Annotated in this window: 94 protein-coding genes, 1 tRNA gene, 1 pseudogene and 1 riboswitch (2 of these 97 cut by a window edge); of the genes and pseudogenes, 33 read left to right on the forward strand and 63 right to left on the reverse strand. The window is 49.1% G+C overall.

The window, feature by feature from the left end; all coding sequences use genetic code 11:
* From METBU_RS23870 to METBU_RS0109880, 5 genes are all read right to left on the reverse strand, one after another.
* On the reverse strand, positions 1–486 hold the 5' portion of the coding sequence (locus METBU_RS23870) for a hypothetical protein (protein WP_138767089.1). It extends 258 nt beyond the left edge of the window; the window shows 486 of its 744 coding nt (coding positions 1–486); it begins with the start codon at positions 484–486; the stop codon falls past the left edge of the window.
* Between the two features lie 97 nt (positions 487–583).
* Positions 584–2,335: a putative porin gene (locus METBU_RS0109865; protein WP_017840466.1), complete on the reverse strand. Its 1,752-nt coding sequence runs from the start codon at positions 2,333–2,335 to the stop codon at positions 584–586.
* A 21-nt stretch (positions 2,336–2,356) separates the two neighbouring features.
* Positions 2,357–3,010, reverse strand: coding sequence for an energy transducer TonB family protein (locus tag METBU_RS0109870; protein WP_017840467.1), 654 nt, complete (start codon positions 3,008–3,010; stop codon positions 2,357–2,359).
* A gap of 7 nt (positions 3,011–3,017) precedes the next feature.
* Positions 3,018–3,422, reverse strand: coding sequence for an ExbD/TolR family protein (locus METBU_RS0109875; RefSeq protein WP_014149416.1), 405 nt, complete (start codon positions 3,420–3,422; stop codon positions 3,018–3,020).
* A 76-nt stretch (positions 3,423–3,498) separates the two neighbouring features.
* Positions 3,499–5,307, reverse strand: a complete 1,809-nt coding sequence (locus tag METBU_RS0109880) for a DUF2341 domain-containing protein (RefSeq protein WP_017840468.1) — start codon at positions 5,305–5,307, stop codon at positions 3,499–3,501.
* A gap of 479 nt (positions 5,308–5,786) precedes the next feature.
* Here METBU_RS0109880 and METBU_RS0109885 point away from each other — a divergent pair, with 479 nt between their 5' ends.
* From METBU_RS0109885 to METBU_RS28735, 11 genes and pseudogenes are all read left to right on the forward strand, one after another.
* Complete coding sequence (locus METBU_RS0109885) at positions 5,787–7,292, forward strand: hypothetical protein (protein WP_017840469.1); 1,506 nt, start codon at positions 5,787–5,789, stop codon at positions 7,290–7,292.
* A gap of 124 nt (positions 7,293–7,416) precedes the next feature.
* A complete protein-coding gene (locus METBU_RS0109890; protein WP_017840470.1) occupies positions 7,417–9,006 on the forward strand; it encodes a ShlB/FhaC/HecB family hemolysin secretion/activation protein in 1,590 nt (529 codons plus the stop codon).
* A gap of 11 nt (positions 9,007–9,017) precedes the next feature.
* Positions 9,018–19,331 carry a filamentous haemagglutinin family protein gene (locus METBU_RS0109895; protein WP_026130130.1) on the forward strand — a complete coding sequence of 3,438 codons (10,314 nt, stop codon included), beginning with the start codon at positions 9,018–9,020 and terminating at the stop codon, positions 19,329–19,331.
* A 292-nt stretch (positions 19,332–19,623) separates the two neighbouring features.
* Complete coding sequence (locus METBU_RS0109900) at positions 19,624–21,537, forward strand: PKD domain-containing protein (protein WP_017840472.1); 1,914 nt, start codon at positions 19,624–19,626, stop codon at positions 21,535–21,537.
* Between the two features lie 243 nt (positions 21,538–21,780).
* Positions 21,781–22,002 (forward strand): annotated as a pseudogene (locus tag METBU_RS29305) (IS1380 family transposase); the annotation flags it as partial.
* 1,059 nt (positions 22,003–23,061) lie between these two features.
* Positions 23,062–24,081, forward strand: a complete 1,020-nt coding sequence (locus tag METBU_RS0109910; RefSeq protein ID WP_017840474.1) for an aminotransferase class I/II-fold pyridoxal phosphate-dependent enzyme — start codon at positions 23,062–23,064, stop codon at positions 24,079–24,081.
* Positions 24,074–24,967, forward strand: a complete 894-nt coding sequence (cbiB, locus tag METBU_RS0109915) for an adenosylcobinamide-phosphate synthase CbiB (RefSeq protein ID WP_017840475.1) — start codon at positions 24,074–24,076, stop codon at positions 24,965–24,967. The genes METBU_RS0109910 and cbiB overlap by 8 nt, the downstream gene beginning before the upstream one ends.
* A 7-nt stretch (positions 24,968–24,974) precedes the next feature.
* Positions 24,975–25,904, forward strand: a complete 930-nt coding sequence (locus METBU_RS0109920) for a homoserine kinase (RefSeq protein ID WP_017840476.1) — start codon at positions 24,975–24,977, stop codon at positions 25,902–25,904.
* Positions 25,897–26,559 carry a 5,6-dimethylbenzimidazole synthase gene (gene bluB / locus METBU_RS0109925; RefSeq protein WP_017840477.1) on the forward strand — a complete coding sequence of 221 codons (663 nt, stop codon included), beginning with the start codon at positions 25,897–25,899 and terminating at the stop codon, positions 26,557–26,559. The genes METBU_RS0109920 and bluB overlap by 8 nt, the downstream gene beginning before the upstream one ends.
* Complete coding sequence (cobT, locus tag METBU_RS0109930; RefSeq protein ID WP_017840478.1) at positions 26,541–27,578, forward strand: nicotinate-nucleotide--dimethylbenzimidazole phosphoribosyltransferase; 1,038 nt, start codon at positions 26,541–26,543, stop codon at positions 27,576–27,578. Before bluB ends, cobT begins: the two co-directional genes overlap by 19 nt.
* 84 nt (positions 27,579–27,662) lie before the next feature.
* Positions 27,663–27,842, forward strand: a complete 180-nt coding sequence (locus METBU_RS28735; protein ID WP_017840479.1) for a DUF29 family protein — start codon at positions 27,663–27,665, stop codon at positions 27,840–27,842.
* Between the two features lie 304 nt (positions 27,843–28,146).
* On the opposite strand, the gene ltrA is transcribed toward METBU_RS28735, so the two are convergent.
* Entirely contained in the window at positions 28,147–29,397 is a 1,251-nt protein-coding gene (gene ltrA, locus METBU_RS0109940; RefSeq protein ID WP_017840480.1) for a group II intron reverse transcriptase/maturase, read from the reverse strand.
* Between the two features lie 576 nt (positions 29,398–29,973).
* Here ltrA and METBU_RS23880 point away from each other — a divergent pair.
* From METBU_RS23880 to METBU_RS23885, 4 genes are all read left to right on the forward strand, one after another.
* Complete coding sequence (locus tag METBU_RS23880; RefSeq protein ID WP_017840481.1) at positions 29,974–30,288, forward strand: DUF29 domain-containing protein; 315 nt, start codon at positions 29,974–29,976, stop codon at positions 30,286–30,288.
* A gap of 675 nt (positions 30,289–30,963) precedes the next feature.
* A complete protein-coding gene (locus METBU_RS27475) occupies positions 30,964–31,368 on the forward strand; it encodes a hypothetical protein (RefSeq protein WP_138767088.1) in 405 nt (134 codons plus the stop codon).
* 111 nt (positions 31,369–31,479) lie between these two features.
* Entirely contained in the window at positions 31,480–31,914 is a 435-nt protein-coding gene (locus tag METBU_RS0109950) for a hypothetical protein (RefSeq protein ID WP_017840482.1), read from the forward strand.
* Positions 31,898–33,256, forward strand: a complete 1,359-nt coding sequence (locus METBU_RS23885) for an ImmA/IrrE family metallo-endopeptidase (RefSeq protein WP_017840483.1) — start codon at positions 31,898–31,900, stop codon at positions 33,254–33,256. The genes METBU_RS0109950 and METBU_RS23885 overlap by 17 nt, the downstream gene beginning before the upstream one ends.
* A 140-nt stretch (positions 33,257–33,396) precedes the next feature.
* On the opposite strand, the gene METBU_RS0109960 is transcribed toward METBU_RS23885, so the two are convergent.
* Entirely contained in the window at positions 33,397–33,657 is a 261-nt protein-coding gene (locus tag METBU_RS0109960) for a Txe/YoeB family addiction module toxin (RefSeq protein WP_017840484.1), read from the reverse strand.
* Positions 33,654–33,905 (reverse strand): type II toxin-antitoxin system Phd/YefM family antitoxin, encoded by a 252-nt coding sequence (locus tag METBU_RS0109965; protein ID WP_017840485.1) that lies wholly within the window; start codon positions 33,903–33,905, stop codon positions 33,654–33,656. Before METBU_RS0109965 ends, METBU_RS0109960 begins: the two co-directional genes overlap by 4 nt.
* A gap of 405 nt (positions 33,906–34,310) precedes the next feature.
* On the opposite strand from METBU_RS0109965, the gene cobS reads away from it, so the two are divergent.
* The 6 genes from cobS to METBU_RS0109995 all read left to right on the forward strand — a co-directional run bounded on the left by cobS (position 34,311) and on the right by METBU_RS0109995 (position 40,515).
* Positions 34,311–35,057 (forward strand): adenosylcobinamide-GDP ribazoletransferase, encoded by a 747-nt coding sequence (cobS, locus tag METBU_RS0109970; RefSeq protein WP_017840486.1) that lies wholly within the window; start codon positions 34,311–34,313, stop codon positions 35,055–35,057.
* Positions 35,042–35,605 (forward strand): alpha-ribazole phosphatase, encoded by a 564-nt coding sequence (cobC, locus tag METBU_RS0109975; protein ID WP_017840487.1) that lies wholly within the window; start codon positions 35,042–35,044, stop codon positions 35,603–35,605. The genes cobS and cobC overlap by 16 nt, the downstream gene beginning before the upstream one ends.
* Complete coding sequence (locus METBU_RS0109980) at positions 35,602–37,005, forward strand: cobyric acid synthase (RefSeq protein WP_017840488.1); 1,404 nt, start codon at positions 35,602–35,604, stop codon at positions 37,003–37,005. The genes cobC and METBU_RS0109980 overlap by 4 nt, the downstream gene beginning before the upstream one ends.
* Complete coding sequence (locus tag METBU_RS0109985) at positions 37,002–37,499, forward strand: bifunctional adenosylcobinamide kinase/adenosylcobinamide-phosphate guanylyltransferase (RefSeq protein WP_017840489.1); 498 nt, start codon at positions 37,002–37,004, stop codon at positions 37,497–37,499. The genes METBU_RS0109980 and METBU_RS0109985 overlap by 4 nt, the downstream gene beginning before the upstream one ends.
* 220 nt (positions 37,500–37,719) lie before the next feature.
* Positions 37,720–37,948: riboswitch (cobalamin riboswitch) on the forward strand.
* A gap of 107 nt (positions 37,949–38,055) precedes the next feature.
* Positions 38,056–39,897 (forward strand): TonB-dependent receptor domain-containing protein, encoded by a 1,842-nt coding sequence (locus tag METBU_RS0109990; protein WP_017840490.1) that lies wholly within the window; start codon positions 38,056–38,058, stop codon positions 39,895–39,897.
* A gap of 27 nt (positions 39,898–39,924) precedes the next feature.
* Positions 39,925–40,515 carry a hypothetical protein gene (locus METBU_RS0109995; protein ID WP_017840491.1) on the forward strand — a complete coding sequence of 197 codons (591 nt, stop codon included), beginning with the start codon at positions 39,925–39,927 and terminating at the stop codon, positions 40,513–40,515.
* A gap of 390 nt (positions 40,516–40,905) precedes the next feature.
* Here METBU_RS0109995 and METBU_RS0110000 read toward each other — a convergent pair whose 3' ends face one another.
* The 5 genes from METBU_RS0110000 to METBU_RS0110020 form a co-directional block, all read right to left on the reverse strand.
* Entirely contained in the window at positions 40,906–41,700 is a 795-nt protein-coding gene (locus METBU_RS0110000) for an RMD1 family protein (protein ID WP_017840492.1), read from the reverse strand.
* A gap of 13 nt (positions 41,701–41,713) precedes the next feature.
* Positions 41,714–42,847 carry a ribosomal protein S18-alanine N-acetyltransferase gene (rimI, locus tag METBU_RS0110005; RefSeq protein WP_017840493.1) on the reverse strand — a complete coding sequence of 378 codons (1,134 nt, stop codon included), beginning with the start codon at positions 42,845–42,847 and terminating at the stop codon, positions 41,714–41,716.
* Complete coding sequence (locus METBU_RS23890) at positions 42,840–43,928, reverse strand: M14 family metallopeptidase (RefSeq protein WP_017840494.1); 1,089 nt, start codon at positions 43,926–43,928, stop codon at positions 42,840–42,842. The genes rimI and METBU_RS23890 overlap by 8 nt, the downstream gene beginning before the upstream one ends.
* 143 nt (positions 43,929–44,071) lie before the next feature.
* A complete protein-coding gene (locus METBU_RS0110015) occupies positions 44,072–45,559 on the reverse strand; it encodes a RimK family protein (protein WP_017840495.1) in 1,488 nt (495 codons plus the stop codon).
* Positions 45,560–45,658: 99 nt separating this feature from the next.
* A complete protein-coding gene (locus METBU_RS0110020; protein ID WP_017840496.1) occupies positions 45,659–45,961 on the reverse strand; it encodes a DMT family protein in 303 nt (100 codons plus the stop codon).
* On the opposite strand from METBU_RS0110020, the gene METBU_RS28065 reads away from it, so the two are divergent.
* A complete protein-coding gene (locus tag METBU_RS28065) occupies positions 45,960–46,127 on the forward strand; it encodes a hypothetical protein (RefSeq protein ID WP_017840497.1) in 168 nt (55 codons plus the stop codon). The two genes, METBU_RS0110020 and METBU_RS28065, sit on opposite strands and share 2 nt — an antisense overlap.
* A gap of 896 nt (positions 46,128–47,023) precedes the next feature.
* Here METBU_RS28065 and METBU_RS0110025 read toward each other — a convergent pair.
* The 30 genes from METBU_RS0110025 to gspE all read right to left on the reverse strand — a co-directional run bounded on the left by METBU_RS0110025 (position 47,024) and on the right by gspE (position 77,686).
* Positions 47,024–47,332, reverse strand: a complete 309-nt coding sequence (locus METBU_RS0110025) for a c-type cytochrome (protein ID WP_017840498.1) — start codon at positions 47,330–47,332, stop codon at positions 47,024–47,026.
* A 634-nt stretch (positions 47,333–47,966) separates the two neighbouring features.
* On the reverse strand, positions 47,967–50,051 hold the full coding sequence (gene pnp / locus METBU_RS0110030) for a polyribonucleotide nucleotidyltransferase (RefSeq protein WP_017840499.1): 2,085 nt from the start codon (positions 50,049–50,051) through the stop codon (positions 47,967–47,969).
* Positions 50,052–50,159: 108 nt separating this feature from the next.
* Complete coding sequence (gene rpsO, locus METBU_RS0110035) at positions 50,160–50,429, reverse strand: 30S ribosomal protein S15 (RefSeq protein WP_014147431.1); 270 nt, start codon at positions 50,427–50,429, stop codon at positions 50,160–50,162.
* Positions 50,430–50,550: 121 nt separating this feature from the next.
* On the reverse strand, positions 50,551–51,456 hold the full coding sequence (gene truB, locus METBU_RS0110040; RefSeq protein WP_017840500.1) for a tRNA pseudouridine(55) synthase TruB: 906 nt from the start codon (positions 51,454–51,456) through the stop codon (positions 50,551–50,553).
* 5 nt (positions 51,457–51,461) lie between these two features.
* On the reverse strand, positions 51,462–51,824 hold the full coding sequence (gene rbfA / locus METBU_RS0110045) for a 30S ribosome-binding factor RbfA (RefSeq protein WP_017840501.1): 363 nt from the start codon (positions 51,822–51,824) through the stop codon (positions 51,462–51,464).
* Between the two features lie 4 nt (positions 51,825–51,828).
* A complete protein-coding gene (gene infB, locus METBU_RS0110050) occupies positions 51,829–54,432 on the reverse strand; it encodes a translation initiation factor IF-2 (protein ID WP_017840502.1) in 2,604 nt (867 codons plus the stop codon).
* A 10-nt stretch (positions 54,433–54,442) separates the two neighbouring features.
* Entirely contained in the window at positions 54,443–55,963 is a 1,521-nt protein-coding gene (gene nusA / locus METBU_RS0110055; RefSeq protein ID WP_017840503.1) for a transcription termination factor NusA, read from the reverse strand.
* Positions 55,953–56,438, reverse strand: coding sequence for a ribosome maturation factor RimP (rimP, locus tag METBU_RS0110060; RefSeq protein ID WP_017840504.1), 486 nt, complete (start codon positions 56,436–56,438; stop codon positions 55,953–55,955). Before rimP ends, nusA begins: the two co-directional genes overlap by 11 nt.
* 127 nt (positions 56,439–56,565) lie before the next feature.
* Positions 56,566–56,642: transfer RNA gene (locus tag METBU_RS0110065), tRNA-Met, on the reverse strand.
* Positions 56,643–57,518: 876 nt separating this feature from the next.
* The gene (locus tag METBU_RS0110080; RefSeq protein WP_017840507.1) at positions 57,519–58,169 is read right to left on the reverse strand and encodes a HEAT repeat domain-containing protein; all 651 of its coding nucleotides are present in this window, start codon (positions 58,167–58,169) and stop codon (positions 57,519–57,521) included.
* A 474-nt stretch (positions 58,170–58,643) separates the two neighbouring features.
* Entirely contained in the window at positions 58,644–59,156 is a 513-nt protein-coding gene (locus METBU_RS0110085; protein WP_017840508.1) for a phosphatidylglycerophosphatase A family protein, read from the reverse strand.
* Positions 59,137–60,078 carry a thiamine-phosphate kinase gene (thiL, locus tag METBU_RS0110090; protein WP_017840509.1) on the reverse strand — a complete coding sequence of 314 codons (942 nt, stop codon included), beginning with the start codon at positions 60,076–60,078 and terminating at the stop codon, positions 59,137–59,139. The genes METBU_RS0110085 and thiL overlap by 20 nt, the downstream gene beginning before the upstream one ends.
* Positions 60,065–60,517: a transcription antitermination factor NusB gene (gene nusB / locus METBU_RS0110095; protein WP_017840510.1), complete on the reverse strand. Its 453-nt coding sequence runs from the start codon at positions 60,515–60,517 to the stop codon at positions 60,065–60,067. Before nusB ends, thiL begins: the two co-directional genes overlap by 14 nt.
* Positions 60,517–60,993 (reverse strand): 6,7-dimethyl-8-ribityllumazine synthase, encoded by a 477-nt coding sequence (gene ribH, locus METBU_RS0110100; RefSeq protein ID WP_014149346.1) that lies wholly within the window; start codon positions 60,991–60,993, stop codon positions 60,517–60,519. Before ribH ends, nusB begins: the two co-directional genes overlap by 1 nt.
* Positions 60,994–61,351: 358 nt before the next feature.
* A complete protein-coding gene (gene ribBA / locus METBU_RS0110105; protein WP_017840511.1) occupies positions 61,352–62,467 on the reverse strand; it encodes a bifunctional 3,4-dihydroxy-2-butanone-4-phosphate synthase/GTP cyclohydrolase II in 1,116 nt (371 codons plus the stop codon).
* Positions 62,468–63,124, reverse strand: a complete 657-nt coding sequence (locus tag METBU_RS0110110; RefSeq protein ID WP_017840512.1) for a riboflavin synthase — start codon at positions 63,122–63,124, stop codon at positions 62,468–62,470. It lies immediately after the preceding gene.
* 912 nt (positions 63,125–64,036) lie between these two features.
* Entirely contained in the window at positions 64,037–65,128 is a 1,092-nt protein-coding gene (gene ribD, locus METBU_RS0110115) for a bifunctional diaminohydroxyphosphoribosylaminopyrimidine deaminase/5-amino-6-(5-phosphoribosylamino)uracil reductase RibD (RefSeq protein WP_017840513.1), read from the reverse strand.
* 1 nt (position 65,129) lies between these two features.
* Positions 65,130–65,582: a transcriptional regulator NrdR gene (gene nrdR / locus METBU_RS0110120; protein WP_017840514.1), complete on the reverse strand. Its 453-nt coding sequence runs from the start codon at positions 65,580–65,582 to the stop codon at positions 65,130–65,132.
* A gap of 372 nt (positions 65,583–65,954) precedes the next feature.
* Positions 65,955–66,077: a hypothetical protein gene (locus METBU_RS29010; protein WP_017840515.1), complete on the reverse strand. Its 123-nt coding sequence runs from the start codon at positions 66,075–66,077 to the stop codon at positions 65,955–65,957.
* Positions 66,078–66,250: 173 nt separating this feature from the next.
* Entirely contained in the window at positions 66,251–68,461 is a 2,211-nt protein-coding gene (gene gspD / locus METBU_RS0110130) for a type II secretion system secretin GspD (RefSeq protein WP_017840516.1), read from the reverse strand.
* Between the two features lie 38 nt (positions 68,462–68,499).
* Complete coding sequence (locus tag METBU_RS23895) at positions 68,500–69,093, reverse strand: hypothetical protein (protein WP_017840517.1); 594 nt, start codon at positions 69,091–69,093, stop codon at positions 68,500–68,502.
* On the reverse strand, positions 69,090–69,674 hold the full coding sequence (gene gspM, locus METBU_RS0110140; protein WP_017840518.1) for a type II secretion system protein GspM: 585 nt from the start codon (positions 69,672–69,674) through the stop codon (positions 69,090–69,092). Before gspM ends, METBU_RS23895 begins: the two co-directional genes overlap by 4 nt.
* Entirely contained in the window at positions 69,658–70,770 is a 1,113-nt protein-coding gene (locus METBU_RS23900) for a PilN domain-containing protein (protein ID WP_017840519.1), read from the reverse strand. The genes gspM and METBU_RS23900 overlap by 17 nt, the downstream gene beginning before the upstream one ends.
* 316 nt (positions 70,771–71,086) lie before the next feature.
* Positions 71,087–72,043, reverse strand: coding sequence for a type II secretion system minor pseudopilin (locus METBU_RS23905; RefSeq protein WP_017840520.1), 957 nt, complete (start codon positions 72,041–72,043; stop codon positions 71,087–71,089).
* A complete protein-coding gene (locus METBU_RS0110155) occupies positions 72,043–72,798 on the reverse strand; it encodes a prepilin-type N-terminal cleavage/methylation domain-containing protein (protein ID WP_235726401.1) in 756 nt (251 codons plus the stop codon). Before METBU_RS0110155 ends, METBU_RS23905 begins: the two co-directional genes overlap by 1 nt.
* Before the next feature lie 162 nt (positions 72,799–72,960).
* A complete protein-coding gene (locus tag METBU_RS0110160; RefSeq protein WP_017840522.1) occupies positions 72,961–73,377 on the reverse strand; it encodes a prepilin-type N-terminal cleavage/methylation domain-containing protein in 417 nt (138 codons plus the stop codon).
* Between the two features lie 248 nt (positions 73,378–73,625).
* Positions 73,626–74,081, reverse strand: coding sequence for a GspH/FimT family pseudopilin (locus METBU_RS0110165; protein ID WP_026130133.1), 456 nt, complete (start codon positions 74,079–74,081; stop codon positions 73,626–73,628).
* Between the two features lie 226 nt (positions 74,082–74,307).
* The gene (gene gspG, locus METBU_RS0110170; protein ID WP_014149360.1) at positions 74,308–74,748 is read right to left on the reverse strand and encodes a type II secretion system major pseudopilin GspG; all 441 of its coding nucleotides are present in this window, start codon (positions 74,746–74,748) and stop codon (positions 74,308–74,310) included.
* Positions 74,749–74,756: 8 nt separating this feature from the next.
* Entirely contained in the window at positions 74,757–75,974 is a 1,218-nt protein-coding gene (locus METBU_RS0110175) for a type II secretion system F family protein (protein WP_017840524.1), read from the reverse strand.
* Positions 75,974–77,686: a type II secretion system ATPase GspE gene (gene gspE, locus METBU_RS0110180; RefSeq protein ID WP_017840525.1), complete on the reverse strand. Its 1,713-nt coding sequence runs from the start codon at positions 77,684–77,686 to the stop codon at positions 75,974–75,976. Before gspE ends, METBU_RS0110175 begins: the two co-directional genes overlap by 1 nt.
* 360 nt (positions 77,687–78,046) lie before the next feature.
* On the opposite strand from gspE, the gene METBU_RS0110185 reads away from it, so the two are divergent.
* Positions 78,047–79,192, forward strand: coding sequence for a glycosyltransferase (locus METBU_RS0110185; protein ID WP_040575608.1), 1,146 nt, complete (start codon positions 78,047–78,049; stop codon positions 79,190–79,192).
* Between the two features lie 71 nt (positions 79,193–79,263).
* Here METBU_RS0110185 and METBU_RS0110190 read toward each other — a convergent pair whose 3' ends face one another.
* On the reverse strand, positions 79,264–80,241 hold the full coding sequence (locus METBU_RS0110190; RefSeq protein WP_026130136.1) for a mitochondrial fission ELM1 family protein: 978 nt from the start codon (positions 80,239–80,241) through the stop codon (positions 79,264–79,266).
* Between the two features lie 520 nt (positions 80,242–80,761).
* Between METBU_RS0110190 and METBU_RS0110195 the strand changes: the two genes are divergently transcribed.
* Positions 80,762–81,829, forward strand: coding sequence for a glycosyltransferase family 10 domain-containing protein (locus METBU_RS0110195; protein ID WP_017840528.1), 1,068 nt, complete (start codon positions 80,762–80,764; stop codon positions 81,827–81,829).
* Between the two features lie 337 nt (positions 81,830–82,166).
* On the opposite strand, the gene METBU_RS0110200 is transcribed toward METBU_RS0110195, so the two are convergent.
* Together METBU_RS0110200 and METBU_RS0110205 are read right to left on the reverse strand one after the other, a co-directional pair.
* The gene (locus METBU_RS0110200; protein ID WP_026130137.1) at positions 82,167–82,913 is read right to left on the reverse strand and encodes a hypothetical protein; all 747 of its coding nucleotides are present in this window, start codon (positions 82,911–82,913) and stop codon (positions 82,167–82,169) included.
* Between the two features lie 154 nt (positions 82,914–83,067).
* Complete coding sequence (locus tag METBU_RS0110205; RefSeq protein ID WP_017840530.1) at positions 83,068–83,676, reverse strand: hypothetical protein; 609 nt, start codon at positions 83,674–83,676, stop codon at positions 83,068–83,070.
* 115 nt (positions 83,677–83,791) lie between these two features.
* Here METBU_RS0110205 and METBU_RS0110210 point away from each other — a divergent pair, with 115 nt between their 5' ends.
* Complete coding sequence (locus tag METBU_RS0110210) at positions 83,792–84,928, forward strand: GNAT family N-acetyltransferase (RefSeq protein WP_026130138.1); 1,137 nt, start codon at positions 83,792–83,794, stop codon at positions 84,926–84,928.
* Between the two features lie 469 nt (positions 84,929–85,397).
* Here METBU_RS0110210 and METBU_RS0110220 read toward each other — a convergent pair whose 3' ends face one another.
* From METBU_RS0110220 to METBU_RS29125, 7 genes are all read right to left on the reverse strand, one after another.
* Positions 85,398–87,431, reverse strand: coding sequence for a methyl-accepting chemotaxis protein (locus METBU_RS0110220; RefSeq protein ID WP_017840533.1), 2,034 nt, complete (start codon positions 87,429–87,431; stop codon positions 85,398–85,400).
* A gap of 24 nt (positions 87,432–87,455) precedes the next feature.
* Complete coding sequence (locus METBU_RS0110225) at positions 87,456–88,022, reverse strand: chemotaxis protein CheW (protein WP_017840534.1); 567 nt, start codon at positions 88,020–88,022, stop codon at positions 87,456–87,458.
* A gap of 85 nt (positions 88,023–88,107) precedes the next feature.
* Positions 88,108–88,230 carry a hypothetical protein gene (locus tag METBU_RS29015; RefSeq protein ID WP_017839019.1) on the reverse strand — a complete coding sequence of 41 codons (123 nt, stop codon included), beginning with the start codon at positions 88,228–88,230 and terminating at the stop codon, positions 88,108–88,110.
* Between the two features lie 182 nt (positions 88,231–88,412).
* The gene (locus METBU_RS0110240) at positions 88,413–90,620 is read right to left on the reverse strand and encodes a chemotaxis protein CheA (RefSeq protein ID WP_017840535.1); all 2,208 of its coding nucleotides are present in this window, start codon (positions 90,618–90,620) and stop codon (positions 88,413–88,415) included.
* Positions 90,617–90,946, reverse strand: coding sequence for an STAS domain-containing protein (locus METBU_RS0110245; protein ID WP_017840536.1), 330 nt, complete (start codon positions 90,944–90,946; stop codon positions 90,617–90,619). The genes METBU_RS0110240 and METBU_RS0110245 overlap by 4 nt, the downstream gene beginning before the upstream one ends.
* Before the next feature lie 260 nt (positions 90,947–91,206).
* Entirely contained in the window at positions 91,207–91,575 is a 369-nt protein-coding gene (locus tag METBU_RS0110250; RefSeq protein ID WP_017840537.1) for a response regulator, read from the reverse strand.
* Positions 91,576–91,594: 19 nt separating this feature from the next.
* Entirely contained in the window at positions 91,595–92,806 is a 1,212-nt protein-coding gene (locus tag METBU_RS29125) for a methyl-accepting chemotaxis protein (RefSeq protein WP_017840538.1), read from the reverse strand.
* Positions 92,807–92,946: 140 nt separating this feature from the next.
* Here METBU_RS29125 and METBU_RS0110260 point away from each other — a divergent pair, with 140 nt between their 5' ends.
* The gene (locus tag METBU_RS0110260) at positions 92,947–93,756 is read left to right on the forward strand and encodes a CheR family methyltransferase (RefSeq protein WP_026130140.1); all 810 of its coding nucleotides are present in this window, start codon (positions 92,947–92,949) and stop codon (positions 93,754–93,756) included.
* Complete coding sequence (locus METBU_RS0110265; RefSeq protein ID WP_017840540.1) at positions 93,737–94,333, forward strand: chemotaxis protein CheD; 597 nt, start codon at positions 93,737–93,739, stop codon at positions 94,331–94,333. The genes METBU_RS0110260 and METBU_RS0110265 overlap by 20 nt, the downstream gene beginning before the upstream one ends.
* 276 nt (positions 94,334–94,609) lie before the next feature.
* Here the strand turns inward: METBU_RS0110265 and METBU_RS28070 are convergent, their stop codons facing one another.
* Positions 94,610–94,780, reverse strand: coding sequence for a hypothetical protein (locus METBU_RS28070; protein WP_017840541.1), 171 nt, complete (start codon positions 94,778–94,780; stop codon positions 94,610–94,612).
* 85 nt (positions 94,781–94,865) lie between these two features.
* On the opposite strand from METBU_RS28070, the gene METBU_RS0110275 reads away from it, so the two are divergent.
* Complete coding sequence (locus tag METBU_RS0110275) at positions 94,866–95,972, forward strand: protein-glutamate methylesterase/protein-glutamine glutaminase (RefSeq protein ID WP_017840542.1); 1,107 nt, start codon at positions 94,866–94,868, stop codon at positions 95,970–95,972.
* A 415-nt stretch (positions 95,973–96,387) separates the two neighbouring features.
* On the forward strand, positions 96,388–97,440 hold the full coding sequence (locus tag METBU_RS0110280) for a GGDEF domain-containing protein (protein ID WP_017840543.1): 1,053 nt from the start codon (positions 96,388–96,390) through the stop codon (positions 97,438–97,440).
* A 248-nt stretch (positions 97,441–97,688) separates the two neighbouring features.
* Here METBU_RS0110280 and METBU_RS0110290 read toward each other — a convergent pair whose 3' ends face one another.
* The 5 genes from METBU_RS0110290 to METBU_RS0110310 all read right to left on the reverse strand — a co-directional run bounded on the left by METBU_RS0110290 (position 97,689) and on the right by METBU_RS0110310 (position 105,274).
* Positions 97,689–99,515, reverse strand: a complete 1,827-nt coding sequence (locus METBU_RS0110290; RefSeq protein WP_017840545.1) for an ATP-binding protein — start codon at positions 99,513–99,515, stop codon at positions 97,689–97,691.
* A gap of 450 nt (positions 99,516–99,965) precedes the next feature.
* A complete protein-coding gene (locus METBU_RS23910; RefSeq protein WP_017840546.1) occupies positions 99,966–100,808 on the reverse strand; it encodes a response regulator in 843 nt (280 codons plus the stop codon).
* A gap of 236 nt (positions 100,809–101,044) precedes the next feature.
* On the reverse strand, positions 101,045–103,291 hold the full coding sequence (locus tag METBU_RS0110300; protein ID WP_017840547.1) for an ATPase, T2SS/T4P/T4SS family: 2,247 nt from the start codon (positions 103,289–103,291) through the stop codon (positions 101,045–101,047).
* A 2-nt stretch (positions 103,292–103,293) separates the two neighbouring features.
* Entirely contained in the window at positions 103,294–104,550 is a 1,257-nt protein-coding gene (locus METBU_RS0110305; RefSeq protein ID WP_017840548.1) for a sensor histidine kinase, read from the reverse strand.
* 4 nt (positions 104,551–104,554) lie between these two features.
* A complete protein-coding gene (locus tag METBU_RS0110310; RefSeq protein ID WP_017840549.1) occupies positions 104,555–105,274 on the reverse strand; it encodes a GTP-binding protein in 720 nt (239 codons plus the stop codon).
* 232 nt (positions 105,275–105,506) lie between these two features.
* On the opposite strand from METBU_RS0110310, the gene METBU_RS0110315 reads away from it, so the two are divergent.
* Together METBU_RS0110315 and METBU_RS0110320 are read left to right on the forward strand one after the other, a co-directional pair.
* Positions 105,507–107,285 (forward strand): bacteriohemerythrin, encoded by a 1,779-nt coding sequence (locus METBU_RS0110315; protein WP_017840550.1) that lies wholly within the window; start codon positions 105,507–105,509, stop codon positions 107,283–107,285.
* Positions 107,286–107,542: 257 nt separating this feature from the next.
* The gene (locus METBU_RS0110320) at positions 107,543–108,061 is read left to right on the forward strand and encodes a cytochrome P460 family protein (protein WP_017840551.1); all 519 of its coding nucleotides are present in this window, start codon (positions 107,543–107,545) and stop codon (positions 108,059–108,061) included.
* A gap of 567 nt (positions 108,062–108,628) precedes the next feature.
* Here METBU_RS0110320 and msrP read toward each other — a convergent pair.
* Positions 108,629–109,573, reverse strand: a complete 945-nt coding sequence (gene msrP, locus METBU_RS0110325) for a protein-methionine-sulfoxide reductase catalytic subunit MsrP (protein ID WP_017840552.1) — start codon at positions 109,571–109,573, stop codon at positions 108,629–108,631.
* 2 nt (positions 109,574–109,575) lie between these two features.
* On the reverse strand, positions 109,576–110,214 hold the full coding sequence (locus METBU_RS0110330) for an HvfX family Cu-binding RiPP maturation protein (protein ID WP_017840553.1): 639 nt from the start codon (positions 110,212–110,214) through the stop codon (positions 109,576–109,578).
* Between the two features lie 357 nt (positions 110,215–110,571).
* Between METBU_RS0110330 and METBU_RS0110335 the strand changes: the two genes are divergently transcribed.
* Both METBU_RS0110335 and METBU_RS0110340 read left to right on the forward strand, forming a co-directional pair.
* A complete protein-coding gene (locus METBU_RS0110335; protein WP_017840554.1) occupies positions 110,572–110,922 on the forward strand; it encodes a cupin domain-containing protein in 351 nt (116 codons plus the stop codon).
* Positions 110,923–111,011: 89 nt separating this feature from the next.
* Entirely contained in the window at positions 111,012–112,673 is a 1,662-nt protein-coding gene (locus tag METBU_RS0110340; protein WP_017840555.1) for an ABC1 kinase family protein, read from the forward strand.
* 525 nt (positions 112,674–113,198) lie between these two features.
* Here METBU_RS0110340 and METBU_RS0110345 read toward each other — a convergent pair.
* Both METBU_RS0110345 and METBU_RS25275 read right to left on the reverse strand, forming a co-directional pair.
* A complete protein-coding gene (locus METBU_RS0110345; RefSeq protein WP_017840556.1) occupies positions 113,199–113,399 on the reverse strand; it encodes a hypothetical protein in 201 nt (66 codons plus the stop codon).
* A gap of 871 nt (positions 113,400–114,270) precedes the next feature.
* On the reverse strand, positions 114,271–115,343 hold the 3' portion of the coding sequence (locus METBU_RS25275) for a flagellar hook-length control protein FliK (RefSeq protein WP_017840557.1). It continues 922 nt past the right edge of the window; only the last 1,073 of its 1,995 coding nucleotides appear in the window; its start codon lies beyond the right edge, outside the window; the stop codon is at positions 114,271–114,273.

Below are 115,343 nucleotides of genomic sequence, written 5' to 3' on the forward strand. Positions count from 1 at the left end.
TTTGAGCATGTCTCGAGTTGCTTGATACATCTTGATATTTTTATTCTCGCAGGAATCCAGTTCCGAAACGGTAAATTCTTGGAGTTTTTGCAGCTCGGCATGCTCCAGGCTCAATTGGTTTTTGGACTGATTCAATACCTTATATTTTTCGACAACTTCGACCAATTTCCCATGAGTTTGATCGAGCCGGCCGCGAACCGCTTCAATGGTACTTTTTTGCGTGTCCAGCTCGCCGCCCAGTTTTTCTTCACGAGAAACCGCCGCTTCATGCTGCTCTTTCAGCGTTTCGATCTCGGCGGCCAGCTTATCGTTTTCTGCTTTCAAGGCATCGCGCTCGGCGGTCATTTCGCGGACCATCGCCTGCAGCTTGTTGATGACACGCGCGCTGCCGCCGTCGTCTCGCCTGGCTGCCTGAGCATAAACGGCATTCGATAACAATGAGGAAACAAACAAAACGGCCAAAAAATTTGAAATGATCTTGATCATAAGATTTGATGATATTCGGAAATTGATCACAATTGGCCGTCCGGACAGGACAAACATTGGCTCGCCTCTTCTATAGATTTCACGGCTCACCACAACCTTAAAACTTGGTGTTGATATCGATTTGGAAAACGTCGATACCATAAGGCGGCCCGGTTATCGCTTCTGCGGTTAGCCAGCGGCTAGTTAACCAAACATTGTTGAGCAGCGCATAGTTAGCCCCGAGAATCCAGCCTTTAGCATTCGTGCCGCCGAGGTGAAAGTCCGAATCCGAAAAGGCATCGACTACCGCATCGCGTTCGACCCGTTTATAGGCGACAAAAGTACTCCAATTGCCTTTTTTATCGACTCTCAACCAACCCAAGTCGGCACGTAATTGCCAAGCGGTAGTTTGTTCGTCCACTGCCCCGCTGCCCAAAGCGCCGCCTAATACTCTCGCGGCTGCCACTTTTTCGCTGTCGAAGCCGATGTTCTTTGCATAATCACCGGATAACGTTAAGTGAATCGGATCAAATAAGGCCATATCATAGCGTGCGGTAAAATTGACAATTTTAAACTCAGACGCTAAACCAACCATACCGGGAAATTCGCTGGGTAAAGGATCATTAAATGCACCGTCACGACAGATTGTTGCCAGCGTATTACCGCCTTGCATGAATTCCGGCATCGAAGCGGTATTTTCACGAGAATTGACATCGCAGGTACCGGATGCGGTTGATGTATTCGGCCTGGCTGTGATATTTTTAAAATCATAATAAGCCAAAGCCATTCTCAGATTGTCTTTATTTTTAAATCCCCAGTCCAAACCAACCTGTCCGCCGAACAGCCATTTATCGTTATGACTGAATGGAGCTTCCTGCAGCGGAAAAGCCCCACCTGTCGCATAGAGTACTCGTGCGCCGTCACCTAAACCATTAGACAATCCTAAGTTGTATCGATAAGTCGCCGCAAAACCTTCGAATGACAAATCGGTATCCCAAACCAACTCGGAGCCACTGGTGAACTCCCCCCCTCCAACGAAAAAAGGATTTTTGATACGTCCGCCCATCAGAGAAAGCCAATTAAAACCGAAACTGTCGACATCGTCGTATTGAAGATAGGCCCGGTCGATGTTGAAGTCATAACGATCGCCTGTTTGCCCCATGGTTTGATTTGTTGAAACGGGATCTCTGAAATTACCGGTCGATAGACGGATTCCGGCTTCTAAACCTTCCGCGATATCGGCATCGATGCCCAACCGAAAGCGTTGCCGAAAGCGCTGATTGTTCGTCGTAGTATTTTCGATAAGGTCCAACCCCGCATTTCTGGCACCGCCCAGTTGATTGATTGCTTGTCCATTCGGATAAAAAGGGAAAATACTCAAGCCGCTGGCATTTTCATCGGCATAAAAAACCGGCTCATACCGCAAACGCAAATCCCCCGACAACTTAAATTTTCGAGTCCATTCCGGCAAGGCATCGGCCAAACCCCAACCTTCTTCCTTGGCCTTACTGATTACGTCACCGGTAACATCTTCGCGCAATTCCGCGCGGATCTCATCGCGAATTTGATCCTTGATAAAATCGGGAATATAGGAAACCCGGACTTCGTCGTCGGCGAGTTCGCCAACCGATGCCGCATTGCTTAGCGCCGCGGCGGTCCTTGCTTGCGATGCGATCTTCCCAGCTTCGGCTTCGGCTTCCTTGAACATCGTTTCAGCGGTTTCTTCGGTCAAAACGCCTTGTTTGACCAATTGCTTGATTAGGCTTTCGGTCGTGCTGCGCAGTTTCAGCAATTCCTCTTTTTCACCGGCCTGCACCGGCCCTAAAACGCTCAACAACACTAAGGCCGTGACAGCCTTTTTCTGTAACATTGTCTTTCCCATTAACTGAAGTTAAATGCGGTTCGTAATTCGAAATTTGATCGGCTGTTTCATCCCGGCCGGCGGGGCTTTATTGATTCGTTTCAACTTGGAGAGCGTCATTTGCAACTTTTCGTCGATCCGAGCATCGTCACTGCCCCGGACCAATTCAAATCGAGTCACATTACCTTGCTTATCGACCCAGATACGAACCGTCGCCGTGTAACGCGTTCTACGTAAATCGTCGACCTCGGAAATCACCACTTGCATTTGATTCCTGATAATATTGCCGTACCAAGCGTTGGGATTGCCGCTCAACAATCCGCGCCCGCCTTTCCGTGCAGCCAAGCCAAAGCCGTCGGAACCGGCGCTGCCGTCAGCATCAAGTCCCAAACTATCGGCAGGCGGCGCATCGTCGACATCCGGGAGATTTTCAGGCTCCGGATCAGGCTCCGGGATCTTTTCCTCGATCTTTTCCGGCTCGGGCGGCTTCTCAATTTTCGGTGGGGGCGGAGGAGGCGGCGGCGGCTTCAACAAGGTAATCGGCTGGATTTTTTTTTGCGGACGCTCGTCGCTGTCTTGCTTGAAATTGCTAATGCCGTAAATTATCAGAGCCACCAAAATCAAACCAATCACGCCGCCGATGATCTTCGGCAGATGCACCTTCCAGCTTTTGTGTTTACTCATAACCGCGTTATTTGACTAGGTTCTGCGTCACCAGACCGATCTGCGTAATATCGATGCGGCCCATTAAAGCCAATACATCAACAACGTTCTGATATTGCACGGTCGCATCGCCTTTGATGATCACTGGCAATTCCGGATCAGCCGCACGGTACTGTTGTAGTAATGATTCCAACTGCTCCAACGTTACCGGATAGGTATCGAGAAAAATCGTACCGTCGGCCGTGATCGTGATTGCCTTGGTTTTCGGCTTGGCCAAACTCGGTGTATCACTGGCTTTCGGTAAATTGACGGTGATTCCTTGCACGGCGGCCGTGGTCATGATAATGAAGACGATTAACAACACATAGGCCAAATCCAACATGGACGTGACATTGATATCGTCGTAACTTTCCAGTTCTTCTTTGTAACGCATAATAAATAACTCGTTCGTATTTGGTCAGAGCGAGACTAAAGATACTCGCTGCCTGGCAATTCAAGAGGTCCGCTGATTAATCGGAGTAACGCTCGGAGAGTTTGGCCGTAAACTCGTCGACAAAAATATACATATCGGCGGAAATCAATTTAATACGGCTATTCAAATAGTTATAACCGAACAAACACGGAATCGCGACAACCAGACCCGCAACGGTTGTAGCCAATGCCGCTGCAATACCGGGTGCGATCGCATTGACGTTAACCTCGCCGCTTGCGGCGATTTCGCCGAAGGTCGCCATAACCCCGATTACGGTACCGAGCAGACCTAAAAACGGACCTCCGGAAATAGAAATTGTCAGTAACACCATCAGACTATTGAGTTTTTGCGTTTCTCGAATCAAACAAGATTCCATCGCTGCTCGAATCGAATCCATGCCTTTATCGGTGACAAACGCCTCGGCAACATCGGCGCCGACACTCTTGGCAAGGCGATTGTGCAGTTCTTCTATACCGACATGATACAACCGGTAAACGGAAGACCCGGTAAAACGTTCATGCCCCCCGGTCAACGAAGCCAACAATGGCGAGGCATTGACCGCTTCGTCGTCCTCGGTATCTTCGTGGTTCAGCGCTTCCAATTCGGCAGTTTTCAACTTCATGAACTCGTCTTCGAAGTTTCTGTTTTCTTTATGATTTTTGATCAATACCAACGCCTTCGCGGCCATCACCAAAAAACTGATAACCAACATCACCGCCAATATTCCGATGATGATCCACCCATCGAGCGATACATGCTGCATCGTCGACATCACATGCGACCCACCGCCGCCTTCCGATTCCGGCGATAAATCTTCGCCGTACACCAATAACGGCGAAGCCTGCCCTTGCATCAATGCATCGAATTTGATCGCTTCTGCCGAACGCGGAGACTTGTAAACACTTAATTGATCGATCGCGCCGACCAATCCGCGCGCGCCATAGGCATCGCCACCAATGGTAATATCGCCGTCAAAGCCGGGAACTATTATCGAAAATGACCCGACCTCAGCACCGTTCAAATAAATCACTACCCTATCGGCAGTTACGATTGCAGCGAAATGGTGCCAACTTCCCGGAGTGAATGGTGTAGAAACGGGAAAAGTCTGCACCTCACCGGAAGCATCGGCAAGCTCTAAATTCGCCGTTTGTTCTCTAACAGAAAAAGTCAGGCTTCCTGTTGCTCCGGCTCTTTGAAAGACCACACCATCTTCATTCGGTTGATCGATTTTTAACCACGTAGACAAAGTCCAACCGGGATCGGATGCTGTCAGTAAAGACGCGGAAGCCGGTATTCGAACGATTTGCTCCCCTTCAAAAACACCTGCATGCCCAATCAAGCCGCCTTCCCCTGCCGCTGCAGTCGCTTCGGACGGATTATTCGCATAAGCGGTCATGTCGGCAACGCCATCTTTGGTAAACGGCAGGCTCAAGACTTGATCGACAGGAAAAACACCGGCCGCATCCTGCCCGTCAGGCGCCAGAGGATTGCTGTAATACATGTACAGAGTTGGTTCCGGGGCCGTTGCAATATCCTTCGGTAATTTGACCCAAATCAATGCCATTTCATTGATTGGGTCCAATTTTTCGATGTAGAACTTCAATGGCGTTTTGTCATCTCCCGCCATAAAGCGAATATCCTTTCCCAGATCCGCCACATCCATGAAATATGAAAAGTTGCCGGTGTGTAAACGAATCAGTGCAAGGGCATCATCAGGAACGCTAACTCCCGCCTGCGTGAGATCCAGATCTATTTTTTTCTTGTAACTCCAATCGGCGTTCCACCATGCGCAGGCCATTTGCGGCATCAGCATCAAAAAAAATAACAAAAATCCAAATCGTTTCATTGGTGCTCTCTTATTGCTTAACTTAAAGCAAAATTATTTCAGAGATTTATGACACGATTATGACGGTAGAAGCAGTATGACTATCTGATTTCGGCAAAAAATGCGCCGATCTTATTAATAAGGTGTAAAAAAATTGTGACAGACAACTCGAAGCAAAGTTATCAAGCTCAGATAAAAGAATTAAAGATGACTCATAGTAACGGCTGGCGCGAAAAATCATCGCAAACGTAATACATTTCATCAATATTTAACACAACTGTAAAACAGTAGACGCATTACTGTGAAAAAATTCTCCTAAGTCGAATGGCTTGATACGGAGCTGTTCCGTAAAGACATTTATTCAAAGCAATTTATTAGCTCACCGCTACTTTAAAGAATTTGTTTGAAAGTGTCTTTTAGAGAGCTTTTTAAATATTCAAAGGCGTGTGTGAATTTTTACATTTGCAACCATTTCCATCAACTCTTACGAGAATTTAATCATGAAAAAACATGCGTTAACGGCTGCTTTGGCGGCTCTTTCTTTAACCGGGTTTTCCGGCGCGGCACAGGCCTGGACACCTAGTGATACGCCCGACCTGGAGCTGTTCATGTCCGGCGCTACCGCAATGGACAATGCCATGACTAGTATGTTCAACAATATCTGCCAAGACACCGATTATTACACCGATCCCAATAATGGTGCCGGTTACCGAGCCTTCTTTTGCACCTTGACCCCGGCTAATGTCCCTGGACTGTCGGCGCCAAAAAAAGTCCTGTTCATCAAACGCTCGGCGGGCGGTTCGGCACAAGGCGTCAATCCGTTAGCCGAAGAGTCGCAACTGGATGCGTTGAATATCTTTAACAACAACTGTACCGAAGACACTGCCGGCGGAAAAAAATGGACATGTACCATCAACAACCCGGGCGATTTGACGCCAAAACATCCCAATATCGGTATTTCCGATGTAGACCCTTTTATGTTCCGAGGCCGGAATACGCCTAAGGGTTTCAAACCGATGACACAGCGTAGCATCCAAGCACTGGAAGTCAGAGCGGTAGCTGCATTGATTTTTGGTGTGCCGGTAACCAATGGTTTATATGATGCGTTGCAAACCGTTCAGATAGACCGGGGAGAACTGCCCGGCTCCTGTTCCAAGGGTGAATATACCGAAGAATGTATGCCCTCTTTGAGTAAACAGCAAGTCGCTTCATTGATCACGGGCCAAATCAAAAGCTGGGATGAATTCATCGTCACGAAAGACGGCGTTGATCATCCACTGACCCAATATCCCGGCGTCACTCCACCACAGAGTGATCTGATGCATTACTGCAAAAGGGTCGACGGTTCCGGTACCGGCGCCCAACAATATGCGAAATTCCTGCACCATCCATGTACGCGCTGCGCGATGGAGCCGATGGTTTCGGATCCGGTAATCTCCGATGATAATCCGTTTGAGGGTCCCCGCGTTTTCGAAAACTCCGGTTCCGGCAATATGGACAGATGTTTGGATGACTTCGGCAAAGGCACCAATACCAGCGGTTTAAACAGCAACATCAATGGACAAGCAGTGACCGCATGGGCAATCGGCCAACAAAGTTTGGAAAAAAATGCCAATAACGCATTTGCCTATAAGTTCATAAAAATCGACGGTTATGCGCCCACTTTGAAAAATGCGGCCAACGGCACTTATATGGATTGGGTGGAGCCGACTTTCCAATGGCGTAAAACCGGTGCAGGTTCACCATCCGGCGATACGTTGGCAATCATTGAAAAAATCGTAGTCGATGCCGCCAACCCAACAACGGTTGCCAGCGTTCTCAATCAAACATCCAGCTATACTTTCGGAAAATCAGGTTATTTGGCGGTCGCCAGTAACGGTCACCCCTTCTCGCACATTGTCGATGAAAACGCTCCGGTCATAGGTTATTCGCATGCCGCGGGCGGTCTATTGGATAACTGTAATGTCCCGGTGTTGTTGAAAATCGATTCCGACAAGCCTTTATAAGTAATCCTCTAATCCTAACCACCCCTCTGGAATACGTGTCTGCAATAGACCGAGCAAGGATGCACCTTTATTTACAGCCTCCGTCCTGCGGGGGCTGTCCTGTTTGTAACATGCTAACAATTCTATGATTAAAAAGGTTTTTTCGACGATTCGTTGGTTAGTTGTCGTGGTTATGTGCTTAACAAGCTCAATAACACTTGCCGAAGACGAAAATCACTTCGACCTATGGGAGCTTAGAGTCAAAGGCAATACGTTGCTGGACCGTAAAACCATCGAACGGGGAGTCTACCCTTTTCTAGGCGAAGATAAGAGCATCGATACCGTGGAACAAGCCCGCGCCTCACTGGAAAAAATCTATCACAGTCAAGGATACCAAACAGTCGCCGTGGACATTCCGGAGCAGGACGTCGTCGGAGGCGTGGTGTATTTGGAAGTGACCGAGGGCAAGGTATCCCGTTTACGCGTGACCGATTCGCGTTATTTCTCATTGGGTCGTATCAAAGCCAAAATTCCGGAATTAGCCGAAGGAAAAGTGCCTAATATTCAAGTCATGCAACAGCAGTTAGCTGACCTAGGTAAGGAATCGTCAGACCGAAGCGTGGTGCCGATATTACGAGCCGGCGAAACGCCCGGCACGGTTGAGGTGGATTTAAAAGTCAAAGACAGCATGCCCATTCACGGCAAAGTCGAAGTCAACGGCAGAAATGTCGCCAATACTAGCCGCTTAAGGACGATCGCATCGTTACGCTACGATAATTTATGGCAAAAATTCCATAGCGCCTCATTCATGTATCAGACCTCGCCCGAAAAGCCGGAAGAAGTCGAAGTCTTCGTCGGCACTTATGTCATGCCCTTGCTCGATACCGATGCCAAACTCGCTCTGTATGCGGTCAGTTCGTCCTCGGATTCGCAAATTGCCAGCGCCGGCGCCTTATCGGTCATCGGCACCGGCGATATTTACGGCGCCCGATTGATTTTACCGCTGACCGGCAAAGATCATTATTCACACAGCTTTACTCTTGGCGTCGATTACAAGTCCTTTGCCGAAGACCTCAATTTACTCGGGGCCGACACCTTAAAAACTCCGATCACTTATTTACCGTTCATGGCTCAATACAACGGTACGGTCAGCGATGAGAACTCCCTGCTGTCATTCAATTTAGGCGTGAATTTTTCAATTCGCGGCCTCGGTAACGATGAGCAGGAGTTTGCCGACAAACGCTTTCTGGCCAAACCGAATTACCTGATGCTCAACGGCGGCATCGATTATAAGTACAACCTGCCTTGGGGAATGGATTTTGTCAGCCGTATATCCGGTCAAATCGCCGATTCGCCTATTATCAGTAACGAACAATACTCGATCGGCGGCGATGACAGTGTTCGTGGCTACTTTGAAACTCAAGTACTGTCAGATGACGGCGTGCAAGGTTCGATCGAATTATATTCGCCGAGATTGCTCCCTTTTGACAGCGACTGGGAAGCCGTCAATACCTTTCGGGGCCTAGTCTTTTTAGATGCCGGACGAGGTTGGATAAAAAGCGCACTGCCCGGTATCGATAACAAAATTAATTTGGCCAGCGGCGGCGTCGGCCTTCGGTTTCAGGCGTGGAAATATTTGGTTGCCAATCTGGACGTGGCATTTCCGTTTATTTCGCAAGGCACGATCGAAAGCGGTGACCCCCGGCTGCATTTTAGAGTCGCTGCCGAATTTTAGAGGTAATGAACATGGCTAATCAACAAACCAGCAAAAAATCTCAGAGTGTCTCAACTGGCTTCACGCTAAGTCCCATCGCTGCTTGCGTCAGGATTGCGATGCTCGGCGGGATCGGAATTTATCCATTGGCGGCAACGCATGCGGCAGGAAACCTGCCGGTCCCAAGCCCGGTTTGGGCCAGCATGGGTAATGCCTCTGCATCGATTACCGGCAACCACATGCGCATCGATCAGCATACCGATAGAGCAATACTAAACTGGCAAAGTTTCAATATCGGCCAGGATCATTCCGTACACTTTCAACAACCTGGTGCGAACTCCATTGCGTTGAACAGGATTTTTCAAAATGATCCTAGCCGTATACTGGGAACACTAACAGCCAACGGTCAGGTCTATTTGGTTAATAGCAATGGATTTGTATTCGGTAAAAATTCGAAAGTTGATGTTAGAGGTTTGGTGGCCTCGACGCTAGCGATAACCGATGATGTTTTCGACCAAGGTATCACCAAGGTTTTTGCCAACAATGGAACGGCAGCCTTCAATGGCAATGGAGACTTTTATATAAAAAACGAAGACGGTAGTTTTAGACTCGATGAAGATGGCAACAAAATCAAAATTGCAATAAACGTCGATGAAGGCGCCCAAATCAAGTCAACCGAAGGCCAAAATATCTTGATCATTGCGCCGACTATTACTAACGAGGGTAATATCGAAGCCGACGACAGGCAAGTCGTGTTGGCTGCCGCAACCGATAGGGTCTATTTACAAGAGGCCGGCAACGAGGGGTTATTGGTTGAAGTACAAACCGGAGGCGAAATCAACAATTTAGGTAGCATCGCCTCTAAACGCGGCACGATCAGCTTAGTGGGATTTGCCGTCAATCAAAAAGGCAAAGTCTCGGCTAGCACCTCAATGAACATCAATGGCAAGGTTCGCCTAATCGCCAGAGAAGGAGCCACGACATTCCAAACGCCTGACGGTTATGCCATGCAAGCCAGCAGAACTAGACGCGCTACTGATACTGGCGACGATTTAGGAACGTCGGCCACCGTCCGTCTTGGAGAAAACAGCCAAGCCGAGATTTTGCCGGAATTGGACACCGGTTTGACTGCAATCGACGAACAGATTCAGCCGCTCTCGCAAATCGACATCATGGCGCACAAGGTTCATTTTCAAAGCGGTTCGCAAGTCAACTTGCCGGGCGGAAAAATCAATGTCGTAGCAACCCAAAACCCGTCAAACCCTCTGCAAGCCTCGGCCAACCGAAATGACAGCCGTATCTTGATCGACTCCGGCGCTAAAATCGATGTTTCCGGCGTAAAATCTACTGTCAAACCGATGGAGAGCAATGTCGTCGCAGTCGAATTACGTTTGAACCAACTGAGTGATGCACCGCTACAGCGAAATGGAGTGCTATTTGGTGAAACCATTTTTGTCGATATTCGAGCCGGTACGCCGTTGGCCAACATTCAACCCGCTATCGATGCTATCGAGCGTCCTTTGGGTGAACGATTGGCTAAAGGCGGTGAAATCAACCTTAGCTCAGAAGGCGATACCATTGTTAAAGACAATGCCATACTCGATTTTTCCGGCGGCGCGGTAAAATTTTTAGACGGCTATATCCGCACTTCGAAATTAATATCGAATGGCCGCGTGTTCGATATCAGCGAAGCGCATCCGTCATTGCGCTACGACGGCATTTACGGAAAAGTTGTCAAAAACCATAAAAAATGGGGCGTTGAGCAAGTCTGGATTACCGAAGGTCCGTTTGCCTTGGCACGCAAAGAAGCCGGCTATACCGACGGCCATGATGCAGGCAGTCTGACCATTGCCAGTCCCAATGTCATCCTGGAGGGTCAGTTAAACGGCACAACCGTCAGCGGCCGATTACAACGCACCTTGGCGGAACGCCCCAAGGGCGGCACGTTGACGATCGACATGCGCTCCGCTTCGGAAGTCGATCAAGCAGTAGTATTCGCCAATGTCTTGACAAATTCGACGGTTAATGTCGACTTAAACCAGCCGTTCCCTTCCTCAAACGATAGTCAATTCACCCCTTTGGTGCTGCGTACTCAACCGCTGTCACAAAGCGGCATCATGGACTTGTCAGTTTTGGCGCACGGTACCGTGACTGTTTCCGACGGTAGTAGACTTAAATTAGCCGATGGCGCTCAATTGAATTTACAAGGCGGGGCTATCACTATCGGCGGTGAAATCAAAGGCGCTGGCGCTCAGGTAAATCTTGCCACTGATTTGAATGCCCGAACCCAAGGCAGACTATCCGGTGCGATTTCACTCGGCAGCAATGCAAGGATCGATCTTCAAGGTGGTTGGGTCAACGATATAACAACACCGTTCGATCTATTGGATAACAATAAGATTACTTTGGATGGAGGTAGCTTTATTGCCCGCGCCAATGGGGATATTAATATTCTGAAAGGCAGCCGCATCGACGTCGGCGGAGGGGCTTGGTTGCAAACAGACGGTAACGTTCAAGGCGGTAAAGCCGGAGGTATCCATCTTCATGCCGTGGCGGAAACGACAGGTTCCAACATAACATTGGACGGCACGCTCAGCGCCTATGCTCTTCGTCAAGGCGGCACGCTTGAACTCGAAGCCAATGCGATTGTGATTCTACGCAGACGCGAAGAAGAATTGGAAGGACTGCGTCCTTTACAACTCGAAGCCGACATTTTCGGAAAAAGCGGTTTTTCCGATTATATTCTGACCGCTAATATTAACGGCTTGGTCGTTGATGAAGGCGTTAAAATAAAACTGCAACAAACTAATCGTTTATTGAATGGCAATGCCGTTAATCGTAGCAGCTCGAATAGCATTGCCGGAATATCTCGATTGGGCAAGCTCCCTGCGATCGACCGCCTACCGAACAATTTAACTTTGCAATCGGTTCACAGCATCAATCCGAACCCTAATAGCCATTTAATCGTTAATAAGAACGTCAAGATCACTGCCGATGCCTTGAGCAACGTCTCGTTAGTCTCCGATTCGTCTTTATTTTTCGATGGATCGATCAAAGCAAACGGCGGTAACGTAGCCTTGAGCATCATTCCGCCGCAAGGCTTACCGACGCTGGACCCATTGTATCAACCCCGCCAGGGACTTTGGCTCGGCGACAATGCGCGAATCGATGTTTCCGGTATCGCGATGACGTTGACCGATGCGTTCGGGCTCAAAACGGGCATCGTCCACAATGGAGGAAACGTTAATTTAACCGCCGCCCGCGGTTACATAGCCTCCAACAGAGGTTCGCAGATCGATGTATCGGGAACGGAAGCCTTGCTAAACCGCCCTCGCCTATTGCCCGGCGCGGAAAATATTACCTTCAGTACGGAAAAAGTTGGATCGCACGGAGGAACTATTACCATCAGCAGCGCCGAAGCCATTTTCATCGAAGGCGGCATGCTGGCCAAAGGCGGTAAAGCGCCCGGCACGTCCGGCGGTACTTTAACGGTCCGTCTAGACGACACCCTCAGAGAAATCCCCGTTGAAGAAGGAGTGATTCCTAACTTTCCGATAAAACCGGGCATTCTCAATTTCTCCCAAACTAAGAATGAATTTTTTGATGCCTCCTTCAGCCAATACGGCGATGCGCTTCCAACCGGACTGCAAAGACAAGGCTTTATAGCGGCCCAACAAGTGTCTGATTCCGGTTTTGCAAATTTGAACGTGCAAGCGGACGGCGAAATTCGCTTTCAGGGTGATATCCATTTGGATTTACAACATGCCGTAAACTTCGACAGCCCAAAAATGGCTTGGCAAAGACTATCGGAAAACGATACTGGCACGGTCGTTTTCAATGCGGCGCATGCGTCTCTAGGCTCGAGCCGAACCCGACGTGCGACCGGCAACCCAACGAGTGGAGACGGCCATCTTCAGGTCAATGCCGACCTAATCGAATTATTTGGAGGTGTTTTTACCGCAGGATTCAAGCAAGTCGATCTGAACGCGGATAGCGATATTCGCTTACGCGGCATTCGCACATTGTTTACGCAACGCGACTATCTGGGTGAATTTTCGACGTATTCGGCGTTGAACCTTAAGGCCGATCAAGTCTATCCGACAACGCTCAGTGATTACAGATTGACGGTAAAAGGCGATCCAAACGGAAGCATCGCGTTCAGCAGCGGGGGGCAATCCCGTCCAATCTTATCCGCCTATGCAAAATTGACGGTCACAGCTCCGAACATTCAGCATGACGGCGCTATTAAAGTACCTTTCGGCGAATTGACCTTCGATGCATCTCAAACGATTCATTTCGGCGCGAATAGTTTGAGTTCGGTATCCGCCGAAGATCAAATCATTCCGTTCGGTGTCACAGAAGCCGGTTTGGAATGGTTATATCCGATTGGCAACCAAAATTTGATCGTGCAGGCGCCGACCAAAAAAATAACCGTCAATGCGGACCGAATTCAACATGACGAAGGCGCCGTTATCGATATTTCCGGAGGCGGCGATTTACTGGCCTACGAATTCATCCCCGGTATCGGCGGTTCCATCGATGTCTTGGCTACCGGTAATTCGTTTGCCGTCTTGCCCAACCATTCCGGTTACGCACCGTTCGACCCGCTGGAATTTCCCGGTTCGGGTTTGTCGATCGGCGACAGCATTTATTTGGGTGAAGGGAGTGGTTTAAAAGCCGGTTATTACACGCTATTACCTGCGCGCTATGCATTGCTTCCCGGGTCTTATTTGATAACGCCACAGCAAGGCAGCGACAACATGGCGCAAGGCAGCCGTTCGGTCAATTTAGACGGCGCCCCGGTTGTGGCCGGATTTAGAGCGATCAGCGGCACCAACATCAAGGACCAGAGCTGGTCCGGATTTGCCGTCGAGCCTGGCAAAATTGCCTTAACTCGTTCGCAATTGGACCTATCCGCGGCTAGTCAGTTTTTTGTCGAGCAAGCACAGCGGAAAGAATCGCCGATTCCTCGCTTACCTGAAGATGCGGGATCGCTGCTGTTCAACGCAAAATCACAATTAGAATTGCCTTCCGTTCTCGCCAACGCCAGAAACGGCGGGCTAGCAGGTTTGGTCGATGTCATTGCCGACAACATCGCCGTGGTCAACGACAAGACGGGCGCTGCAGGCCGCGTAGAACTGAGTGTAAGCGATCTCGATACCTTTACCGTAGGCAGCTTATTTTTAGGCGGTATCAGAACAATCGACAGTGAGACCGGTGCGATCAAACTCGACGTCAAGTCCAAAACTGTCGAAATCGCCGAAGGAACCCGCCTCGAAGGTTCCGAAATCATTATGGGCGCCACGGACACGATCGAACTCCAAGCCGGTGCTCAAATCGTGGCAACAGGCGGCAAAGACAGTTCGGCACCCGGACAGATTTTAACAACCACGGGAGACGGTGCCCTGTTACGCGTTTCCGGCGATGCGCAAGCGCAAATCGTCAGAACGGGCACCCAAGGTCTGAAAGGAGATCTGTTGATCAGCGACAATGCTCAAACCTTGGCTCCGAGCGGTTCGATACTCTTGGATTCGACCCGGAATCTACAAATGAATGGCGTGTTGGATGCCGGCAAATCGTTGAACATTGCCGCTGAAGCCATCAATATCGGTGAAGTAAACGAAAATCTCCCCGGGCTTTCGCTGGATAACCGGCAGTTGAGTCAATTGAAGGTCGAACAATTGGTGCTGACCAGCCGCAGCAACTTGAACATTTATGGCGGCGTTTACCGCACCGATGCTTCGGGTTTAGCGCTCAGAAACGACGAGCTCGAACTAATGCCGATCGAATTCAATCTTTTGACGATCGCTACAAAAGGTATTGCCGGTTTCGACAATTCCGGCAAATCTGCCGGTCTTTCTGCCGATACCGTCACGTTGACCAATACATCCACGTCTGCACAAACCGAAAAAGGCAACGGGACGGGCTCCTTGTCGATCGCTGCCAACAATCTAGTATTGGCTGGAGGCGACTTTACCTTGTCAGGATTCAATGATATCAATTTGAATCTAGCCGAGTCGTTAATCGGTTCTAGTGTAAACACACTCAACACTCTGGCCGACACGACGATCACAGCAGGCTTTATTACCGGTACTTCAGGTTCCGAAACCAAGATCGATGCCGACACTTATCGCTTAGCGCTCAATCACAACCAACCCGGCTCTGTAGATTCGCAACCGGGTATTGCGGCACGGCTCAATTTAAATGCAGGCCATGTCGTCATCGATACGCCATTACAATTCAACAGCGGTATCGTAAAAGCGAATGCCAAAACAGGCGATATTGTCCTCAAAGAGAATGCCATCATTGATGTGTCCGGAAGAATGGTAAGAGCCGGTTTAAGCGAATCGGCTCCGATATCAGCCGGACGTATCGATTTGACCGCGCGGCAGAACATTAACACCGAAGCCGGTAGTCAACTATTGTTGAATGCTATCAGCCCACAAATGTCGGCAGGATCGCTTGCACTTTCCGCAACCACGGGATTGGTCAATTTGAATGGCACGATCAACGCGAAGGGAGGTAATCAGGCCGAGGGGGGGTCGGTTCGGCTCGACCTCGGCAGCATGGGCGGCAACCCGTTCGGCTTGATGAATCAGAGCTTGGTGGATTCCGGTTTTAGCAGAGCAATAGATTTACGACTGAGAAATGGCAACTTAGTCATTGATGAAGAGGATTCGATAAGCGCGAACGATATCAAATTAACCGTCGACAAAGGCGCATTGACGATTGCAGGCACGCTCGATGCCAGCGGCCAACATGGCGGTAGCATTGAACTTAATGCTCATAGCAGACTAACCTTGTCCGGAAGTGCACGATTGCATGCAAACGCCACCGAAGCATCAGGCGATGGCGGCAAGGTCAGGCTCAGCTCGACTAACGGAGGCGGTATCAGCATTCAGAATGGCGCTTCGATCGATGTCTCGGCCAATGGCGGCCGTGAAGGCGATGTGCATATTCGTGCCGAACGCCTGGCAGGACAGGTCAATGTCGCCCCGATTGCCCCCGGCACCATTCTCGGCGATTCTAACGTCGTCATCGAAGCAGTCGCACAGTACAACCTCAACAGACTGGACGCTGCAGCAATCAATAGCATTAGAAACGATACCGCTTCGTACATGAATAGCGTTTCGACAACGGCATTCGGACCGGGATTCGAATTAGCTCCCGGAATAGAGGTCAAATCGGAAGGCAATCTCACCTTGGCCGCCAACTGGGATTTAGTCGATTGGCGTTATGGATCCGAACAAACACCCGGCTATTTGACCCTGCGAGCAGGTGGAGATTTGTTGCTCCAAAACGGCGTAAGCGACGCTTTCAAAAATGGCGTACTTCAGGTGACGCCTACCTTCTCGAGGCCTGTGATCGATATGTTGCAACCCGGGCGTTCATGGAGTTACAACTTCGTTGCCGGCGCGGACCTGAATTCTTCAGATACGAAAATGGTAGTGGCCGCGGACAATCTGAATTTCGGCGATATGCGCCTCTTCAACGATGTGAAGATTCGCACAGGCACCGGGTCCATCGATTTCAGCGCAGGACGCGACATTGTCTACGGCAACGATAAATCGGTCGTGTACACGGCAGGAAGGCCGGACGATGAGGATCGCTTCGGTTTTCCGCTAATTCGCGTAGCGTCCAGCTTTTACGTCGAATACCCTAAAGACGGCGGCGATATCCGTTTTAATGCCGGACGCGACGTTCGCGGCGCGGTGACCAACCAAATCGTCACGGATTGGTTGCTCCGAACCGGCAATTGGTCTCGAAACGAAACTCACACAGGGGAAAGGCCGACCGCCTGGGGTATCGCGATCGGTACGCGAACCGGTTCAGGCATCGTGCCGGATTACCGGCAAAATGTCGGCGCCCTGGGTGGCGGCAATATCACTATCACAGCCAGCGGGACGGTCAGCGATCTCTCCGTGGTCATTCCAACCACCGGTAAGCAAGTCGGACAAAGAGTCGATCCGAACGACTTTAATAATCAAAATTACTTGACCAATGAAGTCGAGATCAATGGCGGCGGAAACCTAAACATCTACGCCGGAGGTGACCTAAAAGGCGGCATCTATTACGTCGATAACGGTACGGCGACATTTAATGTTGCCGGCTCGCTCAATGCCGGCTCGTTCAAGACCGTCAGTATTGCGGAAATGAATCCGATATTGGCCTTGGGCAATGCGCAATATCACATTACTGCCGGCAAAGATATCGCCCTACAAGCCATTATCGACCCGATGATTTTGTCGCAACCGGCCAATAAACGCCCGGATTTACTATCGATCTTCTTTAGATACGGTGAGAACAGTGCGGTCAATCTGACTTCGCTTACCGGAAACATCAGCCTCGGTAACGATGTTTCCGGGGTAGTCGATTTAATGAATTTCCAACGCGGCGCTCTGATCAGCTTCGACGGTGCAGCCAGAGACGCTCTATCGGTGGCCCCCGGAACATTGAAGGCCTACGCTTTATCAAACGACATCATATTCAAAAATGGCTTGATCATGTATCCGAGCAAAATCGGTCAATTTGAGCTTTTTGCCGCGAATAATATTATAACCGCCAGCAATGGCAATGCCGTAAATGTGACCATGTCGGACACCAATCCGAATTTATTGCCGACGGTATTGAATCCTGCTGCCAACTATAACGACGCCAGGCTGAGATTGGTGCTGTCCGGTATCAGTAGCGAGCCGGACAAAATCTATGCTTCGATTCCAAATCATATTAATGATCCTATACCGGCTCTGATCAGCACAGACGTTGGCGATATCCTGGGCAAGGACCCTTTCCAGTTCATTATGGCGAAACCGACACAAGTGTCGGCCGGCCGGGATATTCGTAATGTCAGCTTGCAATTTCAGCATAATATCAAAGATGCCGAATCGATCGTATCGGCCGGCCGCGATTTCAAATTCGACATCGTTCGAAATCCCGCTACCGGAGCATTGGTTAATGTTGTTCAACGTATGGAGGTTTCGGGTCCGGGCCGTTTGACATTAATGGCCGGACGACATGTCGACTTGGGTTCTTCCGAAGGTATCACGACTACGGGCAATCAAGTCAACACGGCATTAGCGGAGGACGGTGCTGCAATTAATGTGATTGCAGGATTAGCGCAAACCCAATTCGCGGCACCGGATTTTATGAAAAGCTACCTAAGCAATGGTGAAAGCCTTTACGAAAGTTACGAGCTTGCGGTTGCCGACTATATGCGAAGAATCACCGGCAATGACGATTTAACAGTGGATCTAGCGCGAGCAGCCTTTGCAAGCTTGCCGGCTGTTGAACGGTCGCATTTCAACGCGCCTTATTTAGCGGACTTGATCGAAACCTTCAACGGACTTATGAAAGATTACGGTAATCGTTTTTCGATTGCTAAAAACAGTTTCGATAGCGCTAGCGATACCCAAGCCCGGTTCAATTTCAAACTAGAAATGGATAGAGCGCAGTTTGAACTTCTAGCTGCCATCGAAACGCTATTTCCGGGAACCACCGTTTTGGCCGGTCGCCAAGATTATACGATCGATCCCGCCAATGGCACTGTTTTCAGAGAAGGAGCTTCGGCCAGCAGTATCCTGGAAGATGCATTTTCTAAAGACAGAAACAAAACCCAAACCGGCGATATTTCGATGTTTTTCAGCAAAATACACAGCACCGATGGCGGCGACATCAATTTATTGACGCCCAATGGCGGCATCAATGCCGGTTTGGCGGTTAATTCCAGTGGCGCCAAAGATGCATCGCAACTGGGTGTCGTAGCCATCAAAAAAGGTGCCGTGCATTCGATTGTCCGAGACGATTTTCAAGTGAATACGACCCGAGTCATGACGCTCGGCGGCGGCGATATCTTGATCGGTTCGACGGACGGGAACATCGATGCCGGTAGGGGAGCAAAAACAGCCTTGGCGGCCCCAGCTCCGATCATTCGATTCGACAGTGAAGGCAACATAATCATCGAATTACCGCCTGCCGTGGCTGGCAGCGGTATCAGAGCAAACATGGCGCCTGACGGCAGTCAAGGCGATGCCTTATTGTTTGCGCTTCAAGGCATTATCGATGCTTCGGAAGCAGGGGTTGGAGGTAAAGACGTCACCGTGGGTGCGACAGCCATCGTTGGATCCGACAATATCGATGTCGGCGGAGTATCGGTCGGTGTACCGACTGCTTCGACAGGAAGTTTGGCCGCAGGCCTCGGTAATGTCAGTAATGTGGCGGCTAGCATAGCGCAAGCCATAGACGATAGCGCGGATGTTGCCAAATCAGCCAAAGAACAAATGGACAAAGCTGGAGCGCAGGGAATCATCAGTGTCGATATCATCGGTTTTGGCGATGAAGATGTCTGATACGACCTCCAGCCGGGCAACAGCTCATTTTGTCATATTAATGTCACGATTCCTTCACTGAGCTGTCATATTGCGCTGCCATAATTCCAGTGAAACATCTGAATTTTAGGGTGACCTGCTGATTCCACAATAAAACTAAGTCTGAGCGGTCGCGATGCCATTCTCTTTAAGTCGACGATATCTATCGTTTTTAAATTGGTCCGGTTCGACGCCTGCTCTCAACACTTTCACTCTTCACAAAGCAAAATCACTACTTATTTCCAATTTTAACTACAGTTTTAAGGAATGTTTTATGACCATATTAGACGTATCATCGTGTTCATTAGAACCGGTAATCAATAAGCCACATTCGGAAAACCGAGGCGGAGCCTCATTTTTCAAATACAACCCTAAATCGCAGTTATTGATTGGCTTAATGATTGCACTCAGTTCATTGTCTCTCTCCCCGGTTGCGGAAGCAGCAAGACCCAGAGTCATAATCGACAAGATTGCACCGGTTGAAGAAGGTAACCTTGTCACTTTGAATGCTAGCAATACTTTTGATGTCGATGGTAAAGCGTTGACTTACACGTGGCGACAAGTTCAAGGACCCGATGTCGTCATTAACAATCCCAATGCTCCTATCGCCACATTCACTGCGCCGACTATTGAAAAAACCAATAGCCGTACCAGACCTGTCAGATTACGCTTTGAATTGGAAGCCGATAATGGCGATGACAGACTAGCAACTGCAAGTAGACGCGTACCCGTCAGGGTTCTGCCGGTCAATAACCCACCTGTTGCAAATGCCGGTCCGAATCGCACGGTAAGTTGGGAGGCAGCTTCATCAGGTATTGATCTCGATGCTTCCGGCAGTACCGATGACGGACAAATCATTCAATATCGTTGGAGATCCTTGACCCCAAGAAACCAATTGCCGAGAGGCGCCAGAGTTAGATTGACAAACCCTAGAGCCGAGCGCGCTTCATTTGAATTTACCAGTCCCGACCGAGCCTCTCCGGTAACATTGGATTTCGAACTGTTCGTTCGGGATAACGATAGAGCTATAGACAGAACCACCGTCTCTATAACCGTAGCCGAAGGTCTCGCGCCTCCAGTCGCCAATGCCGGAAGCGCACAAACGGTTACATCGGGAGCGTCCGTAACGCTTAACGGCGCTGGAAGCACTGGAACAATCGACAGTTACGCATGGGAACAAACTGCCGGACCTTCAGTAACACTGTCCAACCCGAACAGCGCTTCAGCCGGATTTACCGCGCCGACCGTCGCCACACAGACTGTTTTGACCTTTAGACTCACTGCAGCCAATAGCGCCGGCCCGTCGCAAGCGACTGTCAACGTCACGATCACCCCCGCAGCTACTGCACCGGTAGCAAACGCCGGCAGCGCACAAACGGTCACATCGGGAGCGTCCGTAACGCTTAACGGCACTGGAAGCACTGGAACCATCGACAGTTACGCATGGGAACAAACTGCCGGACCTTCAGTGACTCTGTCCAACCCGAACAGTGCTTCAGCCGGATTTACCGCGCCGTCCGTTATTGAGCCAACCCTTTTGACCTTTACACTCACAACGACCAATAGCGCTGGCTCGTCACAATCGACTGTTAATGTTACAGTCAATCCTATTTTAGTAGCTCCAGTAGCTAATGCCGGCAGCGCACAAACGGTCACATCGGGAGCGTCCGTAACGCTTAACGGTGCAGGCAGTACCGGAACCATCGACAGTTACGCATGGGAACAAACTACCGGACCGTCAGTGACTCTGTCCAACCCAAGCAGTGCTTCAGCCGGATTTACCGCACCGACCGTCGCCACACCGACCGTTTTGACTTTTAGACTCACGACAACGAATAGCGCCGGATCATCGTCCGCAACGGTTAACGTGACAGTCAATCCTCAAGCAAGCGGTAATATCAGCGCCACTTTGGAAATCGATGATGTTGCTCTAAACGACCCAACCGTATTGCTATTGTCGAATATACAAGGAGGATCTCAACCCTATACTATTACCGTAGATTGGGGCGATGGCGAAATTACAGGACCAGTTACTCTCAATTCCGGAGTTACGAATTACAACGTTGAGGATTTCTACTATGAAGAAGTTGGTTCTTACAATATTACTGTTACGATCAGGGATGCAAGCAATCAAACAACAATATTGACGGAAAACATTACGGTTGCGGAATCCGCCGAATGTAATTAATCGTTAAAGTACACCGGCTAGGTCGATCATTTCATCTAGTTCGGTGTCCTTAGAAAAAATGCAAAACTGAACTTATTTTAGATTTTTTAATGATCAAAAGGGCTTTATTGAAGCCCTTTTTTGAACCTAAATCCTGCACATAAGCACTGGGAAAATATAAATAGGCTATACATATCATTTATATAATGATTTTAATGACCGCACACGCCTCACGCCAACCTCAAAAAATCTTACCTCCAGCCAACCGGCAAAGTTCATCTGTCAGCAACAGCAACCGGTTTAACCAGTCAGGCCGGCTTAATTCCGGTAATCAAATTTCTCAAGCGTATCGGTTTTGAAGATCTGGTCAAACAGACCGTACCGCATGTGCGTGGCGATAATGCCGCTTACCAACTCATGGATGTCGTATTGCTGACTTTGGTCGGCGTGGTCGGGAGCGCCCAATCAATCGCCAAGGTATGCGCAGCATAGACGCCAACTTAAAGCATAAAGCGTTAATTTGCAGTTGAAAAAAAAGTGTGGCCACAACATAGAGTATTTTTACCGACGAAAGTGAAATCCCTATGAAGCAGCCACAGCTAACAGATATACCCGTCGTAGATCAAAATTCGGCGACGGGGTGCTCGGCAAAGGCTTTGCCAGCATGGAGCTGGCATAGCGCCTACATGGACGTATTCACGGCGTCCTTTGACGGGCACCCCGGCGCCGAATTTTGACCTCCAATGAGTATACATACGTGCCGGCACACTTGCTGAACAGAGTTTGACGAAGGCGTCACTCCCACAGGAGCGGCGATGAACGCTCTGTGAGAGCGATCCCATGATCGCGATTTCGAAGCCGGTTTCGTTGGGTGGCAATAAATGGCATCGAGGTCTCATTGGCTAAAATTGCAAAAGAGAAATTTTTGACTTATGTATAACAATGAGAGCTGGAGCTTGGGTAACAGCATATTTTGTTTTTGCGACTGCGACTGGCCCCTGCTCGGACATTTGGCTTCAGCAAGCTGAAGCATCTTGCTAATCAGGTTAAGTTAAGAGTTCTAGCGTTTCACTCCCCTCTTTGAAAAAGCATAGGTATCTACACAAGTTTTCAGCTTTACAAAACAATTAGTTAAGTTAATTTTTCTGTAATCTAGGATAAAAAAGTAGACTAAAAACATCAATTTTTAGTCCCTATCTTCATAAAAAACCAGAAGAAACTTAATAACAGATTGATTTTGAATAATAAAGATGTGTAGATACTTATATTGAAAAAGAGGGGTTGGGGCAGATTTTTCTAATAACCCCCCCCTCAATACCCCTTTTTCAAAGGGGGGAAGAAGGCTAACTTTATGGCAGTGACGCAGAGCGTGGGAACGATAATTACCGGAGGCTGAATAGTTTCATTCACGGGATTACGAACGCCCGTTTGAGTCTGTTGCATGTCCGGTTACGGCTTGGCCCCTCTGCGCCGATATTCTCACCCCCGACGCCCCGTTTGGTTTAAAATAATCGGCTTTTGACTTCGCACGATACGCATTGCTGAATGAAACACGGCGGTAATATTTATAGTTTTGCCGAACGCATCGGCTGTCGACCGGATCAGGTCTTGGACTTTTCAGCCAACATCAATCCCGTCCAGGCCATCGACTGGCGCACGTTGCAATTCGACCCGTCGCCTTATGCCGATCCCGATTACAGTGCCTTAAAAGAAGCGCTTCGCTATCGCTACCCGTTGCCGAACGACACCGACCTGGAACCCTTCAACGGCGCGAGTGCCGCGATTTTTGCGTTATTGCGCCGACTCCATCCCGAAGAGGTCGTACTTTATACGCCGATGTACGTCGAATATGGACGCATCGCGCAACAATTAGATTGCCGCATCCGTTGCATCGACCGTTTCGACCATTTTGAACAAACGGAAATTCCGCCGCACAGCACCGTCATTTTCGTCAATCCGGCCACGCCCGACGGCGCGCTTTACGACCTGCACAAGCTACTGGCCCAATGGCAGGCCGCTCGATGCACGATCCTGATCGACGAATCTTTTCTGGACTTCTGCCCTGCCGCCGCCACGACCAGTATCGCCGACAGGATAGGCCAAATCCCGAACCTTTACCTGATCAAGTCCTTGAGCAAGTTTTACGGCAGCGCCGGCGTCCGCATCGGTTTCGTCGCCGCCGAGAAAACGGCAATCACAAAACTGAAACAACTCGAGCCGGCGTGGAAACTGTCGAGCTTCGATATCGCTTACATGCAGCAAGCCCTTTCTAACGATACCTTCGCCAATAACACGCGCCGGCAAACAACACAGCTTCGCGAATCATTGAGGCAAATGCTGGAGGATTCCAAACTGTTCGACCGGGTATATCCGAGCCAAGCCAATTTTATCCTCGTCCGTTTGGCGAAAATCGACGGCCATGCCTTGCAACGTCACCTGGAAAAGGCGCGAATCTTGATTCGCGTGTGCGACAATTTTGAAGGCCTGGATAAGCGGTATGTGCGCTTCGCGGTTAAGGATGCCGAATCGATCGCCCGGCTTGCCGAATGTTTGCAACATGTTTGAATTGGCAGCGCTGGCCTATTTGATCGACCTGCGTTTCGGCGAATTCCGCACGACCCACCCGGTCGTGCTGATGGGCTGCTTTATCGAAGGGTATGAGCGGCGTTATTATCGCGACAATATTCGATCAGGCGCGACATTGGTCGCCAGCCTGTTAACGATAACTTTAATCATCGCCCTCTCGATCGTTTACGCCTGCCAACAATTACCGTATTGGCTCGCCCTACCCGTTTTAGCCGTCATCGCATCGATGGGGCTTGCGATGCAAATGCTCCATGCCAGCGTCGCGGAACTATTGACCGCCGAACAACCCCGACAAGCCTTGCGTTACCTGGTGAGCCGCGATACCGAAACGATGAGCGATAGCGAGGTCTATAAGGCGGCGATTGAAACTTGGGCCGAAAACCTCAGCGACGGCGTCATCGCGCCTCTGTTTTATTTGGTCTTATTCGGCCTACCGGGCTTGGCCGTTTACAAAGCCGTCAATACCTTGGATTCGATGATCGCCTATAAAACCGACCGCTATCTTCATTTCGGCCGAGTCGCCGCCAAACTCGACGATCTCGCCAACTTCATCCCGGCCCGTTTGACGGCCTTGTTGATCATTTTAGTGTCGTCCGATAAAAAACGGGCTTGGCAATGCTTATGGCGGGACGCCGATAAACTGGAAAGCCCCAATGCCGGCCGGCCGATCGCCGCGATGGCGGGCGCCTTGGGCGTGGCATTGGGCGGCGATGCGATGTACCATGGCCGGCTGAAAACCAAACCGGCTCTGGGCGATGCCATCGTGCCGGTCACTAAAACCACGCTATCGAAAGCCTTGTCCATGAAAACACCCATTGATTTTACGATCCTCGGCCTATTGGCCGTTGGTTTCTTGCTGTCTTGATCAAGCAATGTCCGTTTATACCTCAGTCACACCCGAACAACTGGACGCCTTTTTCGGTGCTTACGATCTCGGCCAGGTAGTCGATTATGCCGGTATTCCCGACGGCATCGCGAACAGCCATTATGCGGTCGCGACCACGCAAGGCGACTATGTCTTGACCTTGTTCGAGGCACAGAATGGCGAGGAACTGACCCCGGTGATCGGACTGATGCAACGCTTAGGGACTCGCAACCCGCTGTATCCGAATCCGCAGGCCGACAAACAAAACCGGCTATTGCTCAACCTCAACGGCAAACCGACACTGGTCTGTAAACGTTTGGCCGGCCGATCCATCGTTTCGCCTACGCTAGATCAATGCCGGCAAATCGGCACGCAGTTGGCCAGGCTGCATCTCGACACGCGGGATTGTACCTTTCCGATCGCAAGCCATCATGACGTTTTGTCGATCAAAGCCTTGTTCGAGCAAGTCGAGAATCAACTGTCCGCCGGCGACCGCGAATTGATTCTCAGCGAACTGCAATTTCAGTCTGAGCACGAACAACAAGCCCTGCCCGGCGGCGTGATTCACGGCGACTTATTCCGGGATAATGCCTTATTCGCCGACGGACAAATCAGCGGCATACTCGATTTCTACAGTGCCTGCAGCGACCACTGGCTACGCGACATCGCCGTCTGCGCGAACGACTGGTGCCGAGACTACGGTATTTTCAACACGCAAAAATTAACCGCACTGCTTTCGGGCTATGAAACCCTAAGACCCTTATCGGCAATCGAACATCAGCATTGCAACCGCATGCTCAGAGCAGCCTCGCTACGTTTTTGGCTATCGCGCCTCGTGCACCATTACAGCAATCGCCCAGCCGCCCTGAGCCAACCCAAAGACCCGTTCGTTTTTAAAGATCTGCTCGTACAACACCGACACGCCGCCCATGCCTGATCATCGCTATTCCGACGCCGAACGCGCCGCCATTTACCGCGCTATCTACGAGCGCCGCGATATGCGGCATTTTTTGCCCGACCCGGTCGAACCCGACAGATTAGCACGCATCATCGCGGCGGCGCACCACGCCCCAAGCGTCGGCTTCATGCAGCCCTGGCGTTTCATCCGCATCACCCGTCCGGATTTACGCCAAGCCATACACGGCCATGTCGAGCAGGAACGCCTGCAAACCGCCCGCGCCTTACAGGAGCGCGAAGACGAATTCATGCGCATCAAGGTCGAAGGCATCATGGAATGCGCCGAAATCATCATCGCCTCATTAAGCGACCGCCGAGACGAGCATATCTTCGGCCGGCGCACCCTGCCGGAAATGGATCTGGCCTCGTTATCCTGCGCGATCCAGAATATGTGGCTGGCCGCCCGGGCCGAAGGTCTGGGTTTGGGCTGGGTTTCGATGTTCGAGCCGGAAGCGCTGAAACGATTATTGGCGATGCCCGACGACAGCCAACCGTTCGCGATTTTATGTCTGGGCCATGTCGAGCGCTTTTATGACGAGCCGCTCTTGCAACAAGAACGGTGGGCATCGCGCTTGGAATTGAACGATTGTTTATTTGAAAACGCCTGGAACAACCCATGCAAACTCACTTTTTGATCAATCCGCTAGACCACACCCTTACCGCCGCGCTACAAGACAAAATCGACCAAAAGACCAAGCCTTTGGGTTCGCTGGGCCGATTGGAAGCACTGGCGCTGCGCATCGGGCTAATACAAAACACGTTATCGCCGACGCTGACAAACCCGGCTATCGTGATTTTTGCCGGCGATCACGGCATTGCCGCGTCCGGCGTCAGCGCCTATCCGCAAAGCGTCACCGCGCAAATGGTCGCCAATTTTTTGGCGGGCGGGGCCGCCATCAGCGTTATTGCCAAGCACAACGGCCTCGACCTGTGGATCGTCGATGCCGGCGTCAATGCCGATCTAAACCGGCACCCTAAATTGATCGAAGCTAAAATCGGCAAAGGCACGCGTAATTTTTTAGATGCGCCGGCAATGACCGAAAGCGAATGCGCCCAAGCCATGCAAGCCGGCGCCGATATCGTACAGGAACGCCACCGGGCAGGATGCAATTGTATCGGCTTCGGCGAAATGGGCATCGGCAATACCTCTTCCGCCTCGCTGTTGATGCATTGCTTGACCGGTATACCGCTGGCGCAATGCGTCGGACGCGGCACCGGACTAAGCGATGCGCAACTGAGCCATAAATTGTCGCTATTGAATCAAGCCTTGGCACGGCACCCCGGCCAACGCGATCCATTGGCGGCATTGAGCATCTTCGGCGGCTTTGAAATCGCGATGATGACCGGCGCTTATTTGAAAGCCGCCGAACTGGGCATGCTGATCGTCGTCGACGGCTTTATCGCCGGCAGCGCATTGTTGGTTGCGGCGAAGTGCCATCCCGAGGTTTTGGATTATTGCGTGTTTAGCCATGTCTCGGACGAACAAGGACATCGCGCGCTACTCGATCACTTCGGCGCACAAGCCTTGCTCGATCTTGAATTACGCCTCGGCGAAGGCTCGGGCGCAGCACTGGCCTATCCCTTGATAGCCTCGGCGGTTGCGATGCTGAACGAAATGGCCAGCTTTGCCGAAGCGGGGGTGGATGCCGGTTGAAATTGCCGGGGTTTGTTTTTGATGGGATGCGGTGTTACTCTTTCACGGTTTAAAACCCTATTGAGACATTTTGAGGGCTTTTCGATGCATAGATACGAATCTGACATTGTTGCATGGGCGAACGAGCAGGCCGCGCTTCTCCGTGCGGGCCAATTCAACATGCTCGACCTTGAACATATTGCGGATGAGATTGAAGACCAAGCGCGCCAAGATTTTTCGCGAAAGCTGAAATGGGGTCCGTCCGATTTCAGCAGCGAAAAATGACTTGGCGATTATTGCCTTCGGCGGCCCCGATTCGCCCTGCGTCCGTGCCACTACGCCACATCATCGTATACTCGATGCGGCTCCGTAGCACTCCCACAAATGGCTTTACGCCGTGTCGCGATGCCTTGTATTTTGCCTCCGCCTACGCTATTCGCGCAGACTCCGGCAAAACACCCGGCGCTACGGCTATCGGGGACTAAAAATCTTCACTTCGCTATCGCTCCGTTGTTGAGTAGACCGCAGGCACTTCCCCCACAGACTCTCGCAGAACGGTACGTGAACCTCTCGATTCATACCGCTCCCATCAGGCAAACGCACCTATCATTCCCGCCCGCCAATGGGCAAACAAGTTTGGATGTTGATCTGCAATCTTCTCCAGAAACAGCATTGCCTTTATTTTATGCTGGCGTAGCGGCTTGAACTTTCGTCTTACCCACCTCACCAGAGTCATGTTGACGTGACGACACATACCATATAACGCAGATCGGGTATAACAACCATAATAGCCTATCCATCCCCTAATGATGGGATTCAACCATTGTGCTATTTGCCCTAAGCTCAACTCGGTACGCGTTCTGACTCGTAACTTTCTGACCTTTCCTCGCATTGACTTCAGCGCCGCTTTACTCACCGCCGGCGTAAAGTTTACAAACACACTGTTTCTTTTGCGATTCCTACACAGTCGCCGTCTGAACGTATACCCCAGAAAATCAAAGGAGGTATGCTTATAGCGCCCTTTGCGACTTCCATCTTTACAGTAAACAATCTTGGTTTTCACCGGATGAAGTTCAAGCCCACAGGACTGAAAGCGTTGTTTCAGTGCTTCCAGCATGTGCTTGGCTTCTGCCTCACTCCGGCAGTGCACCAGACCATCATCGGCATAACGACACCAGGGTGTATCCGAGTAGTGCTTTTGCAACCATTTGTCGAAGACATAGTGCAGAAACAGATTACTGAGCACCGGACTGACAACTCCACCTTGTGGCGTGCCTTTTCCCCGGCTACTCAATTCCCCATTGGGCATCTGCATCGGCACCGTCAACCAGCGCTCGATATACAATCTCACCCAAGCCGTATCGGTATGCTTATAGACCGCTTTAAGCAATAGATCATGCGGTATATTGTCNAATAATCCCTTAATATCAAACTCAAGTACCCAGTCATAGCGCCAACAACGTTCTCGCGTGACACCCACCGCATCGAGTGCTGACTTATTCGGCCTGTAGCCATACGAGTCAGGCAAAAAGTGCGGCTCAACCTGGGGTTCAAATTCCAGTTTGACGACCATCTGAGCAATACGATCACTCACGGTGGGTATACCCAAAATCCGTTCGCCACCTGCTTTCTTCGGTATGGCTACCGCTTTGACAGGCGGCGGGAAGTAACTGCCGGACGACAGCCGATTCCATAACTTGTAAAGATTGTCTTTCAGATTTCTTTCAAAATCTGCCAACGATTGCCTATCAACACCTGCAGCACCCGCATTGGCTTTCACCAATTCAAATGCACGCATCACTTGCCATTTCGAAATGACAAATGGCTTTGCCTCGCTCATATCATCCTCCTGCCTTTCAACAGTTGTGATAGCAATAAAGGCTGCCTGATGTTGCCCCTTCGCTCCTCGTTCATTACAAACGCTTCAACACTACTACGAGCAACTCCGCCCCAGTATCACGCATCGGTACTCTCATACTTATCAATTTAGTGATTTGCATTTCTCCCTTAACATCATGATGACTGGTTCCCACAGTTCCCATTGAAAGCCCGGTACAGAGTCACGCCCACTATACGCCGGACACCATCTGCACAGACTTCGGATCCGCTTGCAGACTCATCCCTGAAGTCTTGGACGCCCCAGGTTTTGATGTCGAGTCTCTGAATAACGACGCGTCAACATAGGTTCGGTTTAACTCGTCTCTCTGTACCCTACCTGCTAATTATGAATTAGCTTTTCCTCAACGCTCACTACCTGCACTCTTAATACAAGCAGCTTGAGGTGGTTTAAAGCCGGTTTCCGACAACAGACTTTGATGGACCTACCATCATCTTCCAATGAGCTTATACACATCTGATCGCTATTTCCGTATAGCGTCAGTTTGTGTGCCTGTGGCACACTCCAAGATTTTCAGCGGTGGGCAAAAGCGAACGAAGAGAATTGAGAAGTAGAATGGCTGTTTTGCTGGCCCATCTACTGAAATGGCAATATCAGGCGTGCTTTCGCAGTAAAAGCTGGCAGCGCGCAATCAAGGAGCAACGTCGAGGGATTGCAGGATGCTTGAAAGAAACCCCCAGTCTTAAAACCGATTTGACTCAACCCGATTGGCGGGAATGGGTGTGGTCCGATGCCGTCAGTCTTGCGGTAAAGGAAACAGGACTCGATTGCTTCCCCGAGTCCTGTCCGTGGGACATTGAACAGGTTATGGATTCCGAGTTTTGGCCGGAATAAGAAAAAATGTTTTATAATTCAATATGATGCATTTTTCACACTAGCGCATTAATACCCGAAAAATGTAGCCCGTATGCAGCGTAAGCGGAATACGGGAAAACCCTTATTCTGCCTCCATAGGCGCCAACTTAAGGAAAAACGCGTCATTCCGCCAGGGATTGGCGGAATCCAGAGCCAGCGATGGCAATGCTTTCTTTCACACCAATGTAACCCGGACATCAGCAATCCATTCCGATATGACGAATAAAGCCACAAATACACCATAGAGTAGACACTAAGTTGGCGCTTATGATACCCCCCTTGCGTCGAAAACCCCCGATTCCTCGTTACGTCATCCTGGCTACTTGCGGCATCGGTTCGCTAGCGCCCAAGTCAAGCGGATAGCGTTTGCAAAAATGCAGAATATAGCGTTTAATCCAGTCAGTTTAAGTTTGTTCGGTACGATTGCTACAGTCCTTCAAACGAATTTTAACACGTACTTAATCCAATACTGTCGTTGAATTCTCCGAATTCAGCACTGACGTATTTTTAAATTTTTATTTGGAAAGGTTGTTTTTTGCAAATCACTGTAAACTATATGATTTTAATTTTCAAAAATGAAATAGGCAGCTCTATGACGCAATATTTTGCGTCATTTAGGATGTCTAATTATAGTTAGGCAATTTGGTAAAATTCATGAATCAATTAATTAATGCCGCTCTGGACTCTCGCTGGAATATGATTTTCATAGGGTTGAATTTATCAACCTCGGATACCGCTTCAGGATCACCGTTTTCTGTCACATCTGTCAGTAATGCCGACGTTGAGATCACAACTGTCGGAGGAGGCACGCCAATTACTATCAATCGACAAGCATTCGTCGAAACTCTTAGATACCTATTGCCCAATCAGCATACGGAACAAAATCGGTGCCCGATTGGATCAAACAAAGACATTAATCTCGCAGGCCCACTTTGCGTCACCGCACGCAACGCTAATGGAACAAACGTTATGATAATTAACTATCTCCTGCCACTACTAACGCACATGAACTTGGTTAATACAGATGGCAGTAGACCAAATACTATTTGGTTAGCATGATACGCACTCATGCCTAACCTTATTCGTTGCACATGGGTTGCAATTCCGCTGCGCTCCATTGCAACCAGTGTGCCGTGACGTTAGCCCCAAACTAGACAGGTCGACACAAAAATGCAGAGAAGACAAGGCCGCTTCAATACGAAAAGGAAGATTCAAGCTTTCTCGGAAAATAGCGTGTCAGATGTTTTGGTAAAGAACGTGAAATACGGAGGCAATCCTGAGCATAAGAAAAATCCCGGCGATTTCGAATTAACACCACCATCATCGCCAAGGACTGCAAAATCACTTTGTGATACAGTCGAAATCTTTACTAAAAAGGCTGCTATTGCCCACATAAAGGCCGGATTACGTAAAGGTATGATTAGCGAACAAATGAAAGGAAAGTGGCCCCAGAATATATGGGCAGTTACTCGTGACGGAACCCCTTTGGAAGCTCAATTAGAGAATCCTGATACTGGGATGTATCATGGTTATCCAATGCCGGAATCCGATCCGTTCTCCCATGAAGTCATTAAAGAGTGGAAAATTCGTGATAAAAAAGATTGATTTTCGACAAAGCTGGTCTAGTGTCGGCTCCGGAACACCTGAGCTAGCAAACACATTGGCTCAGTTGGAAATTCATGTTGGAGATTACAATCTCACAAGAAACGAGAATATTTTTTCTCAATCCATACAAAATCATGTGATTGTATCGTCCTACCCACTAGCTTTTTGGATGCTACAGAATTGGTGGAGACTGCTTTACGAGCCATTACCGGCGCCTAATAAGCCTGATGTTAGCTGGCGAATGGCGCACGAATTAGGGGCGGCAAATCATGGGTTTGTTTGGCCAAAAATACTATTTGCAAGTGACAGCCTAAATGTGCAAGTTTGGTCATCTCCTTCAGAGGTAAATTGTCAGCAGTCTGTTAGATATATTAATGGGTTAAATCTTCCTGTATCTATTAGTATTACCGAGTTTCGACAAGCACTTTTTGACTTTATCTCCACGGTCGAAAATAGATTAGAAGCCTTTGGGTTGGGGGCTAGTGATCTTTCAGCATTATTTTCTATAGTAAAAGAAGAAGAGCAAATCGAAGATAGCAGAATTTACCGTAAACTGGAGGCTCTTATGGGGTTTGACCCGGATGAATGTTCGCCCGATGCAATGGAATATGCAATCAAGCTTTATAGTGAGTATGGAGAGGGTACATTATTGGAGTTAGCCCCAGTCTACGGAAAAATGGGGCAAGAAGAACTATTGAAACCTATTGAGAAATTTATTAGTGCTCCAGGGGTATACGGAAAACCTACATTCTCTACAAAACAAATAGCAAATAGTACTTGCGCGGATTCAGCGCCTTGGAGAGTGGCGGTAGATAATGCGCAAAAATTAAGAAGTGAAATCGGAAACACAAACAATCCAATTGATACGAAAACTCTCTTTGAGTTATTGGGAATTGCTTCATCGGCAATAGACAAGTGGGGGCCTATGGGTAGATCCAGTGTTTCAGTAGGAATACCAACCGACGATCAGACCATTAAATTCGTACCTCGCAAGAAGCACCCCATTAGCAAGCGGTTTGAGTTATCACGCTATGTTGGTGATTTTATTCAAACCGGCAGCAATCAATGGCTGACTAATACGGACTTAAGCACTTCCAGACAAAAGTATCAAAGGGCTTTTGCCGCCGAGTTTTTGTGTCCAATTAATGGCCTGATTAATTTTTTAGAGAGCGATTTTTCCAATGAGGCCATTGAGGATGCGGCAGAACACTTTGATGTGAGCGAGCAAACAATTTCCTCTCTGCTAGCGAACAATAATTATATTGAATACCAATCAATAAATGAGTCGCCATATCATATTGGATACAATGGCTTCCCACTTAAGGCGGGACAAAAGCACTAAGGATTAACCTTAAACTGTCCCGCGTTAAGTGAGTAGCCGATACAATTAACTACTCCCTTTTGATCGAAAAGCCATCTAAGAATAAAAGCGCGCGCCTTTCGCTACGCTTTGGTGGGCCGGTTACACTTGGTCGTTTGCGCTCAATACTCGTAGTGATAGCGAAGCTGAGCGATAAAAATATGGTCTTCAACAACTTTATAGACAAGCCGGTGTTCATCGTTAATGCGTCGAGACCAATAGCCGGACAAACCGTGCTTCAACGGCTCAGGTTTACCGATACCTTCAAAAGGTTCGCGCTGAATAGCCTTAAGCAAAGAATTTATTCGTTTAAGCATGGCCTTATCGGTTTTTTGCCGGTACAAGTAGTTTTCCCAAGATACGCTGGAAAAAGTCAGATTCATTCTATCCACTCGTGCTCGGTACCGTTCCCAGCCTCAAGTTCTGCAATCGACTCTAGTAGGTGGCGAGCATTTGCAGGGGATCGAAGCTGGTATGCTGTTTCTTCCATGGACTGAAAGTCTTCTAAAGAAATCATGACTACAGGCGCTTCTCTCTTTCGGGTAATAATCACGGGATCGTGGTCATTACAAACCTTTTCCATAGTTTTCGCTAGGTTAGCTCGTGCAGTGGTGTAGCTTATGGCGTCCATCGGGGCCTCTCTAAAATTATCATGTACGTTAAATTGTACAGGTATCTAGCAGCACATACCAAGGCCGTCAACGTGGTTGTATTTTCGGCGTCCTGTCAAGCGTGCCACCGAACCGCCGCAAAGCCTATTGCTTGTAGACGTTATATTGTGCATATTCCTTAGCTCTATCTAGACAGGTCGAAACAAAACTGCAAAAAAAGGGTATCGGGTTTATTTTATAATTCAACCACCTCCCTTTTTCCGGCATTTGCCATACGCCGCAAGGCTTACACCGTGCTGCTCGTGTCCATAATCAGCCGCCCGGTTTGTCATGTTCTCAAGCGATCGATTTTATAAGTTGTCGCAAGACAAAGTAGAATTAGACATGCCAAGAACATATCCCGCCTAATTCAAGCAAAACTTTCCATGCCTTCATTACACGATTTCCTTCTGGCCGTCGGCTTTTATACCCGACTGCCCTGCCCGGCCACGCTCGATTATCGACGCTTGCCCTTTGCTTGTGCTTATCTACCGTTGATCGGTTGGTTGGTCGGAGGTATTTCGGCATCGGTGTTCTGGGTCGCTTTGCAAATCTGGCCGCAAGACATTGCGGTCGTTATCGCCTTAATCGCCGGCATTTTGCTTACCGGGGCTTTTCACGAAGACGGTTTTGCCGATGTCTGCGACGGTTTCGGCGGCGGCTACGATAAACAGCGCATTCTGGACATCATGAAAGACTCGCAGATCGGCGCCTATGGCGCGCTCGGCTTGTTATTGCTGCTGCTGTTGAAATTCAGGCTTTTGACCGGTTTACCGGCGCATCTGCCGCCGTTTGCCTTGCTGGCAGGGCACAGTATCAGCCGTTGGTTTCCGTTGTATTTGATGTACCGCTACGACTACGCTCGCACGCAGCCTAGCAAGTCGTCCGGCGCGGTATTCAAGCCCGATGCGAAAACTTTACTCTTGGCAGGCATTCCGGCGTTGCTGCCTTTTGCCTTGCTGCCGCCACTGGTCTTGTCGGCACTGATTCCGATGATGCTTATTACACTAGGACTCGGCCGCTATTTTCATCGTCATATCGGCGGCTATACCGGAGATTGTTTGGGGGCCGGCCAGCAAGTCGCCGAAGTCGTTTTTTATCTCTTCCTCAGCGCGCTATGGACATTTATTTGATTCGCCACACCCAAACCGCAGCCGCTAAAGGCTTATGTTACGGACGATCCGATATTGCTTTGGCGGACAGCTTTGCCCGGGAGATGGAAGCCCTACGGCAAAAATTGCCTGAACTAGCCGAAGACTGCCGGTTTTATAGCAGCGCACTCAGCCGTTGCAAACGTTTGGCTGATTCCCTATCCGATGAGGTTGTCACCGACGAACGGCTCTTGGAGCTGGATTTCGGCGATTGGGAAGGCATGTTTTTCGATGACATCGACGCCGAAGCGTTAAATCTCTGGACCCGGCATTTCGTCGACGTCCCGCCGCCGAACGGCGAAAGTTTTACCGATTTATGCCGCCGTGCCGGCAGTTTTTGGCAGGAACTCATCAAGACCGAGCTTTCGCAAGCCGTCGTCGTGACCCATGCCGGCGTAATTCGCGCCCTGCTGACCCATATCTTGAAGCTGTCGCCCGCCGCCGCCTTTCAATTTCGCGTCGATCATGGCTCTTTGCATAAATTTCAATACAGCCATCAATACACCTACATTCACTATCTCAATCTATGAAACCTTTAGCGATCTTCGGCACCAGCTCGGACGCCGGCAAAACCACGATAGCGATGGCCTTGTGCCGGATTTTTGCGGACCGGGGGCTAAGCGTTGCACCGTTTAAGGCGCAAAACGTCTCGAATAATTCGGCGGTGACCCCGGACGGCCGCGAAATTTCCCGCGCGCAATGCCTGCAAGCCGAGGCTGCGCGGGTCGAACCGAATCACTTGTTCAATCCGGTGCTGCTGAAATCGCACGGCAACGGTTCGGTGCAAGTGATCGTCAACGGCTTGGTTGATCGAAATCAATCGATTGCGGACTATTACGATTCGATAGGCGACCTTAAATTACAGGTCGAACAAGCCTTTACGACGCTCCGGCAGTCTCATGACTTGGTCATCGCCGAAGGCGCCGGCTCTCCGGTCGAACTCAATCTACTGCATAAAGACTTATCGAACAGCTTTGTCGCCAATACCTTTCGCACCAAAAATATTCTGGTCGCCGACATCGAACGCGGCGGCGTCTTCGCGTCGATTTACGGCACGCTGGAATTGATGCATCCTGTCATGCGCAAAAATTTGATCGGCGTCGTTATCAATAAATTCCGGGGCGATCGGCGTTTTTTCGATGAAGGCGAAACCATCATCAAAGAGCGCTTCGGCGTGCCGGTGCTCGGCGTGTTGCCGTTCGAACCGCTCAATATCGACATGGAAGATTCGCAATCGCTCAATAATTACCGGCAACGCTTGAACGGCGTCAAGATTCGCATTGCCGCGATCGCCTACCCCGGCTTGAGCAATTATAACGATCTGGACGTATTGATGGCGGATGAAGAGCTGCATGTCGAATTGATTCAAGCCTACCGCCCCTTGAGCGGTTTCGACATGGTGCTGTTGCCGGGCAGTAAAACCGTGCTGCGCGATTTGAGATGGCTGAAGCAACAAGGCTTGTTCGACGAAATCGAGCGTTTCGACAAAGCGGTGTTCGGTATTTGCGGCGGTTACCAGATGCTGTGCCGAACGTTGCATGACCCGGAAGCCATCGAACACGACCGGCCCGGCAGCGAATCCGGATTCGGTTTTATTGATGACGAGGTGCTTTACCAACTCCCCAAGATCGTCCGGCGAGGAAGCTATGACCTGTTCGACTATCCGGCGTTGAATGGCTATGAAATTCATTGCGGCCGCATGGCTCAATACCCGCTTTTTTATCGGCAAGGCGCGGTCGCCGGCACGCATGTACACGGTATTTTCGACAACGACGCATTTCGAACCGATTATTTCAAAGCCCTGACTCCCGATTATCGGGGTTATGCCTACGCCGGCTACCGAGATGCTCAAATTCAGGGTTTCGCAGACCGGGTCGCGGCCAATTTGGATTTATCGTTAATCCTAGAAGCCTTACAGGAGCCATCATGAAGACCTTATTCATCGGGGGCGTCAAGAGCGGTAAATCGCGCTTGGCGGAAGACTATGTTTTACAGCGATGCGGGAATGAAAAACCCTATTATCTGGCGACGACCGAATTTTTCGATGACGAAATGAAGGCCCGAGTGGCCGTTCACCAGCAGCGCCGACAGGATTCATTTATCACGATCGAGGAACCGGTCAAACTGCTCGCCACATTGCAAGACTTAGACCGCCCGGTATTGGTCGAGTGCGTGTCGATGTGGTTGAACAATGCCTTGTATCATCAAATTCCCGAATCCGACATTCTGCAGGAATTGGACGCCGTGTTGCAGCTTCCCGTCGAATTGATCTTGATTCATAACGAGGTAGGCCTCGGCGTCATTCCCGACAATCGCTTGGCCCGGCAATTCATCGATTTATCGGGCAAGGCCGCGCAATTGATGGGGCGGCATTGCGATCGAGTCTTTTTTTGCAGCGCCGGCTTGAAATTGCAGATGAAATAAGGGCCTGGCTAGGAATAACTTCCCTAAATGGTTCCGCATGCCTCGCTCGGGGCGGGTTATGTAACCCGGCCCAAACGTTTTGATTTGCTTCGGCCACAGTCGAAACGGTTAGGGACGGAGTTGCAAACTCCGTCCCGCCCAAGTCCGCCCCAAAAATGCTTTTTTCGATTGAATCCTCTCTATTTTTCTTCCACTTGCATTCAGCAGGTAAATCCCTATAATGCCCTCCTTGCTTTCAGGTGCCCCGCCCTAGAATCGACCTGTCGATTCTAGGGCGGGGTTAAACGGGAAGCCGGTCAGGTCATCAAGCCAAAGCCGGCGCTGCCCCCGCAACGGTAGATAAGTAAAGAATCATCAATTTGCCACTGTGTGCAATGACATGGGAAGGCGATGATTCAGGCCTATGGCCACTTATAAGCCCGGAGACCGGCCCGATAGCGATTCGACACAGCGGAGGGCTGTTAACGAAACGGTCGAGCCATACTCTGCCTTTTCGCCGCGCGCCCTTGCGTTGTAATACTACAACCTTTCATGCGCGGGCGGCGCAGAGGACATCATGCGAACATTCTTTTTAAGCCCACTGTTATTCACCGGCTTCCATCTTCCGGCCTTGGCCGACTCGGCCCCGGACGAAACACCGTTACATTTACCCGAAATGCTGATCACGGCAACTCGGTCGGACAGCCCCAAAGAACATCTGGCAACCGCCAGCACCGTCTATACGCGGGAAGACATCGAACGCCTTCAGGTCAACACCTTGCCGGAATTGCTCCGAGGTTCGACCGGACTCGATATCACACAACAAGGCGGATACGGAAAAAACTCCAGCGTCTTCATACGCGGCACCAATTCCGGCCATGTCTTGGTCTTGGTCGACGGCATCCGCTTCGGTTCTGTCACCTCCGGTACTTCGCCGTTCGAACTGCTGCCGATCGATCAAATCGAACGCGTCGAGATCATTCGCGGTCCGCAATCCAGTCTTTGGGGCGCCGAAGCCTTGGGCGGCGTCATTCAAATTTTTACCCGCAAAGGCGCACAAAAAGAAAAACCGACGATCACGATCGATGCCGGCGGCGGCTCGTTTAATACCGCGAAGGCTTCGGGCACGATCAGCGGGCGTTATCAAAATAGTTGGTATACCCTCGGCGCGTCGCATTTCAATTCGCAAGGCTTCGACGCACGGCAACCGACTACCGGTTTTTTCGGGGTGGATGAGCCCGATAAAGACGGTTTCTACAATACCGGACTCAATGCGCGCTTGGGCCACCGCTTCGATAACAATGCCGAGATGGAAGCCACCTACATGCGCTCGGAAGGTCGCAACGACTTCGACGGCACGCCGAATAGAATGGAATTCGTCAATCAGGTCATCGGCCTGAGCGGCGCCATCGATGTCATCGACAATTGGCGCTCGACCTTACGGTTAGGGCAAAGCCGAGACGACGCCGACAATTTCAGTCCGGACGGCACGTTTTTCAGCCGTTTCGACAGCACGCGCTGGAATGCCAGTTGGTTGAATGCGATCCAATTGTCGGACGATCATCAATTGACACTCGGGGCCGATTACCGTTTGGATGAAGCGGATAGCACCACCGACTATACCGAGCTATCGCGTTACGATGTCGGCGTGTTCGGCGAATGGCACGGACGATTCTTCGATAACCATCATCTCAACGGTTCGATTCGTTGGGATGAAAACGAAGCCTTCGGCGATTTCGTCACCGGCAGCATCGGCTGGCGTTCCAATTGGGATTACGGCATCAGTACATTCGCGAATTTCGGCAACGGCTTCAAGGCCCCATCCTTCAACCAACTCTATTGGCCCGGTTTCGGCAACCCCAACTTAATGGCCGAGGAGTCGAAATCGGTCGAGGTCGGACTCGCAGGCAACCATGACTGGCTACAGTGGGAGGTTCGCGCTTATCATACCGACCTAGATAACCTAATCGTCTATGTCTTTGATCCGGCAACGTTTAACTTATCCGCCGAAAACATCGGTAAAGCTCAAATCAACGGGATCGAAGCCGAAATCGGCACGCAAATTTTCGGTTGGAACGCCAAACTGGGCATGAATTTGCTCCGCCCGGTCGACCGGGAAACGAATAATCGTCTGCCACGCCGCACCGATAGAATGTTATCATTCGATCTATCGAGATCGTTCGGTCCCGTCGACGTCGGTGCTTTCCTATTAGCCGAGGGCTATCGCTACGACGATGCCGCTAATACGACCAAAGTCAGCGGTTATGCGACCGTCGATTTACGCTCGGCCTATCACATCAATAAAAACTGGACCATTAGCGCTCAATTGAATAATCTGCTGGATAAACAATACCAATTGGTCGATACCTACAACACGGCCGATCGCAACTTTTTCGTTTCGATTCGCTACAACATCTAAAAACTTAACCTTATCGGAGAAATGACGATGAATATCGCACAACGTTTACCTGTCCAAAACCTACCTATTCAGCCTGGCGCGATCGCACTGATGCTGTTGATGGCGGCAACGCGCTCGAGCCATATCGGCACGCCTTTTCAACTCCCCGACGCCTCTTTGGCGGTATTTTTTCTGGCCGGGCTTTGGTTCGGCGGCAACCGGTTTTTTGCCGTTTTATTGGCCGAAGCGGCATTGATCGATTTTGTCGTGATTCAATTCTTCGGCGTCAGCAGTTTTTGCGTTTCGCCGGCCTATGCCTTTTTGATTCCGACTTATGCCGCAGTCTGGTTCGGCGGCAAAATGTGCGCCCAATTCAAAGAGTCGAACCCTTCGGTGTTATTAAAACAATTCGCAATCCTGCTCGCGGCAACGACACTTGCGTTTCTGATTTCCGAATTCAGCTTCTATTTGTTGTCGGGCCGTCACGATGCATTGGACTGGTCTGAAAAACTGAGCAAAATGGCGAATTTCTACCCGGCTTATATCAAATCGACGTTAATCTATGCGACCGCGATTTTCGGCGTAGTTGCATTGCTGAAATCCTTGCCGGTTTTCAGTGAAGATCATAAAGGGGCTTGACTCTATACCCTTTGCTAGACGAATTTCGGCCTGGGGATCGCTCCCACATAATCCTAAATTCGGCAGTTTAACCATGAAGTTCATGAAGTCTTTTAAGGGCTTGCGGGATCCCCATGATGGGTTTCCGCTTCGCTCCTACCCATCCTACTGCGCAGTCCATTCCGCATGCCCCCCTCTTGCGTAGGATGGGTAGAGGCGGAAGCCAAAACCCATCGTTTCAACCCCGCCACCGCGGACCTCTCGCCGGACGGGGTTTATAAATTACGGCCGCAATATTTTCCTACCGTTTGCATTTTCCGCTTCGCTCCTACCTACCCTACTGCGCTTGCGAACCAACTGCCGCGAAGTATATGTCATTCGGACAGCCGGTTAGAGCCTCTTGCCGGCGCATCAAAAAACTCTGTCGACTAAAGACATCACGATCTCGACCGCGATCAAATAAATAATGATCCATTCGAGAAACGACGAATGCTGATGTTTTTGTTCGTCGGCCAGCATTTCCAATAATTCGTGTATCGTCTCAAGTTTTTTCGACAATACTTCGGTGCGCGGCTGAATTTCGAGATAATTAGCTGCCATCGAATAAATTCCTTGATATTCCGGATGTTCCCAAAAAAACTCTGGCGTATCGAGCAGATCGTAATTCAAAATGATATCGCTCTTGGTCAGAAACAACTGCCCCCGGATCATCGCGGTGGCTTTTCTGCCGAGCTGAATCTTCCCTTCCCTCGCCAAGGATTCCGGTAAATGACTGGTCTCGCGAATCGTATTGATCGCATGGCTTTCGAATGCGGCCAATTTAATCGATTGCGCCATCGCATGCGACAAAGCCAAGAGCACCATTTGATCGGCGCTGATTAGCTCGATGTGATCGCTTTGTATCCGGTGCTGCTCGCAGTTTATTTCATAACTAAAATTGTCTTCCTGCGGCTCGGCATCGGGCTTGATTGCGAAACCTAGAAGCAGATCATGAAGATTGCGCCGCTCATCCAGATTTACATTCCAATGCACGACGACGCCGTAAGCAAATACAATCGAGCAGCCGCTTTTATAGTCGACGACCAAGGCATTTCTAAACGACTTGACGCGTCCCGACATCAATATTTTCTCGCGCAATGCCGGAAAATCGAAAGATTGCGCAAGGCAAACGGTTAAGCAGTGTCTGATCGGACGATCGCTGGTCATAACTTTCCCCTAGTCATTCGCGCCGCGCGATGATCACGACGGCTCTAAGCTGGCTACGCCCGAAGCGGGACATCGCCAAAAATTCGGCTTTCGGCACCGGCACATAAAAGTTATCCGCTTCGCTGGCATGCTGCTCGGTATCGACATCGGGATCGTGCAAATAAATAAAGTGCGGATCATGCGCGGTCACGACCACCCAATGCGGCGCTTTGTTGCGATTGATCCGGTAAGTGCTGATCAAAATCAACGGAATATGACCGGCATCCAAATGCCCGGTCAATGCTTCCAGCGTGATTTTATCGAAATGCATGCGCACGTCGGTTCGCTCGATCTGGCGCAGAAAATCTTCTTGCACCAGACTGATGACTTCGCGTTTTTCCGGATTGCGCACGCTGTCGATAAACAACACATCTTGATGACTCAGATACACATCGACCGCAAAGCCTCGCCGCCAAGCCGCCAGCGCCAAACCGTGAGGTCCGCAACCGCCGTGCCCGGAAGTCATAAAAATCGTCGTCGATTCGCGCCAAATTTGCAGTTCATGCGCCTGCGACAATTCAATATCCGGATTCAGTCCCGCCATCGCCATCAACAAGCCCGAAGGACCGCAGCTAAAATCGGTCGTTTGCCGATAAAACGGCACGGTCAGACGGGTTTCCGGATGCGGATAGATAATTCGTTTCTCGAAGCACAGCGCCTCGCTGTGATCTTCATAATAATCTTCTTTGGTATCGAATTGCCGATATCCTTGTTTTCGGTACAGAGCGATCGCTTGTTGATTATCGGGACGAACTTCAAGCCTCAAATACACGCAGTCGCGCTCTCGAGCGCGAGCTTCCGAGTGATTGAGCAGGCCCACGCCAATACCGAGCCCGCGGTATTCGGGTAACACCGCGAAAGAATAAAGTCGTGCCAACGATGCGCCTCTGCGGTACAACAACAACGCATATCCCGCCGCTTTATCTTCGATTTCGGCAAGGATGATATCGGCATTGGCTCTTTCCAGCATCCAATGAAAATTGCGCGAGGTTAATTTATCCTGCGTAAAACAAGCATTTTCAATCGCCAGCAATTGCCGGACGTCATTTTTGACCGCACAACGAAACACGATGTTAGGTGTTCCTTCGACGATCGCAGAATCAGTCATTATCCGCCAATCCTGCGAGCGCCTGCGTTAATACTTGCTCACTACGAAACAGCACCATTTCCTGCCAATCTCGCTTATGCGGATAAAAATAATCACGAATTTGTTGCCGCATCGAATGATTAAGCTGCCTTGTTTCGGGATTTCTATGCCAAAGGTAATTTTCTTTGCGTAGCACGGCAAACAACGCATCGAGCGAATAGGTGCCGAATTCCAACGTGATATAACAGCCGTGATCGCCCAGAACCTTATGCCAGGCGTAATCGAGCAACCCCAACTTAGGCACCGAAGTCGATGTTCCTAGCGCCGGCTCGGTGACGCTGTCGCCAAACCAACACTTCGCCAATGTCGCAGCCTTAGAGCCTGGCGGATGATCCGAAATGACTTCACCATAACCATAGGGACCGAGTCCCGAATGGATATCGACAACCGCGACTCGTTGCCGATTGGCCAAGTCGAATTCCCGCATCACGGTTTCGATCACTTGTCTCGACCAAGAGGAAGAAGCGCCTCCATAAAACAAGCCTTGCGGATATTCGTATTGACCGCTGCTGATCGCTTCCTCGGTCTTGCGTTGACCATAACGCTGCCGGTATTCGTTAATTGTTTGCAATACGTTTTTTTCGGTTGCGTCGGTCCAATGCTCCGGCAGTAAGACATCGGACAATTCTCGATAACCCTGATTGACCGGGCAATCGGAAAAATCGATGAAGTTCCGATTCAAATCGACATTATCTTCGTTAACGCGGCGCAAATGAGCAAAACCGAATGGATTCAAGGCATGAACGAACAACACTGCGGTATCGGCTGTCGGCATCGGTGCATGCCTGAGCCAATTGATTTGCGCCGCGGAACCGCAAAAGCCTTCGACACCATGGGTCGCGCTGATGATGACCAACACCTTACTGACTTGTTCGCCGCCGAGCCAAAACACCTCGGTCGACAACGGTTGATTGTCGTCGGCTAACAATGAATGTTGAAACCGCCTCAGATGACCGGGCTGACTTGAACAGGCGGACAGAAACTTTTCGCGTGCATCGAAATAGTCTGTGGAAAAGCTTTCTAGGTCGTAATGGCTCGGCATAATGTACTCATCCGGTTTGCTGAAAATAATAGGGAACTCGAAGGTACGCTGCGGTTAGGGCATCCGGGCTCTCAATCGGAACGAAGAAATCATTAGGGAAGTTATTTTATGCTTTTTCCTAAACCGCCTTGAAATTTCCTGTCTCAAGCATAAGCACTATGTTTGCGCTCCAATCGGCGCACGAACTCCTCCATGATGATGCGATACAAATCCTCGCCCAAATAATCGTCCTCGACACCGCTATCGATACTCGGATTATCGTTGATCTCGATAATCACGTTACGGCCTGCGATTTGTTTCATATCGACACCGTAAAATCCGTCACCGATCAGCTTAACCGCTTTCGCTGCGGTTTTGACGACATCCTTCGGCACATCGTGAATAGCCAACGTTTCGAAGCCGCCGCTTTTACCTTTGGCTTTATCGCTACTATGGTTGTAGATCTGCCAATGCCCGCGCGCCATAAAATATTTACAGGCATAAATCGGCCGGTTGTTCAAAAAACCGATCCGCCAGTCGTAGTCGGTCAACACATACTCCTGCACCAACAATATAGCGGACTCTCTAAATAACTCGCGGCATTGGTTTTCCAACTCTTCGCGACCATGCGCCTTGACCACACCGCGCGAAAACGAACCGTGAGGAATCTTGAGCACGAGAGGATAACCGAAGCTCTGTTCCAATTCGTCAAAATCCAACGGCTTGTCGCGTATGATCAACTGAGTTTTGGGCGTCGGAACACCATGCGCACTCAATAAATCGGCCAAAAATACCTTATTCGCACATTTCAGAATCGAATCGGGATCGTCCAAGACCACCAAGCCTTCACTCTCCGCCCGTTTGGCAAAACGGTAGGTATGATGATCGATCGCGGTGGTTTCACGAATGAACAAGGCATCGTACTCTAAAAGCCGCGCGAAATCGTCTTTATCGATCAGATCGACATCCAGACCCAGCTCATTACCTGCTTTGATGAAGTTTTTCAGGGCTTTCGTATCGCTCGGAGGAAACTCCTCTTGCGGATTGTAGAGAATCGCCATTTCGAAGCGAAACCGTTTGCGTGAACGGGGTTTGCGCCAAATCTTACGACTGTAGGCATCGATCGCTTCCGCAAATTGATTTTGTTCGTTTTCATTCAATTCGGCTAGATTTCCCGGCGTAATCCCAACGATTTCCCAACGTTCGCCCCGCTTGAATTCGACATTTAAAATCGGACTGGGATAAAGCTCAAACAAACGCCTGGCCAATTTTTCAAGCGGCGGATAAGACACCTTACCGAAAAAAATTTTTATCCCAAAATATTCCTTATCGGGCTGCCCGCAACCTGCCGGATGTTTACCCAAGTACTTATCGAGATTATTATCGTAAAGACGATAATAATGATGGTTGGCCAAATCGTTGATGCTGCGAATCGACGGAATTACCCGTTGGCCGCGCGCTTCGGCCAGCAGCGAACAATAATAACCGGTACCGAGATAATCATAATCTCGGCATAGATTGATTACCTGTGTTTTACCGGCTTTTTTACTTTCCGGCAATGACAGATAAACCTCGACTGTAACGAGATCGCTACTCGGGTAATAAGGCGCCCAGTCTTCCAGGCGATCGACAACTATATATAAAGAATGCATGGGCTCCGCCTGGGAAATGAAATAGCGGGTTGGAAATACTGTACGTAGATCAAAATTCGGCGCCGAAATTTGAAGTGCGAAAGTTATAATTCCGCCTAATTACGGGAACAACTTTTCTCTGAACATAAAAAACACCGCACCTAAAATACACAAACCCGCCCACAGGTAGTCGAGCTTCAGCGGTTCCTTTAAATAAAAAAATGCAAACGGCACGAACACGCTCAAGGTAATGATTTCCTGCATGATTTTAAGTTGTCCGATATTCAATGCCTGATAACCGATCCGATTGGCCGGCACCTGAAGTAAATATTCAAACAAGGCCACAGACCAACTCAACATTGCAGCGATAATCCAAGGCTTACCGCTCAACTCCTTCAAATGCGCGTACCAGGCAAATGTCATGAACACGTTACTGCAAACCAATAAAGCGATAGATATCAAAATCGGATTCATACAAAATAAAGAAAGTCCGCAAAGGCGGCAATCTATAGCATTAAGAAAATTTGCGCAAGATTCGACTTATGACCGTATCCAGCTTTTACAAAATAATCCTGAGGTAAAAACTTAAAGTGAGTCGCAGGGTATGCATTGCATACCCTTTTTAGGCTTGGTAACTCAGGATACGGTAAAAAATAGCCTCCCTAAATGGTTCTCACGCTTTGCTCAAATCCCTCGCAAGTTTATCGTTATACATTAATTGTAGGGTACGCTGCGCGTACCTTCATCCCGCTAAGCACCCAATTCGTAAGTATCAGACCCCGTTAGCAATTTACCGAAATTCAGGCGTAATTATTGGCCTCCCCCTTTGAAAAAGGCTTTGGCAGCATGGATGCTGTCATAGAGCCTACATGGACGTATACCTTTCGCACTTCAAATTTCGACATTAGCCTATGGAGGTGCCAGGGTGTTCGGCAAAGGCTTTGATAGCATGGATGCTATCATAGAGCCTACATGGACGTATTTACGGCGTCCTTTGACGGGCACCCCGACGCCGAAATTTGACGAGCAAAGGGTATATACCCAGATCACAAACCATAAGGGCCTGTGTTAGCATTCGTGGGGCTACCATGGTACTGCCATTAAGTTAGATGAAACCCGTCATTCCGTCATGGACTGGCGGAATCCAGTGCCATGGATGGCAAGCTTTTGAGTCACGGCAGGGCCTTAATGCAAGCATTACTCATTTCTGTGACGGCTTAACTTAATGGCAGTGACGCAGAGCGAACCCTACAATTTATGTATAACAATGATATAAATCGGGAAGTTATTTGTTACGAAACCCTCAAGAAGAATTGCGAAATGGTACGCGATGCACTCCCTGAGTATATGAATCATTTAACCAGTCGGCCCGATAGGTGGCGACGTTGGCGTCGCTCCCTCAGAAGCTGTTTCTTTGAACGATTTTGAAAGGGTGCAATGGGTACAGGCCGGGACGCACGGAAGCCCCCCCGGCCTTCAGGACAATTACCAGCCTTTTTTAGCCTGTTCCAGGACATACGCCGAAACGCTTTCGATTTCCTCTTTACTCAAAGTCGATGCGAATCCCGGCATTGGAGCCTTGCCTTCAGAAACCAGTTTTTTGATTGCATCCAAAGAATTCACTCCGTTTTTTTCCAAACTCTCCGAAGTCAATGTTTTATCCGGATTCATGACGTTTTTACCGCCGGCATGACAAGAGGCGCAATTCTTATTGAAAACATCATTGGCCTGAGCAACGCCTACCGCAGTTAACGACAGAGCTGAAAATAAAGCGATTTTTAAAAATTTACTCATGTGACTCTCCTAAATATAAAAATTATTCTTGTCAGGAATCAGTAGCGGAAATCTAGAGTTATTATTAACACCCCTACTGAGTTTTTTAATCCGGACAATAAAAAGGACAAAGTTGCCCTTGCCTAGCTACCATCAACGATGGAGCTTAGTTTTTACGCCATTTTCAGGGAAATAGCAATGCCCTGAATAAACCGGTTTTATCGATCGGCATAACGCAAGACGTCTTTTAAATACCAACCCATTAACCTAAATTCGGTAGCTTAACTGCTGTGGTCCCGCTTTTTAAACTGAAATATTTTTGAAATTGTTGGTGTTCATAGGCTATTAAGCGCCAGGTGTAGGGTGCGCATCGTGCACCTGAGTCAAGGCTTCTTGTCGGTTAGCCACCGTGGAATGGTGTGCGATGCGCACCCTACGGCGCTTTGCTTTGGCCTCGGTCGAAACTTTTAGTACGGGGTTGTAAACTCCAACCCGCCAAGGAATGCTCGCCAAATATCCTGTTAAGCTAGGTACGCACAGTGTACTGTACGAATTTCTTCATGCTCTTCATGGTGAAATAGTTTTTCTTGGATTAATTTCCGGAACAAAAAAGGGCCCGTTCGGGCCCTTTTCAATTCGTCAGTGCTTCTTCGAACTACTCTTCGATATCAACAGCTTTCATGCTCAATCTGACACGACCCTGTCTATCGATTTCCAATACTTTGACTTTGACGACATCGCCTTCGGAAAGCTTATCGCTAACCTTGTCGACATGCTCATCGGAAATCTGAGAAATATGCACTAAACCGTCTTTGCCCGGCAGAATCGTCACGAATGCGCCGAAGTCCATCAATCGAGCAACCTTGCCTTCGTAGGTTTTTCCGACTTCGACTTCCGCGGTAATTTCCTCGATTAAACGACGTGCTTCTTCTCCAGCTTGTTTATCGACTGAAGCAACTTTGACGACGCCGTCATCGGTCAAATCAATGCTGGCTCCGGTTTGTTCGGTGATACTACGGATCGTTGCACCGCCTTTACCGATGACTTCGCGGATTTTACTTGGATCGATTTTGAACGAAATAATACGCGGCGCATAATCGGACATTTGTCCGCGGGTCTCGGACAGCGCTTTATTCATTTCGCCCAAAATATGCAAGCGGCCTTGCTTGGCTTGTTCGAGTGCGGTTTTCATGATCTCGGCGGTAATACCGTCGATCTTGATATCCATCTGCAGTGCGGTAACGCCGTCTTCCGAACCGGCGACTTTGAAGTCCATGTCGCCCAAATGATCTTCATCGCCCATGATATCGGATAATACTGCGAATTGATCGCCTTCCTTAATCAAACCCATCGCGATACCCGCGACCGGCGACTTGATCGGCACGCCCGCGTCCATCAGCGCCAAGCTACTCCCGCACACCGACGCCATCGAACTTGAGCCGTTCGACTCGGTAATTTCGGAAACGACGCGCACGACATAGGGGAATTCATCCATGTTCGGCAATACGGCTTGAACGCCGCGTTTAGCTAAGCGGCCGTGGCCGATTTCTCGGCGTTTCGGAGAACCGACAAAACCGGTTTCACCGACACAATAAGGAGGGAAGTTGTAATGCAGCATGAAACTTTCACGGTATTCGCCTTCCAAAGCATCGATGATCTGCGAGTCGCGTTCGGTTCCCAAGGTCGCGACAACCAGAGCCTGCGTTTCGCCGCGGGTAAACAACGCCGAACCGTGAGTTCTCGGCAATACGCCGGTACGAATTGAAATAGGTCTGACCGTTTTCAGGTCGCGGCCGTCAATGCGCTTGCCTTCTTCAAGAATCGAACCGCGTACGATTTTCTTTTCGAGATTTTCGATGATGCCGCGAATGTCGGATTCGCTATATTGCTCATCAGCCATCAACTTATCGACTGCAGCATTTCTGATTTCTTTCAGTTGCTCTTGTCTGACCAGTTTTTCAGGGACTTGATATGCCGCCTTAATTCCGGCTTCCACTTCAGCTACCACCAAAGATTCCAGCTCGGTGTTAGCAGCCACCGGTTGCCAGGCCATCGGCGCCTTGTTAACCATAGCGGCAAGTTCTTTAATTGCAACGATAGCAGTTTGCATTTGCTCATGACCGAACAATACGGCACCAAGCATCACTTCCTCGGACAAACATTGCGCTTCGGATTCGACCATGAGTACCGCATGTTCGGTACCGGCAACAACTAATTCCAATTGCGACTCAGCTAATGAAGAGGGCGTCGGATTCAATAAATACTGTCCGGCTTTATAACCCACCCTCGCCGCGCCGACAGGACCGTTGAAGGGTAACCCTGAAATCGATAACGCTGCAGAAGCTCCGATCAAGGCAGGAATTTCGGGATCGACTTCGGGATTCAGTGAAAGAACGGTGGCTATGATTTGAACTTCGTTGGTAAAGCCATCCGGAAATAAGGGGCGGATTGGACGATCGATGAGACGGGAGGTTAACGTTTCTTTTTCGCTTGGTCGGCCTTCTCGCTTAAAGAAACCGCCGGGAATCTTACCCGCGGCAAAAGATTTTTCCTGATAATTGACAGTCAATGGAAAAAAATCTCCGCCGCTGTTTGCTTCTTTTTTTCCAACGACTGTCACTAGAAGGGTGGTCCCCTCCATGTCGATCATTACAGCGCCGTCCGCCTGACGAGCTATCTCACCGGTTTCCAGCGTAACGAGCTGATCGCCATACTGAAATTCTTTCCGAATCGGATTCACTATACAGTTCCTATAGGTTAAGGGTTGTTATCAAAATCGGTTTATTGCTTTCCTTACAAATGAAAGAACGGCACAGAATAGTAATTTCAGGCCGTTCTTTTTTTATTCTTATTTACGCAATCCTAAGCGCTCGATCAATGAGCGATAACGGTTTATGTCTTTATTTTTCAAGTAATCCAACAACTTGCGGCGCTGATTAACCATCCGCAGTAAACCGCGACGAGAATGATTATCTTTTTTATGTTCGGCAAAATGCGGCGTCAAGTGAAGAATGTGCGCTGTCAGTAATGCGACTTGCACTTCCGGAGATCCGGTATCGGTTTCGTTCAAACGATATTCTTCAACGACTGCTTTTTTTTGTTCCGCGGTAAATGGCATTTCTATTTAACCCCTATAAGATTAATATTGTTTATAAAAAATACAAAGCACCGAGTTCGGTGCCAGGATAATGTGTTTCCGCAATAGGGTGCAGAAACAAAACTATTCGGAAATCAGTAAATTATGATGGACTCATATTGAATAATTTTTTCGGCGCTAGTTTACCATCCAAAAACATTTCGCCCAAACCTAAAAATTGCCGCCCCGTGTACATTCGCACGGGCCCCTCCAACGAATTTTTAAGCGTCAAACTTTGCCCTTGCTTAATAGCATTTGCCTGTTCTTCGGACAAATCGACAGCCGGTATCGAGTCGATCGGCTTATCGACCGGAATCAAGCAATTCATCAATTCGCTTTCGCTCATTGCCTGCAATTGCTCGATCGATTTGGCCTCGTCGATGACAAAGCGGCCGGATGCCAGCCTGCGAAGCTCGATAACCGTCCCGCCGCAACCGAGTTGCTCGCCGATATCTTCCGCCAGGGTTCTGATATAAGTGCCTTTCGAACACCAAACATCCAAGGTCAGAAGCGCCTCTTGACGATCCAACAACTTAATTTTGTATATCGTAATCGGACGAGCCTTGCGTTCGACGGACTTGCCCTGCCTGGCCAATTCATAAAGCTTTTTGCCGTTAAGCTTAAGCGCCGAATACATCGGCGGCACTTGTTCGATATCGCCTGTGAACCTTTTCAGACAAGCCAGAATTTCATCCTCAGACAGAGGCGGAACCGGGCGTGTTTTTAGCACCTGCCCTTCCGCATCGCCGGTATCGGTAACCACGCCCAAACGAACGACGACTTGGTAACGCTTATCGTCATCGAGCATGAAGCCGGAAACCTTGGTCGCTTCGCCGAAACATATCGGCAATAATCCCGATGCTAAAGGATCGAGACTGCCTGTATGCCCGGCCTTGTTCGCATTGAACAAGTGCTTGACTTCCTGCAAGGCTCTGTTCGACGAAACACCGAGGCGCTTATCGAGCAGCAATATTCCATGAATATCGCGCCCGTTTTTACGCTTTGCCATTCCGATCAATCCTCTTTGTTATCCTTCGGATCGCTTAACAACTCTGCTACGCGCATACCGGTTTCAAAGCTATCGTCATAATAAAAGCGTAATTCCGGTATATTGCGCAAACGCATACGTTTGCACAATTCGCTTCTAATAAAAGGCGTCGCACCGTTCAGATACTTAATACTGTCTTTTTTCCCCTGATCGTCGGCATTAAGCACCGTGACATAGATTTTGGCAACGGCCAAGTCCTTGCTAATAACGACTTCATTAACCGTAACGAATCCTACCCGCTTCCCGTCAAGCTCTCGCTGTAGAATAAGCGCAAGCTCCTTTTGGATTTGGGATGAAACCCGTGCGCTACGGCTAAACTCTCTGGCCATGGCGCTATAACTCCCGTTTCACTTCAATGCGTTCGAAAACCTCGATATGGTCTCCGACTCTGACATCGTTGTAGTTTTTAACGCCGATACCGCACTCCATGCCCATTTTGACTTCGGCAACGTCATCCTTAAAGCGGCGCAACGATTCCAGTTGCCCCTCGTAAATAACGACGTTTTCACGCAATACGCGAATCGGCAGGTTACGTTTGACAAAGCCTTCGACGACCATACATCCTGCCACCGCACCGAATTTCGGCGAACGGAACACATCCCGAACTTCGGCCAAGCCGACGATAGTCTCTTTGATCTCGGGCGCCAGCATGCCGCTTATCGAGCTTTTTACCTCATCGATCGCTTGATAAATCACACTGTAGTAATGCAAGTCGACATCTTTTTCTTCGATCAATTTACGCGCGGCGGTGTCCGCACGAACGTTAAAGCCGATCAAAATCGCCCCGGAAGCCAGCGCCAAATTGACATCGCCTTCGTTGATGCCGCCGACGCCGCCATAAACAACCTTAACCTCGACTTCGTCCGAGGACAGCTTAATCAAGGATTCGCGTAAGGCTTCCAAACTACCTTGAACATCGGTTTTAATCACCAAGTTCAAACTGGCCGTTTCGCCAGTCGCCATTTTTGAGAACACTTGATCCAATTTAGCGGCTTGCTGCGCGGCCATGCGGCTGATTTTGCTCTTATCTTCACGATGCTCGGCCAATTCCCGAGCCGCACGCTCGTTTTGCACGACCAAAAATTCGTCGCCGGCATTCGGGGTACCCGAAAGACCGAGAATCTCAACCGGCGTACTTGGACCTGCATCCTTGACGGTTTTCCCGTTTTCATTAAACATTGCCCTGACACGGCCGTATTCATGACCGCACAAAACGAATTGCCCTTTTTCCAGCATGCCTCGCTGCACCAGAATCGTTGCAACCGCTCCACGACCTTTATCAAGCCTGGATTCGATAACGATACCCGAAGCCGACCCTTCCACCGGAGCCGTTAACTCCAGTATTTCGGCTTGCAAGATCAACGCTTCGATCAAATCGTCGATACCTTCGCCGGTTTTTGCCGATACCTTGATGAACTGCACATCTCCGCCCCATTCCTCGGGTACCACATTAATCGTGGACATTTCCTGCATAACCTTTTCCGGATTGGCTTGCGGCTTATCGATTTTATTGATCGCGACGATGATCGGCACATTGGCCGCGCGCGCATGCTCGACAGCTTCCTTAGTCTGCGGCATCACACCGTCATCCGCCGCGACCACTACAATGACTACATCGGTCAATTCGGCGCCTCTAGCACGCATCGCGGTAAACGCAGCATGTCCCGGCGTATCTAAAAAGGTCACCGAACCGTGATCGGTAATAACCTGATAAGCACCGATATGCTGGGTAATACCACCCGCTTCACCTGCCGCAACGCGAGTTTCACGAATGTAGTCCAGCAAGGAAGTTTTACCGTGATCGACATGCCCCATGATGGTAACGATCGGTGCGCGAGACATTTCCTGACTGCTCTCTTCCTTCAGAGCCGCCAAAATTTCGGCTTCCAAATCGTCATCGCTTTGCATGATGGCTTTATGGCCCATTTCCTCGACCAACAGCACTGCGGTTTCCTGATCGATACTCTGGTTAATCGTTGCCATCATGCCCATTTTCATCAATTGCTTGATAACTTCGGCGGCTTTGACACTCATTTTTTGCGCCAAATCGGAAACGATAATATGTTCAGGAATAGCGACTTCCTTGATAACCGGAGCAACCGGTTTCTCGAATTGATGCTTCAAATCGGTCTGAGCACCGTTCTTGTCCTTTTGTTTGCCTTTTTTCTTGCCTTTCCCGGCTGTTTGTCCTTGTCTTTTTTTCTTTTGACTTTCTATTCTGGCTGCCGCTAATTGCCGAACTTTTTCGGCATTTTTTTCTACCGCAGCTTCTAGGCGACGTTTTTTCTCTTCCTCTTTTTTTCTTTCGCTTTCTGAAAGCCGAGCTTTTCGCTCGTTTTCCTTGCGAAGCTCAGTGGCTTGAGTTTCGGTTAACGCTGCTTCATCGATAACTTCGGAATCCGCTACGGCCATATCACCCACAGTAACCGCCGAAGAAACGGCTTCGACGACCGGCTCTTCCCGCTCGAATAATTCTTCTTCGATTCGGACTGCCTTTTCTTCCGCTACAGCGCTAATCGGCGGGTGCTCGGCGCTTACCGGCATCGGTTGAGCCGGAGTCGCTTCCTCTGTTTTTATAATTTCTTCGGACTCTTTCGGCTCATCGGCAACGGTCGCGACTTCAGTGCGTTTTACGTAGGTTTTCTTTTTTCGAACTTCGATGCTGATCGTTTTTGCCGAACTACCCGGAGCGCTGCTTTGCTTAAGCTCGCTGACCGTCCTACGTTTCAACGTAACCCGTTTCGGCGCGGCGTCCGCCTCTCCTGTCGGTTTACCGTGCCGCTTACGCAAATGAGCCAGCAATTTGACTTTTTCGTCTTCATTAATTACGTCATCAGGGGCATGCGCGGATAATCCGGCTTCTTTCAGTTGCTCTAATAATCGCTCTAGAGGTATACCCACTACCTCCGCTAACTGCCGTACTGTTTTATCACTCATATTTTGCCCCCTATCCTAATTCGTCCTGGTCCTCGACAAACCATCGCTCACGCGCCTTCATGATTAATTTTGCCGCTCTTTCTTCATCTACACCGGTTACATCCAGTAAATCATCGACCGCCTGATCCGCGAGATCATCCAACGTCAAGATGCCTTGGCTTGCCAACTCGTAAGCCAAGGCCTCATCCATGCCTTCCATTTCAAGCAATTCTTGCGTAGGCTCCGCCGTCTCGATTTTTTCTTCCGATGCAATTGCGCTAATTAACAACGCGTCTTTTGCCCGACCTTTTAATTCGTCGACCAGTTCTTTATCAAACTCTTCAATTTCCAGCATTTCATTTACCGGAACATATGCAATCTCTTCAATCGAATCGAATCCGACTTCAACCAAAATCGTGGCGATTTCTTCGTCGACACCCAATTGATCGATAAACAACTGCTTGGTTTTATTGGCTTGAGCCCCGCTAGTTTCTTGCGCTTTCGATGCATCCATTACATTCAGCTCCCACCCTGTCAATTCGGTCGCCAAGCGAACATTTTGACCGCCGCGGCCTATCGCCTGAGACAAATTATCAGAGCTGACCGCCAAGTCCATGCTGTGCTTATCTTCATCGATTACGATAGATTCGATTTCGGCAGGCGCCATTGCATTGATAACAAATTGAGCTTCGCTTTCATGCCATAAAATGATGTCGACGCGCTCGCCGGCAAGCTCGTTCGATACCGCTTGAACACGCGAGCCTCTCATTCCGACGCAAGCACCAACCGGATCGAGTCTCGGATCGTTTGCCTTGACTGCTATTTTGGCTCTTGCCCCCGGATCTCGAGCCGCGCCCTTGATCTCGATCATACCCTCGCCGACTTCGGGAACTTCCAAACGGAACAATGCAACCAACAGTTCAGGTGCTGCGCGAGTCACAAATAATTGCGGCCCGCGCGGTTCCGAGCGAACCGCTTTAAGATAACCTCTAACCCGGTCACCGATTCTAAACGACTCGCGCGGGATCATATCTTCTTTGGCGATGTAGGCTTCGACATGGCCGCCAAGGTCCAAATAAACGCTGCCTTTCTCAATACGCTTAACGATGCCGGTAATTAATTCGCCGACTCTATCGGTATAGGCTTCGACTATTTTACGGCGCTCGGCTTCACGAACCTTGTGAATCATCACTTGCTTGGCGGTTTGAGCGGCAATTCGTCCGAATTCGACCGACTCGACTTCTTCCTCGAAAAAGTCTCCAACATTGATGTCGGGATTTTTTTGCCGCGCATCGTCCAACAGAATCTGGGAATCGGGAAACTCGAGACCGTTTTCGAAATCATCATCCGGCTCGACGACTTCCCATCTACGAAACGTCGTATAATCGCCGGTTTTTCTATTGATCGAAACACGCGCTTTTATTTGGTTACCATAGCGTTTTATCGTTGCCGCTTCAAGCGCAGACTCGACTGCCTGGAAAACGATTTCCTTATCGATGTCTTTTTCATTCGAAAAAACATCCACTACCAATAAAATTTCTTTATTTGCCACTGTGCACTCCTTTATTAATTAAATACTCAGGCACCAGCCGCGCCTTACTCATCGCTTGAAATGGAATCTCGTAAACCCGATCGCCTTCCTGGAGAAACACGGTGTCATCGTCGACCGTCTGAATCACACCTGAAATTTTGCGGCGCTTTTCAATCGGTTTGAATAAGTTAACCGAGACCATGTGCCCAATGAAGCGCTCGAATTGTTGGATAGAAAATAGCGGACGATCGTCTCCCGGAGACGATATTTCCAGTTGATAATTACCTTGTATGGGATCCTCGACATCGAGCATTCCGCTGACTTGATGACTGACTTTCGAGCAATCTTCAACTAAAATTCCTTGCTCGCTATCGATATAAATTCGCAATAAGCCATTACGAGGATGCGGATTGTATTCAATCCCAACGCACTCATAACCCAAGCCTTCAACAATCGGCTGAATCAAATTAACCAAATGCTCAGGTGCCTGCTTCATTTTTCCTCACTTATTTACGCACATAAAAAAAGAGCCAATGGCTCTTCCTTAAAATCTATATTCGTTAAACAACCAACGATCCAAACGCCCAAAAAACAAAAAGCCCCAAAAGGGGCCTTTTTTAATCTGGTAGCGGGGGCAGGATTTGAACCTACGACCTTCGGGTTATGAGCCCGACGAGCTACCAAGCTGCTCCACCCCGCGATTGATTTGAGCCATTATAAACACATTTTTGGATTTGGCAAGTTATTTATTGGAATTAAAGAGATTTTAAATCGTCACAAAAATTAACAACTATACCTTTCGCACAGCAATTCCCAATTTGGAGATCAAAAAGGGTGTGGGGTATGCTTGGCGAGGATGTCGGCAGCAGGGCAGATTTTTGCTCCTGCAAAATCTGCATTCACGCCATCCTTGGCGCTTGCAGATTTTTGCTCCTCGGCAATTGCTCCTGCATTGCCCTACTACACGCCATCCTTGGCGTTCGAGCTGCCGCCAAGCCCCCATGGATGGGTTTACGGCGTTCCTCGACAGGCATACCCCACACCCTAAAATCGGCGAAACTGCTCAAACTGGGAATTGCTACCTTTCGCACTTCAAATTTCGGCAGTGCTAGAGTCACTGCCATTAAGTTAAGGATTTTTCCGTTCGCCCTGAGCCTGTCGAAGGGTGAATGGAAAAATCCTGGGTCGATAAGTTAAGTCGTCCATGGTTCGACAGGCTCACCACGAACGGCTTAACTTAATGGCAGTGAGTGCTAGAGTAGGTGCCTGGGTGTCCGACAAAGACCTTGCCTACATGGACGTATTCACGGCGTCCTTTGGCGGACACCCAGGCGCCGAATTTTGATCTACGACGGGTATACCTTACCCGATATACTCCCTTTATACTCAAAAAATGACTAACTTTATGAAGGCATGGAGTCTGGCTAGCGAGGATGTCGGTAGCGATCCCCGATAGACACATCCCATGCCTTTTATTCTTAGACGTTTTTTCAATCAAAAGGGAGTAACTCCAAAATATGGCTAGCAAAAACCGCAAACAACGATAAAGCTAACATTCAGCGAAGGATTTTTTCACTTAATCCATCATATCAAGAGCGCCTTCCGCCGCTTCTCTAACCTCTTGATCGGGATGCGTTGCGGCAATTTGTTTGAAAGCTGCAATCAAAGACGGTTTATCACTGACATCCATCGTGCTTAACCAATCCAGCGCGGATATAACAACATCCGAGTTGGAATCATTAAGCGCTTTCATCAACAAAGGCGCCGTCTTGTCAGGAGCGCCATCCGCAAGATGCATAACAACCTCCTCTCTGACCTCCGAACTCGGATCACTTAACAACACATTCTCCAACAAAGCCAAATCATTCGCATCATTGAGATCCAAGTCCGCTACTGCCTGCAAGCGCAACTCACGATCATTGCTGGCAATATTGATTCTTGCTTCGACTAAGATTTCTTCATCACTGAAATCAATCGCTTCGGGCCGTGGTATTTTCCTAAATGCATCGCTTAAATCAGATCTTTCGGAAACAGATTTTCCGTTTGAAGCATCCGAAAAATCTTCCGAGCCAATGGGCGCACTACCTTCGTTTTGCCGCCGCTCTGCTTTCAAAGACTCAGAAGAGGACAGGCTTTCGGTTTCGGTAGCATCCTGCTGGCAAGCAACTAACAAAAACGACATTAGCATGGCAATAATACTCAAAGCTATTTCATTTATCTTATTCATTCCCTAATATCTCCATTTAAACACGTCAAAAGTATAGCTATCGTAGATCAAAATTCGATGCAAGAACGGGCAAGACCATCCTCACAACCCTTATAACCAGTTGAAATAAAGAGAAATACATTTTTGCAATCAATACATAATCCATTGGTATGTTATCTTTCATGAAGATACTCATGACCAGGGGGAGGGGAGGTAAAAGACACCGCAAACCCAGCACCTTACAATCATTAAGATGCTATAGTCACCCCGGATAACGAAAGACTCGGGTGGGTTAGCGGGCAATTACTCGCTAGACAAGACGCGGTAACGGCGACGTCTGAGTACCCCTGGCGCCAACACCTATTCTATCGAGTCCAACACATGATGGCGCACTTTCATTACAGCACTCTGACAGTTTTCCTAAAGCACTGCCGAAATTTGAATTGCGAAAGGTGTATTTTATTCAGCTTGATGAAAATTCATCGCGACTCGCCCTTACAACCACCCCATGTCCGCAATAATCAGAAGAATTCCACCGGACATAACACCGGCCAAAATATCGTCGAGCATGATACCGAAACCGCCGCTTACCTTGCGATCGACCCAGATAATCGGCCAGGGCTTGACGATATCGAATAACCGGAATAATACGAAACCGACAAGCAATGCCGGCCAACTAAACGGCACCCAACACATCGTAACCAATAAGCCCGCAACTTCGTCCCAAACGATACCGCCGAAATCATGCTCGCCTAATTTCTTCGCGGCCATTCCGCAAATTCCGACACCCGCAACCACGACCGCCAAAGTCAAAGCGTAATAAAAATAATTGCCGGCAAGCACAAACAACCAACAAACCGGGATGGCGGCCACCGTTCCCATCGTTCCGGGCGCTTTTTTAAACAACCCCGAACCGAAACCGAAAGCCAAAAACAACACCGGATCTGTCAATATTGACTTAGCCGTTAATTCATTCTTACCAATCTTATCAGTGAGAAAAATGCTCAAAACCTTGTACCCTCAACAATTCCGTCGTGCCGAAACGATGAATTCTAAGCCCCGGACCATCCTCGATAACGCCGATACGCGTAAAGTTTCCTGTCAATGATGCCGCTTTATCAGCCGGCACGGTAAAACATAATTCATAATCGTCTCCGGCACGCAGAGGCATGGTCCAATCACCGGTTGTCTCGATATAAGCCTTAACCGAATCCGACAGCGGCAATTTCTCCCAATCGAGACAAGCGCCGACGCCGCTTTGTTTCAAAATATGCCCTAAATCTTGCGCCAAACCGTCGGACACATCGATACAACTTCGTGCGATATTGCGCAATTCCAGCCCTTCCTCGACACGCGGTCTCGGCCGGTTAAAGCGCTCGAGTGCGCCTTGCTGCTGCGAACAACTAAAATGTCCTTGGGCAATTTTTAAACCTAACCCGGCATCGCCGAGTTTACCGGTCATATAGATGCCATCGCCGGGACGCGCCCCCGAGCGGAGCAAAGCTTGACCCGCCGGAACTATACCCATGGCCTGCACCGTAAGCGTCAATGGACCGGCCGTGGTATCGCCGCCGACTAGGTCGATGCGGTAATGAGCGGCCAATTCGAAAAAACCTTCGGCGAATCGTTCGAGCCAAGATTCATCGACATCAGGCAATGTCAATGCCAAGGTCACGGCTATCGGCTCGGCACCCATCGATGCCAAATCGCTCAAATTGACCGCCAGCAATTTATAACCTAAATCGTATGGATCGGTACCGGCTAAAAAATGCACATTCTCGACCATCGTATCGGCGGTTACCGATAGTCGATAGCCGGCCGGCACGTTTAGCAATGCGCAATCGTCGCCGATGCCCAATTCGGTTACCGCATTCAACGATTTTTTTCCGGCGAAAAAACGCTCGATCAGATCGAATTCAGCCGTTGGCATCCGAAGCTTTTCGGTTCTTCGCTTGAATTTCCACGGCTCGCTTTTGCTGAGCTACCTTATCGAGTATGCCGTTAACATAACGATGACTGCCATCGGCACCGAAGCATTTGGCTAGATTAATACTCTCGTTAAGTACGACCCGATAAGGCATGTCGAGCCGATTCATCAGTTCATACACGCCGATTCTCAAAATCGCCCGCTCGACCGGATCGATCGCCTCGACCGGACGATCGACGAATTGCGTCAACGCTTCGTCGATAACATCGAGGCTTTTCGGAATGCCGTGAAACAATTCATTGAAATAGCTTTTTTGAGCATCTTTCAAGCGTTCTTCTTCCAAAAACTGCATTTCGATCGCACTGAGGTTTTGACCGGTCATTTGCCACTGATACAACGCTTGTACGGCGGCTTTTCTCGCATTGGTACGCGCTTGGCTCATTAGGCTTCCAACTGCTGGAATAAATTAACCATTTCCAGTGCCGACATCGCCGCTTCCGCGCCTTTATTGCCGGCCTTAGTCCCTGCACGCTCGATCGCTTGTTCGATCGTATCGACCGTCAACACGCCGAAACTAACCGGCACATCGTATTGCAGCGAAACCGACGCCAAGCCTTTGACACACTCGCCCGCAACATATTCGAAATGCGGCGTGCCACCGCGGATCACCGCGCCCAAGGCAATAATCGCATCGTATTGTTTACCGGCAGCAATGCGTTGCACAACCATCGGCAGTTCGAATGCGCCCGGCGCCTTGACCAGACAAATATCGTCTCGATTGGCGCCGTGACGGACCAATGCATCGATCGCGCCGGCTTCCAACTGCTCGACGATAAAACTGTTAAAGCGGGATGCAACGATGCAAAATTTACCGCCCTTTACTGACAAATGGCCTTCATAGGTTTTAATAGCCGACATCTAAACTCTCTATCTCATGTTTTTCGATAGAAACGATCGTGTCAAGACCGTTTCCGTTGACTTCTCACACATTACCGTGAGATCCGTAATCGCCGTTTTAACGGCATGCGTGGGAATGATAAAAATCCCGTCATTCCGCCATGGACCGGCGGAATCCAGTGCCATGGATGGCAGGCTTTTGAGGCACATTAGAGCCTGAAGCAAGCATTACTTATTACCGTCATGCCATCTTCGCTAATGTGACTTCAATACCATTTATTGTTACCTAACGTACTTGACTTCGAAATCGCGATATGGGGATCGCTCCCACAGAGAATTCGGAACCCTTGTGGGAGCAACGCCTTCGTCGCGACTAAATTTAAATACCGCCCTTCCCCACATAATCGACGACTTCCAAATCGAAGCCCGCCAAACCGACATATTTTTTCTGAGTGCCGATTACCTTTAAACGGTGCACACCCAAATCGGCAAGGATTCTCGATCCCGTTCCTGTCGAACGCCAATCGCCGACACTATCGGTCGACGCCGGATTCACCACGCCATTATCTTGCATTTGATACTGGTGAATATGCTCGACCAGCGACTTATTGTCCTCGTTTTGCCGGATCACGACAATCACGCCTCGGCCTTCCTCGGCGATAATCCGCATCGCATCGCGCAACGATACGCTATTTTCATTACGTTTCGACGAAAACAAATCATCCAATAAATTACGTCCATGCACCCGAACCAGAACCGGCTCGTCGCCCGCCACCTGCCCCATGACCAAGGCCAGATGCAGCTTATTGTCGTTTTGGTCCTGATAAGCATACAAACGAAAATCGCCGAACTCGGTCGGAAAATTGCACTCGCTGATCCGCTCGAGCGTATTTTCATGCTGAATACGGTAATGGATCAAATCGGCTATCGTACCGATTTTCAACTGATGTTGCTCGGCGAATTTTTCGAGATCCGGCCGCCTGGCCATACTGCCGTCGTCGTTTAAAATCTCGACGATCACCGCGGCAGGTTCCACACCGGCCAAACGCGCCAAATCGCAACCGGCTTCGGTATGTCCTGCACGATTCAATACCCCTCCGGACTGCGCCATCAAAGGGAAGATATGACCGGGCTGTACCAAATCTTCGGCGCGCGCATCGGACGCGACCGCAGCCTGAATCGTGCGCGCCCTATCGGCCGCCGAAATGCCGGTCGTAACCCCTGTAGCCGCTTCGATCGACACGGTAAAGTTAGTCGAATGCGCGGTCTTGTTTTCATTGACCATCAACGGCAAACGCAACTGCCGGCAACGTTCTCGGGTCAAGGTCAGACAAATCAAACCGCGTCCGTAGCGAGCCATGAAGTTAACATCTTCGGGACGGGTAAAAGTCGCCGCCATGACCAGATCGCCCTCGTTCTCGCGGTCTTCGTCATCCATGATAATGACCATTTTGCCTTGGCGCAGGTCCTCTATAATTTCATCGATTGTATTCATTTAGTTTAGAAAGCCACTGCTTTTCAATAATTGTTCGGTCACGCCGCCCATGCCGCGCGCCGCCGAATCGCCGGCCATCAAGCGCTCCAGATAGCGGGCCAGCAAATCGACTTCAAGATTCACTTTATCACCGGCTTCGGTATCGCCAAGCGTCGTTTCCTGTAAGGTATGCGGCACGATATTGACGCCGAACACCGCGCCGTCGACTTCGTTGACGGTCAAGCTAATGCCGTTGATGCAAATGGAGCCTTTTTCGGCGATATATTTCGCCAAATTGTCCGGCGCCTTGAAGCGAAAACGATAAGAGCGGCCGTCGGATTGCTTATCGAGTACCGTACCGATACCGTCGACATGACCGCTGACGATATGCCCGCCCATGCGCGTCGACGGGGTCAGCGCCAATTCCAGATTGACCCGAGTGCCCACCCTCGCCGTTTTCAAGGTCGTGCGTGCCAACGTTTCGTTCGATACGTCGGCATAAAAATAATCCCGGCCCAGTTCGACCGCAGTTAGGCAAACGCCGTTGACCGCGATGCTATCGCCCAATTGAGCGTCGGCCAGCGGCAACTTGCCGGTGCTTATTTTAAGCCGACAATCGCCGGCTTTAGGCTCGATCGCGGCAATGCTGCCGATTGCCAGAATAATACCTGTGAACATAGAAGGGCTGTGAATAGTGAATAGTGAATAGTGAAAAGTGAAAAGATAAACGCTTTTTAGGGCGTTGTGCAATGCTTGATGCGTATTTGTTCACTTAACTTAATTTGGTTGGCGACTTGACCTCATAGGCGCCAACTTAAGGAAAAACGCGTCATTCCGCCAGGGATTGGCGGAATCCAGGGCCAGGGACGGCACTGCTTAGCTTCACACCCATGTAACCTGAATATCGGCAATCCATGCCGATATGACGTATAAAGCCACAAATACGCCATAGAATAGACACTAAGTTGGCGCTTATGCGACTTGACCTCCCCCTTTGGAAAAGGGGGATTGAGGGGGATTTATTTAAAAAAATCTCCCCCTAGCCCCTCTCTCATCTTTATACATAACTCATGCATTACTATTTTGCTGCAATCTTAGTCAATGAGACCTCGATACCATTTTTTGTAGCGTGAGACACTCGGCCTCGAAATCGCGATCAGGGGATCGCTCCCACAGAGCATTCGCCGCCCTTTGTGGGAGCGACGCCTTCGTCGCAACTTTCTAAGCCACTGATGCGCGGCAGCAATGGTTTATGTCGAAGCCCCATATGTTCAATGTTCTGTGACTTATCAAACAGCACAGTTCCCGGATATTCCGATAACCGTTTGTCAACACCCATGACGGTACTTGTGTATAACAATGAGAACCCCACTAGGGGTCACTCCCATTAAGTTAAGCCGTTCGTGGTGAGCCTGTCGAACCATGGACGGCTTAACTTATCGACCCAGAATTTTTCCATTCACCCTTCGACAGGCTCAGGGCGAACGGAAAAATCCTTAACTTAATGGCAGTGCCCACTAGGGTCACTGAATATTTACCTAGGCACGAAACTTCCCGTATTTCGCTTCGCTGCATACGGGCTACGTGCTTTCAAGCCGGCTTCAGCGTCAGCCTGATATCCGGTCCTATTTGTCTGATATCGCATAAGCTTAAATGTTTTTTATCGGCCATTTTTTCAAGACCCGGCAAACGAAACAACCCCCGGCCTTCATCACCCAATACATTAGTCGACATGTAGATGAGCCATTCGTCGACGAGGTTTTCGGCTAACAAAGCCCCGCTCAAGGTCGGACCGGCTTCGATGAATATCTCGTTAAACTGCAATCGTCCCAACAAATCCATCACGGCGGACAAATCGACCTTGCCGTTACGCTCGGCAACGCAATACACTTCCGCGCCTACTTGTTGCAACGTATCGATTTCACTTCTGTCTTGCGAGCAAGTCACGATCACATTCCGGCCCGGCAATGTCAATAACCGCGCAGTCGGCGGCATCCTCAGCCGGGTATCGAGCACGACTCTGGCCGGCTGCAGGGTTTCGAATTCGACCCGTGCATTCAAGGCCGGATCGTCGGCCAACACCGTATTGATACCGGTCAAAATCGCCGAACTGCGGGCGCGATATCGATGTACATCGGCTCTGGATTGATCCGAAGTGATCCATTTACTCTCGCCGGAAGCCATCGCAGTGCGCCCGTCCAGACTCATCGCCAACTTACCGCGTACAAACGGCAAACCCGTTTGCATGCGTTTAATGAAGCCCGGATTCAGTTTCATCGCTTCGTTTTGCAAAACGCCGCAGCGCACATTGATACCGGCGTCATTCAATCTCCTCAAACCTCGCCCGGAAACCAGCGGGTTAGGGTCTTGCATGGCCGCAACAACACGAACTACGCCGGCTTTGATTAAGGCCTCGCAACAAGGCGGGGTGCGCCCGTGATGGCTGCAAGGCTCCAAGGTAACATAAACCGTCGCCCCTGCGGGACTTTGCGCCCGCTTGAGCGCTTCAATTTCAGCATGACCCTCGCCGGCCCGAGCATGCCAGCCTTCAGCGATAATTACGCCGTCTTTAACCAGCACGCAACCGACACGCGGATTCGGTTGCGTCGTGTACAGGCCGTTATGCGCCAATTGAATCGCCCGGGCCATGTAAAATTCGTCCGGATGCCCCAACAAAGTCATCTTATTGCCGCTTCAAATGTTCGATCATATCGGTAAATTCGCTGACATCCTCGAAACTGCGATAAACCGAAGCGAATCTGACATAGGCGACATGATCGAGCATGCTCAACTCTTTCATGACTTTTTCGCCCAATTCTTGCGCCTTTATCTCGCGTTCGCCTTTCGTGGACAACTCTTTAATGATCCGGCTAATGGCCTGCTCGATCGCATCGCTGTCCACCGGCCTCTTTTCCAAGGCGCGCAACATACCGGCGCGGAGCTTTTGTTCGTCGAAAGGCGCTCTTGCGCCGCCACGTTTAATCACGCGTGGCAGACTTAACTCGGCCTGCTCGAAAGTCGTAAAGCGCTCTTTACAAACCGTGCATTCGCGCCGCCTACGAACCTGATCGCCTTCATTCGCCAATCTGGAATCGATCACTCGGGTATCTTGCGCTGCACAAAAGGGACATCGCATAATTTAATCGCCGATTACCATTGAAAAATTTCGAGTCATTGAAAAACCGATGATTTTATAACAATTAACCCCGCTTACCGTAATTTATTTCGGGACAGGGGAAATAAGGCGTGGATATCTTCGCGATAATCTCGTTAAATCCTAAAAAGAGCAGTCGGGAATCTCAAACTACCGTTCGCCTTCGCCCCTCGGCTGCGCTCAGGAGAGCCCTGCCGAAGGATGAAGGGTAGTTTGAAGCTTCACCAAACCAGTGAAAGTGTTTTAGACCCTTCATGCTTCGAGTTGGCTCAGCACGAACGGTCTAAAACACATATCAACTGCTCTTTATTGGGTTAATGGTGCGCACCCTACCAGCAATTCCCAATTTGGAGATCAAAAAGGGTGTGGGGTATGCTTGGCGAGGATGTCGACAGCAGGGCAGATTTTTGCTCCTGCAAAATCTGCATTCACGCCATCCTTGGCGCTTGCAGATTTTTGCTCCTGCAAAATCTGCATTCACGCCATCCTTGGCGCTTGCAGATTTTTGTTCCTGCAAAATCTGCATTCACGCCATCCTTGGCGTTCGAGCTGCCGCCAAGCCCCCATGGATGGGTTTACGGCTTTCCTCGACAGGCATACCCCACACCCTAAAATCGGCGAAACTGCTCAAACTGGGAATTGCTGGCACCCTACCTGATTTCCATTTCGGTCGGTTCGATGTGGTAGATGCCGGTCAATTTGCGTTTGAATTCGTCGGCGACCAAGCGGGCATCTTGGCGGCCGGTGACGACTCGAGGGGTCAATAAAATAACCAATTCGGTTTTGGTCATATTAGAAGCTGTACTTCCGAATAACGGACCGATCAATGGTAGCTCGTGTAACCAAGGGACGCCAGCCCTGCCATAGTTATTGTTTTCTTGTATCAATCCGCCCAACACCAGTGTTTCGCCGCTTTGTACCGCGACCGAACTCATGATTTCTCGTGTCTGTATATCGGGATTTCCCGTATTTCCAGTAGTGTCCTCGAGTACATCTTCAACACTTTGCTCTATATCCATGATTACCAGACCGCCGGCATTGACGCGGGGTTTAATTTTCAATTTGACGCCGGTTTGCCGTTGTTGCAGTTGCTGGGTTGCAATAAGCGAATTGTCAGGGGCCGCCGTAGTACCACCCAGAGGAGTAGTTGTTCCCGTTCTCAGCGATACTTCTCTACCCACTTGTATCGACGCCTCTTGATTGTTCAATACCATCAACGAAGGCGAAGAAATGATATTAGTATTTCCTTTCGAAGCTTCAGCATTTAATAAGACCTTGATATCACCTGATAAAAACGCATAACTTAAGCCTCCTGACATTACACCTAAAGCCGCTTTAGCCCCTGTTTTTCCTATTGTTTGAAAAACACTTCTGGCTCCACCACCAGTAATTTCATTATCTCCACCAGCTCCATGTTCAAAAAACCATTGAATGCCGTATTGCAATCTATCCGTCAACGTCACATCCACAATCGTCGCATCGATCAACACCTGCAACGGCATCACGTCCAGTTGCTTGATCACGCCCTTGATTACGTTGTACTCCTGGGCGGTCGCGACAATCACGAGCGAGTTGTTGATCTCGTCGGGAATGATGCGCACATCCTCGACGCCCTTGACCTTGACGCCGGTACCTGCGGCCATGCCGGGCGTTTGCATCGGACGTTGTACTTGACGAATCTGGCTGCTTCGCCCTCCCAGTCCGCTACTCTGTTGCGGTCGACTGGTGACCTCCACCGATCTTCGCCCTGCCGCGACCGAAGCCTGCCCCATGCCGACTTGGGAAGCCGGGACGCCGTAAATTTCGCTCAGGGTCGCGGCCAATTGCACCGCATCGACATGCTGCACCTTATAGACATTGACGCCGCCGCCGGTCGCCGATTGCGCCCGGTCCAGCCGGATGATCCAATTTTCGATGTCGCTGAGATAACGCGATTGATGCGTGATCGCCAATATCGCGTTCATGCGCTCGATCGCGATGAAGCGGAAATACTGGCCTTTGTCATCCTTTCCTTTATTGTCGAAGATTTGCTCGAGCTCTTCTATCACGGTCGGCGGGTCGACATGCGTCAACGGAAACAACGCGAACGACCGGCCGCGCATCATATCGACATCGAAAATCCCGACGATCTCCTGTACGCGCAACAATTCGGCCGCGGTGCCGCCCACTAGAAGCAGGTTTCTGGACGGGTCGGAATGCAGCAGGGTTTTTTCTTGCAACAACGGCTTGAGTATTTCGACGATATTGTCGACGCCGACATTCCTAACCGGAATGACGCTAACTTGATAACCGGCCGGTAATACGCGTCCGCGCCGGTCGGCCATCGACAAAGCCGAGGTATAGAGCGCATCGGACGCAGGTTCGATATGGTAAACGCCGCCCTCGTCCTTGACCAATGCAGCGCTGTTCATGCTCAACAGCATTTCCAGAGTCGGCAGCACTTGTTCGCGGGTCAACGGCTGGGTAGTTTGCAGTGTCACTTTGCCGGCGACTTTAGGGCTCAATACATAATTCTTACCCAAAATATCGCCGATGATGACCTTGGCGACCTCGCCGAGATCGGCTTCGTCGAAATTCAAGCTGTAAGACCCCTGACCTACGGGCGGACCGGCGCGTCTGGTCACATCGCCGACCGGCAATCCCCGGCCGGGAAAGATTTCGGCGTGCAGCTTGTCTTTATCTTCTATTTCGGTTTCTTCCCCCAATTGTTCGAAAAACTTTTGGTGCGCCTCAAGGTCCTCGACCTTAGGCTGCGCCAAGGTCAACTTTTGCCGGGCCTGAGCACCCAATAACTCGCATCCCCCAGTCGACAGGGTTAACAATGCCAATACAGTCGCATGGATTCGGTTTACTTTATTCATTTTGTGTTGTTATTGCAGGATCAGATTCACTAAAGCCGTTATCCGGCGTTGTTTGAGGGACTATCGGGGGGTTTTTGCGGCGCTGCCGGACGTTGCTGCGGAATCGGCGCCCGTCTTCCGGGAGGCAATTCTTTCTGTTTCGGTTTTCTCAAAATCAATTCTTTTCTTTCTCCGCCACGATCCAGTATCGCTTTATCCGGCAATACCTCAACCAATCGCCAGCCGTCGATTTCGTCATTTATAGGCAGTTTTTTATGGCTTTTTTGATCGGGCAGCGGCTTGATTCTTCGTAACAAAACATGGGGCTTTTTCTGAACCGTATAGATACCGGTCAGTTCCCAATCCAAGGTCTCCGAACTTGTTTCCGACGCTCTTTCCGGATCCGGTTCGGGTGCCGGGCGCCGGCCTTCGATAAACAGCGGACGACTGACTAAATCGTTATATCGGTCTTCGCTCGGCCGATCGCTTTGAAATTGCGGAAACGCCAATGCTTCATAATCTGTCGATTGCGTATGGGCCTCGCCGGCCGGCATGTCGTTCGCCTGCCCCCAATACCACCATTCGCCGGCGATAAGGACGACTAATACCGCACAGGCTGCGCTTAGCAATTTGACTAATGCCGGATTGATCATGGTTCTTTACCCATGAAACCGGAGGCCTGAAAGCTGATGTTCATTTTATTGCTAGGCTCGATCTTTCGGGTTATCCGGTTACGCACTCCGCGCTCGGGACGAATGTCAAGATCGTCGATCATTATGAAAGGCACGGCCGATTCAAGTTGCAGAAGAACCGAGCGGAATGCTTCCATATCGGCGTTCATTCTGATTTTTATCGCTATCCGGCTATATTGGCCTTCGGTTTTACTCGGTAACACCTGAGTACTGATTAATTCCGCCCCGGCATTCGCAATCGCGGCCCTGACCGACTGTTGTAATTCAGCGGAAGCCAAGGCCTCGGATTTGTGCCGGCTAAAAAAACTTTGTGCGGCATTGGCCTGCTTGATTTTTTCGACATTGGCCGTCACCGCTTCTTTTTTGTCGGTTATTCGTTGATAGCGATCCAAACGAAACAGCAACTCGTGTTTTTCTTCGCGCAAGTCCAGGGCCGCATTGATCAAGGGCACCATCAGAAAGCCGATCACCATCAATACGACCGCAATCAACAAGCCTACGGCGACTAGGCGTTGCGGCGGGTATTTATCGAGTAGCGTCATCGCCGCTCCTAGGTTTAATATCCACGGACAGCTGAAAACGCTCTAAACCGCTCAGTCTATCCCGGGTGACCGGCGATACGAAACGGGCGTTGGCAAATAACTCCGACTCTTCCAATTTTGAGATGAGCGCCGATGCGGCCGGTGATTGGCCTTGAAACTGTAGCCTGCCTTCGTTAAAACGCAAATAATTGAGCCAGGTATCGTCTTTTATCAGTTCGCTGAGGGTGTTCAATATATCGACGATTGCCGGCGACTGCTGTTTTTTAGTGATCAGTTGTTGCGCTCGCGCAATAACGGCATCGATTTCGGCTTGAATGTTTTCAACGGCTCTCGCTTGTTTTTCGATAACCGCAATGTCATATCTAAGAGCCGCTACAGCCCGACTTTCCAGCCAAATAGGTAAGACCATTGCGACGGACAGCAGTAAGAAAAACAACGCGGCCAAGCCGCCGTGTACATAGCTGTGCCAAGGTATTTTGTTTTCCCGGCGATGTGCCGGCAAGAGATTATAATGGGATGCGTCCGATTTCGCTTGATTGCTTACCGGTTCGTAGTCGATTAGCGACGGATGCAGCGTCAATGCCGTCAACTCATCTAATAAAGCATCCAATTTGTCCCTTGGCGTCAACACCAAAATGAGGCGCACGATGCCGGCTTGCTTGTTTTTTTCGACCAGCTTGACTGAAAAATAGACTTGATCTTTGTTAAACGGAGTTAGGCGATCGATTTCATAAGCAATCACTTGTTGTAAATTTTCCGCGGCAGCAATCGGAAAGGTCAGTTCCTTGCTAATCGCATCGGAAGGCGCAAGCCGCACGATGAATTGGGTTTTCTCGTAGCGCGCATCTTTTGCCAAAATTTTCTTGATCGCCTCGACTCCCGCCGCATCCCTTGAAAATTCGCCAAGGTTTTCACGCGCTTCGCCGACTTCATAGGTTAACGAGAATGTGGAGGCATGAGGCCGTAAAATCAGTTTACTTTGTTGTTGATCAAGAATTTTCTTGATCTCTTCGGGCAATAAATGAGAAAGCTCGCTTCCCCACCACCGAAAAAAATTTTTTACATCCAGATCAATGTTCGCATCAAGATTCAGCATTGGTCATGTTTTGTTTCTAGTTGAGTTTCAGTGGGACAATATACGAGTATTCATTAAACGTAAGATTGGTGAATTGTCTCATGAAAGTCGATTTGTCCGTATTACATAAACGGCTAAGCTTATAAGGAAAAGATGACAATAATGTGTCTGTTCCGTTACATGAGCTTTAGCTCTCAGCGTATCCATCAACCGTAGGGTGCGCATCTTGGCTGACCGGGGTTTTCAACCCCGTCCTAAACGTTTCGACCGAGAGCAAAGCAAACCGAAACGCTGGGGACGGGTTAAATAACCCGTCCCGCAGAATCCTTAGTTCACATCAATAATTTTCCATTTCATAGGCGAATAAAGAATGGACTTTCGAATGTATCGGTTGCCACCGAGCCACCGAAAAAGTTTGGCCCGAATTACTCGAACGCCTAACCAAAACCTTGACACCCGCCGTAACGCCCTCGCCGACCATGGCCTCCGAAACGATAGTCAACGCGCCGCTTGCCGGTCTACCGGGCTGCGCTTGATCGTCTTCCTGCATTTCGAATTCTCCCGGCATCTCGCCTCCCTGCTCAGTCGGCGAAAAAGCTCTGACCCTAGGGACGGCATTCTCGGCATCGGATTTGCCTGTTATCGGTTTGGCGGCAAAGTTGTCCTCGCTTTCCAGCATATATCGCAATTCCGCCGAGGCTTTGTCGAGATCGACACTCGCTTGACCGGATTCAATGGTAATAAACGGCTCTAGCCAGTCGTAGAGCACGGCATCTACGCCTAGAACCATTTGCAATTCCTCGAGCGACTGGAATGCTTGGTTACGAGGGGCATATCTCAAGCCGGCCGCTTGATATTCTTTTTTCTCGGCACCGTCTTCGCGCGTGTCGTCATCCTGATCGCGCCAATCGATAATGGCGTTGGCGACCCGCGCTTGCATATCGACATCTATCGGTGCGTGCCTCAAAAGTTTGAGCAATAAATCCAATTCCGCCCGATTAATGTCGACCTTGCCGTTTTCCGCAAGAATGCGGACTCTAATCACGGCCTCATCGAAACTAAATTCATAAATTTGACCGTCGGCATCCCAGCGATTTAACGGATCTTCTTCCAGCATCATCAATTCCGCCACCGCAATACCGGCCTCAGCAAAAGCTTGGGCCTCGGCCCTCGTCTTCATGCCAAACATTATAGACGATTCCCGACGCATACTCAGCGCAAAACTTCCGGCCATAACCGTTAACAACGTCAGTACCCAAAGCACCAAAACCAATGCCAAACCCTTTTGCCGCATTAATCGAACCCCTGGTCAATGCCTCCCGAGAATTCGGGATCGGCGGTATCCGCTGCGGCTCTAATAGCGATAAACATATCCGGCCAATACAATTCGTTATCGCGAACAATCCTGATTCTGACCAGACGCGGTAAAGCTTCTCTTTCGACCCATTCATCCTGCCACCCGATCGTTCCGGACACAGGATCCATCCCAAAATAACTGACCTGGAAAGAGTTCACATGCTTAAGAATTACTACACCTTCATCCTGCGCAGCTTGTCCTTCCGCTTCCGGAAAGAAGGGTTGAACCGAAACAGTCAACCACTTACCGCCGCCCATTTGCCGTAAATACACGCTAAACATCTGCAAGCCGGGACGAGCCGCACTGGCCGGAAGCGGCGATACGAACTGAAGGGCATCGGGCCTGCCGACAAACGAGAAGGCTCGTTCTTGATCGGGGTTAAAGTCTTGCCACAACGGTTGCGTGACGCCCAAGTGCCTGCGAAAAAATTGATAGACCAACGCGGCTTCGCCGCTCTGAGCCACTTTACCCTCGCCCGCCTCCCAACTTTGCGCACTGATTCTTAGCGTGCCGAATAGCAAGACCATCATGACGCTCAATAAGGTCATGGCCAGCATAATTTCTATTAGCGTAAAACCGGTTTGCTTAGGAACGAGCATGAAATAACTTAGACAACTGTTGGAAGGGGGTTTGGTGGCTCGATTGACAGGTGTCGGCGGCAGGGCAGATTTTTGCTCCTGCAAAATCTGCATTAATGCCATCCATGGCAATCAGATTCCGTCGTCAAGCCTACATGGACGTATTCACGGCGTCCTGTCAAGCGAGTCACCAAACCACCACAAAGCCTACTACTTGTATAAGTTATTTTGTGCATATTCCTTATTCGATGTGTAATGAGTTTTAGACATGGGCGGCTATCGACTGCTTGCGGCTTCCACCCGTCCTAAACGTAGCGTTTTTAATTGAAAAACGCGTGGTTCGGCGGCTTCTTCGGACCAACTAACCCTAACATCGATGCGATACAATAGCGGCAATTCGTTTTGATTACCTGAAGGTTGCAGTTGAAAATCGGCCGGTCGGATAACAACTAGCCATTCATAACGATCGAATTCCGTACCTGAAAATTGGCTGGCTTGCAGCGGCGTTTCCACGCCCGCCCGCGCCATTAAAGACTCCGCGATTTGCACGGCCGACGAATAATCGTCGGCAACGATTGCAGTATTGATACCGCCCGAAAAAATCCGGAGCAAAACCCCCAAGGCCAAAGCCATTATCGCAAAGGCCACTAGAATTTCCATCAATGAGAAACCTTGCTGCTTAGAAACGAGCATGAAATAACTTTATCAAATGTCGGAAGGATATTCGGAGACTCGATTGGTAGATATCGGCGGCGGGAAAGTCGCCGCCAAGCCCCCGTGGACGGATTTACGGCATTCCTCGACTGGCATACCCCACACCCTAAGATCGGCGAAACTGCTCAAACTGGGAATTGCTGGGATGTATTTACGGCGTCCTGTCAAGCGAGTCACCGAATCTCCACAAAGCTTACTATTTCGGAAAGTTATTTTGTACATATTCCTTAGGCATCGGTCAGGTCGATCAATCCGGTTAACCAATTGATTTCGATGCGCCATACCCATTGATCCAATTCCATCGTCAGCCGTCCGCCGGTTGAAGAACCGTCGCCGAAAAAACGGACACTGGCCCGGCCGTCCCGGCTGTACTCGCTTTCCGCCGTCACAAGCCTGACTTGGATATTTTGCGGAATCTGGTAAACCTTATCGCGCGTACTAATATAATAGGTGTTGTCGCCGAAATCGATCGTCACGGTCGTCTCTTCGCCGAGCATCAAGGCCTGCCCTCTGGCATAACGCAGGGCCGAAATCATATCTCGCGCCGCCGTTTTAATCGTCGTTGCATCGTTACCGGATGAAATAGATATACCGACCGCGCCGAAGGCCAGCACCATGATAAACAGCACTACGGCCAACTCGATCATCGTGAACCCGCGATTGGCTCGAGATATTGCTACCATTCTAAACAATGCCGACGAACCCGAATAAACAATTCAATGGATAACGGCAATTCCCAATTTGAGTGTAAAAAAGGGTGCGGAGTATGTTTGGCGAGGATGTCGGGTCGGCAGGGGAGAACAGCCGTCAAGCCCCCACGGATGGGTTCACGGCGTTCCTTGACAGGCATGCTCCACTCCCTCAGCTCCGAGAATATGTTCAAACTGGAAATTGCTGCAATGAATAAAGTCATTCCCAACTGACAATATCTTGATCCTCGCCGTCTCCCCCTTCTTTTTGATCGGCACCGAGCGTATACAAATCGAATCGGCCATGCTCGCCCGGCGATTTATAAAAATAGGGTTGTTGCCAAGGATCCAAAGGAATCCGGTTTTTCCGTAAATACGGACCGTTCCAACGGTCCACGTCGTTAGGTTTTTCGATCAGCGCCTGCAAGCCGTGTTCGGTGGTCGGATAACGCCCGACATCGAGTTTGTACATATCGAGCGCGGCTGAAAGATCGGCGATTTGAACGATGGCGGTCTTGGTTTTCGACGCCCCCATATGCTTCATAACCTGCGGACCGACAACACCGGCCAACATCGCGATAATGCCCAATACCACGAGTAATTCGAGCAAGGTAAAACCGCTGTTTTTAATTCTTAATCGTTTTATTCCCAATCGTTTCATGTTTTTTCCTAAAAGGCCAAATCGTTTACACTCAAGATTGCCAACAAGATTGAAATAATGATACCGGCAATCATGAGTCCTAAAGTTATGATCAATACCGGCTCCAATAGAGCTAGCATACGCTGTATCGATACTTTGAGCTGCTTGTCGTAAATCGTCGCGACACGCAACAGCATCTCTTCCAAACGACCGGTTTCTTCTCCCATCCGGATCATTTGCATCGCCATTTTAGGTAATACCCCCTTGTCGAGTAAAGCATCGGACATATGACGGCCTTGTTTGAGCTGCTCTTCGGCGTCTCTGACCGCGTCTACCAGTGTTAAGTTCGACACGGTCTCGCGGACGATCGTTAATGCGCTGATGATCGATACGCCGTTTCCTAACAGCGTGCCGAGCGTACGGGTAATGTTAGCGGTTTCCATCGCGAGTAAAATGTTGCCGACCAACGGCATTTTTAGAAACCTGGCATCCCACCCTTTACGAGACGCAGGCTCCGCCAGTTGATGATTCATATAAATATAGGCCGATACTATTATTGCCAACAATATCCACCAGTAGCTTTGTAGCCAATTGGCCAAACCCACGACAATCTGAGTCGGCACCGGTAATGCCTGGCCGGCGCTTTCGAACATTTCAGTAAATTGGGGCACCACAAACGTCAGCATTACAAACAACGATGCAAACGACATGATCATTAAAATAACCGGGTATATCAGCGCGGTGCTAACCGTGTCTCTAAGCTCCCGCGAGCGCTCGAGATAGTCCGCCAAACGCACCAAAACGCCGCCTAAATTACCGCCCGCCTCTCCGGCTCGGATCATATTCAGATAAAATTTGGAAAACACCCCGGCTTGACTCTGCAAGGCATCGGCAAGAGATGTCCCGCTTTTGACTTTTTCCAGTACGCGCGCGAGCAATTTGCTCAATTTCTCATTTTCCTCGGTCAGATCGATCAACACCGAAAGCGATTTATCGAGAGGTAGCCCCGAATCCAGTAAGGTGGCCAACTCGCCGGTCAACATCAATACCTCTTTTTGTGTCAGACGAAGCTGTTTAGCCCCCAATCGTAACCCGAGAAATGATCTACCTTTCGATAAAGAAACGTGAAGCGGTATAAAACCTTCTGTTTGCAATTCGGCGATCAAAGCCGCTTCGTCGGCGACTTCACGCAAACCGTCTTCAACTTCGCCGCTAGTATTTACGGCTTTATACGCATAGAGTGCCATCAGGATTCCGTCGTCACGCGTAAAATTTCTTCCAAAGTGGTCAAACCTTGCAAAGCTTTGACCAATCCGTCTTCATACATCGTAAGCATTCCTTCGCTAATTGCCAACCGTTGAATTTCCCCAGCTTCCGCATGCGTCATGATCAAGCGCCGAATGGGGTCGGTCATCACCAAAAATTCGATGATCGACATCCGTCCTTTATATCCTAGACCATTGCAGGCCTGACAGCCGGTTGCTTTATAGAGAACCAAATCGCCCTCCGGTTGAAAATGTCTCAACCTCAATTCTTCGGCCAAGGCCGAATCGACCGGATTAGCGGTTTTACAATGAGGACAAAGTTTTCTAACCAAGCGCTGCGCTAAAATTCCGTTGACCGTCGAACTCAGCAGATACTCTTCCAAGCCCATATCCAATAATCGCGTCACACCGCCCGCCGCATCGTTGGTATGCAGAGTGGACAAAACCAAATGGCCGGTTAACGCCGATTGCACGGCTATTCGAGCGGTTTCGATATCGCGCATTTCACCGATCATGATCACATCGGGATCTTGTCTGACGATGGACCGTAGCGCCGCGGCAAAATTCAATCCTATCTGCGGCTTGGCTTGAATTTGATTGATGCCTTCCAATTGATATTCGACCGGATCCTCGACAGTAATGATTTTACGCTCGGCCGTATTCAGTTGTTTAAGCGCCGTATATAAGGTTGTCGATTTACCGCTACCGGTAGGTCCGGTAATCAGAATAATGCCGTGTGGCTGACTCAATACTTCGACAAATTTTTCGTATTGCCTACCCGCAAACCCTAGGACCTTAAAATCTAATACCGTCGCCTCTTTATCCAAAAGGCGTATGACGACACTCTCACCATATAATGTTGGAATCGTCGACACCCGCAAATCCAATTCCTTGCCCAACATTTGCAGCTTGATTCGGCCGTCTTGCGGCAATCGGCGCTCGGCGATATTCAATTTGGCCATGATTTTTATGCGCGAAAGCACGGCTGCAGTCGATGTTACCGGCGGTGCATCGATATTTTGCAGCACGCCGTCGACGCGTAAGCGGACTTTCAAGCGCTGTTCGAACGGCTCGATATGAATATCTGAAGCCCGGCTCTCAATCGCGCGCTGCATGATCAGGTTTACCATTTTGATGACCGGCGCTTCGCTCGCCATGTCTTTAAGGTGCTCCAGATCCTCTTCGCCGATCTCGTCGGTCTCGAGGTTGGCAAACAGCTTATCCATTTGCGATTTGCCTTCGCCGTATTGCAGCTCGAGCGCGGTATCGATTTCCGACATTAGCCCGACTTTCGCAATAATCGGCTTACCGGTCGCTAGTTGCAACGCATCCAAAACAAAACGATTTTCCGGATCCATTACCGCAACATGAATCGACTGATCGGTATCGCGTAAACCTATTACATGAAATTGCTTTAAGAATCGAAGAGAGACATGATTGGGCAGAGGCGTTTCAAGCGGGTAATCCTCGACCCCGACTTTTTCAACGTCATGCGTTGCAACAAAAGCTTCCGCGATATCACTCTCGGAACAAATACCGAGTTTAATCAATAAATGCGGCAAGGTTTCGGCCACCGTCGACTGCATGACTCGGTCGACCTTTTTTAGCTCGGCATCGGTCAATTTATCTTGGTGCTGTAAATAACTAAGAAAGGGATGGTATTCAGGCGCGTACTTGGCAATTGAGTAATCCATTGAACAGTCCTGGTTATGAAGATTTCGGCAGATTATAAACTATGGGTGTCAGTAAAATTGACTTGAATTTTGCGCCTATGCCCACCTAATGTTAGACAGTGTCGCACTTTTAGTTGAGCGCTTACGGTACTCACAGTAAACTTTCATTCTATACCTTTCGCACTTCAAATTTCGGCAGTGCCTGAGGAGGCGCCAGGGTGTGCGGCAAAGGCTTTGCCAGCATGGAGCTGGCATAGAGCCTACAGGGATGTATTCACGGCGTCCTTTGACGGACACCCTGGTGCCGAATTTTGATCTGCGATGGGTATACATGGAGGAGTTCAGACTCAGCCTCGCTTAAAAATTTCACATAAAATTACGATGTCTAATCATAAAATCACGGTAATTCAAGTTTTGCCAGCCTTAAACAGCGGCGGGGTTGAAAAAGGCACGCTCGAAATCGGCCGTTACTTGGTCAAACAGGGGCATGAATCAATTGTCGTTTCGGCGGCCGGGCGCTTGGTGCAATCATTAATCGACCAAGGCAGCCGGCATATCGAAGCGGACATAGGCGCCAAAAAACTGTCGACGTTTAAATATATTCCGTGGTTCAAACAACTGATGCGGGATATTCGCCCGGACATCGTTCACGTCCGCTCGAGGCTACCCGCTTGGATGGTTTATTTGGCCTGGAAAAGCCTACCGGAAAATGGAAGGCCTAGGCTGATTTCGACTTTTCATGGTCAGCATTCGGTCAATCGTTACAGCGCGATCATGACCAAAAGCGAACGCATCATCACCGTCTCCGAGATGATGCGCGATTATATTCTGCGTTCTTACCCCGATGTCGATCCCGAAAAAATTTCGGTGATCTACCGAGGCGTCGATACGACGCTGTATAACCCGGATTTTTTTCCCGACCAAAACTGGCAGGATCACTGGATAGCTACTTATCCGCAAACGCGAAATAAGCCGCTGCTGACTTTCGCAGGGCGCTTGTCTCGCCGCAAAGGCATTGAGGACTTCATCCAAATTATCGCCGAATTGAAACAGTCAGGCCTGCCCGTGCATGGGCTGATCGTCGGCGAAACCTCGCCTAAGAAAAAAGAATACAGACAAGAGCTCGAACAGCTGATCCTTGAGAAACAATTGAACAATGACATCACCTTAACCGGCCACCGGAGCGACTTACAAAACATCATCGCAATCTCGAAAACCGTTTTTTCCCTGTCGAAAGAACCGGAGTCTTTCGGCCGCACCGTTACCGAGTCTTTAAGCCTGGGCGTTCCGGTCGTTGGCTACAGTCACGGCGGCGTCAAGGAACAACTAGAGCGATTGTTTCCGGAAGGTAAGATCGAAGTCGGAAATGTGAACGAGGCCGCCGAGGTCACTCGAAAAATATTGACCGGAAGCTCCGTTCAGATCAGGCGTAATGATATTTTCACGTTGGAAAACATGTGCTCGGAAACGTTAAAGACCTATCGAGAATTGATGGCTGACAAAAGGCGTGCTGTTCTCGACCACTAAAATCCGAACATGTGATCCATGCAAAACGCGGCATCACCATTGATCGTGCCATAATAAATGTAAAAATTGTTTCAAATTTTTGAGTAGGTTTTCAAGCTCATTCGCCGGCCGATTTCCCGCGCCGCATTGCCGACATCGTCGAGCGGCGGATAAGTCCAGTTTTCCAGCTTCCCAATAAACGGCCGTGTATAGCCTTCCGATTGCATGCCTCGATGAAATCGATTGAATTTATCCGAGCCGCCTTCAAGTTCTATGACATAAACCGGTTTTCCGGTCGTGCACGCTTCAGAAACCATATTGACCGAATCGGCGGTCACCAAAATCGCATCCGCTAAGCTTAGAAAACCCAAATACGGATTCTCACCGGAACCGTCCCAAATAAGCGAAGGCGTGTCGCTCAGCTCTTCACGCAACACGGCTTCGACTTCGGCGCCGGTGCGCCGGGAAGTCGTCAATAAAATGCCCGCTCCGGTTTCTTTTGACAAAGCAGCAAGCCTCGCGCCGAGTTGCCTACCAATTTGGGCCGTCATTCGATAACATTTATTGGAACCGCCCACCATTACGGCAACTAAAGGACGCGGTAGGTCGGAAAATTGCGGCGCAAAATGCTCGGCAGCAAGTTTGAGACGAGTCGGTGTAATGGCATGGAGTCCTCCGATGCTGTTCACGATATTGGGACCCGACAAGCCGTCATGTCTCGGCGTAACAATGACATCAAACTTATCGTAGGCATAGTAAGGATCTTGTATGCGAATATTAAAGGTTTTGCCGCCACTGGCTTTTTTTATCGCCAGAGCCACAGCTACCGTGCGTCGCCCGGTCCCGATCACGACATCGGGCCAGGGCGGATTGAAGTTCGAGCTACCCGGCCCCAAAAAACGCAATGGCGCGAGACAAAAACGCGACGGCAAATGCCGCCAAGGCCAGGTCAAACAAATCCGCTTTTGTTCGATTTCCAAACCTAATGCTTGGGCTAAGCCGAGCGATTGGTTGTCCATTCCGGGTATTCCCAATGTCAATACCCAACAAGTTTTAATCTGTGTGTTCAAATTCGTTCTTCCTAATCGGTTTAAATAAGCCGCACTAAGGATTTGGCCGTAAATAACTTCCTTATTTTAAGGAGGGTTCGGTTGCTCGATTGGCAGGTGTCGGCGGCAGGGCAGATTTTTGCTCCTCGGCAATTGCTGAGTTACATGGATGTAATGAATGCAGAAAATGCAGGAGCATTTTTCTGCCCTGCATTGCCCTAATACACGCCATCCATGGCGTAATGCAAAATCTGCATTCATGCCATCCATGGCAATCAGTCGCCGCCGTCAAGCCTACACGGACGTATTCACGGCGTCCTGCCAAGCGAGTGACCGAACCCTCAACAAGGCTCATAGTTCCAGGACGTTATTTATCACGAAATCCTAAGATCAATCTTCTTTGTCAAACAAAAGGTTCGAATTCCGTGGCGAGTCAGTATAATTAGCCTTATTAAGCAATTCCATCAATTTATTAAGTTATTGATCGCATGAATTTTGCCAACATTTGCCTTAATAAAACTCACCGTTCAATCCAAGCCTAATGATAGAAGAAGCATTCAAACCGTCATCCCCTATCGTCGTCAAGTTTCTCGCCAAAACGGAATCGCGCATTTTCATGCGACAGTTCCCAGGAAATACGAATACTTGGGGAGCGTGTACCTTTAGTTTCGATCCTGACTTGGAAGATTATGATTGGCTGGTCGTCTATGACGACTTACCTAAAGTCGGCGGCGAACGTTTTTCGATACGCGAAGAAAAGCTCCGTTGCCCTAAACAAAACACGCTATTGATAACCACCGAACCTTCGACGATCAAAGTATATGGGAGCTCATATACGGCTCAATTCGGCCATGTATTGACCAGTCAGGAAAATTTTGCGCTTGCACACCATAACAGAATTTTTTCTCAACCGGCCTTAATTTGGTTTTACGGCATCGGCAAGCAAACCGAAATTTCTTATGACCGCCTCGCGGCCATGCAACCGAACAAAAGCCTCTCCATTTCGACGGTCTGCTCCAGTAAACAGCAAAAACATACCCTGCATAACCAACGTTATCGGTTTACTCAGTCGCTAAAAAAACGTCTGCCCGAGCTGGAAATATTCGGCCACGGCGTTCGCGACATGGATGATAAGGCTATCGCACTCGATGCTTATCGTTATCACATCGCCATCGAAAACTTTGTCGGCGATCATCATTGGACCGAAAAATTAGCCGATGCCTTTTTGGGCTTTACGCTGCCTTTTTACTTCGGTTGCACCAATGTCGAGGATTATTTTCCTAAAGAAAGTTTCATTTATATCGATATTTTCGATGTAGATAAATCTTACCGCATCATTAAGGACGCTATCGAAAACCACGAATACGAAAAGCGTTTACCTTTCATTCTTGAAGCCCGGCGCCGGGTTTTGGAGGACTATAATTTATTTTCGGTTCTCAGCCGGCACATCGAACGGCATCATGAACCGATAAAGTCATTAGCGCATGACAGCATGATCCGCTCCCGCAAAGCGATCAATAAACAATCTTTGCTCAGCTCTATTGGCTATTTGCATGAAAAATATCGCGTCAACCGCAACCGGAAACGGCAATTAAAGATTTCTTCTTAGAAATATGCTTGTCGCTTCGAGAAGCTAGAGCTCTCGCCGTTATATACCCAATCGTAGATCAAAATTCGGACCGGGGCGTCCGTCAAAGGACGCCGTGAATACGTCCATGTAGGCTCTATGCCAGCTCCATGCTGGCAAAGCCTTTGTCGGAAACCCGGCACCACCTCGGGCACTGCCGAAATTTGAAGTGCGAAAGGTATAGATCAATTCATAATGACTTATGTTAACTACCATGGCACTGGATTCCGCCAGTCCATAACGGATGACGGGCTTCCCTTAACTTAATGGCAGCACAAGCAAGCGATGACTTGAGGAACAGCACAACAATAGCATAAACCTAGGCCTTCCAAAATTGACTGATCCATGGACAAGGTCGTATCCAGCGCTTACTTTTTTTACCGCGAGGCCAAACTCCTTGTAGGGCCTCTAAAGGCTTCGGATGACCGTGAAACACTAAAATCCGGCAAGCAGGCGGTAATTTTGCCGGAATGAAAGGTTGTAATAACCGGTTAGGCAAGGCATGTACTTTAAAACTGCGACACCATTCTTCAGGCCACCATTCAACAGTTTCGGTTTTAGCGACCGATTGAGTCAAAAAAACTTGTTCATTAGAAACGGTTTTGTAAATTTCTTCATAACGGGATTCGAAATCGTCAAAAATATATTGATACCGATCGATGTTATATCGATAAACCGATGAGTTACCGATACCCTTACCCAATTGCGTCCAATTCTCGATAATGCAAAAAGCGCCCGGTTTATAGTCAAAAAACACATCGATCGAATCGGTAATCAATAGATCGATATCCAAAAATAAAATATCGCCGGATAAATGATAAGGCGCTCCTTTTAATTGCGACGACAACGACGATAACTTACGCCAACCGGACCAAATCACCGCATTGCCCAGTTCAATGTTAGGCAACGGCAATGCTTCTATCCCGTCGATCATGCCGCTCGAGTCGTCAGTTAAACAAACGAACCGAAAATCTCCGGTAATATTGTCTTGAACGCCGCGATAAAGCTGGTTAACGAAATCGGCGCCGTATTGCGTACCCCATTTCATACAAAGTATTGTTTTCATTTTTCTATCCTAAGCGTGGACCGGTTTGACTAAACGTCTCATGAATTAAACCCGGAAATTATACCTTGTTATCGCCACCGATCCGACCTTTGTGCAACCGTTATGGACTCGCCGTAGGCTAGCCAAAGGTCACCGAGAACGGCCCGACAGGTCGCTATCGCCGAGCCCGGTCATTCGCCCCGGTGTTTAGTGTCAACTCCCGCTGCCGAATTTCGGTATAGTCGCGCGATCTTTGACTTTCTTCCGAACGCTCATCTCGGCTATTGAAGTCTCTTTCGGCTTTTCTGTTTTTGCCTCGCTCACCGGAAACTTGCTCTGACCTGAAGGCTTGACGCGAACGTCGGGCTTCCGGTCGATCGTAAGATACCCGTCTCGTTGATTCGGCGTTTGGTTTATCATTAATTGGTTTTCCGGTTCTTGAACCATTTCCCGATTTATAATCCGGACGGGCGCCACGGGATTCGACAGTGCGCACACGAACATCCTGTTGAGGCCTTGCCTGCGGTTTTTGATACATATTAGGCGTCGACCTGTCATTTGACACATAGGTTCTCGAAATGTTGACCGGTCGATAATCGATCGTCTTGACGACTGTCCTTCTTGGTTGTACATAAACCGGATAGGGACGCTCGACAACATAACTCACAGATCGTCCTGTTTCGACAACCACCGGCCCGTCATACTGTCGATAAGAGCCTTGCCGGGCGCAAGCCGAAACGCTCAACAAAACCGACAAAATAAACAATCTTTTGATAAAGTTCATATCGCATCCTTCCCTATCGTCTAAATGATGAGTCAATCATGCATCGGAATGGCTGAATGACAAATGAACTCCACTTTTCGACATACTTCATGCTATTTTTTGCCTCATGACTCCGATGAAAGCGATTCAGATCGACGGTCTTAGTCAAATCGACCGAGATCAATGGAATAGTTTGGTTGGCTCAAACTACCCTTTTTTGCGCCATGAATTTTTATCGGCTTTGGAACGCTGCCGTTCGGCTAGCCCTGAAACCGGCTGGCAGCCCCGGCATTTGTTGATTTACGAACAAAACGAGCCGGTCGCATTAATGCCTTTGTACCTTAAATTTCATTCGCGAGGAGAGTACGTCTTCGACTATCAGTGGGCCGAAGCCTATCATAACCACCACTTGGATTATTACCCGAAGTTGCTAACCGCTATCCCATTCACACCCTGTCAAGGACCGCGTATCGCGATCAAAACCGGCGCGGACCAACGGCGCATCACCTCATTCATTGCTTCTTACATAAAAGAAACGCTTGCCGATACCGGCGCTTCTTCCTGGCATTGTCTGTTTCCCGATTTAACCTCGGCCGAACAACTTGTGTTCGAGGGCTTGAGTCTTAGAACCGGCATTCAATTCCAATGGTTTAATAGAGAATACAGGGATTTTAACGACTATCTCGATAGCTTTTCGGCCGGCAAGCGCAAACAAGTCAAACGCGAACGCCGGCGTATTGCGGAACAATCCGTTCAATTTCGACAAATTTCCGGAAAAGATATATCGGAGCAAGATTGGGAGGCTTTTTATCGCTTCTATCAAATGACTTATTTCAAGCGCGGCATGCAGCCTTATCTCAATCTCGGCTTTTTTCTGGAAATCGCCGAAACGATGCCGCAAAATTTACTATTGATCGTTGCCGTCAAAGACGGCGACTATATAGGCGCAGCACTCAGTTTTATCGGAAACGATACGCTTTACGGACGCTATTGGGGATGTAACGAGGAATATCATAGTTTGCATTTTGAAGCTTGCTACTACCAAGGACTGGACTATTGTCTGGCTAATAATCTAAAGCGCTTCGATTCCGGCGCGCAAGGCGAGCATAAAATTGCCCGCGGTTTCGAACCGGTTTACACCTATTCGGCACACTGGATTAAAGACCGGCGCTTTGCCGCTGCCATCGATGATTTTCTTGATTGGGAAACCGCTGAAATTCAAAAATACCGCTTGCTGGCCGAAAAGCATCTGCCGTTTAAGCTGCAAACCTAAGGGACGGGCATGAAATAACTTAGGTTTTGACTTCCCTCACCCCAACCGTCCATAAGCGCCAACTTAGTGCCTGCTCTATGGTGCATTTGCGGCATTATTCGTCATCTCGGCATGGATTGCCGATATCCAGGTTTCATGGATGTGAAGCTACGCTTTGCCGTCCCTGGCACTGGATTCCGCCAATCCCTGGCGGAATGACGCGTTATTTTCTTAAGTTGGCGCCTATGGGGAGAGGGGGCTATTGATCAAGTTATTCAATGCTTGTTCATAAAACGATACCCCTCCGGATGAGCATGAAAATCCATGAAGATCGGTCATTTGATTTTAAGACTCTTTTCTTCGTTAACTTCATGGCATTCATCCTAAAAAATCGGTTAGAGCGCGTGAAATCCGCTCGTGCTGAGCTTGTCGAAGCATGAGGGGATTTAGAATGCTTAACTGATTTTTTTAGGTTCATGGAACAAACAAGCTAAAACTTTTCGAAATCCCTGAAATCGGGATCGGCGTTCGATACTCCTCCCGAAGACCGAGACGAAGTCGTTGTATTGGCTTTTGCGACAGGCCTTGATGCCGAAGGTTTATTCGGCATTGAAGCTTTTCTGACATGAACGCTATTCGTCGCCACATTATCGACCTTGAAGAACGCTACGGCTTGCTGTAATTGTTCCGCTTGACCGCTCATTTCCTCCGCCGTCGCTGCCAATTCTTCCGAAGACGAAGCATTTTGTTGTGTTGCTTGATCCAACTGACTCATCGCATCGTTGATTTGGCTGATGCCTTGCGCTTGCTCTTCCGATGATGCCGTAATTTCCTCGACTAAATCCGCCGTTTTTTGAATATTCGGCACGACGTCTTCAAGCGATTTACCGGCTTCTTCGGCGATACTCACACTCTTGGTCGCCAGCTCGTTGATTTCAAGTGCGGTCACGCGGCTGTTCTCTGCCAGTTTACGCACCTCGGCCGCAACGACAGTAAAGCCTTTACCGTGCTCCCCGGCTCTCGCGGCTTCGATCGCCGCGTTCAATGACAATAGATTGGTCTTGTAGGCAATGTCCTCGATCAATCCGATTTTACTGGCTATCTCTTTCATCGCAGAAACGGTCCGCTTGACCGCTTCACCGCCGGATGCGGCATCGCGTGCCGAAGAATTCGCCATGTCATTGGTCACCTTGGCGTTTTCGACGTTCTGCTGAACCGATGCATTCAGTTGCTCGACCGATGCTGTAGTTTGCTCGACGCTAGAAGCCTGCTCCATCGCCGACTGACTCAAAGTTTGTGCGGTCGCGCTAATTTCATGAGAGGCGCTGGCTAAACTGTCGGCATTCAAACGCACACCTTGCACGACCTCCTTGAATTGGCGGCTCATCGATTTCAAAGCATCCGCCAAGATTCCGATTTCATCTTTTTGGTCGATATCGAGCGTCGTTGTCAAGTCACCTGCCGCCAGCGATTGCGCGAATGTAACCCCTTTAATAATCGGTTTCGTGATCAGCGAGGCAAGGAATAAGGCAATCATCACGCCTAAAACAACAGCGATGATAATCGTGCCAATGATAATCATATTGGCTTCCTTGACTAAAGCATCGGCTTGGTCGCGGGCTACAGCCAATTGCGCGACACCGGCACTTTCTGCATCCTGGGCTTGTTGTATCACAGTATTTCCCAGTTCTTCCATGCGCTGCAGAATCTGCTTCAATTCGTCGTCGTTTTTGATCCAACTTTCCGCCGCTTGCCGGTATTCCGTCGTCGCGCGGCGTGCGTCCTCGATTAAGCGCAATTCTGCTTGCGCGGTCGTAATTTGTTGCAAATCGTCATACAAGCGCATCAATTGCGGCAACAACACCGTCATTTGATTCCAGGCTTTTCGATCCTTGTAATTCACCTCTTCTTTTTCAAAACGAATGATTTGGTTGGCCACTGTCCGAATATTCGTAGTTAGGATATAGCGCTGCACGAATTGATCCAGAGTTCTGGCATCGGCGCCCCGGCCCATCGCATCGGTATAGGCGTTGCGTTGCATATCCATGAATTGAGCAGCGGCATTGATGACGATTTCGCCCCGATCAACCATCTGGCGTACAGCGTCTCGATTATTTTTCAGCGCCGCCACCCCTCTTCGATATTCCTCGGCATAGCGGATCGTATCCCGGCGAGCGACTTGGGATTGCTCCAGTAAACCCGTATTATTGAATTGTTTGGCGACTTCATCCACTTTATCCAGATAGCCGAACAATTGCTTCACATTGTCTTCGGCGCGTTGATGAATCTCGTCCCGCTCGAACAATAAATAATTTTTTTCTTCCATGATCGTCAATAGAGCCATTCGTTCGACACCGGTCGCATATTCAACCGCTTTGGCATCATGGTCGGTTATACCGAACAATGCCCCGGAAACACGACCCATATATACTTGAGCCAAGCCTCCGAAAACGACCGTTATCGCCACTAACAACATGGCACCGCTTAGGATTTTTGTTTTTACTTTTAGATCATTGATAGCCATGAGATGAGTCCCTATTCGTGAAAGTTATGCCAATTCCGAGGTATCGGTTTGCGAAGCGCTGTTTTGCGACTTAACGACATGCTGTAATTGCGACAGCTCGTCGATTGAGAGAATCCGGTTGATGGCCAGCAAGATAATAAAATTATCGTCCACCCGACCCATCGCCTGGATAAATTCGGTTCTGATATCGGCGCCGAAATCGGGAGGCGGCTGAATATTGGCTTGCGGAATATCGAGAATTTCATTGACCTGGTCGACCAACATACCGATGACCTGGGCTTCGCCATGCGTTTCGACCTCGACCAAAACAATGCAACTGCGTTTGGTAATTTCACTCGGATGACGATCCAAACGCGCAGATAAATCGATCACCGGCACGACATTGCCGCGCAGATTGATTACACCTCTGATGTAATCAGGCGTCATCGGCACACGCGTAATATTGCTGATTTCAATAATCTCCTTGACGTCCAGAATGCCGATCGCGAAATTGTCCTTACCGACCAAAAAAGTCAAATATTGTTGAAATTGATCGGCCGACCCCGCCGCTAACTCCTGACCGCTTTTTCCCTTGACGACTAAATTACTCATAAATCAGCTCCTTTACTGATGATACACCTTTCGCACTTCAAATTTCGGCAGTTCCCGAGGAGGCCAGCAATTCCCAATTTGGAGATCAAAAAGGGTGTGGGGTATGCTTGGCGAGGATGTCGGCAGCAGGGCAGATTTTTGCTCCTGCAAAATCTGCATTCACGCCATCCTTGGCGCTTGCAGATTTTTGCTCCTGCAAAATCTGCATTCACGCCATCCTTGGCGTTCGAGCTGCCGCCAAGCCCCCATGGATGGGTTTACGGCGTTCCTCGACAGGCATACCCCACACCCTAAAATCGGCGAAACTGCTCAACCAGGGAATTGCTGCTTTGACGGACACCCCGGTACCGAATTTTGATCTACGATGGGTATACATTGGCGGGGCATTCCTCAACCGGCTAAACCGATCGACGCACGACTCTTATCTCTTGTCGCGAACTGCACCAAGCCTTGCACGTCCAAAATCAATGCCACATCGCCGCTACCCAGCACCGTCGCGCCGCTGATGCCTTTTAATTGTTCGAAGACCTTACCTAAGGGTTTGATGACCGTTTGATGCTCACCGTGCAACTTATCGACCACGAATCCGACTTTAGTCTGGCCGAAACGTACCACGACCATGCTTTCCCGGTGAATATTGCTATGCTGTTTGCGATTATTGAAATAATCGCCAAGCCTTAAATAAGGCATCACTTCGCCTCGCAAATTGACATAATGCTGAATCTCGTCGACTTCGCACTCTTCGGGGCTCATTTCAACGCATTCCTCGACCATGCTAAGCGGGATTATGTAACACTCTTGTTCGGCTTCAACCATGAAACCGTCGATAATCGCCAAGGTCAACGGCAAATGAATCGTGACCGTCGTACCCTGACCCGGCTCACTATCAAGACTCACTGAGCCTCTTAGCGCTTCGATGTTGCGGCGCACGACATCCATGCCGACGCCGCGTCCCGATAAATTACTCGCCTCATCCTTCGTGCTCAAACCCGCCTCGAAAATCAAGTCAAAAACTTCTTGCTTGGTCAATACTTGATCTGGCGTTATCAAGCCGTTGGCAATGGCCTTAGTTCTAATTTTTTCGTCATTCAATCCGGCGCCGTCATCGGCGATTTGAATGACGATATGTCCCGAATCGTGATAGGCATTGAGATGCACGGTGCCTTGTTCGGGCTTGCCGGCCGCCCTACGCTGTTCCGGCATTTCGATGCCGTGATCGAGTGAATTGCGAATCAAGTGAGTCAACGGATCGTTGATTTTCTCAACTACAGTTTTATCGAGTTCGGTTTCGCCGCCGGTAATTTTAAGCTCAATCTGCTTATTCAGCTCGTTGCTGACATCGCGAACCACGCGCCGAAATCGTGAGAACGTTTCGCCGATCGCGACCATTCTGAGTTCGAGCGCGGTATCGCGAATTTCGCTAACCAGATCGTTCATACTGACCGCGACCTCTTCGACATCGCTCAAGCCGTGCCGATCGACCATCATGCGCATCGCCGCGCCGGAAATCACCAATTCGCCAACTAAGTTGATCAATTTACCGAGCTTTTCCGAATCGACTCGAATATAGTTGGCTTCGGCCGCTATTTTTTGTTTAACACTTTGCTGTTTTTTGAGTGCTTGTTCGACAACCGGCTGCTCAGCCGATTGCTGCTCGACCAGAATCTCTCCAATCGGTTTCGCTTGTTCCGGCGATTCGGCTTTATCTTCGCTTTGCCGCTGTAAAGCTTTGGCGACTTCCTTCGGTGTCAATGCGCCGATGTTTATCAACATTTCTCCCAAGCGTTCGACCTGGGCGCCGTCTTCGTCGGACGGTTCGGCCAACAGATCTAGGTAATGCTCGATTTGCGAATGAGGCGGAATAATTCTAATTTCGCAGTCGTCCTCGGCAAACTCGAAAACGCTTTCGATGCTTTGTTTATCGGTGTTAGCTCGAAATACGATTTTAAAATGCAGATAACAGCTCTCCGGATCCATGGCCTCGCCGGTCGGTAAGTCCGGCGTCGAAGTCAAGATATCGACAATGTCACCCAGCGTTTTCAAGTACCGAATAAAAGATAACGGATCCATGCCATTACGCAAGGCATCGGGCCCGAACTCCAGAAGAATCACCCAATCGCTATCGTTCGTATCATCCTCGGTGTCAGACGCTTCGGAAGTTCCGTGCTTCGAGTCCGCTTCAACCGGCATGCTTTTTTGCTTTGTCGTAGCGCCCCCTAATTGCTTGATTAAGGACTCGCCCTTCAACTTCAATTCTTGCGGTAATTCTTGTTCCGCCTCCGTTAAATAATGCTCGATCAATTTGGATGTATGATCCTTGCAATTCAGTAATGTCGAGATCAACGCGCCGTCAATCTCGCGTTGGCCTCGCCTAACTTGGTCCAGCACCGTTTCGGCTTCGTGAGCGAATGCCACGATAGAATCGAATCCGAACAGGCCCGAGCTGCCTTTGATCGTGTGCATCGCCCTGAATACGCTATTGATGCTTTCGCTATCGTCCGGGTTATCTTCCAGGCCAAGCAACGCTAATTCCATTTCGGCCAGCAGTTCATCGGCCTCTTGTACGAAAGTCTGTATTGCCGCGTCTAATTCGCTCATGATGCATTCCAATTCGCCGAAATAACCACCGGATCGCCGAAGTGCCCCGTCAAATTCAATAACTCCAACACTTCGACAACGGCCTGACTATGTCTAACCAGACTCAATTTAATCGCATTACGGCCAGCTTCCTGCTTGAGCCATAACAAAAGCTGCAAGCCAGCGCTGTCCATTTCGGAAACGCCGGACAAGTTAATCTGCAGCTCGCGGCCCGACTGTAAATATTTCGAGAGCCGCGCTTTTTGTTCGCTCGCGGTATAGATAGTCATATCGTCTTGTATCGCGATAATCGTTATACCGTTTTTTTCGCTGACTTCTATGGCCAAAGGCTTGCTCCCGGTAACTGACGGTGAAAAGCGGACATTTGTATTGACAATGTATCAAAGGTAGCAGAGATTCTATCGCTTAACAAATTCACACGTTGATTACAGCAATTCACAATTTGAAGGTAAAAAAGGTGTGGGGTATGCTTGGCGAGGAAGCCGCCGTCAAGCCTCCCCACGGACGGGTTCACGGCGTTCCTCGACAAGCATGCGTCACACCCTCAACTCCGAGAGCATGTTCAAACTGGGAATTGCTGCTTTGATTAAGGTAAAACCAATTTCGATACCGCCGTCATTAAAGTCTGCGGCTGAAACGGCTTGGTCAGCCACGCCTTAGCACCGGCCGCCTTCCCTGCCTGTTTTTTATCTTCGGCAGCTTCGGTGGTCAACATCATCATCGGCGTAAACTTATAATCGGCTAATTTTTTGACTTCTTGCACAAACGTAATACCGTCCATATTCGGCATGTTGACATCGGTGATGATCAGATGAATTTTTTGACCTTTCAGTTTGTTCAGCGCGTCTTTACCGTCGCACGCTTCTAAAACGTCGTAACCGCCGCCTTTTAACGCAATGCTGACGACCTGCCGGATAGAAGCGGAGTCATCGACAATCATGATCGTTTTTGCCATGTTAGAGGGTCTCCTTGAATTAGAAAAAAGTAAGATCGTCGGAATAGCTCGACCGGTCATGGGAAGTTGTCGCCGAAGCATGATTAATCAACTCTTCGGGCATCGTATAACTCAGCTCCATTGTCGATAGGGTTTGTTCGACGTTAATCATATCGGCATGACGCCTGTGTCCGGCTCCTTGCGTTTTTTCGATAGCATTTTGCAGGTGTTCTAGATTATGTTCGACATGATCTAGCATCTGAGTGACTCGATCCTGGAATTGCAGCGCCGTCAAAACCGAATAAATTTGATTGCGGATTTGCCCGCTATTATCCATCAATTCGGCCGCATCATCTTTAAAAGCTGTCAAAGTCGCTTTGATATCGGACAGAACTCGGTTGATCGCGTGATCGGCGGAATCGATATTTTGTTCGTCGCTTTCCGTCGACGACTCTGCCGTTCTTAGCGTTGTGTTCATCGCTGCAATAATTTCATTGACCGTCCGGCTGATTCTTTCGCCGGTCGTCGATGAAAAGCCAGCCAGTTTTCTGACCTCGTCGGCAACGACCGCAAAACCGCGCCCGTGTTCCCCGGCTCTAGCCGCTTCGATCGCGGCATTCAATGCCAGCAAATTAATTTGCTCGGCGACTTTACGAACTTCTTGCGCCATACTATCGAGGCTGTTGGTGTACGTCGATAGCTCTCTAACTTGATCGATCATGACACGTTCAGCTTGATTAATCTGATTGAGATTTTGAATAACGCCTTCCAAAGTCGCCCGGCTTCCGCTAAGCAATGAATCGATATGATCTTCCTGGCGACCTTGCAACGACCTTCCGGTTAACGCATCGATTTGCGAAACCATGCTTGAAAATTGAACCGATAACGTGGTAATTTCCTGCTCGGTATGAGCACGGGAGGTCCCGACCTGACGAATAACGATCGGGATGACCTCCATAATCAGCTTTTCCAGCTCTATCGAATAAGCATTTGCGTCGCTCAACTTGGCATTTTCATCGTTTTTCCACTGAGCATCCAAGCGCTTCAAACTCTCCTGTTGACGCTTAAACAATGCCAGCCCAATAACGAAACCTGTTGCGGTAAGTATTCCCAATGCGATAAAGCCGACGAGATTGAATGCGCCTTGCCAGATAGCTACCCCCCCCCCAAGCAAACCCAAACCTGTCGGCATACTGTAGAAGGCGAATTTTCCGTTTGCGGCAATTTTTGGCGTGTTATCGGAAAAAGACATTAAATACTTCCTTTTTTGGCTCGGTTAAGTTATCAATTATAGTAAAGTTTTACGCCACACAACACAATCAACGTTCTCTATTGGCCGCGATATGACCGATTAGCGCATGAATCAAGGATACAACGATTAGCATTTCACCGATTACTAAAAAAGAATTCGATTGCTTTCAGAGCTTGATTTACGAACACGCCGGCATCTATTTAGCACCCGAAAAAAAAGTCATGGTTGCCGGAAGGCTCGCCAAACGCCTACATTTTCATGGACTGACTAGCTACGGGGAATATTATCGTCTTCTGAGCAAACCCGAATTTGCCGATGAATTTCAAATCATGGTTAATTTTTTAACCACCAATGAAACCTATTTTTTTCGCGAACCCAAACACTTCGATTTTTTGCGGACAACTCTCTTAAAGTCTTGGCAGGGAGAACACTTTAACGCCTGGAGCGCGGCTTGCTCATCAGGGGAAGAGGCTTACTCGTTGGCGATGGTTTTAGCGGAAACATTAGGTCGAAAGAAATGGGATATACTAGGTTCGGATTTGAGCACGCGCGTACTTGACACTGCTCGAAACGGAATCTACCCGATGGCTCGCTTGGAACAAATGGATCCCGCCTTGCTAAAAAAATACTGTTTGCGTGGCGTACGCTCTCAAGAAGGTTTTTTCCGGGTCGACGAGTCGTTGATCGACCGAACGCACTTCGAGCAAATCAACTTGATGCACTCGCTACCTAACAAGCTCATCAAACACTTCGACGTGATTTTTTTACGCAATGTTTTGATTTATTTCGATCAAAACACCAAAAAAGCGGTTGTCGAGCGAATCGTCAAAGCATTGAAACCGGGCGGCTATTTTTTCATCAGCCACTCCGAAAGCCTGCACCGGGTAACTTGCGATCTGGAAATGATCAAACCGTCGATTTTCAGAAAAAATGATCGTTCTACCTTATAAAGAAACTCGCCGGGTGATTATCGAGCCCGGCGAATACTATGTTAGCACCAGCGGCGAGTTAATATCGACCCTGCTGGGTTCTTGCGTAGCCGCATGCCTCTTCGACCCTGTCAACAAAATAGCGGGCATGAATCACTTTTTACTCGCCTATCAGCATCATTCCAAAAGCCGTCCGATTATCGAAACCGAGGAAGGCCGTTACGGACTTTATGCCATGGAGCTTTTGATCAACGATATGATGAAAAAAGGGGCCAAAAAATCGCAAATTAAAGCCAAATGTTTCGGCGGCGGCAATGTACTACACTTACGTAGCGACAAAACCGACAAACTATCCGTCGGGGAAGTCAATATCGAATTTATCAAAACCTTCTTGGCGCAAGAAAAAATACCGATACTGGCGGCGAGCTTCGGAGGTATGGTAGGCCGTAGCATTCATTTCGTGAGTAGCGATTTTTCGGTATACGTCAAAACCATCGAAACCGCGCTTACACAACAGCTAGAAAAACAAGAGCGGTCTTTTTGGAAAAAACGCATCGATGCACAAGAAAAAATCAAATCGGACGTGGAATTTTGGTAAGGCAATCAACTAATTTCCTGATTAGCAAGTTTCTTCAGCTAAAGCCCAAAAACCAGCATATCCCTAGCAGGATGGGGCTTGCAACCCCGTCCTAAACGTTTTGACTTTGGCCGAAGTCAGCCGAAATGTTTAGGGCAAACCGAAACGTTGGAGACGGGTTAAATAACCCGTCCCGCAGAAGTGGCTACGACTGGCCACTGCTCGGACAGTTGGCTTCAGCAAGCTGAAGCCTCTTGCTAATCAGGACTAATTTTGCAGCAATTCCCAATTTGGAGATCAAAAAGGGTGTGGGGTATGCTTGGCGAGGATGTCGGCAGCAGGGCAGATTTTTGCTCCTGCAAAATCTGCATTCACGCCATCCTTGGCGCTTGCAGATTTTTGCTCCTGCAAAATCTGCCCTGCTGCCAAGCCCCCATGGATGGGTTTACGACGTTCCTCGACAGGCATACCCCACACCCTAAAATCGGCGAAACTGCTCAAACTGGGAATTGCTGCTAATTTTGCCTAACCCCTTCATATAAAAATCCAAAGCATGAATATCATTAAAGTTTTCATCGTAGACGACTCGGCAGTCGTTAGACAGGTTCTCACACAATTGTTCGAAGGCACCGCCGGTATCAACGTTATCGGATCGGCGCCCGATCCGATTTTTGCCTTGCAAAAAATGGAAAAAGAGTGGCCGGACGTGATCGTGCTGGATATCGAAATGCCGCGTATGGACGGCGTAACCTTTCTCAAGAAAATCATGCACGAACACCCGACTCCGGTCGTCATTTGCTCGACGCTAACCGAAAAAGGCGCCGAAGTGACGATGCAGGCAATGAGTGCCGGAGCGGTCGACATCATCACTAAGCCCAAGGTCAACCTACGCCACTTCCTCGAGGAATCCAACACGCTGATTATCGATGCCGTAAAAGCCGCGGCCCATGCCCGGGTCGGTAAAATAAAAAGCATGCCTTCAAGCACCGAGCCAAAACCCAAACAAAATGCCGATGCGGTCATCGCCCCATCGCATTTAAAACCTCTGTCGGAAACGACCGACAGGGTGATTGCCATAGGTACTTCGACGGGCGGTACTCAAGCCTTGGAATTCGTATTGACCAAACTCCCTAGAACCACGCCGGGACTGGTGGTCGTGCAGCACATGCCCGAGGCATTCACCGCTGCCTTCGCCAAGCGGCTTGACAGCCTTTGCCAAGTCTCCGTCAAGGAAGCCGAAACCAACGACCGAGTCATCCCCGGACAGGTTCTAATCGCTCCGGGAGGCAAACACATGCTGCTGCGCCGAAGCGGCGCGCAATATCGCGTCGAAGTCAAAGACGGGCCATTGGTCAGCCGGCACCGGCCGTCCGTGGACGTTTTATTCCGCTCCTGCGCGCAATCGGCCGGCCCGAACGCCGTCGGTATCATCATGACCGGCATGGGCGACGACGGCGCGAAAGGCATGAAAGAAATGTTCGATGCCGGCGCGTTCACCGTCGCGCAAGACGAAGCCTCCTGCATCGTCTACGGCATGCCCAAAGAAGCAGTGAAACTCGGCGGCGTATCCAAAACGCTGTCTTTAAATTCGATACCTGAACTCATCGTTAATTCGTCGTTCGGAGCACCTTTGGGCAAAGCTTCGAATACGACCGAATGAGTATCGGCAAATAGACCTTAATTTAGGCTATGTTCGCGTTAATAGTTGCAATTAATACTACGCCAAGTCGATGTAGGTACGCTGTGCGCAATGCAAGAGGCTCGTCCATAGATTACATGTGACCCTAGCAGGACGGGGTTTGCAACCCCGTCCTAAACGTTTTGACTTTGGCCGAAGTCAGCCGAAATGTTTAGGGCAAACCGAAACGTTGGGGACGGGTTAAATAACCCGTCCCGCAGAAGGTTCATGAAGGATTTCAAGAAATTACCTAAGCATTCTCGTTAACCTTTTTGGTGAGCGAAAATTCTCTACAAACGTGTAATAACTTATTGAATTAACCTCCTATTCTTCATGGTGAAATGCTTTTTCTAGGATAATAACAACAAAACTCTAAGATTAACCGAGGAGCCTAATAATGAATAAAATCAGCACTATTCAGATCATCGATAGTCTAGCCGAAATGACTCGGCATCACGACCGGGAAATCCTCGAAAAAAGCTTATTGAAGACCTTGGATGAGCTGACGACGGGGCAAGAATTCAAGCTGTACAGAGTGGTCGAAGCAAAACCCAAAATCTCGCTTGCTCTACTCGCCTATTCGGTCAATGGCGTGATCGAAACCGGTGGCAAACATACTAAAACACATTGCATTTCCGAACATCTGAAGGCGGGTATCGAAGCCGCCGTTTTACTAGGCAGTTTGGAGCAAATCCAAAACAAAGCCGGAAAGGTAACGCATTACATTTACCCGGCAATCGATCATGACAACGAAGTTTTCGCCATCTTGATCCAAGAATGCAAGGAAACGCCCGACTTGGATATTCTGCGTTATGCTCACGGCCTGCTCAAGGTATATGCCAACTATCTGGAATTGATCGACAACAGTCAACGAGACAAATTGACTCAGTTACTCAACAGGGAAACTCTCGACAAAGAACTCATCAGCATCCTGATCCGAAACAATGAAAAAAACCGTAGGCGCTTGATCAAACGCGAAAAAAACCCGCTTGGCTTTTGGTTGGGCGTTGTCGACATCGATCATTTTAAAGTCGTAAACGACCGGTTCGGGCACTTATTCGGCGATGAAGTGTTAATCTTAGTAGCCAGGCAAATGAAAAGCGACATTCGCGGCGACGAAGACCTGATTTTCCGCTTCGGCGGTGAAGAATTCGTGATTTTGTTACAAGCTTATGAAATGAAGGAGGCAAAATCGGTATTCGAACGTCTGCGAAAAAACATCGAGACTCATGAGTTTCCGCAACTAGGGCATGTAACGGTGAGCATCGGCATCATGCAAGTCACGAATCAAGACAGCCCCGCCGAAGTAATCGCCTGCGCCGACCAAGCCATGTACTATGCCAAGGAGCACGGCAGAAACCAAATCCGCATCTATGAAGAACTGCTCGAGCAAGGATTGATTGAAAAAGCGCCGCAAAGTCCGGAGTCGGGCGATGTGGAATTTTTTTAATGGGGCTCGATGACCTTTTTCTCAGATTTCGTCGTTCCGCTACTTTACAGTCAATGCTTATTATCCTAGGAAAGGATTTCACCATTAAAAATAAAAGGCTAATTCAACAGCTTGCCATGCTTTTGCAAAACAGTTTCGCTCTCCTGAAATACTTCAAGGATTTTTTCATGTGCTTCATGGTTAAATTGCCGAATTTAGGATTATAGGATCAATCGAAATACGTTAGCCCCAACAAATTAGATCGGTATTCATTTACCCGGCGCGTTATATTCTACCGGCAACACGATCCGAAACGTGGTGCCTTCGCCGACGCGGCTGCCCAAGCGAATTTCTCCGTGATGTTTTTTAATGATGCTGTACGAAACCGAAAGCCCTAAACCAGTTCCTTTACCGACCGGTTTGGTCGTAAAAAACGGATCGAAAATCTTATTGAGGTGCTTAGGATCGATGCCTTTTCCGGTATCCGCAATATCGATCCATACCCGGCCGCCGGCTTCGGTTCCGCTACGAATCGTGATCGTGCCTTTCTCTTCAATGGCATGCGCGGCGTTAACCAATAAATTCATGAACACCTGATTCAGTTGATGCGGCAAACACCAGACCCGTGGAAGATCGCCGTATTCTTTAATGATATCCGCTTTGTATTTGGTCTCGTTATGCACGATATTCAACGTACTATCCAAACAAGCCTGTAAATCCGCCCATTGCCAGTCATCGTCTCCGCCGACATGAGAAAAATCCTTGAGATCCTGCACGATTTTTTTGACTCGCTCAGCTCCTTCTCGCGATTCGCTTAACAAGTCGAGCACGTCTTCTTTCAAAAAAGGCAAGTCGATCTGCCGTTTAAATGCCTGTAACGGATCGATCCGTTCCGCATCGTTGCAAACCGCATCGATATTTTCATACATTTCTACAAGCTCAAGTAAGTCCTCTATATAGTTTTTCAACGATGTCAGATTAGAATTGATGTAGCCGATCGGGTTGTTGATTTCATGCGCGACGCCGGCTGCCAGCTGGCCGATCGACGACATTTTTTCCGATTGCATCAATTGCTGTTGCAGCTCCTGAAGTTGTGTCAACGCTTGCTGTAATTCCGTATTACGCTGTTTTAGCAAGTCCTCGGCCTTTTTATGCTCGGTAATATCGGCCGTGATACCGTCGATTCGTAGCGGCGCTTCGTTTTCATCGCGAACATAACGCATCGATTGATATAGCCAGCGCTGTTCGCCGTCGGGACGTACGATGCGGTAGGCGAGCTTCTGGGTACCGGCCGCAGGTAAATCGGCTAACCGGTTTTCAACGTTTTGTCTGTCCTTAGGATCAACGATGGACAACCATAAATCCGGCCTTTCGAAAAAATCCCGGACCGGTCTGCCGGAAATCACCTCGGCCGCATCGTTTAAATAGAGGAGTTTCAAGGTTCCAGGCTCCATCGACCAGACCACGCTGTCCAATGAATTTAGGATGTCATGCAAACGTTTTTCCGACTCTTCATAGCGTCGCCGGATAATCTGCAACTGGCGGTTAGCACCGGCCAGTTCTTGAATGTGCTTGCGTCGGTCGATGTTCAGCAGGATATTGTCGATCGCCAGCGCGATCGCATTGGCCATTAATTGGCCGCTTTCTAGATCCGCTTCGGTATATGTCGAAGGTTCATTTAATTTATTAACGCAAATCGTACCAATCGAGCGTTGTCCCGAAATCAGAGGCCAGCAAAGGGCCGCCGCAGGAATACGCGAATCGGATCTCGGACCGTGATTCTTGAAGCGGGGATCTTGATCGATTTTACCTTTGAGCAATAATGCGCACCGGTTCTCCAACACCCAACGAATGACTGCGCTTTGATCCGATATCGGCCGTCCGATATATTCTTCGGGCAATCCGGCTCCGGCTTTGATGACATAGCGTTCATTTTCAAGCATGGTCAACGAACCGGTATCGGCATCGAACCCTTCCAAAATAAAGCGAAGGATATCTCGGTAAAATTGACCGGGATTTTCGTGCAATGAATCGGATTGACCCAATTGGTACAATTCGCTGATCCATTGCAATTGCTTATTTTCATTGAACAGCATAGCGTCTCCAAAACTTGCTTTAGTTTCTTGTATACCCTTTGCTGGTCAAATTTCGGCACCGGGGGGTTCGTCAAAGGACGCCGTGAATACGTCCATGTAGGCTTTGTGACAGCATCCCTGCTGTCAAAGCCTTTGCCGCCCCCCCCGGCGCCTCCATGCGTCAATGCCGAAATTTGAAGTGCGATGGGCATACCTCAACTCTTTACTTCTTTTGACCAGAATTTAGCGATTTTAATGGTTTAACAAAACATCCCGACGAGGGGCGGGCTACTTAACCTATAAGCATTCTTGATAACGGACAATCTTCAATGTCTATTCGAACCGCCCGGGCACGGTTTTGGTACACGCAGCGTACCCTACGTTTTTTGTGATTATGGTTTGTAGCGCTGCTCTTCCGGCGATATCGGCTCAATCTCTGAATCGGTAACCGAAATCATTGGAGATCATGACTTAAACCTGGATTAACACAACAATAACACCTCTGGCGCCGCTGGAATAGCCCATCGCCCGCACCGAAACCGTCGTCTCGACGCCTCCTAGAGTTAAAATTCGAGCGGTATTATTATCCGGTAAAACGCCGCCGAAACATTGATCTACCCAGTTCATGACTTCCGACGGCATTACCTTGCTGGCTTGCAATCCGACCAGTCCGCCGACGGACGGACCGAGTAGCATTTTGTCCGATTCATGATTCGAGACGGCTATCATGCCTTGTTCATCGATACCCACCACCGCTACCGGCAAATGCTCGAGTATTTCTTGCGATACCTGCAGCAAATTGACATTGCGAATAATTTCCCGCGTTTTTTCTTTGACCTGGCGCTCCAACTCCCGGTTGAATTGCTGGAGTTCCTCGTTGGCGCTTTGCAACTCGGCGGTCAATCGCCGATTGTCGAAAGCCATCTCATAATGTTCAAACGCTATGCGGATATTATCCCGCAACAAATCGTCTTCCCACGGCTTGGTCAAAAATTTATAAATCGCTCCTTCATTGATCGCATTGGTGACCGATTCCAAGTCGGTGTACCCGGACAACATGATACGCATCGTGTCGGGGTAAAGAACTTTAACTTCGCTTAAAAACTCGGCACCGGTCATGTGCGGCATGCGTTGGTCGGAAACGATAACTCCTACGCGTTGTCGACCCAATAGTTCCAATCCTTCGGCACCGCTATTGGCCGTCAAAATTTGATAACCATCTCTACGCAAGGACCGTTTCAAAGCTTTGACGATATTGATTTCGTCGTCGACGAGTAAGAGCACACGCTCCGATGGCGATTCGGATTCAGTCATAAATAAACTCCTAAGAGACCTAAATTCGGCAATTTAACCATGAAGCACATGAAGTTCGTGAGGTATTTCAAGATGATATTCATAATCTTTTAGCAACCTTTCAGGAGTGCAAAATTGTTTTGCAAAAGCATGGCGGGCTATTGAATTGACTTGTTATTCTTCATGATCTTCATGGTGAAATGCTTTTTCTAGATTGATGAATATTGTAATCGTAGCCCTTTATTTCGACGCACGACTCAGAATAAACTCTGCGGCCCCAGAACACGTAATATTTCCTCACAAGTCGTCGTACCCGCGACTACCTTATCGAATGCATCGTCGAGCAGCGTTCGATAGCCGTTTTCAACCGCCATGGCTCTCAGGTCGCCGAAACTGGCCTGTGCGGTTATCAGATCGCGCATGGCTTCGTTGAGCGCCAATATCTCCATCAAGCAAACTCGGCCCTGATAGCCGGTATTGCCACAGTTTTCGCACCCTTTGCCCCGGTATACTTCGATCGCGTTTGTATTGAATAACGGGCCGAGCATGCGCATCGTTTCAGGATCGGGCGCGCAGACTTCCCGACAATGCGTGCAAATCTTGCGTACCAAGCGCTGAGAAATTACACCTTCGAGCCCGCTGGCGACGATGAATGGCTTCAAGCCCAAATCGATTAATCTTGCCACCGTTGCCAATGCGGAATTGGTATGCAGCGTAGAAAACACTAAATGACCGGTTAGAGCCGCCTGAAAGGCCACTTCGGCGGTTTCGAAATCGCGGATTTCTCCTAACAGAATCACATCGGGGTCTTGCCGTAAAATCGCGCGCAATATCACCGGAAAAGTCAATGCGATCTTTTCGCGCACATTGACCTGACCGGCCGAATCGAGAAAATATTCGACCGGCTCTTCGATCGTGAGATAGTTTTTTGTCGGTGTCACGCCGTGCTGCAGTAAGGCATAAAGCGTAGTCGTCTTGCCGCTGCCGGTCGGTCCGGTCGCGAGTACGATACCCTGCGGTTTGTTGATCAGATGCAACAATTTCTCCCGTTCCGATTCCGCAACGTCAAGGTTATCGATACTTTGAATCTGCGCGTTCCTGTCCAGAATTCGCATCACGACCTTTTCCCCGTTGATGACCGGCAGGGTCGAAATTCTAAGGTCGACGATACGCATCGGCGTTTTGACGGTAATCCGTCCGTCCTGAGGCCTGCGCCGCTCGGTGATGTCCATTTCGGCCATGACTTTGATGCGCGAAACGAGTTGATTGTGCAGTTGGTTCGGAATGTATATCTTGTCGAACAAAATACCGTCGATCCGGTAACGAACGACGATGCTTTTCGTTCGCGGTTGAATATGAATATCGCTGGCTCTCAGGCGTATCGCTTCGATGATGATCGAATTGACCAATCGTATTGCCGGCGGTTCGGACGTTTCCTGCAGCAATTGTTCGAGCGAAATATCGTCTTCGTGATCGATGACGACTTCGATCGTCTCGAACGGGTCGAGAGCGGAAACTATGGTTTCGATTTCTCCGAAGCTCGGCTCGTCGCCGTAAACGGCATTGATTTTTTTCTTGATCGCGGCGATATCGGCCATCACGGTTTCAATCGTCAAGCCGGTCATGAACCGTAATTCCGCCTGCAAGCCCATATCGAGCGGGTCGGCCATGACCAGTAACAATTGGCGTTGATCGACTTTCAACGGCAATACGCAATGTTGTTCGCACACCGAACGCGGCAACAGCTCGACCGCTTCGGGATTGACCTGAAACTCCGGCAGCGAGACTTCTTCGATGAGCAGTTCCTTACGTAAAATGCTGCGAATCGTTTTCTCGGCCACCCATTCGCGCTCCAATATCAATTTGAGCATCGAATCCTTTCGAGTCTGCTTGATTTTGTATAACTCTTGAAGCTGCCGATCGCTGAGCAATTGTTTTTTATGCAGCATGATCGCGATTCGGGCGCTATCGGACACGGCCAGTTTGCTGAGTCGCTTAATCTCCTTGCTTTTATTGACATTGTCGTGCTGGAGCTTTTTATTTTTTTCGATCAGGTCGTACTGTTCCAGCGCCAAGCCGACCGTGATACGCAAATCGTCGTTATTCCAGGGTTTGAGAATGAACTTATAGACCGCGCCTTCGTTGATCGCACCGAGTACCGCGCCGGTATCGGCCTCGCCGGTCAGCATGATCCGAATAATGTCGGGATGAAGCATTTTGACGCGCCGCAGCAATTCGGCTCCGTTCATGCCCGGCATTTTATAGTCGGAAATGATCAGCTGAAATTGACCGTTCGCGAGCGTGTGCAAAGCTTCGTCGCCGGACATAGCGACTTCGACGCGGTAGTTTTCCTGACGAAACACGCGCCGCAACGCGCTGAGTACGTTGGGTTCGTCGTCAACCAGTAATATGCCGTACGCCTTGGATGCTTGCTGCGTATCGTCTTGCTCGTCCGCGGCGTCGGTATTTTGGCCGCCGGTAAACAATGAGGCATAAAACGACATTGTTAAGACTCTTTAGGGTTCTGAATGGCGTTATGCACAGGTAAGTTAACCGTTACCCGAGTTCCCTTACCTATCTGGCTCACGATATCGATCGAGCCGCCGTGCTCTTTGACTATATCGTGACAAACGGTCAAGCCCAGGCCCGTCCCCTGCCCGACCTCTTTAGTCGTGAAAAACGGTTCGAACACATGCGGTAAAACCGTCTCCGGAATGCCTCGTCCGTTATCTTGAACTTCGAGCACGACAGCCCCGTTTCGAACAGCGGTGCGGATACGAATAATGCCGTTTGTTTCGATCGCATCTACCGCATTACCCAGCAGCCCGTATACGACTTGGCCTAATTGTGCGGATTGACATTGAATCGGCGTTTCCGAAGACAGTTCCAAAACGAGTTTCGCTTTTTGTTGCCATTGCGATTCGGCAACCTGGCAGATTTGCCGAACGATCGTATCGATATCGGCTCGTTCGGTTTCGGTTTGATCGATACGCGAAAACCCCTTCAATGCAATAACGATCTTCGCGATACGATCGAGTCCTTCGAGGCTTTCTTTCATCAAATCCTTGAAATCGTCGAGCAATAACGACAATTCCCGCTCTTCCCAGACTTTGCGTAAATCCTTCGATGAAGCCCCGTTATCGATCAAAGCATTGAATTCGTAAAACGATTCCAGATAGGATGCGGCGGTAGCGACATTGCTGCGAATGAAGCCTAACGGATTGTTGATCTCATGCGCCACACCGGCCGCCAACCGACCTACCGAAGCCTGCTTTTCATTTCTATAAAGCTTCAAATGCGCCTTTTCGATCGTTTTAACCTGCTCCTTGACGCGTATTTCCAAACTTTCGGACAGTTTTTTGTAGCGCGCTTCGGACGCTTGCAAAGCCACGTTTCTGCGCTGTAATTCCTCGAAATCGTCGCGCTGGGTTTGTAGATGAATATCGGATGCCAACAAATAGCGAGCATTGCAGCGCAAAATCAACTGCATCAAATCGGCCGCGGCACTCAAGCGTTCGGATGGAACGGCGGTTCGTGTCTGCAAAAAGCCGACAGGCTCCAGCTCGCCATGCAACGGCACCCGATCAACCGTCTTCGAGCTGTTGTCGCCGATTACGCTTGCCCCTGTATCGTCCACGACGCCGACCGTAGTGTCCAATAAGACATTCAATGCCGAAATCAAGCGGCTCTTGTCTATACCTTTCAAGAGCTCGTCAAGATTTAAATCGCGTTCGAAATCGCCCCCCGATTGAAAATCGTACATCGTCTCAACCTTTTGCCGATGATAATGAACCGCCCAACGTTTGCGCGATAAAGCTATCGCAATCGAGACCATGATCCGATTGCAAGCGGTACAGCCGATCGCAGGTTAGATAAACAGCCGCCAACAAAGCCTTGAAGGTCTCGATGATGCCCTCGCCGGTCAACGCCGAACTAAACAAAACCGGCCACGGCGCCTTTTCCCACCGCGCCATGATTTCCTGTTCGCTCAGAATTGCCGGCAAGTCGCGCTTGTTGAACTGCACGACCAACGGCAATTGCTGAAAATCGAGCCCGACGCGCGCGGCGTTTGCGGCCAAATTTTCAAACGACTCGCCGTTATTGACGCTTTGCGTCCGCTGCGAATCGGCAACGAACACGACACCATCGGACCGGGACAACACGGCCTTGCGCGTACTGTCGTGTATCACCTGCCCCGGCACCGTGTAAACCTTGAATTTGATCAATAACCCGGACGGTGCGCGAAATCCCAACGGCAATAAATCGAAAAACAAGGTTCGATCGTCGGCGGTTTCCATGATCATCAACTCGCCTTTCATATCGGGCGTCAAAATATCGTGCAGACGCATTAAATTAGTGGTCTTGCCGCTGAGCGCCGGGCCGTAATAAACCAGCTTGATCGTCAGTTTTTGACTGCTTTCGTCGTATTGAGCCATGACCTTAGGAAAAAATCGACCGATGAATAAAACATCCAGTATAGCCGCCATTCGCAAAACGAATTGCTGCCCATACACTTACGCCAGTCTACGCCAAACGAACGAAACAATTCAACTTTAGGCTATACTACGAAAATTATACGTTTAGCGCTGTTAAACTTAGGATTTGGTCATAAATAACTCCCCTATTTTTAATGCAAGGCAAGCAGGTTCGGTAACTCGCTACAAAACTCATAGCTCCAGGAAGTTATTTTTCACGAAATCCTTAACCGACTCGAATAATATGGATTCTATTTTAACTTGGAACGATAGTCTTAAATTAGGCATAACCAGCGTCGACGATCAGCACCGTCGACTTTTAGAGCTAATCAACCGTCTCGACGAAGCCGTAGCCTTAGGCCATGCCCCCGATACAATCACCGAACTTCTCGACGATTTGATCGATTACACACGCTATCATTTCGACGAAGAAGAGAAATTGATGCAACAATCGGACTTCGAGGAAGCATTGTTCATATCGCACAAAAACGAACATCGACAATTTGTCGAAACAATCGTCGAAGCGCGCAACCAGAAACCGGACAACGCATCTTTTTTACTACATCACCTTTTGGATTTTTTATTCGACTGGCTATACCGGCACATACTCGGCACCGATAAAAAAATGGCCGACCGCATTCTCGGTAAGCCGATTTCAGATGCGGCTAAGATCGACCAAGCCGGCATTATCATGCAAAGCAATCTCTATTCGGCTTTACGGGAAAGCGAAGACCGATTCAAGGAAATGGCCGATAATTTACCGGCATTGATATGGATTTCCAATGCCAAAAACATTCCGGTCTTCTGCAATCGTTACCGGCATAAAAAATTCAATATCCCCTTAGGCTCCGGCAACCATTCGCAATGGTTGGATATGATACATCCCGACGACCGGGATAAAGTTGCGGATACCTATGCCCATGCCGCATCCGACTTAAAAAAGTTCAAAATTCAATACCGCTTGCGTCGAGAAGATGAAAGTATTGTCTGGATTCTGGAAACCGGCGTCCCGCGAATCAGAAGAAACGGCAGTTTTGCCGGACTCATGGGCTGCGGCATGGATATTACCAATCAAAAGAATGCCGAAATCACAATCGCCCGCATCAATCAGTTATTGATGGAACAAGTCGAGGAACGGACGCAGCAGTTGCTCGATGCCAACAAAACCTTGGAAGCGGAAAAAAACGAACAAGTCCGACTGAATGCACGCCTAAAAGAAACCCAAGCCCATTTGATTCAATCCGAAAAAATGGCATCGATCGGGCAACTAGCAGCCGGTGTCGCTCATGAAATCAACAATCCGTTAGGTTATGTTTTTTCCAACCTGAATAGCTTAAAACAATACCTGAACGATATCCTGCTGTTTTCGGAGACCGCCGAAAAGCTTGCCCAAGAACTGCCCGCCGATAACCGCGAAGTTCTTGCTTATCATCAGCTCAAGGAAAACATCGATATCGATTATCTAAAAACCGACTTGTCGGATCTGGTCGATGAATCGATCGAAGGAGCAACGCGCGCGCGTAAGATCGTACAAGATCTTAGAGATTTCTCTCGAATCGACAAGCAGGAAATGGAACTATTCGACATCGAGGCCGGTATCGACGCCACCTTGAATATCATCCAAAACGAACTCAAATACAAGGCGAAAATCGTCAAGGAATATAGCGGATTAGAACCATATCGATGCATCGGCGCACAGATGAATCAGATATTCATGAACTTATTGGTCAACGCCGCTCACGCCATCGAAACGTTCGGTACTATTTATATCAGAACCGGAACCGAAAAAGACCATATTTGGATTGAAATCGAAGACACCGGAAAAGGTATTCCTGAAGAAATCCGCTCTAAACTTTTCGACCCGTTTTTCACGACGAAACCGGTTGGCCAAGGAACCGGATTGGGTTTATCGCTATCCTATAAAATCATCCAAAACCACAGCGGTAAGATTGAGGTAGAATCCTACATCGGCAAAGGCAGTAAATTCAGAATATGTTTACCGCTGACTTCCAATGGGTGCTAATGCGGCACAATGTTTATAGCTTGTTTTATACCTTTCGTACTTCAAATTTCGGCAGCACTTAAGGAAGCGCCGGGGACTCGACAAAGGCTTTGCCAGCATGGATTCTGGCATAGAGCTTACATGGATCTATGCACGGCGTCCTTTGACGAACACCCCGATGCCGAACTTTGGTCTACGATGGGTATACATTTTAGGATCATCACATATCAACCGACTGAAAGCCATCGGCTTTAGTTAACGTGAAGAGGAAATAATCCATGAAATACACATTACCATTACGACTGTGTTCAACGATCGTCATGAGCCTGTCGATATCTTTCGGCGCATATGCCGAAACCCAAGAACCGGCAACCGCACCGAACGGTATCGAAATGCCGAAAAATTACCAAAACTGGCAATTCATCGGCGTCGCGCACCGGACCGACAACAATTCGCTGCGCGGGATCCTCGGCAATAGCATCGCAGTTAAAGCCGCTCGCAGCGGCAATACCAGTCCTTGGCCGGACGGCACGATACTGGCCAAACTGGTCTGGAAAGACCGTCAGCACCCGCTCTGGGAAGCCGCGACGGTTCCAGACGGAATTCAACATTTCGAATTCATGATCAAGGACGCCAAAAAATTCCAAGCAACCCAAGGCTGGGGCTATGCCCGCTGGGTCGGCAAGGAACTGAAACCTTACGGTGATAACGCCGATTTCGCGCAGGAATGCGCCGGTTGCCACGCCAAGGCCGAAAAAACCGATTACGTGTTTACCCGCCCGGCCGAGATGCCTTAAATAAGACTATATTCGCGTTTGCAGTCGAAACGATTCTCTTTCCTACTAAGGATTAGACTGTAAATAACTTCCTTATTTTCAGGAGGGTTCGACTGCTCGATTGGCAGGTGTCGGCGGCAAGGCAGATTTTTGCTCCTGCAAAATCTACATTCATGCCATCCATGGCAATCAGTCACCGCCGTCAAGTCTACACGGAAGTATTCACGGCGTCCTGCCAAGCGAGTGACCGAACCCTCAACAAGACTCATAGTTCCAGGACGTTATTTATCACGAAATCCCAAATAAACCATTTAGAAGAAAGTCAACAATTGCTTTCCAATGCACTGCGCGATAGAGAGTACGGTTGTTCATTATCAAAGGAGCAGGTATACCTTTCGCACTTCAAATTTCGGCAATGTCCGAGGAGGCATCGGGGTGTTCGACAAAGGCTTTGCCAGCATAGAGCTGGCATAGAGCCTACAGGGACGTATTCACGGCTTCCTCTGACGGACACCCCGGCGCCGAATTTTGATATGCGATGAGTATATATCGGGCCCCGCGTTTTGATCGGCGTTCTAAATCAATCGATTAAAAATTCTTCGTCAAATCCATACCCGAATATAAAGACGCAACAGCTTCTCCATACCCGTTGAATAACTCGGTTTTGCGTTTCGGTGTGAATATACTTGCGCCAAGTACGCGTTCGCGGCTTTGGCTCCAACGCGGATGCGACACGTCAGGATTGACGTTGGCAAAAAATCCGTATTCATGCGGTGCGCTTTTATTCCAGGCCGTTTTCGGCATGTCCTCTTGAAAGCGAATCTTGACGATCGCTTTGATGCTCTTGAATCCGTATTTCCAAGGAATAACCAGGCGTAACGGGGCGCCGTTTTGGTTGGGCAAATCGTCGTCGTACATACCGGTTGCGATGAACGCCAGGGGGTGCATTGCTTCGTCGATACGCAAACCCTCGACATAAGGCCATTCCAATACACCACTTTTCTGACCGACCATGATCGACGGTTTATATAATGTCGTAAATTCGACATATTTAGCTTTCAGGGTCGGTTTGAACTGTTTGAGCATTGCACCCAGCGGAAAGCCGATCCACGGCACAACCATTGACCAAGCCTCGACGCATCTGAATCGGTAAATACGCTGTTCCAAGGGATTGGCTTTGAGAATATCCTCCAAATCGTAGACGCCAGGCTCTTCGACTTCGCCTTCGACGGCAACCGACCAAGGCCTTGTTGCCAAGCGCCGCGCCAGGACTGTCGAGTCGGTCTTATTAGTCGAAAATTCATAATAATTAGTGTAGTTGGCTACATCTTCAAATTTGTTCGGTTCAAGATCCGCCGAATAGGGACCGACCGGTACATCGGCATATTTTTTGTTTTTGGCCTCCGAAACACCCGGTAATGCCCCTGCTAAGGGTAACGTCAGCGCGGCTTTAATAATGCTTCTGCGGGCTTCGAAAACCGTCCGGTCGGTCACGTCGTTTTCCGAGACGACCGCTTTGGATTTAATCAACATAGCTATTCCTCTGAGTATTTTGCCGCCAGCCAATAATCGATGCTGACATAACGTCCGGCACCGATGAAAAACAATACCAACAACATAATAAAGTAAGTTGCGGCAAATTCGACTCCGTTATTCAATACGACGAAGGCCCCGTTTTCAGTCAGCCAGTCGTAATTGCCGTATTGCTGCAAGATCGATTTGGCCTGTTCCAGTCGCTCTACCGCACCGATCGTACGGTCGGTTGCAAATAATCCGGAACCGGTCGCAATCGCGAGCCAGCCGTTCTTGAGATGCACTAAAACTCCCGCCACCGCCATTACGATCATCAACGGTAATGAAATCAACCTGACTCCGAATCCAGTCAACAAAAAAACCGCTCCCAATACTTCGATCAATGCTACTAGGAATACCAGCAAATAAGGTAATGGCAAGCCCAATCCCCACTGTTCGTCACCAAACCACGCCGCCGTGTCGGAAAAATTGGCGAATTTTTTCGACCCGGCCATCCACAGTACCGGAACGAGATAAAGCCGCAACAACAACGGTGCGATAAAATCGGCACACTTAAGTTTATCCAGCCCCCTTAAAGCCCATCGCGTTCCGACAATACTCTTATCAAATCCTGCTTGCCAATCAATATCTTTTAAATTCATGATACTACCTCTCTGTGTTGGTTGACGATCCTCGTAACTTCAAATCAGCGATAATAATTAGCGCTCAGTCTTCCACATTAAATGTATCGACTGGTAGTCGTAATCCAAAATTCGGCGTCGAGGTGTTCGGCAACAGGCATAGACTTGGTAGTTTAAACCGGAGTTGCTTTCCCGACCCGCAATAACGTTTGCACCGCGAAGCTAGAGCTTCACGCAAGCATATCCCAAGCTGGAGCTTGGGAAACAGCGAATCTTTCATCTTTCATCTTTCACCTTTCATCTTTCACCTTTCATCTTTCACCTTTCACCTTTCACCTTTGCTATAGTTATCGCTTTTTGGCTCGAATCATATTAACGATGTCCGTAAGCTATTCCAATATTTTCGCAAACATTCCAAACCGATTACCCGAAGAACTCTTCGAAACCGTGTTAAAAACCGACCATGTCCGCATCGAGCGCATCGTCTCCAGGAATCATTCGACAAAAGCCGACCATTGGTACGATCAAGACTGGGACGAGTGGGTACTGCTCCTTCAAGGTGAAGCGAAACTGCGTTATAAAAACTGTCTCGAAGATATCGTTTTAAATCCCGGGGATTATTTATTAATCCCGGCACATACTTTACATCGGGTAGAATGGACCGATCGAAAAATCGATACGATTTGGCTTGCTATTCATATGACCGATAAAGTAACGACCGACTGCTAACTATATAATTATGAAACATTGACTTACAGAGACACTCCCCTCCTATATTGATATTCACTTCCGCCACCTAACGTCAGCATACCAACATAATGATACTGGAAACCTTATCCGTCGCTAGGGATTTCGGACGCGTTCATGAAATCACTTCGATTTTGATCCGCTATGGCTTCGGCGATCTAGTCCGCCGACTCGGCATTGTTGGTCTTGTTGAACGCGCAGGGCACGTTTTGCATTGGCATGAAATCGACGAATTGACCAGTATGGAACCACCGGAACGCATTCGTCGAGTTCTGGAAGAAATGGGACCTACTTTCGTGAAACTGGGTCAAATTTTCGCAACTCGCCCCGACTTGTTCAGCCCTGCCTGGATTGCTGAGTTCGAAAAACTGCAAGATCGAGCCCGTCCAGCGCCGATCGATAAAATCATGGCACAGCTGGAGGAAGATCTCGGCGCCCCGCCGCACGAAGTCTTTGCGTCTTTCGACATCACGCCGATAGCAGCAGCGTCAATAGGACAAGTTCATAAGGCTTCGCTGGAAGACGGCACTCAGGTTATTGTCAAAATCCGCCGTCCCGGCATCCGACCTACCGTCGAAGCGGATTTGCGCCTACTCAACCAGATGACTGAAGTTGCAGCCCGGGAAATCAAAGATCTACGTCGTTATAATCCACAGGAAATCGTACGACAATTCACATTATCGATGCGCCGAGAATTGGATTTGGCCATTGAAGGGCGCAATAGCGAACGCATGCGCACCAACTTTAAAAAAAGCCGCACTATCATCATTCCCAAAGTGTATTGGCAATGGACTTGTGAACGCGTCAATGTTCAAGAATATATCGACGGCATTTCGGGCCATGATATCGATCGCATCGATGACTCGAATTTAGACCGGAAAGAACTGGCTAAAACCGGTGCCGATGCGGTGCTTAAAATGATTCTAGAAGACGGTTTTTTTCATGCCGACCCTCACCCCGGCAATTGTTTTTTTCTTTCCGGCAATCGCATCGCGTTTATCGATTTCGGCATGGTCGGCAGACTCACCGACGAGCGCAGGAATCAAGTCGTCAATCTGTTGCACGGCTTAGTGGAGCGCGATCCGGATATCGTCGTCAAAATTCTTTTGAAATGGGCCGACAAGTCGATGGCAAATAAAGACGCATTAACGCTGGAAGTCGACAATTTTATCGATCAGTACCACGATATCCCATTGAAAGACCTTCACATAGGGGAGTTGCTGATTAACTTGACGAATTTACTGCGCGATCATCAGCTCAATTTGCCGGCCGATCTCACATTATTGATTAAAACATTCATTACCTTGGAAGGCTTGGGGCGACAACTCGACCCGTCATTTAATCTGGTCATAGCGGCAACCCCGCTACTCAAACGGGCGTTTCTACTCCGATACAATCCCGAAGCCATGGCGAGACGCGGTTTTAAATCGGCGGCTGGGCTCGTTGAAATGCTAAGCGAGTTACCGGAAGATATGCACCGAATTATGGAGGATTTGCGGCGAGGCGCGTTGAGCGTTCGCCTGGACATCACGCGACCGGAATGGCTGGGCAAGGAGCTCGACCGTGTGGTGAATCGAATTTCCGTCAGCCTAGTTACTGCGGCAATGATTATCGGCAGTTCTATTGTCTCGACCGTTGAAGGCGGCGCATCATCGTTTATCGGCTTGACCGCTTTCGTCGGTGCACTATTCGGAGGGATTTGGCTACTCTTTTCTATTTGGCGTAGCGGTTAAAATGTGAGTCCATTTAATCACAGAAACCGCGCCGATTACGCTGTAAGCGTCGACTGTCAGTTCACGACTAATACTCAAATATTTTTACAATGTCGGGTAAATATCATTTAGCTCAGCGTAAATCCGCTCATCCTTCGACAGCCCTCAGGAAACAGCTTTTTATATATTTAATATCAATGACTTGCCAATAATTAAAAATACGTCAAATAGCCACTGTTTCATAGTAACGCCACGCGACCGAAGGGCGCTTACTTTGATCAGGACAAACGGATTTACCTTTCCCCGTAAAGACAAGATTCACTGTGTACTCATCTCAGCAATTCCCAATTTGGAGATCAAAAAGGGTGTGGGGTATGCTTGGCGAGGATGGCGTGAATGCAGATTTTGCAGGGGCAAAAATCTGCCCTGCCGCCGACACCTGTCAATCGAGTCACCGAACCCTCCATAGAATAAGGAAGTTATTTACGACCAAATCCTAAGCATCGAATAATAGCCCTAAGAGCACAAAACATAAGACCGGTAAGGTCATGCTCGCTTAAGAGAAGCAACAGTTGCTCTAATAAATTCTCTTTCCGGTTTTTGTTGATTTAAAAATTGATTGAATAACATCAAAATGCCATGCGTATTGATATGAACATGTGCGCCGTAGCCCGTCATAACTAAAAATTCCTGATGCACCCTGTCAATAAACTGTGCGCGCTGTTGTGCTTGAAGTTGAGAATCCATATAAATATCCCCTTAAAATTGAATAAATCTTTTTTATTTCCGTTGAGGACATTATCCTATTTCTTGAATAATTTCCGAGCAATTGAGAGCAAAATTGAAAATTTATTGATTAACACTACTGAAAAATCATCTTTATGAAAGCACAAATAAGCATCAAAAAAACTTTCACCCAGAGCCCAGTCGAAACATAGACGGACACCCCTGCGCCGAATTTTGATCTACGGCGGGTGTAACAGATTACTTAGGAACGAGCATGAAATAACTTCGACAACTGTTGGAAGGGGGTTTGGTAACTCGACCGATAGGCGTCGGCGGCAGGGCAGATTTTTGCTCCATGCAAAATCTGCATTCATGCCGTCCTTGGCAATCAGTCGCCGCCGTCAAGCCTGGACGTATTCACCCAGCACCTAAATTCCATAGCCCATTGGCTATAGTTAACTATCTTGGATAATTTAGGTACTGGGTTCACGACGCCCTGTCAAGCGAATCACCCCGAACCACCAGCAATTCCCAGTTTGAGCAGTTTCGCCGATTTTAGGGTGTGGGTTGGCCGTTTTTAGCTTGATGCGTATGTCGCTAAGCCCCGACGAGCAATTTACATGTCTTTAAAAACTAAATCTAAAGGCAAAGCCTTGATAGTCTCACTGGTCAAACCAGTGGCTTACCTGTCAACGAGTTATTTTGTGCATATCCCTTACCCATCATCCTAATAAAAAGCATTTCGTCCACGAAACGCACGAAAATCACAGAATATTCAATTAGTTATGATTTTCAAGCTACTTACCCAATGAGTGACTCTAGTGGCTTATGCAACCGTATGTTTACTTTCGTGTATTTCGTGATTTTCGTGGACTGACTGCCGAATTTAGGATCATGCAAATAGATTCAAAATTCCTGAACTAACTATCGCATTTGCATTATCGACATCTTCGCTAGCATTAGCCGCACTATCCGAATTTCCGAAGGCATTGGGTCCTCGGCTATTTTTCTGTCCGCCTTCGTTTTGCTGTTGAGCGGCTTGACCAAATCCGGGTAGCTTAGCTTGTTCGCCAAGCGAAGCTTGAGTCACGCTAATCTCAGCTACATTCAACTGTTGAGCTCCCATCATTTCACGTAACTTCGGGATCGCGGCTTCTATGGCTTCTTTGACCGCAGCTTGTTGAGCGGAAAATGCGATTGTTGTTTGATCCTGATTCATATCGATACGAATTGAAATAGGCCCGAGATGCTGAGGATTTAGCTTAAGTTCGGCAAACGGCATGGCCCGATTATTCATCCAAACAATCCGTTCGCCTAGCTCCTGGTCCCATTCGGGATGCGCCATCGGCTTGCTCATTGCCGGTGCCTCGATTTTTGTTTGACCGGCAATTTGTCGGTGTAATTGAGCCATATCCAATGCCATTTTCGGAACCGGTTTCTCAACAGCCGCAGAAGGCGCTAATTTTTTTTCAATACTTGCGGTTTCGGAATCGGTCTTGGCATGCAGGTCAACAGCCTTTGCGTCAGTCGATACTTTGCTTTCCCCAGCAAGACGCTGTTCTTCGATCAGCGACTTGCCATTGCTCAGCTCCTCTCCGTTTTGTAATATATTTTTGATTAATTTAGGAATATTTCCATCACTATCGGTAATCCCAGTATCGTCGCTCTGGTTCTCAAGCGGCAATTTAGTATTTGCATCGACCGCCAGTATCGTCTCATCCGGACTTTTAATAATATTCAAAGGCATCGTCGATACCGGAATGGCCTGCGTATTGTCCAAGACGTTGTGATCGGACCTCATCGTCGCCGGCATGGCTTGCGCATCTTTCAGAACGGTGCGCTCAAGCCTCTTCGTTGTCTGCAATATATTTTTGATTAATTTAGGAATATTTCCTTCACCATCGGTAGTCCCGGTATCGTCCAGATCCTCAAGCGGCAACTTAGTATTTGCATCGACCGCCAGTA

Origin of the sequence: Methylotuvimicrobium buryatense 5G (genome assembly GCF_000341735.1) — a bacterium.
Taxonomy (GTDB): Bacteria; Pseudomonadota; Gammaproteobacteria; order Methylococcales; family Methylomonadaceae; genus Methylotuvimicrobium; species Methylotuvimicrobium buryatense.

Bases quoted from the DNA above. Each gene is read 5' to 3' on its own strand.
- METBU_RS0109865 (WP_017840466.1), bottom strand. From the start codon at position 2,335: ATGTTACAGAAAAAGGCTGTCACGGCCTTAGTGTTGTTGAGCGTTTTA.
- METBU_RS0109870 (WP_017840467.1), bottom strand. From the start codon at position 3,010: ATGAGTAAACACAAAAGCTGGAAGGTGCATCTGCCGAAGATCATCGGC.
- METBU_RS0109875 (WP_014149416.1), bottom strand. From the start codon at position 3,422: ATGCGTTACAAAGAAGAACTGGAAAGTTACGACGATATCAATGTCACG.
- METBU_RS0109880 (WP_017840468.1), bottom strand. From the start codon at position 5,307: ATGAAACGATTTGGATTTTTGTTATTTTTTTTGATGCTGATGCCGCAA.
- METBU_RS0109885 (WP_017840469.1), top strand. From the start codon at position 5,787: ATGAAAAAACATGCGTTAACGGCTGCTTTGGCGGCTCTTTCTTTAACC.
- METBU_RS0109890 (WP_017840470.1), top strand. From the start codon at position 7,417: ATGATTAAAAAGGTTTTTTCGACGATTCGTTGGTTAGTTGTCGTGGTT.
- METBU_RS0109895 (WP_026130130.1), top strand. From the start codon at position 9,018: ATGGCTAATCAACAAACCAGCAAAAAATCTCAGAGTGTCTCAACTGGC.
- METBU_RS0109900 (WP_017840472.1), top strand. From the start codon at position 19,624: ATGACCATATTAGACGTATCATCGTGTTCATTAGAACCGGTAATCAAT.
- METBU_RS0109910 (WP_017840474.1), top strand. From the start codon at position 23,062: ATGAAACACGGCGGTAATATTTATAGTTTTGCCGAACGCATCGGCTGT.
- cbiB (WP_017840475.1), top strand. From the start codon at position 24,074: ATGTTTGAATTGGCAGCGCTGGCCTATTTGATCGACCTGCGTTTCGGC.
- METBU_RS0109920 (WP_017840476.1), top strand. From the start codon at position 24,975: ATGTCCGTTTATACCTCAGTCACACCCGAACAACTGGACGCCTTTTTC.
- bluB (WP_017840477.1), top strand. From the start codon at position 25,897: ATGCCTGATCATCGCTATTCCGACGCCGAACGCGCCGCCATTTACCGC.
- cobT (WP_017840478.1), top strand. From the start codon at position 26,541: ATGCAAACTCACTTTTTGATCAATCCGCTAGACCACACCCTTACCGCC.
- METBU_RS28735 (WP_017840479.1), top strand. From the start codon at position 27,663: ATGCATAGATACGAATCTGACATTGTTGCATGGGCGAACGAGCAGGCC.
- METBU_RS27475 (WP_138767088.1), top strand. From the start codon at position 30,964: ATGAATCAATTAATTAATGCCGCTCTGGACTCTCGCTGGAATATGATT.
- METBU_RS0109950 (WP_017840482.1), top strand. From the start codon at position 31,480: ATGCAGAGAAGACAAGGCCGCTTCAATACGAAAAGGAAGATTCAAGCT.
- METBU_RS0109960 (WP_017840484.1), bottom strand. From the start codon at position 33,657: ATGAATCTGACTTTTTCCAGCGTATCTTGGGAAAACTACTTGTACCGG.
- METBU_RS0109965 (WP_017840485.1), bottom strand. From the start codon at position 33,905: ATGGACGCCATAAGCTACACCACTGCACGAGCTAACCTAGCGAAAACT.
- cobS (WP_017840486.1), top strand. From the start codon at position 34,311: ATGCCTTCATTACACGATTTCCTTCTGGCCGTCGGCTTTTATACCCGA.
- cobC (WP_017840487.1), top strand. From the start codon at position 35,042: ATGGACATTTATTTGATTCGCCACACCCAAACCGCAGCCGCTAAAGGC.
- METBU_RS0109980 (WP_017840488.1), top strand. From the start codon at position 35,602: ATGAAACCTTTAGCGATCTTCGGCACCAGCTCGGACGCCGGCAAAACC.
- METBU_RS0109985 (WP_017840489.1), top strand. From the start codon at position 37,002: ATGAAGACCTTATTCATCGGGGGCGTCAAGAGCGGTAAATCGCGCTTG.
- METBU_RS0109990 (WP_017840490.1), top strand. From the start codon at position 38,056: ATGCGAACATTCTTTTTAAGCCCACTGTTATTCACCGGCTTCCATCTT.
- METBU_RS0109995 (WP_017840491.1), top strand. From the start codon at position 39,925: ATGAATATCGCACAACGTTTACCTGTCCAAAACCTACCTATTCAGCCT.
- METBU_RS0110000 (WP_017840492.1), bottom strand. From the start codon at position 41,700: ATGACCAGCGATCGTCCGATCAGACACTGCTTAACCGTTTGCCTTGCG.
- rimI (WP_017840493.1), bottom strand. From the start codon at position 42,847: ATGACTGATTCTGCGATCGTCGAAGGAACACCTAACATCGTGTTTCGT.
- METBU_RS23890 (WP_017840494.1), bottom strand. From the start codon at position 43,928: ATGCCGAGCCATTACGACCTAGAAAGCTTTTCCACAGACTATTTCGAT.
- METBU_RS0110015 (WP_017840495.1), bottom strand. From the start codon at position 45,559: ATGCATTCTTTATATATAGTTGTCGATCGCCTGGAAGACTGGGCGCCT.
- METBU_RS28065 (WP_017840497.1), top strand. From the start codon at position 45,960: ATGAACACGTTACTGCAAACCAATAAAGCGATAGATATCAAAATCGGA.
- METBU_RS0110020 (WP_017840496.1), bottom strand. From the start codon at position 45,961: ATGACATTTGCCTGGTACGCGCATTTGAAGGAGTTGAGCGGTAAGCCT.
- METBU_RS0110025 (WP_017840498.1), bottom strand. From the start codon at position 47,332: ATGAGTAAATTTTTAAAAATCGCTTTATTTTCAGCTCTGTCGTTAACT.
- rpsO (WP_014147431.1), bottom strand. From the start codon at position 50,429: ATGCCATTTACCGCGGAACAAAAAAAAGCAGTCGTTGAAGAATATCGT.
- truB (WP_017840500.1), bottom strand. From the start codon at position 51,456: ATGGCAAAGCGTAAAAACGGGCGCGATATTCATGGAATATTGCTGCTC.
- rbfA (WP_017840501.1), bottom strand. From the start codon at position 51,824: ATGGCCAGAGAGTTTAGCCGTAGCGCACGGGTTTCATCCCAAATCCAA.
- infB (WP_017840502.1), bottom strand. From the start codon at position 54,432: ATGAGTGATAAAACAGTACGGCAGTTAGCGGAGGTAGTGGGTATACCT.
- rimP (WP_017840504.1), bottom strand. From the start codon at position 56,438: ATGAAGCAGGCACCTGAGCATTTGGTTAATTTGATTCAGCCGATTGTT.
- METBU_RS0110080 (WP_017840507.1), bottom strand. From the start codon at position 58,169: ATGAATAAGATAAATGAAATAGCTTTGAGTATTATTGCCATGCTAATG.
- thiL (WP_017840509.1), bottom strand. From the start codon at position 60,078: ATGCCAACGGCTGAATTCGATCTGATCGAGCGTTTTTTCGCCGGAAAA.
- nusB (WP_017840510.1), bottom strand. From the start codon at position 60,517: ATGAGCCAAGCGCGTACCAATGCGAGAAAAGCCGCCGTACAAGCGTTG.
- ribH (WP_014149346.1), bottom strand. From the start codon at position 60,993: ATGTCGGCTATTAAAACCTATGAAGGCCATTTGTCAGTAAAGGGCGGT.
- ribBA (WP_017840511.1), bottom strand. From the start codon at position 62,467: ATGAATACAATCGATGAAATTATAGAGGACCTGCGCCAAGGCAAAATG.
- METBU_RS0110110 (WP_017840512.1), bottom strand. From the start codon at position 63,124: ATGTTCACAGGTATTATTCTGGCAATCGGCAGCATTGCCGCGATCGAG.
- ribD (WP_017840513.1), bottom strand. From the start codon at position 65,128: ATGACTTTGTTGGGGCATCCGGACGAATTTTACATGGCCCGGGCGATT.
- nrdR (WP_017840514.1), bottom strand. From the start codon at position 65,582: ATGCGATGTCCCTTTTGTGCAGCGCAAGATACCCGAGTGATCGATTCC.
- METBU_RS29010 (WP_017840515.1), bottom strand. From the start codon at position 66,077: ATGCAGATTTTGCAGGAGCAAAAATCTGCAAGCGCCAAGGATGGCGTG.
- gspD (WP_017840516.1), bottom strand. From the start codon at position 68,461: ATGAATAAAGTAAACCGAATCCATGCGACTGTATTGGCATTGTTAACC.
- METBU_RS23895 (WP_017840517.1), bottom strand. From the start codon at position 69,093: ATGATCAATCCGGCATTAGTCAAATTGCTAAGCGCAGCCTGTGCGGTA.
- gspM (WP_017840518.1), bottom strand. From the start codon at position 69,674: ATGACGCTACTCGATAAATACCCGCCGCAACGCCTAGTCGCCGTAGGC.
- METBU_RS23900 (WP_017840519.1), bottom strand. From the start codon at position 70,770: ATGCTGAATCTTGATGCGAACATTGATCTGGATGTAAAAAATTTTTTT.
- METBU_RS23905 (WP_017840520.1), bottom strand. From the start codon at position 72,043: ATGCGGCAAAAGGGTTTGGCATTGGTTTTGGTGCTTTGGGTACTGACG.
- METBU_RS0110155 (WP_235726401.1), bottom strand. From the start codon at position 72,798: ATGCAGATTTTGCAGGAGCAAAAATCTGCCCTGCCGCCGACACCTGTC.
- METBU_RS0110160 (WP_017840522.1), bottom strand. From the start codon at position 73,377: ATGCTCGTTTCTAAGCAGCAAGGTTTCTCATTGATGGAAATTCTAGTG.
- METBU_RS0110165 (WP_026130133.1), bottom strand. From the start codon at position 74,081: ATGGTAGCAATATCTCGAGCCAATCGCGGGTTCACGATGATCGAGTTG.
- gspG (WP_014149360.1), bottom strand. From the start codon at position 74,748: ATGAAACGATTGGGAATAAAACGATTAAGAATTAAAAACAGCGGTTTT.
- METBU_RS0110175 (WP_017840524.1), bottom strand. From the start codon at position 75,974: ATGGCACTCTATGCGTATAAAGCCGTAAATACTAGCGGCGAAGTTGAA.
- gspE (WP_017840525.1), bottom strand. From the start codon at position 77,686: ATGGATTACTCAATTGCCAAGTACGCGCCTGAATACCATCCCTTTCTT.
- METBU_RS0110185 (WP_040575608.1), top strand. From the start codon at position 78,047: ATGTCTAATCATAAAATCACGGTAATTCAAGTTTTGCCAGCCTTAAAC.
- METBU_RS0110195 (WP_017840528.1), top strand. From the start codon at position 80,762: ATGATAGAAGAAGCATTCAAACCGTCATCCCCTATCGTCGTCAAGTTT.
- METBU_RS0110200 (WP_026130137.1), bottom strand. From the start codon at position 82,913: ATGAAAACAATACTTTGTATGAAATGGGGTACGCAATACGGCGCCGAT.
- METBU_RS0110205 (WP_017840530.1), bottom strand. From the start codon at position 83,676: ATGAACTTTATCAAAAGATTGTTTATTTTGTCGGTTTTGTTGAGCGTT.
- METBU_RS0110210 (WP_026130138.1), top strand. From the start codon at position 83,792: ATGAAAGCGATTCAGATCGACGGTCTTAGTCAAATCGACCGAGATCAA.
- METBU_RS0110220 (WP_017840533.1), bottom strand. From the start codon at position 87,431: ATGGCTATCAATGATCTAAAAGTAAAAACAAAAATCCTAAGCGGTGCC.
- METBU_RS0110225 (WP_017840534.1), bottom strand. From the start codon at position 88,022: ATGAGTAATTTAGTCGTCAAGGGAAAAAGCGGTCAGGAGTTAGCGGCG.
- METBU_RS29015 (WP_017839019.1), bottom strand. From the start codon at position 88,230: ATGCAGATTTTGCAGGAGCAAAAATCTGCAAGCGCCAAGGATGGCGTG.
- METBU_RS0110240 (WP_017840535.1), bottom strand. From the start codon at position 90,620: ATGAGCGAATTAGACGCGGCAATACAGACTTTCGTACAAGAGGCCGAT.
- METBU_RS0110250 (WP_017840537.1), bottom strand. From the start codon at position 91,575: ATGGCAAAAACGATCATGATTGTCGATGACTCCGCTTCTATCCGGCAG.
- METBU_RS29125 (WP_017840538.1), bottom strand. From the start codon at position 92,806: ATGTCTTTTTCCGATAACACGCCAAAAATTGCCGCAAACGGAAAATTC.
- METBU_RS0110265 (WP_017840540.1), top strand. From the start codon at position 93,737: ATGATCGTTCTACCTTATAAAGAAACTCGCCGGGTGATTATCGAGCCC.
- METBU_RS28070 (WP_017840541.1), bottom strand. From the start codon at position 94,780: ATGCCTGTCGAGGAACGTCGTAAACCCATCCATGGGGGCTTGGCAGCA.
- METBU_RS0110275 (WP_017840542.1), top strand. From the start codon at position 94,866: ATGAATATCATTAAAGTTTTCATCGTAGACGACTCGGCAGTCGTTAGA.
- METBU_RS0110280 (WP_017840543.1), top strand. From the start codon at position 96,388: ATGAATAAAATCAGCACTATTCAGATCATCGATAGTCTAGCCGAAATG.
- METBU_RS0110290 (WP_017840545.1), bottom strand. From the start codon at position 99,515: ATGCTGTTCAATGAAAATAAGCAATTGCAATGGATCAGCGAATTGTAC.
- METBU_RS23910 (WP_017840546.1), bottom strand. From the start codon at position 100,808: ATGACTGAATCCGAATCGCCATCGGAGCGTGTGCTCTTACTCGTCGAC.
- METBU_RS0110300 (WP_017840547.1), bottom strand. From the start codon at position 103,291: ATGTCGTTTTATGCCTCATTGTTTACCGGCGGCCAAAATACCGACGCC.
- METBU_RS0110305 (WP_017840548.1), bottom strand. From the start codon at position 104,550: ATGTACGATTTTCAATCGGGGGGCGATTTCGAACGCGATTTAAATCTT.
- METBU_RS0110310 (WP_017840549.1), bottom strand. From the start codon at position 105,274: ATGGCGGCTATACTGGATGTTTTATTCATCGGTCGATTTTTTCCTAAG.
- METBU_RS0110315 (WP_017840550.1), top strand. From the start codon at position 105,507: ATGGATTCTATTTTAACTTGGAACGATAGTCTTAAATTAGGCATAACC.
- METBU_RS0110320 (WP_017840551.1), top strand. From the start codon at position 107,543: ATGAAATACACATTACCATTACGACTGTGTTCAACGATCGTCATGAGC.
- msrP (WP_017840552.1), bottom strand. From the start codon at position 109,573: ATGTTGATTAAATCCAAAGCGGTCGTCTCGGAAAACGACGTGACCGAC.
- METBU_RS0110330 (WP_017840553.1), bottom strand. From the start codon at position 110,214: ATGAATTTAAAAGATATTGATTGGCAAGCAGGATTTGATAAGAGTATT.
- METBU_RS0110335 (WP_017840554.1), top strand. From the start codon at position 110,572: ATGTCCGTAAGCTATTCCAATATTTTCGCAAACATTCCAAACCGATTA.
- METBU_RS0110340 (WP_017840555.1), top strand. From the start codon at position 111,012: ATGATACTGGAAACCTTATCCGTCGCTAGGGATTTCGGACGCGTTCAT.
- METBU_RS0110345 (WP_017840556.1), bottom strand. From the start codon at position 113,399: ATGGATTCTCAACTTCAAGCACAACAGCGCGCACAGTTTATTGACAGG.